Consider the following 113,247-nt stretch of genomic DNA (forward strand, 5'->3'; position numbering starts at 1 on the left):
ATCTTGACGAGCAGCGGGACCCGGCGGTCCGTGACCGTACGGTCGGCGGCCTCGCGCACCGCCGCGAGCAGTGGCCGGAGCGCCTCGGTGGCCTGGAGGTTGCGCAGGCCAGGGGTGTTGGGCGAGGAGACGTTGACGACGAGGTAGTCGGCGTGGGCGGCGAGCCGCTCGGTGGACTTGACGTAGTCCCCCACCGCCTCGGCCCCGGGGACGACCTTGGTCTTGCCGATGTTGACGCCGACCGTCGTGCGGAAGACGGGCCTGCGGGTGGCCAGACGTTCGGCGACGGCCGCGGAGCCCTCGTTGTTGAAGCCCATGCGGTTGATCAGCGCGCGGTCCGCGACGAGTCGGAAGAGGCGCTTCCTGGGGTTTCCGGGCTGCGGTTCGCCGGTGACCGTGCCGATCTCGATGTGGTCGAACCCGAGCATCGACATGCCGTCGATCGCGATCGCGTTCTTGTCGAAGCCGGCGGCGAGCCCGAACGGGCCGTGCATCCTCAGCCCGAGGGCCTCGGTGCGCAGTTCCTCGTAGCGGGGGGCGAGCGCGGCGGCGACGAAGGTCCGCAGGCCGGGGACGCGGGCCGCGAGGCGGATCCAGCGGAAGGCCAGGTAGTGGGCCTGCTCCGGGTCCATGCGCTTGAAGACCAGCTGGAAGAAGAGTTTGTACATCACACAGTCCTCATGAAGAGGGGGACACCGTTTCCGGTGTCCCCCTGCTGGCTGCTTCTAGTCGCGGGCCGCGGTCAGATGTTCCGCGTGTTCCTGGAGGGAACGTACGCCGACGTCGCCGTGGTTGAGCGCGTCGATGCCCTGGACGGCGGCGGCGAGCGCCTGGACCGTGGTGAGGCACGGCACCGACCGGGCGACGGCCGCCGTGCGGATCTCGTAGCCGTCGAGCCTGCCGCCCGTTCCGTACGGCGTGTTGACGATGAGGTCGACCTGGCCGTCGTGGATCAGCTGGACGATGGTCTTCTCACCGTTGGGGCCCTCGCCCTCGGACTGCTTGCGCACGATGGTGGCGTTGATGCCGTTGCGCTTGAGCACCTCGGCCGTCCCCGACGTGGCCATCAGCTCGAAGCCGTGGGCGACGAGTTCGCGGGCCGGGAAGATCATCGAGCGCTTGTCGCGGTTGGCGACGGAGATGAAGGCGCGGCCCTTGGTGGGCAGCGGGCCGTACGCACCGGCCTGCGACTTGGCGTACGCCGTGCCGAAGACCGAGTCGATGCCCATGACTTCACCGGTGGAGCGCATCTCCGGGCCGAGGACCGTGTCGACGCCGCGGCCGTGGATGTCGCGGAAGCGCGACCACGGCATGACGGCCTCCTTGACGGAGATCGGCGCGTCGAGCGGCAGGGTGCCGCCGTCGCCGTGCTTCGGCAGCAGGCCCTCCTCGCGCAGCTCGGCGACGGTCGCGCCCAGAGAGATGCGGGCGGCGGCCTTGGCGAGCGGGACCGCGGTGGCCTTCGAGGTGAAGGGGACGGTCCGCGAGGCGCGCGGGTTGGCTTCGAGGACGTAGAGGATGTCGCCCGAGAGCGCGAACTGGATGTTGATCAGGCCGCGTACGCCGACGCCCTTGGCGATGCCCTCGGTCGAGGCCCGCAGGCGCTTGATGTCGAAGCCGCCGAGCGTGATCGGGGGCAGTGCGCAGGCGGAGTCGCCGGAGTGGATGCCGGCCTCCTCGATGTGCTCCATGACGCCGCCGAGGTACAGCTCGGTGCCGTCGTAGAGCGCGTCTACGTCGATCTCGATCGCGTCGTCGAGGAAGCGGTCGACCAGGACCGGCCGGGTGGGGCTGATCTCGGTGGATTCGGCGATGTACGAGGAGAGGCGCGCCTCGTCGTACACGATCTCCATGCCGCGGCCGCCGAGCACGTACGACGGGCGTACGAGGACGGGGTAGCCGATCTCGTCGGCGATGGCCTTGGCCTCGGAGAAGGTGGTCGCCGTGCCGTGCTTCGGGGCGGGCAGACCGGCCTCGGCGAGGACCCGGCCGAAGGCCCCGCGGTCCTCGGCGGCGTGGATGGCCTCCGGGGAGGTGCCCACGACCGGCACGCCGTTGTCCTTGAGCGCCTGCGACAGACCGAGCGGGGTCTGGCCGCCGAGCTGGACGATGACACCGGCGATCGGGCCCGCGAGGGACTCGGCGTGCACGATCTCCAGGACGTCCTCGAGCGTGAGCGGCTCGAAGTACAGCCGGTCGGAGGTGTCGTAGTCCGTGGAGACGGTCTCCGGGTTGCAGTTGACCATCACGGTCTCGTAGCCCGCGTCGCTCAGTGCGAAGGAGGCGTGGACGCAGGAGTAGTCGAACTCGATGCCCTGGCCGATGCGGTTCGGACCGGAGCCGAGGATGATCACCGCGGGCTTGGTGCGGGACGCGACCTCGCTCTCCTCGTCGTAGGAGGAGTAGAAGTACGGCGTGTTCGCGGCGAACTCCGCGGCGCAGGTGTCGACCGTCTTGTAGACCGGGCGGATGCCGAGGGCGTGCCGTACCTCGCGCACGACGTCCTCGCGCAGACCGCGGATCTCACCGATCTGGGCGTCGGAGAAGCCGTGGCGCTTGGCCTCGGCGAGCAGCTCGGTGTCGAGGCGCTCGGCGGCGGCCAGCTCGTCGGCGATCTCCTTGATCAGGAAGAGCTGGTCGACGAACCAGGGGTCGATCTTCGTGGCGTCGAAGACCTCTTCCTGCGTGGCACCGGCGCGGATCGCCTGCATGACGGTGTTGATGCGGCCGTCCGTGGGGCGGACCGCTTCGGCGAGCAGCTCGGCCTTGTCGCCGGGCTCGCCGGTGAAGGCGAACTGCGAGCCCTTCTTCTCCAGGGAGCGCAGGGCCTTCTGCAGCGCCTCGGTGAAGTTGCGGCCGATCGCCATGGCCTCACCCACCGACTTCATGGTGGTGGTGAGGGTGGAGTCGGCGGAGGGGAACTTCTCGAAGGCGAAGCGCGGGGCCTTCACGACGACGTAGTCGAGGGTCGGCTCGAAGGAGGCCGGCGTCTTCTCGGTGATGTCGTTGGGGATCTCGTCGAGCGTGTAGCCGACGGCCAGCTTGGCGGCGATCTTGGCGATCGGGAAGCCGGTGGCCTTGGAGGCCAGCGCCGAGGAGCGGGAGACGCGGGGGTTCATCTCGATCACGATGACCCGGCCGTCGGTCGGGTCGATGGCGAACTGGATGTTGCAGCCGCCGGTGTCGACGCCGACCTCGCGGATGATCGCGATGCCGATGTCGCGCAGCCGCTGGTACTCGCGGTCGGTGAGGGTCATCGAGGGGGCGACGGTGATCGAGTCGCCGGTGTGGACGCCCATCGGGTCGAAGTTCTCGATGGAGCAGACGACCACGACGTTGTCGTTCTTGTCGCGCATCAGCTCCAGCTCGTACTCCTTCCAGCCCAGGATGGACTCTTCCAGGAGCACCTCGGTGGTCGGCGAGAGCGTGAGGCCCTGTCCGGCGATGCGGCGCAGCTCCTCCTCGTCGTGGGCGAAGCCCGAGCCGGCGCCGCCCATGGTGAAGGAGGGGCGGACGACGACGGGGTAGCCGCCGAGGGTCTCGACGCCCTCCATGATGTCGTCCATGGTGTGGCAGATGACGGAGCGGGCGGACTCGCCGTATCCGATCTTCGCCTTGACGGCTTCGACGACACCCTTGAAGAGGTCGCGGTCCTCGCCCTTGTTGATGGCCTCGACGTTGGCGCCGATGAGCTCGACGCCGTACTTCTCCAGGACACCGTTCTCGTGCATGGAGATCGCCGTGTTGAGCGCGGTCTGGCCGCCCAGTGTCGGGAGCAGCGCGTCGGGGCGCTCCTTGGCGATGATCTTCTCGACGAACTCGGGGGTGATCGGCTCGACGTACGTGGCGTCGGCGATCTCCGGGTCGGTCATGATCGTCGCCGGGTTGGAGTTGACCAGGATGACGCGCAGGCCCTCGGCCTTGAGGACGCGGCAGGCCTGGGTGCCGGAGTAGTCGAATTCGGCGGCCTGCCCGATGACGATCGGGCCGGAGCCGATGACCAGGACGGACTGGATATCGGAGCGCTTAGGCACGCTGGCCCTCCATCAGGGAAACGAAGCGGTCGAAGAGGTACGCGGCGTCGTGCGGGCCGGCGGCCGCTTCGGGGTGGTACTGGACGCTGAAGGCGGGCCGGTCCAGGAGCTGGAGGCCTTCGACGACCTGGTCGTTGAGGCAGACGTGGGAGACCTCGGCGCGGCCGAACTCCGTGTCGGAGACCTTGTCGAGAGGGGCGTCGACGGCGAAGCCGTGGTTGTGCGCGGTGACCTCGACCTTGCCGGTCGTGCGGTCCTGCACGGGCTGGTTGATGCCGCGGTGGCCGTACTTCAGCTTGTAGGTGCCGAAGCCGAGTGCGCGGCCCAGGATCTGGTTGCCGAAGCAGATACCGAAGAGCGGGGTCTTCCGCTCCAGGACGCCCCGCATGACGGAGACCGGGTGGTCGGCGGTGGACGGGTCGCCGGGGCCGTTGGAGAAGAAGACTCCGTCGGGCTTCACCGCGTACACCTCGTCGAGGGTGGCGGTGGCGGGCAGGACGTGCACCTCGATGCCGCGCTCGGCCATGCGGCGCGGGGTCATGCCCTTGATGCCGAGGTCGATCGCGGCGACCGTGAACTTCTTGGTGCCGATCGCGGGGACGACGTACGCCTCCTTGGTGGCGACCTCGGCGGCGAGGTCCGCGCCGCTCATCTCGGGCGCCTGGCGCACCTTGGCGAGCAGCATGCCCTCGTCCGCGAGGGCGTTGCCGGAGAAGATGCCGACGCGCATCGCGCCGCGCTCGCGGAGGTGGCGGGTCAGCGCACGGGTGTCGATGCCGCTGATGCCGACGATGCCCTGGCTGACGAGCTCCTCGTCCAGCGAGCGCCGGGAGCGCCAGTTGGAGGGCTTGCGGGCGGGGTCGCGCACGACGTAGCCGGCGACCCAGATCTGCTTCGACTCGGGGTCCTCGTCGTTCACGCCGGTGTTGCCGACGTGCGGGGAGGTCATCACGACGACCTGGCGGTGGTAGGAGGGATCGGTCAGCGTTTCCTGGTAACCGGACATGCCGGTGGAGAACACCGCCTCGCCGAAGGTCTCCCCCACGGCCCCGTAGGCGCGGCCGCGGAAGGAGCGGCCGTCCTCCAGGACGAGTACGGCGGGAGCTTTGTCGGCTCCCCGGGTGGAGATCGTCATCGTGCGGTGCCTTCCGTAGTGCTGGTGAGGTGGTTGACGGCGGCGACCCAGGCCGGGTGCTCGGCGGCGTGGTCGGAGCGGAATCCGGAGTCGATCAGCTTGTCGCCGTGTGCCCAGGTGATGACCAGGAGGCCGCCCTCGGGGAGGACCTTGCCGGCGAGGGCCTTGTCGAGGCGGGCTTCGCGCAGTGCGGCGGCGGGGACGAAGAAGTCGGCCGCGCCGGGGCGTACGACGTCCAGTCCCTGCTCCGTGAGGGTGAGCTCCACACGGCTGCGGGTGCCGAGGCCGTGGGCGACGATGCGGTCGAGCCACTGTCCCGCGGTGGTCGATCCGTGGTAGCGGCCGGTCAGCGTGAGCAGCTTCTCGCCGTCCGCGAATCCTTCGGGGGCCGTGGCGAGCTCGGGCAGATCGGACTGGAGGCGCCCGCGCCACTTCCACCCCTGGCGCATCAGCCAGTAGACGAAAGCGATGAAGACGACCAGTCCGAGGACCCAGCTGATGCGGGCGGACCAGTCGGTCACTTCCGCCGACTTCTGCTCGGCGGCCAGCTGGTAGAGGGGGTTCAGTGTTGTCACGCGAGCTTCCCGTCGACGACCGTGGCACGGCCCCGCAGGAAGGTGTGGGTCACTCGGCCCGGCAGCTCGCGACCCTCGTACGGAGTGTTGCGGCTGCGGGACGCGAAGCCCGCGGGGTCCACGGCTCCACGGTATGCCGGATCGACCAGGGTGAGGTTGGCGGGCTCACCCGCCGAGACGGGCCGGCCGTGTCCTTCGAGCCGGCCGATGGCCGCGGGACGGAACGACATGCGGTCGGCGACACCCGCCCAGTCGATAAGACCGGTGTCCACCATCGTCTGCTGGACCACGGACAGCGCGGTCTCCAGGCCCACCATGCCCATGGCGGCGGCGGCCCACTCGCAGTCCTTGTCCTCGTGCGGGTGCGGGGCGTGGTCGGTGGCGACGCAGTCGATCGTGCCGTCGGCGAGCGCCTCGCGCAGAGCCATCACGTCGGCCTCGGTGCGCAGCGGCGGGTTCACCTTGTAGACGGGGTCGTAGGTCCGTACGAGCTCGTCGGTGAGGAGCAGGTGGTGCGGGGTGACCTCGGCGGTGACGTTCCAGCCCTTGGACTTGGCCCAGCGGACGATCTCCACGGAGCCGGCGGTCGAGAGGTGGCAGATGTGCACCCGGGAGTCGACGTGGGCGGCGAGCAGCACGTCGCGGGCGATGATCGACTCCTCGGCGACGGCGGGCCAGCCGCCGAGACCGAGCTCGGCCGAGACGATGCCCTCGTTCATCTGGGCGCCCTCGGTGAGGCGGGGCTCCTGGGCGTGCTGGGCGACGACACCGTCGAACGCCTTCACGTACTCCAGGGCGCGTCGCATGATCACCGCGTCGTCGACGCACTTGCCGTCGTCCGAGAAGACCTTCACTCCGGCGGCGGAGTCGTGCATGGCTCCGAGCTCGGCGAGCTGCTTGCCCTCCAGGCCGACGGTGACGGCGCCGATGGGCTGCACGTCGCAGTAGCCGGACTCCTTGCCGAGCCGCCAGACCTGCTCGACGACACCCGCGGTGTCGGCGACCGGGAAGGTGTTGGCCATGGCGTGAACGGCGGTGAAGCCGCCGACGGCGGCGGCACGGGTGCCGGTGAGCACCGTCTCGGAGTCCTCGCGCCCGGGCTCGCGCAGGTGCGTGTGCAGGTCGACGAGGCCGGGCAGCAGGACCTGGCCCGCGGCCTCGATCACGGTGGCGTCGCCGGCGTCGAGCCCGGTGCCGACCGCCGCGATGGTCTCGCCGTCGATGAGGACGTCCTGGGGCTCGCCGCCGAGGACCTTCGCACCGCGGATAAGGATCTTGCTCATGGTTACTTGTTCTCCTCGGTACGGGTGTGAACGGCGGGGGCGGCGGGCTCGGAGCCGCCGAGCAGCAGGTAGAGCACGGCCATGCGGATCGACACACCGTTGGCGACCTGCTCGACGACCGTGCAGCGGTCGGAGTCGGCGACGTCGGCGGTGATCTCCATGCCGCGGACCATCGGGCCGGGGTGCATGACGATGGCGTGCTCGGGCATGCGCGCCATGCGCAGGCCGTCCAGGCCGTAGCGGCGCGAGTACTCGCGCTCGGTCGGGAAGTACGCGGCGTTCATCCGTTCGCGCTGCACACGGAGCATCATCACCGCGTCGGACTTCGGCAGCACCTCGTCGAGGCTGTAGCTGACGTCGCAGGGCCACTGCTCGACACCGACCGGCACCAGGGTGGGCGGAGCCACCAGGGTGACGTGCGCGCCGAGTGTGGTCAGCAGGTGGACGTTGGACCGGGCCACCCGGCTGTGCAGGATGTCGCCGACGATCGTGATCCGGCGGCCTTCGAGGTCCCGGCCGAGCCCGGCGTCGGCTCCGACCAGCCTGCGGCGCATCGTGAAGGCGTCCAGCAGTGCCTGGGTGGGGTGCTCGTGCGTGCCGTCACCCGCGTTGACGACTGCCCCGTCGATCCAGCCGGATGTCGCCAGGCGGTACGGAGCCCCCGAGGCGCCGTGCCGGATGACGACGGCGTCCGCGCCCATCGCCTCCAGGGTCAGGGCGGTGTCCTTGAGGGACTCGCCCTTGGAGACGGACGAGCCCTTCGCGGAAAAGTTGATGACGTCGGCGGACAGCCGCTTGGCGGCGGCCTCGAACGAGATGCGGGTGCGCGTCGAGTCCTCGAAGAAGAGGTTGACGACGGTACGGCCGCGCAGGGTGGGGAGCTTCTTGATCGGCCGGTCCGCGACCCGGGCCATTTCCTCGGCGGTGTCGAGGATCAGGACGGCGTCGTCGCGGGTGAGATCTGCGGCCGAGATGAGGTGACGCTTCATCTGGGGTTCTCCGTGGATGGTGGAGGGATCAGGCATGCGGGCGTGCGGAAGCCGCCGTACGGCCACTGGAGCGGCGTACGGGACGCGGAGCTACTGCTCGCCCGCCGGGACCGTCTGCTTGACGCCGAGCAGCACGGCGTCGCGGCCGTCCTCCTCGGCGAGCTGGACCTTGACCGTCTCCCGCAGCGACGTGGGGAGGTTCTTGCCGACGTAGTCGGCCCGGATCGGGAGTTCGCGGTGGCCGCGGTCGACGAGGACCGCGAGCTGCACGGCACGTGGGCGGCCGATGTCGCCGAGCGCGTCGAGTGCGGCGCGGATCGTGCGGCCGGAGAAGAGCACGTCGTCGACGAGGACGACCAGCCTGCCCTCGATGCCCTCACCGGGGATCTCCGTGCGGGCCAGGGCGCGCGCGGGGCGCATCCTCAGGTCGTCGCGGTACATCGTGATGTCGAGCGATCCGACCGGCGTCTTCCGGCCGGTGATCTCTTCGAGTTTCCCGGCGAGCCGGGAGGCGAGATAGACCCCCCGCGTAGGGATGCCGAGAAGCACCACGTCGTCGGCGCCCTTGGCGCGTTCGACGATCTCGTGGGCGATTCGGGTCAGTACCCGGGCGATGTCGGGAGCCTCGAGAACGGGGCGTGCCGCATTGCCATGGTCGTCATGCTGTGCGTCCATAAGAAACGGACCTCCTTCTCCGCCTCTCTGGACGGACGTTAAAGGACGTCGAAATTGCGTCATCCACGTTACCAGGGCTTGTGCGAGCCCTGACCGCGCCCCCGGGAGGTGGCAGTCCGGACCTTTCAGCTTGACGCATCCAAGTAACGCTGCGTAACCTCACAGTGAGTTACCAGCCACGCGGCGGAGCCGCAGAATGTTCCAGCGTCCGGGGAGCCTTATGTCCAGCGAATACGCAAAACAGCTCGGGGCCAAGCTCCGCGCCATCCGCACCCAGCAGGGCCTCTCCCTCCACGGCGTGGAGGAGAAGTCGCAGGGCCGCTGGAAGGCCGTTGTGGTCGGTTCGTACGAGCGCGGCGACCGCGCCGTGACCGTGCAGCGCCTTGCCGAGCTGGCGGATTTCTATGGCGTTCCGGTGCAGGAGCTCCTGCCCGGCACGACGCCCGGCGGGGCTGCTGAGCCGCCGCCGAAGCTCGTCCTCGACCTGGAGCGCCTCGCCCACGTCCCGCCGGAGAAGGCCGGTCCGCTGCAGCGTTACGCGGCGACGATCCAGAGCCAGCGCGGCGACTACAACGGCAAGGTGCTGTCGATCCGCCAGGACGACCTGCGCACCCTGGCCGTGATCTACGACCAGTCGCCGTCCGTACTCACGGAGCAGCTGATCAGCTGGGGCGTTCTGGACGCCGACGCGCGCCGCGCAGTGGCCCACGACGAGGGCTGACTGCCGCAGCAGAAACGTACCGCCGGGTAGGCGGGGGCCCTCGGGGCACCCTGCCGGCCCGGCGTTTCCGTTTCCCGGGACCGTTCGGTGTTCCGGGACCCTTCGGTTTCCCGGGACCTCTCCGTCCCCGGGACGGGCCCGCACCGCGGCCGGTGCAGGGCGGGCCTTGCCGGGCAGGGCGCCGGCGCCGCCGAGAGGTGCCGGGCACGCCGAAGGGCCCACAGCTCGCGCCATGGGCCCTTCGTTCGGCTGAACGCCGCCGGAAAGCTACTGCTCCCGGCGAAGGTTCGGCTTGAGGTCCTTGAAACGGGCCAGCAGGCCGTTCACGAAGGACGGGGAGTCGTCCGTGGAGAACTCCTTGGCGAGCTGGACCGCCTCATCGATCACCACGGCATCCGGGGTCGAGTCCATCCAGATCAGCTCGTACGCGCCGAGCCTGAGGATGCTCCGGTCGACGACCGGCATGCGGTCGATCTCCCAGTCCACGGCATAGGTGACGATGAGGTCGTCGATCCGGTCCGCGTACTGCGCGTACCCCTCGACGAGCTCCATGGTGAATTCGCCGACCGGCGGCTGACGGTCGTCGGTCCGCGAGAGCCGAACCCAGTCCGCGAGGACCGTCTGCACGGACTCACCGCGCTGGTCGGCCTCGAAGAGGATCTGGAAGGCGCGCTTGCGGGCCTTGTTCCGGGCAGCCACGGTTAGCTGTTCACCCGGCCGAGGTAGTCGCCCGTACGGGTGTCGACCTTGATCTTCTCGCCGGTGGTGATGAAGAGCGGGACGCCGATCTCGTAGCCCGTCTCCAGGGTGGCGGGCTTGCTGCCACCGGTGGAGCGGTCGCCCTGGACGCCCGGGTCGGTGTGCTGGATCGTCAGCTCGACCGCGGCCGGCAGCTCGACGTAGAGCACCTCGCCCTCGTGCTGCGCGACCGAGGCGGTGAAGCCCTCGATCAGGAAGTTGGCGGCGTTGCCGACAGCCTTGCGGTCGACCATCAGCTGGTCGTACGTGTTCATGTCCATGAAGACGAAGTACTCGCCGTCCATGTACGAGAACTGCATGTCTCGGCGGTCAATGGTGGCCGTTTCGACCTTCACGCCGGCGTTGAACGTCTTGTCGACGACCTTGCCGGAGAGCACGTTCTTGAGCTTGGTACGCACGAAAGCCGGGCCCTTGCCGGGCTTGACGTGCTGGAACTCGACGACGGACCAGAGCTGGCCTCCGTCGAGCTTGAGCACCAGGCCGTTCTTGAGGTCGTTCGTGGAAGCCACGGTTGCGGAATCTCCTGGACTGAAGCTGGTGGACGACAAAGGATGCGCGCTAGAGCGCGAGCAGCTCCTTGGTCGTAATGGTGAGTAGCTCGGGTCCGCCGTCCGCCTCGGGGCGCACGACGAGCGTGTCATCGATCCGGACACCGCCCCGGCCCGGGAGGTGGACCCCCGGTTCGACGGTGACCGGCACACAAGCGTCCAGTTTACCCATGGCTGTCGGTGCCAGCTGCGGGTCCTCGTCGATTTCGAGCCCGACCCCGTGCCCGGTCCAGGCCTGGAGGCCCTCCGTGTGACCCGCCGAGTCCAGCAGATGACGGGCCGCGTGGTCGACGTCACGGTAGGCCGCACCGGGCACGAGAGCCTCCCGCCCGGCCCGCTGAGCGGCGAAAACAAGGTCGTACAGCTCGATCTGCCAGGCGGCGGGAGCGGTCCCGATGACGAACGTCCGCCCGATCTCGCACCGGTAGCCGCGATAGTTCGCGCCCAGACAGACGGAGAGAAAATCGCCTTCCTCCACCCTCCGGTCCGAGGGCCTGTGACGCCCCTGGCCGGAATTGGGGCCGGTGCCGACGGACGTGGAGAAGGCGGGGCCGTCCGCGCCGTGGTCCACCAGGCGGCGCTCCAGCTCCAGGGCGAGGTGCCGCTCGGTCCGGCCCACCAGGATGGATTCGAGGAGCTCTCCGAGAGCCTGGTCGGTGATCTCGGCGGCGATCCGCAGACAGGCGATCTCCTCCTCGTCCTTGACGACCCGCAGTTGCTCCACGGTGAAGCCTAGGTCGGCCAGGCGCAGGCGGGGGGCCACGGAGCCCATGGCACGGTGCCGGGCGACGGTGAGGTCGTGCTCCTCCACGGCGAGGGAGTCCGCGTCGAGGGAGAGAGCCAGGTCCGCGGCCGCGACGACGGGGTCCCCGTCGGGCGCGGGCAGCACCGTCAGCCGCAGTTGTTCGTCGGGGTGCCCGTGGGCGGGATCGCCCGTCGGGGCGCGGGGGCAGAGCAGGACGTCCTGTCCGGGGCCGAGCAGCAGCACGGCGCCGGGCGGGGCCCCGCCCGCGAGATAGCGGACGTTGGCGGGGCGGGAGACCAGGGCCGCAGCGGATCCGGCGGCGGCGTACCGGTCGCGGAGCAGCCCGCGTCGGACGGCGTACACCTCTGACATGTTCCGAGCCTACGAGCGCGGGCGGCGGGCCGCCCGGTCAGCGCATCCGACCGGGGGCGCCACCCCCTGCGGCTACCAGGTCGGCGGGCTGGCGATGGAGCGGGCGAGCACGTCGTCCAGGACCCTGGCGGTGGTCTCGACGTCGTACGTGGAGTTGTCGATGATCGGCAGGCCGGAGCCGTACCAGCCGGCCATCCGGCCGTGGATCCGAGCGACTTCCTCGTCGGAGAGGCGCCGGTTGCCGCTGCGGGCCGCGTTGCGCTCCAGGACGATCTCCAGGCCGGGCAGGAGGACGACGGGCAGCAGGCCGGGGCCGACGTGGCGCTTCCAGCCCCCCAGGCCGACGACGGGCCGGTCGGGGAAGACCGCGTCGTCGAGGATGCACGAGATGCCGTTGGCCAGGAAGTTACGGGCGGCGAAGCCGCAGGTGCGGCGCGCCAGCCGGTACTGCGCCTCGGAGTGGTCGTTCCAGCCGGCCTGCGGGTCGGCGAAACCCGAGCAGACCCATTCGCGGACGTCGTCGAGGGAGACGTGCGCGGTGGGGACTCGGCGGCGGCCCGCCCAGAGCTTGGCGACCGTCGTCTTGCCGGCCCCTGCCGGGCCTATCAGCAGTACGGCCAGGGTCGCGGTGCCGGTGCCCGCCTCTGCGGGTGGCGCGGGCAGCGGAACGGGCCCGCCCGGTGGGAGCTGGATGTGCCCGGTGGTCTCCCGCGAGGGAGGGGAAGGGGCGTGCTGGGGTGCGGGGCCGGTCCAGCCCTGCCCCTGGGGGGCGGGAGGTATCGGCGGCGGCCCCGGCGGACCGGGGTGGCCGGGGTGCTGGGCCTCCTGCGTCCACGGCCCGTTTCCGGGACCGCGGGGCGGCGGCAGCGGGGCCCCCACTGCGTGCTGCATCCGGTGCCACTCCGTCTCGTGCAGGCAACTGGCGCTGGTCGACGGCAACCGTACCTTCCTGGGCCGCCACGCGGTGAACGGCCCAGGAAGGCACGAAGTGCCCGTTGACAGTCCGTCAGGCCGTCAGCTCGTCGGACAGGGCGCGCAGGGCGAGGCGGTAGGAGCCGATACCGAATCCGGCCACGGTGCCGGTGGCCACCGGGGCGACCACCGAGGTGTGGCGGAATTCCTCCCGTGCGTACGGATTCGAGATGTGCACCTCGATCAGCGGAGCGGTGCGCTGGGCGGCCGCGTCGCGCATGCCGTACGAGTAGTGGGTGAACGCACCCGGGTTGAGAACGACCGGAATCGATCCGTCGGCTGCCTCGTGGAGCCAGCGGATCAGCTCGCCCTCGTCGTTGGTCTCGCGGACGTCGACGTCGAAGCCGAGCTCCTTGCCGACGGTGCGGCACGTGTCGACGAGACCCGCGTACGACGTCGCCCCGTACACATCGGGCTCGCGGGAGCCGAGCCGTCCGAGATTCGGGCCGTTGAGCACGAGGACCCTGCGGGTGGTCATGCGGAGACCTCCCCGTAGGCGGCGAGGAGGACCGCCGGGTCGGGTCCCTCGAGCACGGTGGGCTTGCCGATGCCGTCCAGGACGATGAAGCGCAGCAGGTCGCCGCGCGACTTCTTGTCGACCTTCATGTTCTCCAGGAGCTTGGGCCACTGGTCGCCACGGTAGGTGAGCGGCAGCCCGACGGACTCCAGGACGGCACGGTGCCGGTCGGCGGTGGCGTCGTCGAGGCGTCCGGCGAGCCGGCCCAGTTCGGCGGCGAAGACCATGCCGATCGAGACGGCGGCGCCGTGGCGCCACTTGTAGCGCTCGTTCTTCTCGATGGCGTGGGCCAGGGTGTGCCCGTAGTTGAGGATCTCCCGGAGTCCGGACTCCTTGAGGTCGCTGGAGACGACCTCGGCCTTGACCCGGATGGATCGCTCGATCAGCTCGGCGGTGTGCGGTCCGGCGGGCGTACGGGCGCCCTGCGGGTCGGCCTCGACGAGGTCGAGGATGACCGGGTCGGCGATGAAGCCGGCCTTGATGATCTCGGCCATGCCGGAGACGTAGTCGTTGACCGGCAGCGAGTCGAGCGCGGCGAGGTCGCAGAGCACTCCGGCGGGCGGGTGGAAGGCGCCGACGAGGTTCTTGCCCTCGGCGGTGTTGATACCCGTCTTGCCGCCGACGGCCGCGTCGACCATGGCGAGCACCGTCGTCGGCACGGCGATCCAGCGGACCCCGCGCAGCCAGGTGGCGGCGACGAAACCCGCCACGTCGGTGGTGGCGCCGCCGCCGACTCCGACGATGACGTCGGTGCGGGTGAAGCCGGTCTGGCCGAGCGCCTTCCAGCAGTAGGCCGCGACCTCGACGGTCTTGGCCTCCTCGGCGTTCGGCAGCTGAATCGCAATGGCCTCGTAGCCCTGGTCGGCCAGGTCCTGGCGAACCGCCTCACCGGTCTCGGCGAGCGCTTCGGGGTGCAGGACGGCGACCCTCCTGGCGCGGTCACCGATGAGGTTCCCCAGCTCGCCGAGGAGCCGGCGGCCGACGAGCACCTCGTACGGGTCGGTGCCCGCCGTGCCGGCGATCTGGATGCGCGTGGTGCCCTGCTCGGTCATACGTGTGTTCTCCCGGCCGGACAGCGGGGACTCGCCCGTGCGCTCCGGCAGTTCCAGTGCGTCGAGGACCGCCTGGGCGACCTCTTCGGGGGTGCGTTCGTCGGTGGCGACGACGGAGCGGGCCACCTCTTCGTAGAGGTGGCGCCTGGCCTCCATCAGCTCGCGCCACTGGCGTCGCGGGTTGACGGCGAGCAGCGGCCGGGCGGTGTTCAGCCCGACCCGCTTGACGGCCTCGTCCACGTCCATCGACAGGTAGACGACGGGGTGGCCTGCGAGCAGCTCACGCGTCTTCTCGTCGAGCACCGTTCCGCCGCCGAGGGAGAGGACGCCCCGGTGCTGGACGATGGCGTCCCGCACCGCCTGCCGTTCCAGCGCCCGGAAGTGCTCCTCGCCCTCGTCGAAGAAGATCTCGGAGATCGCCTTGCCCGCCGTGGCCACGACATCCGCGTCGGTGTCCCGGTAGGTGGTGCCGAGGCGCTCGGCGAGCAGCTCGCCCACCGTGGACTTGCCGACCCCCATGGGGCCGACGAGGACGATCAGCGGGCCGCTCACCGGATCTGCAGGTGGGAGAGGTACGACTGCACGTTGCGGTGGGTCTCCGCGACGCTGTCGCCGCCGAACTTCTCCGCGACCGCGTCGGCCAGGACCAGCGCGACCATCGCCTCGGCGACGATCCCGGCGGCCGGGACGGCACAGACGTCGGAGCGCTGGTGGTGGGCCTTGGCCGCCTCACCGGTGACCACGTCGACGGTGGCGAGCGCGTGGGGCACGGTGGCGATCGGCTTCATCGCGGCCCGGACCCGCAGCAGCTCACCCGTGGTCAGGCCGCCTTCGGTGCCGCCGGAGCGGCCGGAGGTGCGCCTGATCCCGTCCGCGGTGGCCACGATCTCGTCGTGTGCCTTGGAGCCCGGCACCCGGGCCAGGTCGAAGCCGTCGCCGACCTCGACGCCCTTGATGGCCTGGATGCCCATCAGCGCCGCGGCGAGCCGGGCGTCGAGCCGGCGGTCCCAGTGCACGTGCGAACCGAGACCGACGGGCACGCCGTACGCGAGCACCTCGACGACTCCGCCGAGGGTGTCGCCGTCCTTGTGGGCCTGGTCGATCTCCGCGACCATCGCCTTCGACGCGTCGGCGTCCAGGCAGCGCACGGGGTCGGCGTCGAGCCGCTCGACGTCGGACGGCTTGGGGTAGACGCCGTAGGGCGCCTTGGCCGCGGCCAGCTCGACGACGTGGGAGACGATCTCGATGCCCGCGGTCTCCTTGAGGTAGGAGCGGGCGACGGCGCCGAGGGCGACGCGGGCCGCGGTCTCCCGGGCGCTTGCACGCTCCAGGACCGGCCGGGCCTCGTCGAAGCCGTACTTCTGCATCCCGGCGAGGTCGGCGTGACCGGGCCGGGGCCGGGTCAGCGGGGCGTTACGGGCCTGCGCGGCCAGTACGTCGGGGTCCACCGGGTCGGCCGACATGACCTGCTCCCACTTGGGCCACTCACTGTTGCCCACCATCACGGCGACGGGTGACCCCATGGTCAGGCCGTGCCGGACGCCGCCGAGGAAGGTGACCTCGTCCTTCTCGAACTTCATCCGAGCGCCGCGCCCGTAACCGAGCCGTCGCCGGGCGAGCGCGTCCGCCACCATCTCCGTGGTGACCGGGATGCCGGCGGGAAGACCCTCCAGCGTCGCCACCAGTGCGGGGCCGTGCGACTCTCCCGCGGTCAGCCAGCGCAACCTGCTCAACGGTGCTCCTCATGCTCGCGCCTGAAAACTGCAACGGCGCGACCGGGTGCGCGGCCCTGGCCCGCCACCCAGATCCTCCCACGCCCGGGGGCGCGAACCACCCGCCGGTCCAGCAGACGGACCGTTGGGGTGCTCGACACGGCCCTGTGCGCGGGACGAAGGGCCACCACGTGTACGTGGCGGACCGAGGTTCGCGCGGCGTCAGTGCTCGCGCGCCGCGAGGGCTTCCTCGCCCGCCGCCCGCATCGCGGCCAGCGGGCCGGGTCTCCGCCCGGTCATCTGCTCCACCTGGAGGACAGCCTGATGGACGAGAAGGTCGAGACCCGCGACCACGGTCCCTTCCGCTGCTGACCAGCGGGCGGCGAGCGCCGTCGGCCACGGCTCGTAGAGCACGTCGAACAGCGTTCCTGGGGCGTCCGGTACCGCACCGGCCAGAGCGTCCGTGGTGCCGGCGGGGGTGGTGGCGATCACCAGCGGGGCCCGCAGGGCCTGCTCCGCCGACGTCCAGTCGGCGACCCGGACATCGACGCCGAGGCGGTCCCCCCAGCCGCGCATCTCGTCACCGCGTTCCCTGCTGCGGACGTAGACGGTGACCGGTCCGGTACAGATCGCGGCGAGTGCGGCGACGGCCGAGGACGCGGTCGCTCCGGCGCCGAGGACGGCGGCGGACTCCACCTTCTCGACTCCGCGTTCGTGCAGAGCCGCGATCATTCCGGGGATGTCGGTGTTGTCGCCGGTCCGGCGGCCGTCCTCGGTGAACACGACGGTGTTGACCGCCTCGACCGAGGCCGCCGTTGCGCTGATCCCGTCGAGCAGCGGGATGATCGCCCGCTTGAGCGGCATGGTCAGGGAGAGTCCCGCCCAGGAGGCGTCCAGTTCTTCGACGAACCCGGGGAGTGCGGCCTCGTCCACGTCGAACCGGTCGTACGACCAGGTGTCGAGGCCGAGTTCCGCGTAGGCGGCCCTGTGCAGGGCCGGGGAGAGCGAGTGGGCGATCGGCGAGCCGAGGACGGCGGCGCGTCTGGGAGTGCTCACTCGCCGGCCTTCTGGTCCTCGTACTTCTGACGGTTCCGCTCGTGTTCCTCGTTCGTCACCGCGAACACCGTCTTGTCCTCGCTGATCGACACGAAGTAGTACCAAGGGCCGGGGGCAGGCTTGGCTGCCGAATTCAGTGCTTCGGCCCCGGGGTTGTTGATCGGCCCCGCCGGCAGTCCCTTGACGTGGTACGTGTTGTACGGGTCGTCGAGCTTGCGCAGATCGTCGACCGCACCGATGTCGAGCGTGCTCTCCTTCCTGACGTAATTGACCGTCGAGTCGAAGTCGAGCAGACCGTACGTCTCGGTGTTGTCGGGCTTGAGACGGTTGTAGACAACCCTCGATACCTTGTCGAAGTCTTCTTTGTGCTTTCCTTCGGCCTGGACGAGGCTCGCGACCGTGATCAGCTGCCAGGGACCTTCGAGGCCGAGTTTTTCCGATGTGGCCTCGAGGTCGACCTTCTTGTATTCCTTGTTCGCCCGCGCGACCATCTTCTTGAGGACGTCCTCGGGCTTCGCCCCCTTGCTGACGGGATAGGCGGCGGGGTAAAGGAAACCTTCCAGAGGATCCTTGATGTCCGGATCGTCCGGAGCCCACTCGGGCAGGTCGAAGCTTTCGCCCTTGGTCTCGGCGACCTTGGCGGTGGAACCTTCCTTCGCGCCGATCCGGGTGTCGATGAGAGCGTAGATCTCGCGACTGGTCCGACCCTCGGGAACGATGAAGGGATTCTGACTCTTCCGGTCGAGCATCAGGTCCACGGCACTGTCCGCAGACATCTCCGTCTTCAGGAGATAGACGCCGGCCTGGATGGATTTCCCCTTGGGATTCCCGTTCTGAGCAGAAATGAAGGCGTCGGCCGACTTCACGACGCCCGCCTTCTTCAGAATATTCGCGATCTCGGCCCCGAGAGCGCCTTCCGGGATCTCCACCTCGACCTCGCCCGAACCGCTGCCCGCGAAATCGGGCGCCTCGCCGAACTGGCTCTTGTAATAGGAGTAGCCGAAGTAGGTGGCGCCTCCGAGGCCGCCCACGAGGACCAGCGAGACGACCAGGCAGGCGCAGCCGTTGCGGCTCTTCTTCTTGCCCTTGCCCCGGCGGGGCTCGCGCGGGTCGTCGTCGTAGTCGTCACGGTCGCGGGCGTTCCGGGAGTCGCGGCCCTCGGCGGGCTCGTCCGCACCCGTGAAGAAAGGATGCGTCTCCTCCTGAGGCTCATCCGGATCCCAGTCCGGGTTCTGCCGCTGCGGCTGCTGAGGCTCCTGCTCGGACGCCTGCTCGCGGCGGCCCGGGGGCTGCGGCGGGGGGTAGGCCTCGGCCGTTCCGTAGTAGTCGGCCTGCTCGCCGTAGCCGCCCGGGGCGTTGCCGTACGGCGGCTGGGGCTGTGGCTCGTACGGCATCGCGGCCTGCTGGCCCGTGTCCCAGCCGCCGTTGTACTGGGGCTGCTGGGGCTGCTGGGGCTGCTGCTGGGCGTACGGGTCCTGCGGGTAGCCCTGCTGAGGCTGCTGTTGGGCATACGGGTCCTGCTCGGCATACGGGTCCTGCTGGTGCGCGTACGGCGCCTGCTGCTGGGTATACGGGTCCTGCGGGTAGCCCTGCTGAGGCTGCTGCTGGGCATACGGGTCCTGCGCGTAGGGCTGCTGCTGGCTGTCGTACTGGCCCTGGCCGTGGGCAGCCTGCCGACCGCCTTCCCACCCCTGGTCCCCGTACAAGGGGTCCTCGGGGTGCCACGGTTCGGAGCCGGGGCCCCGGCCATACTCAGTCATCGATCCCCTTGAGCCGCGAGACGACGTTCCGTCTCTTCGCTTCGCTGTGCGGTGTTTGTTCGAACACCGACGCATCGCGCGGAACGTTACCGTATCGCGATCAGACAACCACTTCGACGCCCTCGCCGGGAGCTTGCCCCGAGGCCCGCTCGGACTCCAGAGCGTTCTGAAGGATCACCACAGCGGCAGCCTGGTCGATGACAGACCGGCCCTTCTTGGACTTCACGCCCGAAGCGCGGAGCCCTTGAGTGGCCGTCACTGTGGTCATCCTCTCGTCCACCAATCGCACCGGAATGGGTGCGACCGAGCGGGCGAACACCTGGGCGAAGGCCCGGACCTTCGCCGCTGCGGGACCTTCGCCGCCCCCCAGTGAGCGGGGCAGACCGACGATGACCTCGATCGGCTCGTACTCCTCGACGATCTGGCCGAGCCGCCGGTGGGCGGCCGGGACGTCGCGTCCCGGCACGGTCTCCACCGGCGTGGCGAGGATCCCGTCGGGGTCGCACGAGGCGACCCCGATACGGGCGTCACCGACGTCGATGGCGAGTCGACGTCCACGGCGCATCTGCGTCATCTCCGATGTCACGCCGTCTCGGTGACGAGGCGTTCGACAGCGGCGACGGCGTCACCGATGGCGTCCGGATTCTGGCCGCCGCCCTGGGCGACGTCCGGCTTGCCGCCGCCACCGCCACCGAGGGTCTTGGCGGCGGTACGGACCAGGTCACCGGCCTTGAGCCCGCGCTCGCGTGCGGCCTCGTTGGTGGCGATGACGGTCAGCGGACGCCCGTTGGCCGTGGTGAACAGGGCCACGACGACCGGACGGCCGCCCTGGATGCGTCCACGCACGTCCAGGACGAGCTTGCGCAGGTCGTCGGCCGAGGTGCCGTCCGGCACCTGTCCGGTGACCAGGGCGACGCCCCGTACGTCCTTGGCCGAGTCGACCAGCCCTGCGGCGGCCTGGAGGACCTTCTCCGCGCGGAACTTCTCGATCTCCTTCTCGGCGTCCTTCAGCTTGCCGAGCATGCCGGCGATCTTCTCCGGGAGCTCCTCGGACCGGCCCTTGACCAGTTCCTGGAGCTGGGCGACGACCGTGTGCTCCTTGGCGAGGAAGTTGTACGCGTCCACGCCGACCAGGGCCTCGATACGGCGCACACCGGAACCGATCGACGACTCGCCGAGGAGCTTCACCAGGCCAAGCTGGGAGGTGTTGTGGACGTGCGTGCCGCCGCACAGCTCCTTGGAGAAGTCACCGATGGTGACGACCCGGACCCGCTCGCCGTACTTCTCGCCGAACTCGGCGATGGCGCCCTGCTTCTTGGCCTCGTCGATCGACATGACGTCGGCCTGGACGTCGAGCTCCCGTGAGAGGACCTCGTTGATCCTCTGCTCGACGTCGGTGAGGACCGTGCCGGGTACGGCGGCGGGCGAGCCGAAGTCGAAGCGGAAGCGACCGGGCGAGTTCTCCGAACCGGCCTGGGCGGCCGTCGGGCCGAGGGCGTCGCGCAGCGCCTGGTGCGTGAGGTGTGTGGCGCTGTGGGCGCGGGCGATGGCGCGGCGGCGCGTGTTGTCGATGGCGGCGTACACGGAGGCACCGACCGTCACCTCGCCGACCTGGACGACGCCCTTGTGCACGTGGACGCCCGGAACCGGCTTCTGTACGTCGCGGACCTCGATGACGGCGCCGGTGTCGAGCCGGATCCGCCCCTGGTCGGCGATCTGGCCGCCGCCCTCGGCGTAGAACGGGGTGCGGTCCAGGACGACCTCGACCTCGTCGCCCTCGGTGGCGGCCGGTGAGGGGACACCGTCGACGAGGAGGCCGACGATCGTCGACTCGCCCTCGACGGAGGTGTAGCCGGTGAACTCGGTGGCACCGGACCTGTCGGCGACCTCGCGGTAGGCGGACAGGTCGGCGTGACCGGTCTTCTTGGCGCGGGCGTCGGCCTTGGCCTTGTCCCGCTGCTCCTGCATCAGGCGGCGGAAGCCCTCCTCGTCGACGGAGAGGCCCTGCTCGGCGGCCATCTCCAGCGTGAGGTCGATCGGGAAGCCCCAGGTGTCGTGGAGCAGGAACGCCTTGTCGCCGGCGAGGACCTGGCCACCGGCGGCCTTGGTCTCGGTGACGGCGGTCTCCAGGATGTTCGTGCCGCCCTTGAGGGCCTTGAGGAAGGCGGCTTCCTCGGAGAGGGCGACGGTCTCGATGCGCTTGCGGTCGGTGATGAGCTCCGGGTACTGCTCGCCCATCGTGTCGATCACGACGTCGACCAGGTCGCGGGCGACCGGTCCCGTGGCGCCCATGAGCCGCATGTTGCGGATGGCGCGGCGCATGATGCGGCGCAGCACGTAGCCGCGGCCCTCGTTGCCGGGGGTGACGCCGTCGCCGATGAGCATCACCGACGTACGGATGTGGTCGGCGACGACGCGCAGGGAGACGTCCGAGCCCTGCTCGGCCCCGTAGCGCACGCCGGTGAGCTCGGTGGCCTTGTCCATGACGACGCGCAGGGTGTCGGTCTCGTACATGTTCTGTACGCCCTGCAGGATCATGGCGAGGCGCTCGAGGCCGAGACCGGTGTCGATGTTCTGCGACGGCAGGTCGCCGAGGATCGGGAAGTCCTCCTTGCCGTCGCCGGCGCCCCGCTCGTACTGCATGAAGACCAGGTTCCAGATCTCCACGTAACGCTCGTCGTTGACGGCGGGGCCGCCCTCTACGCCGAACTCCGGGCCGCGGTCGTAGTTGATCTCGGAACACGGGCCGCAGGGACCGGGGACGCCCATGGACCAGAAGTTGTCCTTCTTGCCCAGGCGCTGGATGCGCTCGGCCGGGACGCCGATCTTCTCGCGCCAGATCTGCTCGGCCTCGTCGTCGTCCAGGTAGACGGTGATCCACAGGCGCTCGGGGTCGAGGCCGAAGCCGCCGTCCTCGACGGAGTTGGTCAGGGCCTCCCAGGCGTACTGGATGGCCCCTTCCTTGAAGTAGTCCCCGAAGGAGAAGTTGCCGCACATCTGGAAGAACGTGCCGTGCCGGGTGGTCTTGCCGACCTCTTCGATGTCCGGCGTACGGACGCACTTCTGCACGCTGGTGACGCGCGGGGCGGGCGGCTTGACCTCGCCGAGGAAGTACGGCTTGAAGGGGACCATGCCCGCGGGGACCAGCAGCAGAGTCGGGTCGTCCGCGATGAGCGACGCCGAAGGCACGACGGTGTGACCGCGCTCCTCGAAGAAGCTCAGCCAGCGGCGGCGAATTTCAGCCGACTCCATTAGTGGTCCTCATTCCGGTTGTTCGAGTTGTAGGGAAGCTTGCGGTACGGGGCGGCGCGGCCCGGGTCGGCCTCTTCGACCGCGAAGTGGGCGCGTACCGGGAGTTCGGGGTCGACAGGTGCCTCGAGGCCCAGCGCCCCGCCCAGTTCGGCCTCGCGCCGGACCATGCCCTCGCGCACGTCGAGCGCGAAGTCCTTCAGCTTGTGACCCGCCTCGATCGCCTTGTCGGCGGCCTGCGCCGCGAGACTCTCGGGACTGAGCTGCTTGATCTTGCGGTTGACCTTGGTGGTGGCCCAGACGCCGGCGGCTGCGCCGGCGGTGAACCAGAACGTACGGCGGAACATCGCTGCGTCAGTCCTTCTGTCCACGGGAGCTTCGGCCGTTCCGCTTCTTGCTGCGGGCGGACGGCACGGTACGGCCGACAATCACGGTGCGGCGGGAGGTCCGGGGGGTCGGCTCCGGTTCCGGAGCGGTCCGGCGGCCGAGCGCCTGGCGTACCCCGTAGCCGAACGCGGCGACCTTCACGAGCGGCCCGCCGAACGTCGACGCGACGGTGGTGGAGAGCGCGGAGGCGTTGGAGGTGACCTCCTGCACGTCGCTCGCGATGGCGTCGACCTTGTCGAGCTGGGTCTGCGCGGAGCGCAGGGTCGCGGAGGCGTCGGCGAGCAGCGGTACCGCCTGCTCGGTCACGTCCGCCACCAGCTTGGTGGTCGCCCTGAGCGTCTGGGCCAGCCTCACCAGCACCACGGCGAGGAACGAGACCAGGATCGCCCAGAAGACGGCCACCAGGATCCCGGCCACCTCTCCACCGGACACAGTGCACCGCTCCCTGCTTGTCGCTTGCCCCGGCCGGGGCTTGTCTCTGCCTGTCCGGGGTCGGCCGGTGTGTGCTGCCACCACGGCCGATCCTCGTCCCTCGACCCTATCGCGCCGGGCGTCAGGCCCTGTACCGCATTACGGGCGGGCGGGGCGAGCGGGGAGGCGGGGAGATTGTACGGAGAGCTTACGTGCCAGTACTCTGCGTGTTTCATGCGACGCCCTCAGCGCCCCTCCCCCACGCCCGACGACGCCGAACCCTCGCCCGCCGCCGTGCAAGGAAACCTCCCCGCCGAACTGAACACATTCGTGGGACGCGAGGAGGAGCTGGCCCGGCTGGGGCTGCTGCTGGACGAGTCCAGACTGGTCACGGTCGCCGGGGTGGCCGGGGTCGGCAAGACCCGTTGCGCCGTCCGGATCGCGGCGCTCATGGAGAAACGGTACTGCGACGGGGTATGGATCGCCGAGCTGTCGGCCATCCACGATCCCGCCCTGCTCGAACACGCATTGGTCGATGCCCTGGGCCTCACCGATCACACCAAGAGGCCGCCACGCACCACGCTGGTGGAGCACTGTGCCGAACGTCAACTTCTGCTCCTGATCGACGGCTTCGAACATCTCATCGATTCATGCGCCGAGCTCGTGGGCGAACTGCTGCGCAGGGCACCCCGCCTGCAGATCCTCGCCTCCGGACGCCGCCCCCTGCGCGTGGACGGCGAGGCCACCTTCGCGCTGGCGCCGATGGCGGACGAGGACGCCATGGAGCTCTTCGCCCACCGGGCCCGGGCCGTACAGCCGGGGTTCCGGCTGACGGACGACAACCAGGAGTCCACGCGTGAGCTGTGCCGACGCCTCGACGGGATTCCGCTCGCCCTCGAGCTGGCTGCCGGGCGGCTGCGGGCCCTGTCGGTGGAGCAGGTGCTCCACCGGCTGGACGACCGCTTCCGGCTGCTGACCGGGGGCAGCCGCAGCGCGTTGCCCCGTCATCAGACCCTGCGTACGGCCATCGGCTGGAGCCACGAGCTGTGCGCCCCCGAACAGCGCCTGTTGTGGGCGCGGCTTTCGGTGTTCGCCGGGCAGTTCGACCTGGAGGCCGTCGAGTACATCTGCAGCGGTCCCGACCTGCCGGCCGACTCGGTGCTCGACGTTCTGGACGAGCTGCTCGCGCAGTCCGTCGTCCTGCGGGAGGACTCGCCGGTGGGCAGCCGGTACCGGCTGCTGGACACCGTGCGGGAGTACGGCGCCGAGTGGCTGGGCGCGACCGGTGACACCGAACGGCTGCGCCGCAGGCACCGGGACTGGTTCCTGGGGCTTGCCACCTGGTGCGAGCTCGACTGGTTCAGCCCCCGGCAGGCCGCGGCAGCCGCCCGCATCGACAGCGAGCTGCCCAATCTGCGCCGGGCGATGGAGTGCTCGATGGAGAGCCCCGACGAGGTCCACCTCGCCCAGTACCTGGCGGGCACCCTCTGGTTCTACTGGGCGGGCTGCGGCCGGCTCTCGGAGGGGCGCCACTGGCTGGACCACGTCCTGGAGGAGGAGTCGCCCTACGACCCGTCGCGGCTGAAGGCGCTGTGGGTGCTGGGTTATGTGGCTGTGCTGCAGGGCGACGCGATCGGCGCGGTCTCGGCCCTGCAGGAGTGCCGGGAGGAGGGCGAGCGCTCGGGGGACGCCTCCGCTGTGGCCTACGCGGTGCACCGCTCCGGCTGCCTGGCGATCGTCACGGACGATCTGGTCCGCGCCGAGGAGCTGCTGCGCGAGGCCCTGGCGCGCTACCGGGAGATCGGTGAGCTGAACAGCAATGTGCTGATGGCCCAGATCGAGCTGGCGATGGCCGTGGCCTTCGGCGGGGACCTGGACGGGGCGGCGGAGATCTGTGACGAGGTCCGCGAGATCTGCGAGGACCACGGGGAGCGCTGGGCCCTCGCCTACGCGCTGTACGTACTGGCCTATGCGGCTCTGCAGCGGGGGCGCACGACGCGGGCGCGGCAGATGCTCGGCGAGGCCCTGTCCATCGCGCACACGTTCCACGACCTGCTCGGCACGGTGCTCTCGTTGGAGCTGATGGCCCTGGTGACCGCCGTCGAGGGCGACGCCGCGGAGGCCGCCGTGCTGCAGGGCGCCGCGGACCGGGTCTGGCCGTCGGTGGGCCTGCCGCTGTTCGGCTCGGCGTACTACGGCAGGCCGCGCGCCGACTGCGAGGCACGGGCCCGGAACGTGCTCGGCGATGCGCGGTACGAGGCGGAGCGGCACTCCGGGAGCCGGCTGGACACCAGGGCCGCGGTGGCGAGGGCCCTCGGCGAGGAGGCCCACGTCCGTCCGGGCGGGGAGGGCACACGCGGTGCGGCGGCGCCCGGGGAAACGCGAAGGCCCGCCGCCTCCCGGACAACAGGGAGGGGCGGGCCCGAGCTCTGAGGTAGCTACGCCTGGATCAGCGGGCGTAGTACTCGACGACGAGCTGCTCGTCGCAGATGACCGGAATTTCCTTGCGGTTCGGGTCACGGTCCAGGCGGAAGGCCAGGGCCTTCAGGTTCACCTGGAGGTAGCGCGGGGTCTCACCGTCGGTGTCGTAGCCACCCTCGCGGGCCACCTGGAAGGGGACCTTGGTGCGGCTGCGCTCGCGGACCTGCACGACGTCGTCGGGGCGCACGCGGAAGGACGGCTTGTCGACCTTGCCACCGTTGACCTCGATGTGGCCGTGGACGACCATCTGGCGGGCCTGGTAGATGGTGCGGGCGATGCCCGAACGCAGGACCAGGGCGTCGAGACGGCGCTCGAGCTCGACGACCAGCGCCTCGCCCGTCTTGCCTTCGGCCTTCTTGGCGCGGTCGTAGGCACGCGCCATCTGGCGCTCGCTGATGTCGTACTGCGCGCGCAGACGCTGCTTCTCGAGCAGACGGACCTTGTAGTCCGAGTTCTGCTTGCGGCCACGGCCGTGCTCGCCCGGCGGGTAGGGGCGGGCTTCGAAGTACTTGACAGCCTTCGGCGTCAGAGCGATGCCGAGGGCACGCGACTTCTTGACCTTGGGACGCGACTGGTTAGGCACGTTCTCCAGACCTCCGTTGTAGGTTAAGTTAGGTAAGGCTTACCTTACTCAAGGAGATCGCATGTCTCGCCCTGGGAACACCACTCACGTCACGGACAGCACAGACAGCGGCAGCACACCAGAAGGTGCTGCTACGACGGAAGGCCGATCTGATCGTGGTCAGCCGCGTCCCAGCGGGCTTGAAAACACTCGGATGCCGTCAGCAGCCGAGCGCACACGAACTCTCGTACAGAGTACCTGCTCCGCGGCACTGCTCGTACCGGGGCTGGATGTGATCCCTCCCGACCTGCTGGTGCCGGACTCCAGGTCCATCGGCCCGGACGGGGATCTGTTCCTCCGGTTCCCCGCCGACTCACCGGTCGTGCGGGCCGCGACACACGCCCAGGGCGACGAGCTCACCGCCGTACTGGAGATCACCGATGTCGCACCCGTCTCCGTCCCGCACCGGATCCGCGGCCGTGCCCGGATCGCCGGCTGGCTGACCCGCGTACCTGGCCTGGCCGAGCCCGGCCGGATGATGCTCAGGCTGGAGGTCGGGGAGGCGGCCATCGACGACCTGTGGGGCGCGGAGGACATCGAGCCCGAGGCACTGCGCGACGCGGACGCCGATCCGCTCGTCAGCCACGAGGCCGAGTTGCTCCAGCATCTGCACGCGGCCCACAGCGAGCAGATGGAGACCTTGTCCACGCTGCTCGGCGAGCGGACCGCGGACACCCGCTCGGCTCGGCGGACCGCCGCCGTCCCGGTCGCGCTCGACCGCTTCGGTCTCCGGGTCCGGTTCGTCGAGGACGGCGGGGGCTGCTTCGACGCACGCTTCGAGTTCCCGGACCCCGTACGCGATGTCGGCGAGCTGCGCCGCGCCATGTACACGCTCTTCGAAGCGGCGTCCTGCTGAGCAGCCCTCGGAGCCACCGCGCCCGGCCGCTCCGGGGTCACGACGACGCGGTGCCGCCCGGTTCGCCGCGGCCGAGCCGCTCACGGACCCGGTCCGCCACGTCCGCGTACCGCGCCTCCGCGCCGTAGCGCGTGGGTTCGTAGTAGCGCTTGCCGCGGACTGCCTCCGGGGCGTACTCCTGTGCGGCGATCCCACCGGGCACATCGTGGGGGTAGACATAGCCCTGGGCGTGGCCCAGCTTGGCGGCACCCTTGTAGTGGCCGTCCCGCAGATGGGCGGGAACCGGGCCGGCGAGCCCCCTGCGCACATCCTCCTGCGCCGCGGAGATCGCCAGGGTGGCCGCGTTGGACTTGGGGGCGAGCGCCAGCGCGATCGTCGCGTGGCTGAGGGTGAGCGCCGCCTCCGGAAAGCCGATCATGGCTACCGCCTGGGCCGCTGCCACCGCGGTGGGCAGCGCTGTCGGATCGGCGAGCCCGATGTCCTCACTCGCGGAGATCATCAGGCGCCGGGCGATGAACCGGGGGTCCTCACCCGCCTCGATCATCCGGGCGAGGTAGTGCAGGGCGGCGTCCACGTCGGAGCCTCGGATGGACTTGATCAGGGCACTCGCCACGTCGTAGTGCTGGTCGCCGTCACGGTCGTACTTCACGGCCGCCCGGTCGACGGTCTCCTCGAGCGTCGTGAGCGTGATCTCCGGCTCGTGCTTGGCGAGGGCCGCTCCGGCCGCCGCCTCCAGCGCGGTCAGGGCGCGCCGGGCGTCCCCGCCCGCGATCCGCAGCAGATGCGCCTCCGCGTCGTCGGTCAGGGTGACGGCTCCGCCCAGCCCCCGCTTGTCGGACAGGGCCCGGCGCAGCAGGGCGCGCAGATCCTCGTCGGTGAGCGGCTCCAGGGTCAGCAGCAGGGAGCGCGACAGCAGCGGGGAGATGATCGAGAAGTACGGATTCTCGGTGGTGGCCGCGATCAGGGTCACCCAGCGGTTCTCCACGGCGGGGAGCAGGGAGTCCTGCTGTGCCTTGGAGAAGCGGTGGATCTCGTCGAGGAAGAGGACGGTCTCCTTGCCGAAGCCCCCGGTGGCGCGGCGCGCGCCCTCGATGACGGCCCGGACCTCCTTGACGCCCGCGGTGATCGCGGAGAGTTCGACGAAGCGCTTGTTGGTGGCCTTGCTGACCACGTACGCCAGGGTCGTCTTGCCGGTGCCCGGCGGCCCCCAGAGGATCACCGAGGAGGGACCTGCCGGTCCCCCGCTCCCTTCGCCGACGAGTCGGCGAAGGGGCGAGCCCTGCTTGAGCAGATGCTGCTGCCCCACGACCTCGTCGATCGTACGGGGACGCATCCGGACAGCGAGGGGGCTGCTGGACGGGTCCTTCTCCTGGCGGTCTTCGGCTGCTGCGGTAAAGAGGTCGGGCTCCACGCTCCGCAGCCTATGTCACCCCACTGACAGGACCGCCGGCTGCGTCAGCTGGTCCAGAAGTCCCACCAGCGGGTCAGGATCAGCATGCCGATGATCCCGATCCAGAGCACCGGCGGCACCCAGTGGAACTCGGTGAGGGTGTTCCGCAGCCAGGCGGGGGCGGGCAGGATGCCGTGCTTGATGTTGTGCGTGGTGACGTAGCAGAACATGAAGATCGTGGCGACCCAGGCCAGGCAGCACCACAGGCAGAGCGAGTTGATGTTGTAGAGCGACTGGTACTGGAGCCAGGTGCAGAATCCGACACCGAACAGCGTGCCCGCGTTCAGGCCGAGCCAGTACCAGCTGCGGAAGCGCGCGCCGGCCAGCAGCGCCATGCCGATGCCGATGACCACCGAGTAGGTGGCGATTCCGAGCATCGGGTTGGGGAAGCCGAACGCCGCCGCCTGCTCGCTCTTCATGATGTTGCCGCAGGCGACGACCGGGTTCAGGCTGCAGCCCGGGGTGAAACTGGGGTCCTCGAGCAGCTTGAACTTGTCGATCGTGATCACCCAGGCGGCGAGCAGCCCGGCCGCACCGGTGATCACCAGCAACAGTGCGAGCGCGCGACTGCCGCCGAAGGTCTTCGCGCCGTTGTCCTCGTCCTGCCGGGAGGAGGGGTGGTCTACCGCTGCCATCGTCATATCGCCGTTCCATCACTGAGTAGCCGGCCGGGCTTGGTCATTGTGCCGCACCGCCGGCACGGTCAACCGTTCGATGAACATAAAGATGTGCCCGGCCGGGGCCCGGAACGCGGGGCCGCGGGAGCACCTCCCGCGCATGACGGATCGACCGGTCGACGTGCGCGGACTGTGCAAGCGGTACGGGGTACCGACCGCCATGTACGTCCTCCACCTGCGGATCCGTCCCGGGGACGTGCGCGGGCTCACCGGCCCGCACGGTGCGGGGAGGAGCACCTTCGTCGAGATCCTGCGGGGGTCACCGCAGCCGCGACGGCGGAGCGGTCCGTGTGCCGGGGCCGATCCGGCCACCGCCGGCCGCTGGTGGCGCTCCCGGATCAGCATCGTCCGGCAGGATGAATCGGCTCCCGCCGAGTTGACGGTGCGGGAGGCAGCCGGCTTGCCCGGTGTCCGGGAGGACCGGCGTCGATGACCTTCCGGTGGCACGGCCGGCGCTGAACGCGCCTGTGCCCGCCCGGGCGGACCGGGCGGGCACAGGTGGACTCGGACGGACTCGGCCGATCAGGCCAGCCTGCCCTGCACCTCGGCCACGAGAGCGTCCAGCGCCACCGCCTGCTGCTCGCCCGACTCCATGTCCTTGAGCTGGACCGTGCCCTCGGCGAGATCGCGCTCACCCGCCACGATCGTGAAGCGGGCACCGGAGCGGTTCGCGCTCTTCATCGCACCCTTGAGGCCCCGGCCGCCGAACGCGAAGTCGGTGGCGACACCTGCCCGGCGCAACTCGGTGACCAGGCCGAAGAGCACGCGACGGGCCTCCTCGCCGAGCGGTACCGCGTACACGCTGGTGGTGGGGGGAACGGCGAGCTCGATGCCCTCCGCCTCCAGTGCGAGCACCGTACGGTCCACACCGAGCGCCCAGCCGACGGACGGCAGCGCGGGGCCGCCGATCATCTCGGACAGTCCGTCGTAGCGACCGCCGCCACCCACGGCGGACTGGGAACCCAGACCGTCGTGCACGAACTCGAAGGTCGTGCGCGTGTAGTAGTCGAGGCCCCGGACCAGCTTCTCGTCGTCCTCGTACACCACGCCGGCCGCCGTCAGCAGATCGCGGACCTCCTCGTGGTACGCCTTGCAGGCGTCGCACAGGTAGTCGCGCAGCTTGGGTGCGCCGGTCAGCTGCTTCCGGACGTCGGGCCGCTTGTCGTCGAGGACCCGCAGCGGGTTGATCTCGGCGCGCCGACGGGTGTCGTCGTCGAGGTCGAGGTCGCGCAGGAACGCCTGGAGCGCCTCCCGGTAGACGGGGCGGCACTCCTTGTCGCCCAGCGAGTTCAGCAGGATGCGGAACTGGCTGAGGCCGAGCGAGCGGTACGCCTGGTCGGCCAGGATGATCAGCTCGGCGTCCAGCGCCGGGTCCTCGGTGCCGATGGCCTCCGCGCCGACCTGCGAGAAGTGCCGGTAACGGCCCGCCTGCGGACGCTCGTAGCGGTAGTACGAGCCGGAGTACCAGAGCTTGACCGGGAGGTTTCCGGCCTTGTGCAGGTTGGCCTCGAGCGCCGCGCGCAGCACGGAGGCGGTGCCTTCGGGGCGCAGGGCGAGCTTGTCGCCGCCCTTGGTCTCGAAGGCGTACATCTCCTTGGACACGATGTCGGTGGACTCACCGACTCCGCGCGCGAACAGGGCGACGTCCTCGAAGCCGGGCGTCTCGATGTAGCCGTAGCCGGAGTTCTTCAGAGGGTCGGAGATCGCCGCGCGCACCGCGAGGAACTTCGCGGAGCGCGGCGGGGTCAGGTCGTACGTGCCCTTGGGGGCCTGGAAGGTACTCACAGGAGTTTCTCTCGTCACATTCCTCGGCGGGGCGCGTCCATGCCGTGCAGATACGGGTTGGAGGCGCGCTCGCGGCCGATGGTCGTCTGGGGGCCGTGGCCGGACAGCACCACGGTCGAGTCGTCGAGCGGCAGGCACACACGGGCCAGCGACGCGAGCAGCTCGGCGTGGTCGCCGCCGGGCAGGTCGGTGCGTCCGACGGAGCCGGCGAAGAGCAGGTCGCCCGAGAAGAGAACCTGCGGAACATCCGCGGCCTCGGGCATCCTGAACGTCACCGACCCCTTGGTATGGCCGGGTGCGTGGGCGACGCCGAACTCCAGGCCCGCCAGTTTCAGCAGGGCGCCGTCGGTCAGCTCCTTGACGTCGTCCGGTTCGCCAACCGTCAGCTCACCCATGAGCGGCATCCCGATGGAGCGGCCCAGCGCCTTCTCCGGATCGCTCATCATGTACCGGTCCTCGGGGTGGATCCAGGCGGGGACGCCATGGGCGCCGCACACGGGGACGACCGAGGCCACATGGTCGATGTGGCCGTGGGTGAGCACGACGGCGACGGGCTTGAGCCGATGCTTCTTGAGCGCTTCCTCGACGCCCTGGGCCGCTTGGTGGCCCGGGTCGATGATCACGCACTCCTCGCCTGCGGCGGGGGCGACCAGGTAGCAATTGGTCCCCCAGGCCCCGGCGGGGAACCCGGCAATGAGCACGATCGTCCTTAGTGTTCGTCCGACGGGAGAGGGCTGTGGAGACGGATGCGGCAGATCAGAGCCTACCGGCGCTCCTCATTCCACAGCTAACCCATATACGGTACGGGGCAACCCAGGCCCGATTACACGACGTACAAGGAGACCAACCGGTGGTCAGCAGCGATCAGCGGCGGCGGCAGCTCGCCCGGGAGAAGTTCGAGCGGCAGCAGCAGCGCCGGGAGGAAGGGCGCCGGAAGACCAGGCGCCTGGCCGTGATCATCGTGTCGGCCGTGGCCGTGGTGGCGGTCATCGGCGCGGGCGCGTACGTCTCCCGGGACGGCGACGACACGAAGGACTCCGCGGATGCGGCGGCGAGCGCGAGCCCGTCGGCCTCTCCCTCGGCGAGCGAGAGCAAGGCTCCCGAGCCCGCGATGAAGATCGACAAAAAAGCGAAGTACTCGATGTCGCTGAAGACGAGCCAGGGCGACATAGCGATCGCGATGGATGCGGCGAAGACCCCGCACACCACGAATTCGTTCAAGGCCCTCGCGGACAAGGGGTACTTCGACAACACGAAGTGCCACCGGCTGACCACGGAGGGCATTTTCGTCCTGCAGTGCGGTGACCCCAAGGGAGACGGAACGGGCGGTCCCGGCTACACGATCCCGGACGAGAACCTGACCGCGCTCGGCAAGGCGGGCGACGACGGTGCGGTGACGTATCCGGCGGGCACGGTCGCGATGGCGAACACCGGCCAGCCCGGCACCGGCGGCAGCCAGTTCTTCCTCGTCTACAAGGACACCAAACTGCCGCCCAGCTACACGCCGTTCGGCACCATGGACGATGCCGGCCTGAAGGCCGTCAAGAAGATCGCCGCGGCGGGCGTCACCGGTGGAGCGGCCGACGGCGCTCCGAAGAAGGCGGTCACGGTCGAGAAGGCGACGGTCGACAAGGCCTGACCGGCGGGGCGGCCGGCCGGCCCCGGTCACTCGGTGCGGGCGGAGAATTTCGGCCGTGCTGAGTGCGGACAGCCGGGTGGCCGGTCGCCTAGATTGGCGTTGTGCAGGGCGGGCGCTGCCCGCCCCAGGAAACTGTGGACGATGTCCGGGGGGCGAACCCCCTCGTAGGCATCAGGTGGAGGAGGCGCTGTGAGCAGCGACCCGTGGGGCCGTGTCGATGAGACGGGCACCGTGTACGTGCGTACGGCCGAGGGCGAGCAGGTCGTCGGATCGTGGCAGGCCGGTACCCCCGAGGAGGCACTGGCCTATTTCGAGCGCAAGTACGAGGGCCTGGTGGTCGAGATCGGCCTCCTCGAGCGGCGGGTGAAGACCACCGATCTCTCGGCGAAGGACGCGACGGCGGCGATCGAGCATCTGCGTCAGCAGGTCGACGAGCACCACGCCGTCGGCGACCTCGCCGCGCTAGGCAAGCGGCTGGACTCCCTCGTCGCGACCGTCGACTCGCGGCGGGAGGAGCGCAAGGTCCAGAAGGCGAAGCAGACCGACGAGGCGCGCCACGCCAAGGAGGCGCTCGTCGTCGAGGCCGAGGAGCTGGCGCAGAGCGAGCAGTGGCGGTCCGCGGGTGAGCGGCTTCGGGCGCTCGTCGACACGTGGAAGGGTCTGCCGCGACTCGACCGCAAGTCGGACGACGAGCTGTGGCACCGCTTCTCGCACGCCCGTTCGGCGTTCTCGAAGCGCCGCAAGGCGCACTTCGCCTCGCTGGACGCCCAGCGCGAGGAGGCCCGCAAGGTCAAGGAGAAGCTGGTCGCCGAGGCCGAGGCGCTCTCCGGTTCCACCGACTGGGGCACGACGGCCGCCCGTTACCGCGACCTGATGACCGAGTGGAAGGCCGCGGGCCGCGCCCAGCGCGAGTCCGAGGACGATCTGTGGAACCGATTCCGCGGCGCCCAGGACGTCTTCTTCGCGGCCCGCAGCGGGGTCTTCGCGGAGCGTGACGCGGAGCAGGGCGAGAACCTCAAGCTGAAGGAGCAACTCGCCGTCGAGGCCGAGAAGCTGGTGCCGGTGACGGATCTGAAGGCGGCCAGGGCCGCGTTCCGCTCCGTCAACGAGCGCTGGGAGGCCGTCGGCCACGTCCCGCGTGACGCCCGCCCGAAGGTCGAGGGCCGGATGCACGCGGTGGAGAAGGCGCTTCAGGAGGCCGAGGAGTCCGAGTGGCGCCGGACGAACCCGGAGGCGCGGGCCCGCGCCGAGGGTCTGACCGGTCAGCTCCAGGCTGCCGTCGACAAGCTGCGCACGCAGATCGACACGGCGCGTGCCTCGGGCAACAACGCGAGGGCGGACAAGCTGTCCCGCGAGCTCGAGGGCCGGCAGGCGCTGCTGGACCAGGCGCTGAAGGGCCTGGAGGAGTTCGGCGGCTGACAGCCTCCCGACCTGCCCGGAGGGGCTTCCCCGCATCTGTGCGGGGAAGCCCCTCTTGCATGCCCGCTGGTCAGGCGGGTGACACGCACACCGGTCTCGCCCGGCATGGCATCGTGCCGTCGTCGCTGGATGGCCGTTCAGAAGGGTGGCGGAGGCGAAGGGTGCCTGCGCCTCGGGCCGACGGCTGCCACGTCGGGTGTTTCTGCGGGAGGGCAGGTCACTCCTGGGTGAGCATGCCCGTGCGGAGCTGTTTCAGGATGCGCGTGAGGAGGCGTGAGACGTGCATCTGAGAAAGGCCGAGGCGTTCGCCGATCTGGGACTGGGTCATCTCCTGGCCGAATCGCATGCGAAGGATGGCGCGTTCACGTTCGTCCAGCGACTGCATCAGTGGGGCCAGTGCGTGGAGGTTCTCCACCAGCTCCATGTTGGGGTCCGGGCAGCCCGTGATCTCGGCGAACGTATGGCCGCCCTTCCGGGAGCTGTTCTCCTCGGCATGGCTCACGGGCAGGTCCAGGGAACCCGCGGTGTAGCCGTTGGCTGCGACGAGACCCTCGATGACGTCCTCCTCGCCGATGTTCAGGAAGGCGGCCATCTCGGCGACCGTGGGGTCCCGGTCCAGTCTGGTGGCCAGCTCTTCCTTGGCCTTGGCGAGGGTCACCCGCAGTTCCTGAAGACGGCGCGGGACGTGGACCGACCATGTGGTGTCCCGGAAGAAGCGTTTGATCTCGCCGACGATGTAAGGGATCGCGAAGGAGGTGAACTCGACCTCGCGGGAGAGCTCGAAGCGGTCGATCGCCTTGATCAGGCCGATGGTGCCGACCTGGATGATGTCCTCCATCTGCCCGTCACCGCGGTTGCGGTATCGCTTGGCAGCGAAGTGGACCAGCGACAGATTCATCTCGATCAAGGTGTTGCGGGCGTACTGGTATTCGGCCGTGCCCTCTTCCAGGACCTGGAGCCGGTCGAAGAAGATTTTGCCCATCGCCCGTGCGTCCTTCGGAGCGATCTTCTGAGGATCGTCGACCTGCGGGAGCCCTGCCCCAACCGCCGGGTCCACGACCGAGGCCTGCCTGGACGTCGATATCACGATCTTCCCCTCCGCTGTCATCTGCCCGTTGGACCCCCGTGAGCGAACCAGCGCGTACCCCCGCCGAATTGATACACACCCCCTCGGGAAAAATGGCGTGCTCGCGGGTGACTGCCTGGAACCTGAGCAGACCGATGCCGAGGGCGTGCTCGCCAGGCCGACCGGTCAGCCCTGGTGCGAAGGCAGCGCCGGCATGATGGGCATCTCATGGGGCGCCTTCGCAGCCCTCCGGGTGGCCCCCGGCTGCCACCGAGCCTGCGGACCTCGCCCTGTCCCTTTCACCGACGACCCCTACGCCGAAATGGCTTCGGGCGCCGCCTCTCGTCGGTGCTGTGCGAGGTCAGGCGCCGGTGGCCAGGCCGAGCGCCTGTCCGGCCTGGCGTCGACGGTGCTCGTGGGCCCAATCCAGGTCGGCGCGCAGCTGCTCGGCGACAGGGACCGGGGCGGGGACGGTCAGGACGGGGTGGCCGGCGTCGAGGATGCGCCGGTAGGTCCCGCGGTATGCGCCGTTCCTGGGCTGGGCGGCTCGTACACTGACGAAAATGGAGGACCACACGGCCGGCGGGATCGGTGCACGTCCGGCGCCCGTCTTGCGGGAGTACGTCGACTCGTATGTCGGCTTCGACCTCCGCGGGCTCCCGACGGGAGTGCACTGCGGCCCGCCGAGCCGCGCGCTCACTGCGGTGATCAGCCTGTCAGATCCTTTGGAGGTGGCGGCGGGCGTTGACGACGGGTCACCGGTCACCCGATTCGGCAGCGTGGCCGGCGGTCTGATGTGCCGGTCCGTCGCGATTCACCACGACGGACGCCAGCAAGGTGTTCAGGTATCGCTGACACCGTTCGGGGCCCGGGCCATCTACGGCATGCCCGCCGCCGAGCTCGCCCACCGACTGGTCCCACTCGACGAGCTTCTCGGAGCGCTTGCCGTCGAGCTGGTCGACCGGCTCCGATCGGCGACAACCTGGGCGGCGCGGTTCACCGCGCTGGACGAACTGCTCCTCCGAGCTGTCGGCCGTGGCGCCTGCGGCGACCACGCGCGCTGGGTGCGCCCCGAGGTAGCCGAGGCGTGGCGCCGCCTCGTCGCCGCGCGGGGTTGCGTCCAGGTCGGCACGGTCGCCGCGGAACTCGGCTGGAGCCGTCGGTACCTCGCCGAGCGGTTTCGCGGTGAGGTGGGCCTGTCGCCGAAGACCTTCGCCCGAGTCCTGCGCTTCGAGCACGCGCACGAACTGGCGGCGGCGCAGGACCCGCTCCCGTGGGGCGATGTGGCAACCGTCTCCGGCTACGCCGACCAGGCCCATCTCGTTCGGGACTGGCGCGAGTTCACGGGCCGATCGCCGACGGCCTGGCGTCGCAGCGAAGTCCTCCTCGGAGCCGGGTAGCCGCCAACCGTCTGCCCGTCGCGTCGACTTCTCTTCCCTTTTCTTCAAGACCGCCCGATCGCTGTCGTGGACGATCGTCGGCATGAGACTCGTCAACCACGAACGCAATGCCATGGACCTGCGGACCACCCCTGTGCACCTCGGACCGGGATCGAGAGCGAAACCCGTCGAGGGCTTCACCTGGGACCCGGAGGTGCTCCAGGCCTACAGCTCCGCGGTCGCTGCAGACGGCGCCGAGGGCCGGATAGTGATGATCTTCGACGGCGACGGGCTCGGCGACCATTGGGAGAGCCACCCTGCAGGCGACGAACTGGTCGTTTGCCTCAGCGGGTCCGTGACGGTCACCCGCGATGTGGACGGGGTGCCCGAACACGTTCAGCTCGGGCCGGGCCAGGCCACCATCAACCCGGCCGGGGTATGGCACGTGGTCGACATGGAGGGGCCGACGTCCATCCTGGCCATCACTGCGACCCTCGGCACCGACCACCGTCCTCGGACCGACACCCGCCCGACCGAACGCGTCGGCACGCCAGGCCCGGAGGGAGCGCCGTGACGACACGCATCGCGTGCCTCGGTGACAGCCTCACCCGCGCGCAGTTCAGCGTCGACTACCTGGATCTTCTCGGACGACGCCATCCTCCCGGTGACGTGCAGCTTGCCCGTTTCGGCGCCAACGGCGACTTCGCCTACAACCTCTTGCAGCGCCTCGATACCGTCGTCACGAACCCACCCGATGTGATCACCGTGTTGATCGGGACCAACGACGCCCGAGCAAGCCTTGCCGGCTACCCCGTCGAGCAGGCCATGAAGCGCAAACAGCTCCCCGATCGCCCGTCGGCCGGCTGGTTCCAACAGTGCCTGGGAGCCGTCGTCGCACGGCTGCGGGCGGAGACCGACGCGACGATCGGTCTGCCGTCGCTACCTGTACTCGGCCAACAACTCGACGGAGCAGCGGCAAAGGCATCGCAGGCGTACAGCCGGATGATCGCCGAGGTCGCCGCCACCAACGAGGTGGCCCACCTTCCGCTCCACGAACGCCAGATCGAGGAACTGCGCCGAGCGGACCCGCCGCCGATCTCATACCGGGAACTGACGCCCGCAGCGGGCGTCGGCGTCCTCGTCCAGCACGCAGTGCTGCGCCGCAGCCTCGACACGATCTCGCGGCGGCGAGGTCTCCTGCTCACGACCGACCACATCCACCAGAACAGCCGCGGCGCCACCCTTATAGCTGAGGTCATCGACGCCGGTCTGCTGACCCGGCGCGCGTAGCTGGTACCGGCGTCCGGCCGGTCGGATGCCATCTACCGCGCGGAGGTGGCATGGCTTCGGGCAGCGGCTCGGCGCCGGTCGGTAGGACGCCGTGTGCTGCTCGTCCGAGGCGCGGGACAGAAGCTCTGGCTACGGGCGCCGGTTGCGGCCCCGTCCCGCCGTTGCCGAGTACCGGCAAGCGCCTTCCGTTCCGGCCCTGTTCTCGCCGGGACGAGGTGTACGCATCTACGGCGGCAGTACCGGAAGGGGCGGGGCGGCATGACGATCGAGCGAGTGACCGGGCTCGGGAGCGGGGGCGCAATTCGGTTGCCGGGCGCTCGGGTCCTGCCTCTGTCCGCCCCGCTTCGCGTCGTACACCGCGGCGGTCGAGCGTCACCTCACCGGCGCGGGCATCGTGAAGTCCTCCGCGCGGATCTACCGGATCTCGCTGACGACGTGGGGATGGATGATCACCGGCGAACCCGCGCCGACCGGACCTGCCCGCCGAGGTGCGAAGCCGCCCGTCTTCCCCGTCGCCGCGATCGACGACCCGGCACTGCCGGAGGTCCTGGCCGAGCCGGCCGACCCGCGGGGGGGGGGACGAGATGGACGCTGACGCTGCACGCCGCCGCACGTAGATCCGAGCAGATCAGGGCTTCAAGATCATCCCGTTGCCCCTTTGGTGCGTGTCTCGGTCACACCCCACGTGGGCCTGCGCGCCTGCGAACGCTGCTGCGCGGCCTCGCCGATGGCCGGATGCCGGTCATCGGCGAGGCCGCCCGGGCCGTGCGCTTCCGGCGGAAGGACCGGGACCGCACCCTGGGGTTGTCGCACGAGCATCCGCCGTCCGTCGGCGACGTGGGCCGGACGCCACATCGCCGACGCCGGAGCGGACCGTCAACGGGACGGTCCCTACGGCCGACGGGCCGAGGTGACCCGGTAGACGTCGTACACGCCCTCGACGCCCCGTACGGCCTTCAGGACGTGGCCGAGGTGCTTGGGGTCGCCCATCTCGAAGGTGAAGCGCGAGGTGGCCACCCGGTCGCGGGACGTCTGCACAGCCGCCGACAGGATGTTGACGTGCTGGTCGGACAGGACCCGCGTGACGTCGGAGAGCAGCCTCGACCGGTCCAGTGCCTCGACCTGGATGGCGACGAGGAAGACCGACGACTGGGTGGGAGCCCACTCGACCTCGAGGATCCGCTCAGGCTGCTGCGAGAGCGAGTCGACGTTGACGCAGTCGGCACGGTGCACGGAGACACCGCTGCCACGGGTGACGAATCCGATGATCGGGTCACCGGGAACGGGCGTGCAGCAGCGGGCCAGTTTGACCCACACGTCCTCGACGCCCTTGACGACCACACCCGGATCCGCCTTGGCACGGCGCTTGTTGCGGCCGTGCGAGGGCGGCGAGCTCTCCGCGAGGTCCTCGTTGGCGGCGTCCTCGCCGCCGAGCGCCTGGACCAGCTTCTGGACGACGCCTGCCGCCGCGACGTGCCCCTCACCGATCGCCGCGTACAGCGACGAGATGTCGGGGTACCGCATCTCGTGGGCGAGGGTGACCAGGGAGTCGCCGGTGAGGATCCGCTGGATCGGCAGGTTCTGCTTGCGCATGGCCCGCGCGATGGAGTCCTTGCCCTGCTCGATCGCCTCGTCGCGGCGCTCCTTGGAGAACCAGGCACGGATCTTGTTGCGCGCCCGCGGCGACTTGACGAACCCGAGCCAGTCCCGGGAGGGTCCGGCGCCGGCCGCCTTGGAGGTGAAGACCTCCACCAGGTCACCGTTGTCGAGCGTCGACTCGAGCGGTACGAGCCGCCCGTTGACCCGTGCTCCTATGGTCCGGTGGCCGACCTCCGTGTGGACGGCGTACGCGAAGTCGACCGGAGTCGCACCCGCGGGCAGCGCTATGACATCGCCCTTGGGTGTGAAGACGAAGACCTCGTTGCGCGAGAGGTCGAAGCGCAGGGACTCCAGGAACTCGCTGGGGTCCTCGGTCTCCTTCTGCCAGTCCAGGAGCTGGCGCAGCCACGCCATGTCGTTGACGGTGTCCTGGCCGCGGCCGGTGCTCTTGGGTACGTCGGTACGCACCTTGGAGGCGCCGGCGGACGGGTCCTGCTTGTACTTCCAGTGCGCGGCGATGCCGTACTCGGCGCGGCGGTGCATGTCGAACGTACGGATCTGGAGCTCGACGGGCTTGCCGCTGGGGCCGATCACCGTGGTGTGCAGTGACTGGTACATGTTGAACTTCGGCATCGCGATGTAGTCCTTGAACCGGCCGGGTACCGGGTTCCATCGCGCGTGGACGGTGCCGAGCGCCGCGTAGCAGTCGCGGACCGTGTCGACGAGGACACGGATGCCCACCAGGTCGTAGATCTCGGCGAAGTCCCGGCCCCGCACGATCATCTTCTGGTAGACGCTGTAGTAGTGCTTCGGCCGTCCGGTGACGGTGGCCTTGATCCGGGCGGCGCGCAGGTCGGACTGGACCTCGTCGGTCACTATGGCGAGGTACTCGTCACGCTTGGGCGCGCGCTCGGCGACGAGGCGGACGATCTCGTCGTACATCTTCGGGTAGAGGATCGCGAAGGCGAGGTCCTCCAGCTCCCACTTGATCGTGTTCATGCCCAGGCGGTGAGCCAGGGGTGCGTAGATCTCGAGGGTCTCGCGGGCCTTCTTCTCCTGCTTCTCCCGCTTGAGGTACCGCATGGTGCGCATGTTGTGCAGGCGGTCGGCCAGCTTGATGACGAGGACCCTGGGGTCCTTGGCCATGGCGACGACCATCTTGCGCACGGTCTCGGCCTGCGCCGCCTCGCCGAACTTGACCTTGTCGAGCTTGGTGACGCCGTCCACGAGGAGCGCGACCTGGTCGCCGAAGTCCTTGCGCAGCGTGTCCAGGCCGTACTCGGTGTCCTCGACCGTGTCGTGCAGCAGTCCGGCCATCAGCGTCGCCGGGTCCATGCCGAGCTCGGCGAGGATCGTCGTGACGGCGAGCGGATGGGTGATGTACGGGTCGCCGCTCTTGCGCTTCTGCCCGCGGTGCCAGCGCTCGGCGACCTGGTAGGCCTTCTCGATCTGCCGCAGTGTGGCGGACTCGATCTTGGGGTCGTTGCTGCGGACCGTGCGCAGCAGCGGTTCGAGCACCGGGTTGTACGGGCTGGAGCGCTGCACGCCCAGCCGGGCGAGCCTGGCCCGGACGCGGTTGGAGGAACCACCGGAGCGGGTCGGCGGGGCCGGCGGGGTGGCGGCGGGCTTGGCCGGGGGCTTCGCGACGGGAGCGGGAGCCGTCGCTGCCGGGGGCTTCGCGGCCGGTACGGGTTCCGTAGGCGCCACGGGGGTCTTCGGGGCAGCCTGCGCGGGCCCGTCGGAGGACGCGGGCTCGGCGTCCGGCTTCGCCGGGGACGCCGCCTTCGTGCCGGGAGGAGGGCCCGGCTTCGCCGTCACAGGTGCGGCAGGTGCCTCGGAGGCCGTGCCCCGGTCCTGGCCCGAGCCGTCCGCGGGCTGCTGCTCCCCGGGCTCCGGCTCCTGCGCGCGCTGCGCCTCCTCGGGCGTGGCGGGGTCCGCAGCGGGCTCGTCGGGCTGCGGGGCGGCGACTGGCTGGGCCTCGTCTGGCAAGTGCGCTCCTCGTGCGGATCCGGGCTACCCGGAAAGCCCATGGTATCGATCCCCGGGCCGGTCCTCGCCCGGGGACCGTGGAACCTGTCACAACAGCAGGACGGGCACCCGGGTGTCCCGGGTGCCCGTCCTGTGTGACCGGCTGCTGCCACTACGGCTGGGCAGCGCGGCTCAGAGCGTGATCAGCGCTTCCAGCGGGGCGCCGCGCAGGGCCCCCTCGAGTCGTGCACGGCCGGCGAGGAAGCCGAGCTCCATGAGGACCGCCACACCCGCGACCTGGGCGCCGGCCCGCCGGATCAGCTCCAGCGAGGCCTCGGCGGTGCCTCCGGTGGCCAGGACGTCGTCGATGACCATGATCCGGTCGTCGGCCGACAGGTCCTCGGCGTGGATCTCGATCTCCGCCGTGCCGTACTCCAGCTCGTACGCCTGCCCGAGCGTGGCACCGGGCAGCTTCCCGGCCTTGCGGACGGGTACGAAGCCGAGCCCGGACTTGACCGCGACGGGCGCCGCCAGGATGAAACCGCGCGCCTCGAGGCCGACGACCTTGGTGGCCCCGTGCCGTACGCACATCTCCGCGAGGGAGTCGGTGAGCGCCGTGAAGGCGACCGGGTCCGCGAGCAGCGGCGTGATGTCCTTGAACACCACTCCGGGCTTCGGATAGTCCGGTACGTCGCGGATCCGGCTGAGCAGGAGCTCCCGGGTCGAGTCGGTGGTGCTGGTCATCGACGCTTCCCCGGAGTCCGCCCGTGGCCCCTGGGCTGCTGGCGCTGTCCGACGACGGAGCCGGCGGCTGCGGCGTCCTCGGGGAAGCCGTCATCCTCCTGCGCCCGGTCGTCCCGCTCGTCCTCGACGGACTCGCCCTTGGCGGCTGCGGCAGCCCGCCTGGCGAGGATCCGCTTCTTCAGCGCCTTCATCTGCGGTTCGCGTTCCTTGAGGTCGGCGACCAGCGGTGTGGCGATGAAGATCGAGGAGTACGCACCGGCCGCGAGGCCGACGAAGAGCGACAGCGAGATGTCGTTCAGCATGCCGGCGCCGAGGACACCGCCACCGATGAAGAGCAGCCCGGCGACGGGCAGCAGCGCGACGACGGTGGTGTTGATGGAGCGGACCAGCGTGCTGTTGATGGAGCGGTTGGCGACCTCGCTGTACGTCCAGCGGGTCTGCTTCGTGATCCCCTTCTGGCCCTCCTTGAGGCTGTCGAAGACGACGACGGTGTCGTAGAGGGAGTAACCGAGGATCGTCAGGAGACCGATCACGGTGCCCGGGGTGACCTCGAAGCCGACCAGGGCGTAGATACCGACTGTGATGGTGATGTCGTGGATCAGCGCGATGAGGGCCGCGACGGCCATGCGCCATTCGAAGGCGATGGCCAGGTAGATCACCACGAGGACCATGAAGATGCCGAGGCCGGTCCAGGCCTTGTTGGCGATCTGCTCACCCCAGCTGGGGCCGACCAGGTCCGCGTTGATCTTGGCCTCGGGAATGCCGAGGTCCTCGGACAGCTGCGTCTTGACCTCGTTGGCCTTGGCGGTGTCGACCTCGGTGATCTGGATGCGCATGTTGCCGTCGCCCAGTTCCTGGACGATCGCCTCGTGGCCGGAGGCCTCGACCGCGCTCTCGCGGGCCTGGGAGACCGAGACGTTGGGCTTCTCGTCGGTCGTGAAGACCGCGCCGCCCTTGAACTCGATGCCCATGTTCAGACCGCTGACCGCGAGGCCCAGGATGGCCGTGATCGTGATCAGGATCGAGACGCCGTACCAGATCTTGCGCTTGCCGATGAAGTCGTAACCGACCTCGCCACGGTAGAGCCGGGCGCCGAGATTGCCGAGTCGCGACATCTCACGCCTCCTTCGGGTGGTCGGTGGGGGCGTTGACACGGCGCGAGCGGCGCAGCGGCGGCTTGGCACCGAGCCGCTTCGGGTCCAGCCCGGACCACGGATGACCGCTGGCGAAGAACTTCGTACGGCCCATCAGCGTCATGAGGGGCTTGGTGAAGAGGAACACCACGACGACGTCGAGCAGCGTGGTCAGGCCGAGCGTGAACGCGAAGCCCTGGACCTTGCCGACGGTGACCAGGAAGAGCACCGCGGCGGCGAGGAACGACACGAAGTCGGAGACCAGGATCGTGCGCCGGGCACGGGGCCAGGCCCGCTCGATCGCCGGACGCAGGGTGCGGCCTTCACGGATCTCGTCACGGACGCGTTCGAAGTACACGATGAACGAGTCCGCGGTGATACCGATCGCCACGATCGCTCCACAGACCGCGGGCAGGTTCAGCGCGAAGCCGATGGCCGGGCCGAGCAGAGCCATGATCGTGTAGGTCAGGACACCGGACGCCGCGAGGCTGAGGAGCGCGATGAGCGCCAGACCGCGGTAGTAGGCCACCAGGTAGATGACGACCAGGGCCAGACCGATGGCACCGGCGATCAGACCGGCCTTCAGCTGCTCGCCACCGAGTGCGGCGGTGACGGTGGTGACGCTCTGCTCCTGGAAGGAGAGCGGGAGCGCACCGTAGGAGAGCACGTTGGCCAGGTCCTCGGCGGACTGCTGGGTGAAGCTGCCGGAGATCTCGGCGCTGCCGCTGAGGGTCTCGTTCACCTGCGGCGCGGAGACGACCTCGCCGTCGAGGGAGATCGCGAACTGGTTCATCGGGGACTGCTGGGTCGACAGCTTCTTCGTGATCGTCTGGAACTTCTTGGAGCCCTTGTCGGTGAACTCCATCGAGACGAGCCAGATGCCGCGCTGCTGGTCGAACTGGGCCTTGGCGTCGTCGACGTCCGTACCGGAGACCTCGGCCGGGCCGAGGAGGTACTTCGCGTCACCTTCGGAGCTGCACGCGACCGTGGGGTCCTCGGGCTTGACTCCGTCACCGGCCGTGGCACGGGCGGACTTGTCGGAGCAGTCCAGCTCGGTGAACTTCTTCTCCAGCGCGGCGGTCGCCGCGTCGGGAGTCGGCGTCGCGGCCGGGGTCCCGGACGTCTTCGCGCTGTCCGAGGCACCGGGGGTCGGCGTCGCGTCCTTCTTCAGGGCGCCGGTGACCGCACGTCCCTGGGTGGTGGCGCTCGCCGAGGGCGTGCTCTTCGGATCGGAGGCAGTGTCCGGGTCGCTCGCCTTCGCGCTGGGCGTGGCGCTCGCCTTGCCGGTACCGCTCGCGGAAGGGCTGGCGGACCCGGTGGGCGTCGGTTCGCCGCCGGTGACGGTGAGCACGGGCCGGAAGTAGAGCTGGGCAGTCGTACCGACCTGCTCCTGCGCCTGCTTCGAGTTCGTCCCCTTGGGGATGTTGACGATGATGTTGCGATCGCCCTGGGTCTGAACCTCGGCCTCGGAAACACCAAGACCATTGACGCGGCGTTCGATGATGCTGACCGCCGTGGCCATGTTGGTCTTGTTGATCGCGTTCGGCTTGCCGGGCTGGTTCTTGGCCTCGAGCGTGATCGACGTGCCACCCGCCAGGTCGATACCAAGCCTGGGCGTGGTGTGACCGGACAGGAACATCCCGCCGGTGAGCGCGACCATGGCGATCAGAATGAAAGCCAGGGCACGCCCCGGCCTGCTCTGACCGCCGGCCGGCCCTCGGCCCTTCTTCGGTGCTGCCACCTTCTCGTTTCTCCCTGTCCAACCGCCCCGCGCCGGGTACGCGCCCGAGCGGCCACGAAGTGTTGTGGGGACCCGCCCCCGCAGAAGACCGCACGGTCCGCGGGACGCCGGTCACCTGTAGGTGCCCGGCGTCCCTGGATCGTGGAACTACTTCGCGTCGCCCTCGCCGTCGGCCTTGGCGTCCTTGACCTCGGAGTCCTTGGACTCGGCGGTGCCGTCCTCGGCCTTCTTGCCCAGGTCGATCTTCGCGACGTCCGCGTCATCGGCCGCTTCCGTGTCCGCCTCGGCGGTCTCGGTGGCGGTCAGCGAGGAGGCGTCGTCGGGCACGACCGCGCCGTCGACCTTCAGGTCGTCGTCGTCACCGTGGACGATGCGGTTGTACTCCGCGTCGTCGAGGACGGCGCCGATCGAGTTCTTGGCGTAGATGGCGTGGACGCCGGGCGCGACCTCGAGGAGAACCGTGTCGTCCTGGATCTCCTTGACGGTGGCGTACATGCCCCCGATCGTCCGGACGCCCGTGCCGGGCTGCATGTCGTTGCGCATCTGCGCAGCCGCCTGCTGCTTCTTCTTGGCGGACCGGGTCATCAGGAACATGGCCCCGATGAGCACGATGAAGGGGAGGAGGGTCACGAGACTCACGGGACGGAACTTCCTTCGCACGACCGCGCTGAAATGCGGCCTGATCTACGGGGGTGGGTACACCGACCTGTACGGGCGGCATCGGCGGAGTCTAAGCGAGTCCGCATCATTGGAACAACGCCCAGCATGGCACCGTGGTTCCCCTGGTGGCCAACCTGTGACGCATCACGCCCCGAACAGGCCCTGTTGTCCCTTTACGCCTTGCTGCGGCGGTACGAGGCCGAGGTGGGCCCAGGCTGCGGGGGTGGCCACCCGGCCTCTGGGGGTCCTCGCGAGCAGTCCTTCCCGTACGAGGAAGGGCTCGGCGACCTCCTCGACCGTCTCACGCTCCTCCCCCACCGCCACGGCGAGTGTGGACAGGCCGACGGGGCCGCCGCCGAAGAGTTTCAGCAGGGCGCCGAGCACCGCGCGGTCCAGCCGGTCCAGGCCGCGGTCGTCGACCTCGTACACGCGCAGGGCCGCTGCGGCGATGTCCCGGTCGATCCGGCCTTCGGCCTTGACCTGCGCGTAGTCCCGGACGCGGCGCAGCAGCCGGTTGGCGATGCGGGGTGTGCCCCGGGAGCGTCCGGCGATCTCGGCCGCTCCTTCGGTGTCTATGGCCACATCGAGGAGGCCCGCGGAGCGGTGGATGACCCGTTCCAGCTCGGTGGGGGCGTAGAACTCCATGTGGCCGGTGAAGCCGAACCGGTCGCGCAGCGGGGGCGGCAGCAGTCCGGCCCTGGTGGTGGCCCCGACCAGGGTGAAGGGGGGCAGTTCCAGCGGGATGGCCGTGGCTCCGGGGCCCTTGCCGACGATGACGTCGACGCGGAAGTCCTCCATGGCCATGTAGAGCATTTCCTCGGCGGGCCGCGACATGCGGTGGATCTCGTCGAGGAAGAGGACCTCGCCCTCCTGGAGGGAGGAGAGGATCGCCGCGAGGTCGCCCGCGTGCTGGATGGCGGGGCCGGAGGTGATGCGGATCGGGGCGTTCATCTCGGCGGCGATGATCAGGGAGAGCGTGGTCTTGCCGAGGCCCGGGGCGCCGGAGAGCAGGACGTGATCGGCCGTGGCGCCGCGGGCGCGGGCGGCCTTGAGCACGAGGTCGAGCTGTTCTCGTACCTTCTCCTGGCCGACGAACTCGTCGAGGTCCTTCGGGCGCAGTGCGGCCTCGACCGCGGTGTCCTCCCCGTCCGCACCGGCGGCGACCAGCCGGTCGTCCAGCAGGTCGTCCGTCGCGCCGGTGTCGGCTCCGGTCTCGTCCCAGTTCATCTCGTCAGTCCCGCCTCGGGTGTTTCGGTGCCGGGCCGTGCGGTGCCCCGGCCGGCGTACGGGGCGTCGGCCCCCGGGGTCAGCGTGCGCGGTTGAGTGTCTGCAGGGCCGCGCGCAGCAGCTGCGGTACGGGCGGCTGTGCGCCGCCGGCGATCGCGGCCTCGGCCTGCGGGGCGACGGCGGTCACGGCCTCGTCGGCCTCGCGCGTCGCGTAGCCGAGGCCGATCAGGGCGGCCTGCAGCTGGTCGCGCCAGGAGGAGCTGACCGCGGTGCCGATGCCCTGCTGCCCGATGTGCGCCCCGACCGGCTCGCCGAGCCGGTCCTTGAGGTCGAGGAGGAGCTTCTGGGCGCCCTTCTTGCCGATTCCCGAAACGGCGGTGAGCGCCTTCTCGTCACCGGTGGCGACGGCGATGCGCAGGGCGTCCGGGCTGTGGGTGGCGAGCATCGCCTGGGCGAGGCGCGGGCCGACGCCGTTGGCGGTCTGGAGGAGCTCGAAGACCTGCCGCTCGTCGTCGTCGGCGAAGCCGTACAGCGTGAGCGAGTCCTCCCGCACGACGAGGGAGGTGGCGAGCCTCGCCTCCTGGCCGATCCGCAGGGCCGCGAGTGTGCCGGGGGCGCAGTGGACGGCCATGCCGATGCCGCCGACCTCGATCACGGCCGTGGTCGGGGCGAGGGCGGCCACCGGGCCGGAGACGAAGGCGATCATGCGGTACGGCCTTTCAGCGTGCGGTGGGCGGCGACGGCCTGCTGCAGTCGGTTCTGCGCGGGTGCGCGCCAGATGTGGCAGATGGCGAGGGCGAGTGCGTCGGCGGCGTCGGCGGGCTTGGGCGGTGCGTCGAGCCGCAGCAGCCGCGTCACCATCGCTCCGACCTGCGCCTTGTCGGCTCGGCCCGAGCCGGTGACGGCCGCCTTGACCTCGCTCGGGGTGTGCAGGGCGACCGGGATGCCCCGGCGGGAGGCGCAGAGCATGGCGACCGCGCTGGCCTGGGCGGTGCCCATCACCGTACGGACGTTGTGCTGGCTGAACACCCGCTCCACAGCGACGAATTCGGGACGGTGCTCGTCGAGCCACTGCTCGATGCCCTGCTCGATGGCGACCAGTCGGTGTCCGAGCTCGGCGTCGGCCGGGGTGCGTACGACGCCGACGCCGACCATCGTCAGCGGCCTGCCCGCCACCCCCTCGACGACTCCGACACCGCACCGGGTCAGCCCCGGGTCCACGCCCAGAACACGCATGGAGCGCCCCCTCCCCTCACCGATCGGTCAACTGTTCCCGCAGGCTATCGGCTCGCACCGACAATGCGACGGGCCGACGGGGTGTGTCCCCGTCGGCCCGTCGGCTCCGCTCGTGCGGAGGGTGCCCGGATGTCAGGCGTCGACCTTCTCCATGACCTCGTCGGAGACGTCGAAGTTGGCGAAGACGTTCTGCACGTCGTCGCTGTCCTCGAGCGCGTCGATGAGCTTGAAGATCTTGCGCGCGCCCTCTTCGTCGAGGTCGACCTGCATGGTGGGCAGGAAGTTGGCCTCGGCGGAGTCGTAGTCGATCCCGGCCTCCTGGAGCGCGGTGCGGACCGCGACCATGTCGGTGGCCTCGCTGACGACCTCGAAGGTCTCACCGAGGTCGTTGACCTCCTCGGCGCCCGCGTCGAGCACGGCCCCCAGGACGTCGTCCTCGGACAGCTCGCCCTTCGGGACGATGACGACGCCCTTGCGGTTGAACAGGTACGAGACGGAACCGGGGTCGGCCATCGAGCCGCCGTTGCGTGTCATCGCGACGCGTACGTCGGATGCGGCACGGTTGCGGTTGTCGGTGAGGCACTCGATGAGCACCGCGACACCGTTGGGGCCGTAGCCCTCGTACATGATCGTCTCGTAGTCGGCGCCGCCCGCTTCGAGACCGCCGCCGCGCTTGACCGCGGAGTCGATGTTCTTGTTCGGGACGGAGCTCTTCTTCGCCTTCTGGATGGCGTCGACGAGCGTCGGGTTGCCTTCGAGATCGACGCCGCCGGAACGCGCCGCAACCTCGATGTTCTTGATCAGCTTCGCGAAGAGCTTGCCGCGCTTGGCATCAATCACGGCCTTCTTGTGCTTCGTCGTAGCCCATTTAGAGTGGCCGGACATCTGCCTTCTCCTTCGCGTCACCAAAATCTGAACGAACCCGAGAGATCCTACCGGGATCGAGTCAGCACACTGCGCGCACCATGTCGACGAAGAGTGCGTGGACCCGGTGGTCCCCGGTCAGTTCGGGGTGGAATGACGTAGCCAGGGCGTTTCCCTGCCGTACGGCGACGATATGCCCGCCGTGTTCCGCGATGACCTCGGTCTCCGCGCCGACCGACTCGACCCAGGGTGCGCGGATGAACACGCCCTCGACCGGACCACCCGCGATCCCGTCCACCTCGACGGCGGCTTCGAACGACTCGTTCTGCCGCCCGAAAGCGTTACGGCGCACGATCATGTCGATGCCACCGACCGTCTCCTGGCCCGAGCGGGGGTCCAGGATCTTGTCGGCGAGAAGGATCATCCCGGCGCAGGTGCCGTAGACCGGCATACCGGCGGCGACCCGCTCGCGCAGCGGTTCCAGCATGCCGAACAGGACGGCGAGCTTGGACATCGTGGTGGACTCGCCACCGGGTATGACGAGCCCGTCGACCTCGGCGAGCTCCTCGGGACGCCGGACCGGCCTGGCCACGGCGTCCGCCGAGGCCAGGGCGATCAGATGTTCCCGTACGTCGCCCTGGAGAGCCAGGACTCCGATGACAGGGTTGTCGGTCATCAGTGGGTTACCAGCCGCGGTTGGCGTAGCGCTCGGCCTCGGGCAGCGTGTCGCAGTTGATGCCGACCATGGCCTCACCCAGGTTGCGGGAGGCGTCCGCGATGATCTTCGGGTCGTCGTAGAAGGTGGTGGCCTTCACGATGGCGGCGGCGCGCTTGGCGGGGTCGCCGGACTTGAAGATGCCGGAGCCGACGAAGACGCCCTCGGCACCGAGCTGACGCATCAGGGCCGCGTCCGCGGGGGTGGCGACACCACCGGCGGAGAACAGGACGACGGGCAGCTTGCCGAGCTCGGCGACCTCCTTGACCAGCTCGTACGGGGCACGGAGGTCCTTGGCGGCGGCGTACAGCTCGTTGTTGTCGAAGCCGCGCAGGCGGGCGATCTCGTTCTTGATCTGGCGCAGGTGCCGGACCGCCTCGACGACGTTGCCGGTGCCGGCCTCGCCCTTCGAGCGGATCATCGCGGCACCCTCGGCGATGCGGCGCAGGGCCTCACCCAGGTTGGTGGCACCGCAGACGAAGGGGGTGGTGAAGGCGAACTTGTCGCTGTGGTTGACCTCGTCGGCCGGGGTGAGGACCTCGGACTCGTCGATGTAGTCGACGCCGAGGGACTGCAGGACCTGGGCCTCGACGAAGTGGCCGATGCGGGACTTGGCCATGACGGGGATGGACACGGCCTCGATGATCTCTTCGATCATGTTGGGGTCGGACATCCGGGCCACGCCGCCGTCCTTGCGGATGTCGGCCGGAACCCGCTCCAGTGCCATGACGGCCACGGCGCCCGCGTCCTCGGCGATCTTCGCCTGCTCGGCGTCGACGACGTCCATGATCACGCCGCCCTTGAGCTGCTCGGCCATGCCGCGCTTGACTCGGGCGGTGCCGGTGGCCGGGTACTCGGTGGACTGCGGGGTGCTGGGAAGCGTGGACACGGATCGACCTCACTGGGGTGAAAAAGAGACGGGGGACTGCAGGCACGAGCAAACGCTCCGGGACCAGTCCACTGCAAGGGCCAATGGACACCCCGTGGATCGTTTTGCGCGTCGCCTCAGCTGCCGGGCCGGTCCGCCAGTGCGACCGGTGGCTCGTCGTCCATCTCGAACGCGAGCGGGAACGGGGCGTGTCCGGCAAGCCGGAACAGCCGTACGGTCCGGTGCCTGCGCAGCGCGCGGGCGGCGCGCACCGAGTCGTTGTGGAAGCGCCGGGCCATCGGGACCCTGCGCACGGCGGCGGCCAGTTCCTTCGCCGCGTCCTGTCCGCCGGGGAACTCCTTGAGGGCCTCGACCTGCGCCGCCTCACCGAACACGGCCCGCAGCGCGGTGCTCAGCTCGCTCTCGGAGACCTCGCGCTGCTCCTCCTCCGCCTGACGTGCGGCGTGCGCCGCCTCGTACAGCACGATCGACGCCGCGGGATCCAGCACCCCGGCCGTGGCCAGTTCCTGGGTGACCGAGGCGCGGCGCAGCAGCTGGGCGTCCAGGGCCGCCCGGGCAGCGTCGATACGGGCGTGGAGCCGGTCGAGCCGGCCGGCGGTCCAGCTGAGGTACAGGCCGATCGCGAGGAGCGCGACGGCAATCCAGATGAAGGTTTCGATCACGGGCGGCAAGGCTACCGTCGCCGGGTGCGCCCCCGGGCCGCCGGTGCGCCGTAACGGCCCGCGAGCCCAGGGGTCAGTCCCTGGCCAGCCCGAACCGTGCGCGCAGACCCGTGCGCTCGTCGGTGTCCACCGATGCGGCCCCGTCCGTGACCGTCTCGTACACCGCGAGGATGTCGGCGCCGACCGTCTCCCAGTCGAACCGGCGCACATGCGCGCTGCCCCGCTCCCGCAGACCGGCCCGTCGCTCCGGGTCGCCCAGCAGTCGGATCGCGGCCGCGGCGAGCGCGTCGGCGTCCTCGTTGGCGAAGAGGTCGCCCGCGGCGCCCTGGTCCAGCACCTGCGCGAACGCGTCGAGGTCGCTGGCGAGCACGGGCGCTCCCGCCGACAGGGCCTCGACCAGGATGATGCCGAAGCTCTCGCCGCCGGTGTTCGGCGCCACGTACACATCGACACTGCACAGCAGCCGCGCCTTGTCCTCGTCGCTCACCATGCCGAGGAACTCGACGCGCTCGCGCATCTCCTTCGGCAGTGAGGCGACCGCCTCCTCCTCGTCACCGCGGCCCGCGACCAGCAGCCTGGTCCCGGGGCGGGCGGCGAGGATCGCGGGGAGCGCCTTCATCAGGACGGGCAGGCCCTTGCGCGGTTCGTCGATGCGCCCTATGAAGCCGAGCGTGCCGCCCTGCCACTCGGCCTTGGGTTCGGCGTCGGCGAAGAAGCCGACGTCCACGCCGTTGGGGATGACCACCGCGTCCCCGCCGAGGTGCTCGACCAGGGTGCGCCGCGCGTACTCGCTCACCGCGATCCGCGCGCTGATCTTCTCCAGAGCCGGCTGGAGGATCGGGTACGCGGCGATCATGGCCCGGGAGCGGGGATTGGACGTGTGGAACGTGGCGACGATCGGCCCCTGTGCCGCCCAGCAGGTGAGCAGCCCGAGCGAGGGCGAGGTGGGCTCGTGGATGTGGATGACGTCGAAGGTGCCGTCGTGAAGCCAGCGGCGCACCCGCGCGGCGGAGAGGAACCCGAAGTTCAGCCGGGCCACCGAGCCGTTGTAGGGGACGGGTACGGCACGGCCCGCGGACACCACGTACGGCGGCAGCGGCGTCTCGTCGTCGGCGGGCGCCAGCACCGAGACGTGGTGGCCGAGGCGGATCAGGTGCTCGGCCAGGTCACGGATGTGGAACTGCACCCCGCCGGGGACGTCCCAGGAGTACGGGCAGACGATGCCGATCTTCACGGAGCTTCCCCCTGGGGGTCCAGATCGGAGATCCAGAGTCGCTGCAGCATGTGCCAGTCCTCCGGATGCTCGGCGATCCCGGTGGCGAAGGCATCGGCCAGCGCCTGTGTCATGGAGGACGTGTTCTCGGCGCGGGTACCTGTCGCCGGTGCGCCGACGGGCGGATGGATCTGCGCCTGCATGACGGACGTGCCGTCGTACCAGAGCGTGACGGGCAGCAGCAGCGCGCCGGTCTGCTGGGCCAGCAGCGCGGGTCCTGCGGGCATCCGCGCGGTGTCGCCGAAGAAGTTCACCTCGACGCCGGACGCCGACAGGTCGCGGTCGGCGACCAGGCAGATCAGACCGCCGGACCTCAGCCGCCTGGCCAGGGTCCCGAAGGCGGCGCCTCCGTTGTGCGGCAGGACCTCCATGCCCAGGCCCTGGCGGTAGGCCACGAACCGGTCGTACAGGGTTTCCGGCTTCAGCCGCTCGGCGACCGTCGTGAACGGCACCTTCAGGTCGGTGGTGACCCAGGCGCCCGCCAGGTCCCAGTTCCCCAGGTGCGGCAGGGCGAGGATGACCCCGTTCCCGGCGTCCATGCCTTCGGTGAGCCGGTGGGCGTCCCGGACGTTGATGCTGTTCCTGATCCGCTGCGCACTCCAGGTCGGCAGCCGGAAGGACTCCATCCAGTAGCGCATGTAGGAGCGCATGCCGGCCTTCGACAGCTCGGCGAGGCGAGCGGGGTCCGCGTCGGGCACCACCCTGGCCAGGTTCGACTCCAGCCGCAGCACCGACTTGCCCCGTCGCTTCCAGACCTGGTCGGCGATGCTGCGGAAGAGCGCACGGGCGGCCGGTTCGGGCAGCTTCTTGACCGCACCCCAGCCGAGCCCGTAGAGCCCGTCGGTGAGCCGCCCCTTGAGATCGGATCCGGTGCCGCTCACTGCGCGGCCTCGCTCCCCTGTTCCGCGGCGGCGGCCGCAGCGTCGGCCTCGGCCGACTCCCGGCGCACGGTCACCACTCGCTGGACCAGAGTCACCAGGCTTCCCACGGCGACGATCCACAACGCGATCGGCAGCAGGATCTGGATCCCGGGCACGCCGAACCCGTGCAGACCGGCCAGACCGGCGGCGACCAGCGAGATCACCAGCCGCTCGGCACGTTCCACCAGCCCGTTGACCGCGACCGGCAGGCCGATCGACTCACCGCGGGCCTTGGTGTACGAGACCACCTGGCCACTGGCCAGGCAGAAGATCGCGACCGCACACAGCACGTTGTCGTCGCCGCCCCCCGCGTACCAGAGGGCGAACCCGGCGAAGATCGCCCCGTCCGCGACCCGGTCGAGCGTCGAGTCCAGGAACGCGCCCCACCGGCTGGAGATCCCGGCCTGCCGCGCCATGTTGCCGTCGACGAGGTCCGAGAAGACGAAGACCGTGATCACGATCGTGCCCCAGAAGAACTCCCCCATCGGGAAGAAGACCAGCGCACCTGCCATCACTCCGGCCGTGCCGACGAGAGTGACCGCGTCGGGGCTGACCCCGAGGCGGAGCAGCAGAGCGGCGAACGGTGTGAGGACACGCGTAAAAAATGCACGCGCGTACTTGTTCAGCATGGCCTTCCCGAGGTTCGGTGGGCCGCGCGGCCACTTCGGCCACCGGCTGGCCCATCGTAGTCACGAGCCGTGCCGTCCCACGGCGGGGCACCCCGTCCCGGTGGGTCACCCGGAAGTCACCGGCGTCGAGGTGCGACATATGGACGCGGCCCGGCCCGAGTGGAAAGCTCGAATGACGCGGGCGCCGCCGGAGCCGCGTCGGCTCCTCCTGCCCGTGACCCCTGCTCCCCAGGGCCTTCACGGCCCCACCGATCGGGAGGAACGCATCATGGGCGACAGGACGCATTCACACACCGGGGCCGCCGGCAGAGCAGTGACGGCCGACCGGCCCGCTTCCGTACGGAACGTGGTACTGGTCGGCCACAGCGGCTCCGGCAAGACCACTCTGGTCGAGGCTCTCGCGCTCACGGCGGGCGCGGTCAACCGGGCCGGCCGGGTCGAGGACGGCGGCACCGTCTCCGACTACGACGAGATCGAGCAACGCCGACAACGTTCCGTACAGCTCTCGCTGGTCCCCGTCGAATGGGGCGGCTACAAGATCAATCTGCTGGACACGCCCGGCTACGCGGATTTCGTCGGGGAACTCAGGGCCGGTCTGCGCGCGGCGGACGCGGCCCTCTTCGTCGTCTCGGCGGCGCAGGAGGCCGACGCGGTCGCGGGCACCACCCGCGCGGTGTGGGAGGAGTGCGCCGCCGTCGGGATGCCGCGCGCGATCGTCGTCACGCACCTGGACACCGCCCGCACCTCCTTCGACGAGATGACCCGGGTCTGCGGCCGGCTCTTCGGCGGCGAGGACCCCGACGCCGTACTCCCCCTCTATCTGCCGGTGCAGGGCCCCGAAGCCCCGGACGGTCATGCGCCGCTGACAGGCCTCACCGGACTGCTCACGCAGCGGATCTTCGACTACTCCTCCGGGGAGCGGAAGGAGAACCCGCCCGCCGGCGACGAACGTGCGCCGCTCCTGGCGGCACGCAACCGGCTCATCGAAGGGATCATCGCCGAGAGCGAGGACGAGACCTTGATGGACCACTACCTCGGCGGTGGCGACATCGACACCGGGACACTCGTCGACGACCTGGAGCGCGCTGTCGCGCGCGGCGCCTTCCACCCCGTCCTCACCGCCGCCCCGGCCGTCGACGGCGCACGTCAGGGGATCGGCACGGTCGAGCTCCTGGACCTGATGACCGGCGGCTTCCCCTCCCCGCTCGAGCGGACCCTGCCCGCAGTCACCACCCCCGAGGGTGCCCCGCGCCCCGCGCCGGTCTGCGACCCGCAGGGGCCTCTGGTCGCCGAGGTGGTGAAGACGGCGTCCGACCCCTACGTCGGACGGGTCTCCCTCGTGCGCGTCTTCTCCGGCACCCTGCGCCCCGACGACACGGTGCACGTGTGCGGCCACGGCCTCACCGACCCGGGGCACGAACCGCGCCCCTGGCACGACGCGGACGTACGGGTCGGCGCGCTCTCCTCCCCCTTCGGCAAGCAGCAGCGCCCCCTGACCCACTGCATCGCCGGAGATCTCGCGTCGGTCTCCAAGCTGGGCGGTGCCGAGACGGGGGACACGCTCTCCGGCACCGGGGAGCCGCTGCTCATGGAGCCGTGGACCATGCCGGACCCGCTGCTGCCCCTTGCGGTGCGCGCGCACAGCAAGGCCGACGAGGACAAGCTCTCCCAGGGCCTGGCCCGGCTCGTCGCCGAGGATCCCACCCTGCGCCTGGAACAGAACAAGGACACCCATCAGGTCGTCCTGTGGTGCATGGGAGAGGCCCAGGCGGACGTCGCGCTGGAGCGGTTGCGCAGCAGGTACGGCGTTCAGGTCGACGCCGTCCCCCACCGGGTGCCCCTGCGGGAGACGTTCGCTTCGCGGACCGTCGGGCGGGGCCGTCACGTCAAGCAGTCGGGCGGCCACGGCCAGTACGCCATCTGTGAGATCGAGGTGGAGCCGCTGCCTCCCGGTACGGGCATCGAGTTCGTCGACAAGGTGGTGGGCGGCGCGGTGCCGCGCCAGTTCATCCCGTCCGTCGAGAAGGGCGTGCGCGCCCAGGCGGCCCGAGGCGTAGCGGCGGGGCACCCGCTCGTCGACGTCCGCATCACCCTGCTCGACGGAAAGTCACACTCGGTCGACTCGTCGGACGCCGCTTTCCAGACCGCCGGCGCCCTGGCACTGCGCGAGGCCGCCACCGACACCCGTATCCAGCTCCTCGAACCGGTCGCCGAGGTCCGGGTGCTGGTCCCCGACGACTACGTGGGAGCCGTGATGAGCGATCTCGCCGGCCGGCGGGGCAGGGTGGTCGGCACCGAGCAGGCGTCCGGGGAGCAGACGCTCGTACGCGCCGAGGTGCCCGAGATCGAGATCGGCAGGTACGCGGTCGATCTACGCTCCCTGTCGCACGGCACCGGACGATTCGACCGGGCGTACGCCCGGCACGAGGCCATGCCTCCCCAACTCGCCGACCGCATCCGCGAAGAGCAGGAAAACGGAACAAACGGAACGTAGCTGACCGGAATTGACACCTGCCACCCCGCTCCGGCCCCCACAGCCGGGCGGCGTCGCGATCCGGACGATACGCTGTGGTCCCAGCTCAGAAGGTGTGCGACGTACGGTAGTTGGGAACAGCCGCAGGAGCAGACCAGGCGTCAAGTGGGGGCGGCACAGTGGCCAACAACGGATTCGATTTCTCTCCCGGAGCGCAGATCCCTCTCCAGGGTTCGGCCGGACAGGCGGTGGCGACCAACGCCCTCGCCTCCGCCGCGTACCGCGACAGCGATGTGTCGGAGATCCTCAAGGCCAACAGCGAGTGGCACAAGTCCGAGGTGAAGCCGGGCGACTCCAAGCTCTTTAAGTCCGACTACTTCAAGCCGAATCTCGGTGAGGCGTTCTCCCGCGCCGTCCAGGAGCGCACGCTCGGGGGCGACCGCAAGGCACTCATCCAGTCCTTCGGCACCGACCCGCAGACCGTCGTCGAGCACTGCCTGTCCGCCACCCGGCTGCGCAAGGCGCGCGACACCCGGCTGACCCTGGTGACGGCTCTCTTCGGCTTCGCGTTCCTGCCCGGACTGGTCCTGTGGGTCCTGGCCTTCCGGCTTCGAGACTCCCTCAACAACTCCAAGGACAAGGTCTTCCAGTCCCTGGGGGGCGTCCTCCTCGCCGCCGTCGGTGTCGTCGCCGTCATCTTCCTGATCGCCATGCCGGTCACCGGGCTCCTGGCCCTCTATCTCCGGGCCATGGTCGTCGCCCCGGTCATCGGCTGGCTGCTCGCCAAACGGATCGCGGAGACGTCCGCCAAGGACATGCGCGACCGCTGGGAAGGGCTCCTCTCCGGCACCGGCGTCAGGGCCAAGATCCCCGAGGCCGTACCGAAGAACCCCAACGAGACCGCCCGCGAGGCCCTGCGCCAGGGCCTGGAGAAGCTCTCCGCCGAACAGCAGTCGAACGCGGTCTTCTACGCCGGCCCCAAGGGCATCCTCGGCATGGGCACCCGCTGGGGCAGCTGGCAGCTCGCGGAGGAGCTCGTACCCAAGGACCCCACCAAGGAGATCCACCAGTTCCGCAGCTGGGACCTGATACGGGTCATCCACGACCAGCTCAAGATGCTGGAGCGCGGCCCGCTGAACACCGGAGGCTTCCCCACCCCCTCCGTCAAGCACTGGATCGTGTCGCCCGTCGGTGAGAACGCCGACTCCGTCTCGCGCCCCGAGGGCGAGGACGTCGCCACCTTCCAGGTCAAGCCCCACGAGATACAGCGGATCTGCAACCACCAGCAGTTCGGCAGCGGGAACCGGCACTACCTGGGCGTCCAGTTCACCCTCTGGGACGGCCAGCTGGTGATCACCATGCTGATCACCGTCACCGTGCTCCACGAGACCCTGCGGATCGAGGTCACCGGACACGCGCTGGGTCCGGTCCACTCACTCTTCCTCTCCAAGCCGGAAGCCGAGACGAAGACGGTGAACAAGGCCGTCAAGTTCTGGGAGACCCGCAAGATCACGCTCCCCCTCGTCAAGGCGAAGGAGGTCGTCAGGCTCGCGCTGCGTGCCCCGTTCACCTGGCACCCGCCGCTGCTCGACTACCTCGGCGGCAAGATCGTCCTCCCCGAGCCCTTCGGCCTGCGCCACGCCTGGGCCGCCAAGCCGTGGGGCCACCGCTTCATGGCCGACGACGCCATGCGGGCAGCCACCCCCGTCCTGCGATCCGTGCACTCCGCCGCCATGCGGGTCCTGCAGGAGAACGGCGTCGACACCGAACGCTTCGACAACCGCTCCATGATCCTCAGCGGTCTCGTCCAGGACCCGGCACCGCGGAAGGCCGACGTCTACGACGCGTGACAAGCGACTGTGGGCGCCCCCGGCCACCTGGCCGCGGGCCCCCACACGTGCGATGCGGAAGGTCTCAGCCCGAGGGCTGCTCGGACGGCCACACACCGGCCAGCATCGCCCGGGTGTCCCCGAGCAGCTGAGGCAGCACCTTCGTGTGGGCGACGACCGGCATGAAGTTGGTGTCCCCGCCCCAGCGCGGCACCACGTGCTGATGCAGGTGCGCGGCGATTCCCGCCCCGGCCTCCGCACCCTGGTTCATCCCGATGTTGAAACCGTGGGCACCGGATGCCGCCCGCAGCGCGACCATCGCCCGCTTGGTGAAATCGGCGAGTTCGGCCGTCTCCGGACCGTCCAGCTCCGTGTAGTCCGCGACGTGCCGGTACGGCACGACCATCAGGTGGCCGCCGTTGTACGGGTACAGATTGAGCACGGCGTAGACCTTCTCGCCGCGCGCGACGACGAGCCCGTCCTCGTCCGACTTGGAGGGAATCACGCAGAACGGACAGCCGTCCTCGGCCCCCGGACCGTTCGGCTTGTTCTCACCCTGGATGTAGGCCATCCGGTGGGGCGTCCACAGGCGCTGGAACGCGTCGGGCGTCCCCACTCCGATCTGCTGCTCCGGCTCACTCGTCATGCCGGTCAGCATATTGCTTCACCCCCGCGGAGCGTGTCGCCGGGGCCCGGCCGGGCAGCGCACCGCAATGCTGAGGCCATGAGCGACCGCCGCGACCCTCCCGCCCCCTACCGGCTCAAGGAATGGGAGCAGCGCACGGAGGGCCCGCTCTTCGTCGCGGCGCTGGTCTTCCTCGCCGGTTACGCGGTCCGCGTCCTGGCCCCCCACGACAGCGAACCCTGGCGCGACATCGCCCTCGCCCTGGTCGCCGCCACCTGGCTGCTCTTCGCGGTGGACTACGGCGTACGGCTGCACCTGAGCGGCCTCGGCCGGCACTTCGTCCGCACCCACTGGCTGGACACCGTGGTGCTCGCACTGCCCCTGCTGCGCCCCCTGCGTGTGGTCCAGATCTACACGGCGGTCCAGAAGCGCCGGGACGAGCCACGGCTGAGCCTGTACGCCCGCGTGATCGCCTACGCGGGGCTCACGACCGTACTGCTCGGCTTCTCGGCGTCGCTCGCCGTGTACCACCTGGAGCACACGGTCCCGGACGCCAGCATCCGCACGTTCGGCGACGCGGTGTGGTGGGCGGGCGCGACCCTCACGACGGTGGGGTACGGGGACGCCGTGCCGGTCACGTTCGCCGGCCGGGTCATCGCGACGGGCCTGATGGCCTGCGGGCTGGCCCTGCTGGGGGCGGTGACGGGATCGTTCTCGTCGTGGCTGCTGCAGGTGTTCGCCCGTGAGGACGAGAAGAGGCCCCCGGGGAGCGTGTAGCTCCCCGGGGGCCTCTGCGAACAGGGATCACACCTGGACGCGGCGCTCCACCACGTCGGCGAGCTTGGCGATCGCTTCGTCGCGGGCGATGCCGTTCTCCTGCGAACCGTCGCGGTAGCGGAAGGACACCGTGCCCGCGTTCATGTCCTCGTCACCGACGATGATCATGAACGGCACCTTGGCGCGCTGGTGGTTGCGGATCTTCTTCTGCATCCGGTCCGAAGAGGCGTCGACCTCCACCCGCAGGCCCTTCTTCCGCGCCTCGGCGGCGAACTCCTGGAGGTAGGGGATGTGGGTGTCACCGATCGGGATGCCGACCGCCTGGACCGGGGCCAGCCACACCGGGAACGCACCCGCGTAGTGCTCGAGCAGCACCGCGAAGAAGCGCTCGATGGAGCCGAACAGTGCGCGGTGGATCATGACCGGGCGCTGCTTGGTGCCGTCCGGGCCGGTGTACTCCAGGTCGAAGCGCTCCGGCAGGTTGAAGTCGAGCTGCACGGTCGACATCTGCCAGGTACGGCCGATGGCGTCCTTGCACTGCACGGAGATCTTCGGGCCGTAGAACGCGGCGCCGCCCGGGTCGGGGACCAGGGGGAGCCCCTGCTTCTCGGCGACCTGGCGCAGCGTCTCGGTGGCCTCTTCCCAGATCTCGTCGGAGCCGACGAACTTCTCCGGGTCCTTGGTGGAGAGCTCCAGGTAGAAGTCGGTCAGACCGTAGTCGCGCAGGAGGTTCAGGACGAAGGTGAGCGTCCGGTCGAGCTCCTCCGCCATCTGCTCCTTGGTGCAGTAGATGTGCGCGTCGTCCTGGGTGAAGCCGCGCGAGCGGGTCAGGCCGTGGACGACACCCGACTTCTCGTACCGGTACACCGTGCCGAACTCGAAGAGGCGCAGCGGAAGTTCGCGGTACGAACGGCCTCGCGCGTCGAAGATCAGGTTGTGCATCGGGCAGTTCATCGGCTTGAGGTAGTAGTCCACCCCGTCGTCGAGCTGCATGGGCGGGTACATGCCGTCGGCGTACCAGTCCAGGTGACCGGACTTCTCGAAGAGCTTGCCCTTGGTCGCGTGGGGGCTGTAGACGAACTCGTAGCCCTCCTCCTCGTGGCGGCGCCGCGAGTAGTCCTCCATGGCCCGGCGGATGACGCCGCCCTTGGGGTGGAAGACGGCGAGGCCGGGGCCGATCTCGTCGGGGAAGGAGAAGAGGTCCAGCTCGTTGCCGAGCTTGCGGTGGTCGCGCTTGGCGGCCTCCTCCAGGAACTCCAGGTGCGCCTTGAGCTCGTCCTTGGTGGGCCACGCGGTGCCGTAGATGCGCTGCAGCATGGGGTTCTTCTCGCTGCCCCGCCAGTACGCCGCGGCGTTCCGCATCAGCTTGAACGCCGGGATGAACCGGGTGGTGGGCAGGTGAGGACCGCGGCAGAGGTCCTTCCAGCACAGCTCGCCGGTCTTGGCGTCGAAGTTGTCGTAGATGGTCAGCTCGCCGCCGCCCACCTCGACGTCCGCGCCGTCGTCCGAGGAGGCCGAGCCCTTGATGCCGATGAGCTCCAGCTTGTACGGCTCGTCGGCGAGCTCCTCACGGGCGGCCTCGTCGGTGACCACCCGGCGGGAGAACCTCTGCCCCCGCTTCTGGATCTCCTGCATCTTCTTCTCGATGGCCTTGAGGTCCTCGGGCGTGAACGGCTTCTCGACGTCGAAGTCGTAGTAGAAGCCGTCCTTGACCGGCGGGCCGATGCCCAGCTTGGCGTCGGGGTGCAGTTCCTGCACGGCCTGGGCCATCACGTGCGCGGTGGAGTGCCGCAGGATGTTGAGGCCGTCCTCGGAGGAGATCTCGACGGGCTCGACGACTTCGCCGTCCTTGAGCTCGTACGCGAGGTCCCGCAGCTCCCCCTCGACCCGTGCGGCGACGACGGTGCGCTGTCCGGGGAAGAGCTCGCCGGCCGTCGTTCCCGTCGTCACCACGTGCTCTTCCCGCTCGGAATCGCGTTGGATGATCACACGGACGTCTGACACCGGTCTCTCCTGACTGAGGGGGTGCGTCGCATTCCTCTGCGCGCAAGAGGAATCGTACCGAGCCGGAGGCCCCGGACGCGAAAGGGATACCGCGGGGGTACCCCGGGGGCTATCCCTCGTCCCCGGTGCACGCCTCCTCGAAGAAGTCGACGTTCTCCTGGAGCGACTTCATCAGCCGGTCCCGCTCCGCCTCGTCCACCTGGACGGGCGCGACCTGCGAGGCTCCGGTGAGCCGCCGGAAGCCGCCACGGTTCTCCAGCCGGCCCTCCACCCGCAGCGGCAGGCCGACGAGGTGGGCGTGCCCCGCGATCCGGTACGCCTCCTCGTCGAGTTCGATCCGGACGTGCGCGACCTCGGCACCGGCCAGCACGCGCAGCCGCACGATGCCCGGGCCGCGGGGCCCGGAGCGGCGCAGCCGCACGACGGCCCCGGTGACCCGTACCGGGACGGCGGGCTCGTCCTGGAGGTAGCGCACCCCTGCCAGGCGCAGGGCGGGCAGGTCGCCCGGGGAGAATTCGACGGGCTCGGGCCGCGCGGGGCAGCCGTCGGGCGTACCGGCGGCGGGCGCCCAGTCCAGGGTGATCCTGGTTCCTTCGGATCCCCGGACCAGAGCGACGACCGCCTCGGTCAGCTCCCTGCTGACGCCCGCGGCGACGGCACTGTCGAAGGCTTCCATGCCTCCGGTGGCGCGCTGGTAGTCGACGGCCTCCCGGGTGGCGTGCAGCGCCTGGTAGAGCTGTACGGCGACGGCCCGCCCGGACGCGACGGGGACGAAGACGGTGAGCCGGCGACCGCCCGGCGCGGGTCCGACGAGGGTGCCGTCCAGGGCCGCGCGCGCCTTCCCGCGGTGGCGTGCGCCGTGGTAGCCGGCGAGTCCGCGTACGGCGAGTGCTCCGGCGAGCAGGATCTGCCGGGCGGCCGTGCGCAGTTGTTCGGCCTCCGTCCAGCCCGCGGCCCCGGCGGCCTCCTCGGGAACGTCGCGCCACCAGCGGATCTCGTCGCTGGGCACGGCGAGGGAGACCAGGACGTCACGTGCCGACGGCGCGGCGCTGCGGGCGAGCGCGGTGAGGGCTTCGGCGAGCAGGTCCTCGCTGTCGGGGAAGGCGGCGGTGTCGGGCACGAGCAGGCTGGTGCCCGCGGCGGCGGCACCGGGAGGGGTCCACCGGCTGTAGCGCCCGGCGGCACCCCCGCGACGGCGCCAGCCGTGCCGGCGCAGGAGCGTGCCGAGTACGGCCGGGTCGACGAGGGCGGGGTCGGGCCCCTGGTCCACGTCCTCGGCGTACGGGTGCGCGCGTGTGCCCGCCGGGGTCATCCCGCCGGCGGGCTCGTCCATCGACCGGTGCATCAGGGTCTCCCTCCCGCCCCGACCCGGGCCATGATCTCGCAGAGTGCTCGGTCGTCGAAGATCCGCGAGGTCGGGATCCGCACAGTGGTCCTGTGCCGGCCCGTCACCGCGTGGCCGGCCAGGTTGGTCCAGTAGCAGCAGTGCCGCAGGTCGAGACGGTCGTGTCCGGCCCGCAGCCAGTCGTCCTGGCTGCGGGGCGCGATCATCACGACGAGGATCTTGTGCACCGACACGGGTGTCCGTGCGAGCTTCACGAGGTGGGCGTTGTCGAGCGTGAAGGAGAACGCCGCGCCAGGTGGGTGCGGGGGAATCTGGTAGGTGCACTTGAGCTGCACCTTGATGGTCACTTCGTCGTCGACGGTGTGGTCGGGGGCGCCGTGGCTGACGTGCCAGTCGATGCCGTTGTCGGGAAAGGGCTGCGACAGGGAACACCCCGCCGCGGCCGCTACCGCGTGCAAGTAGCCCACCTGGAGGGTCTCCATGCAGGCGGTGGTGGCGAGTGTGCCGCGCAGTGGTGGTGCGATCCGCTGCGGCGGCGGTCCTCCCCCGTAGTCCTCGGCGCGGGCGGGACCCCCTGGGTTCGGCTGCGCGAGCGCCATGGCTCCGTGTGCCTTCCGGGCTGTGCCGACCGGTTGCCCGGTCTCCGCTGACGGGACGGCCAACTTCATTTCCCGTCTCCTGTGTTGTCACCGCAGGAGACGGTCCGCAAACGGCGTATCAGGCAAAGGGCCCGGGTATCACCGAATCGGGCAGAGGAATCCCGTCATCTGCCGCGCAGGGGCGAGGAGTTCGGGGATGATGCACTGGTTCGAAGGGCCGTTGGCCGCTTTTGACACGGAGACGACAGGCGTGGACGTCGAGGAGGACCGGATCGTTTCGGCCGCTCTCGTCGTCCAGGACACCGCGGGCGGACGCCTTCGCGTCACCCGCTGGCTGGTCAATCCCGGGATACCGGTACCCGTCGGGGCCACCGAGATCCACGGTCTGACCGACGATCACCTGCAGCGCAACGGCCGGTGGCCCGCGCCGGTCGTCGAGGAGATAGCACGGGCGCTCGCCGAGCAGTGCGCGACGGGCCGGCCGCTCGTCGTGATGAACGCGCCGTTCGATCTGACGCTGCTGGACCGGGAGCTGAAACGGCACCGGGCGTCGTCGCTGGGGACGTATCTGCAGAACACGCCCCTGTGCGTGCTGGACCCGCGCGTCCTGGACAAGCATCTGGACCGCTATCGCAAGGGCCGGCGCACGCTGACGGATCTCTGCGAGCTGTACGGGGTGGTGTTGGACGGGGCGCATGACGCGGCGGCCGACGCGGCGGCGTCGCTGGAGCTGGTGCGTGCGGTGGGGCGGAGGTTCTCCGCCCGCCTGGAGCGGCTGTCGCCGGCGGAGCTGCACTCGTTGCAGGCGGTGTGGCACGCGGCGCAGGCGCGCGGTCTGCAGGCGTGGTTCGAGAAGAACGGCGAGGCGGAGGCGGTGGATCCGGCGTGGCCGCTGCGTCCGGAGCTGCCGGCGGCGGCCTGATCCGGGCCGGGTACGCGAAAGCCGGTCCGTCGGTGGTGCTGACGGACCGGCTCTTCCCGGGTGGGCGATACTGGTTTCGAACCAGTGACCTCTTCGGTGTGAACGAAGCGCTCTCCCACTGAGCTAATCGCCCGGGAACGGGTTGAACCATACAGGGCCCGGCGGTCTCCGTTCAAACTCCTTGCAGCCATGCCGCCAGCCCGCGGCGTCCGGCGCGCATCATCAGCGTGTGGTTGGCGCGGAAGACCAGGCGTCCGGGTACGGCGAGGCGGCGCAGCAGCCTCTTGCGGACGACGGCCTCCTGCTCGTAGAGCACGCGGCTGCCGCCGTCGTGCGCGGTGACGGTCCAGCGGACCCAGCCTTCGAGATCGCCGGTCATGGAGGCCTGGAGGATCCGGGACGCGGGCTCACGACGGTTCTGTACGACGGTCACGACCAGGTCGTACGGGAGGAAGGAGCGGAAGCGCGTCGTGGCGGAGGTGTCGTCGACAGGAGTGACCTCGCGGACCTGCGGCCACCACCGGGGGTAGTCCTCGGCGTCTTCCAGGGCCGCGTACACGGTGTCGGGAGCGGCGGGCAGGTCCCAGACGCTGGTGAAGCGGTAGTGGTTCCAGTCCATGGGTCCAGTCTGCGCGTGGCGGACCTACTCATGGGCGGAACTGAGTATCCGAGCGCATGTACGAGCGTGTGGTCGGCGCCACACTCCCAACATGGAACATGTGCCGCCACCCGCCGAGGAATTGGCGCTCCTCGACCAAGAACTTGTCCGGCTCGACGCCCGTCGGCTCCAGCTGCTGAACCGCCGCGCCTGGCTGATGAGCGTGCTGCGCGCGCCGGTGGCGCCGCCCCCGTTCGCGGCACCTCCCGCACGGCTTCCTGCCACACCGTTCGGCTGGGGGCCGCCGGTGGGGGCCGCCCCCGCTGCCCCGGTGTCCGGTGCGTCCGGTGTGCAGAACGTGCTGTTGGTCCTCGGTGGTCTGCTGCTGACGATCGCGGCGATCGCGTTCACCCTGTTCAGCTGGGGCGAGATGGGTATCGCCGGCCGTTCGGCGGTCCTGGCGACGGTGACGGTGGCCGCGCTCGCGGCTCCCGCGCTGCTGCTGAGGCGCAAACTGTCAGCGACGGCTGAGGCGCTGGCGGCGTTGGCGCTGGTGCTGACGGTGCTGGACGCGTACGCGCTGCACGCGGTGGCCTTGCCGGACACGGACGGGCTCGGTTTCGCGGCGGTCTCGTCCGCGGTGCTGACGGCGTCGTGGGCGGCGTACGGGCTGGCGCTCGGGCGGCTGCGGCTGCCGCTGCCCGCCGCCGTGGTGGCGGGGCAGCTGCCGCTGGTGCTGGCAGCGTGGGCCGCCGGGGCGCAGGCCGTGGTCTTCGGATGGGCGCTGCTGGTGACCGCGGCCGCGGATGCCGCGGTGGCGCTGTGGGGCCGGGGGCTCGCGGTGCGGATCACAGCGGGTATCGGGGCGGCGTCGGCCGGGCTGATCGCGATGCTGATCGGCCTGAGCCGGTCGGTGTCGGCCGATGGACCGCTCGCGGCCGCGAGCCCGGGTGCGCTGTTGCTGGCCGGTGCGGTGGTGGCGCTGTTCGGGGCATGGCGCGCGCCGAAGGATTGGGCCGCTGCCGCGGGTGCGGTGGCGGGTCTCGCCACGGTGGCCGCGGTGGGCGGTGTACTGCGTACGGGTCTGCCGTGGAACTGGTCCGTGGTGGTGTACCTGCTGTGCGGTGCGGCGCTGACGGCGGTGGTACGGGTCCGGGTTCCGCAGCCGGTGGGCCGGGGTGTGCTGGCGGCGTCCGCGGCGGTGACGGCGGGTGCGGTGCTGTGGGCGTCGCCCGCGGTGGCGGCTGTGCTGCTGGGGCCGGTGTCCTTGCTGACCGATGTGTGGGCCGGGGCGCCGGGGAGCGTCCGGGGCGCGCTGGGACCGTCGATGCCGTGGCCTGATTCGGCTGCCTCGCCGGTGGTTCTGGTGCTGGTGGCGGGCCCGTTGGCTGCTCTGTACGCCGGCTGGGACCGGGTGCGCGGCACGCTGCTGTCGCCCCGGCCGGGGTGGCGTGTCGCTGCGGCGGCCGGCGCGATGGTCCTGGGCTGGGGTGCGGCGCTGACGCTTCCGGCTGTGATGGACGTGCCGTACGCGGTGGCGGTGGGCGTGGAACTGCTGCTGGTGGCGGGGCTGCTGGCGGTCGCCGTGCGGCAGGCGGCCGGAGCGCTCTCGCTCACCGCCCTGGTGTGCGCGCTCGTGGGCGCGGTGAGTGCGGGCCTGCTCGCGCTGGCCGCCGAACCGGCCACGTACGCGGTGTTCGTGGGCCTGTCGGTGCTGTTCGCGGGTGCGGCGGCCCGGTCGAGGGCGGCTGCGGTGCAGTCGGTTCTCGCCGGTGCTTCCGTCCTGTGCGCGATCGTGCCCGTGTCGGCGGCGGGGGCTTCGCTGGGGTGGAGCGCGCCGCACACGGCCCCTCTGGTCCTGGTCGTTCCCGCGGTGACGGTGCTGCTCGGGGCCCGCCTGCGGGTGGCCGCGGTGGCGTTGACGCTGGAGCTCACCGGGGCCTTCGGAGCGGTGGTGGCCGTGGCGCTCGCGGTGACGGACGCGCCCTTCCTGGCCCTGGTGCTGGCGCTGTGCGGGGTGCTGGCCGCGGGTACCGCGGTGCGGCCGGACCGCCGGCCGGTGGCGGGGTACGTGGCGGCGGTGCTGTTCGTGATGGCGGCGTGGGTGCGGCTGGCGGCTTCGCAGGTGTCGGACCCGGAGGCGTACACCCTGCCGGTGTCGGTGATCGCGTTCGCGGTCGGGTACCTGCGCCGTCGCACGGATCCGGCCGCGTCCTCCTGGGTGGCGTACGGCCCCGCGCTCTCGATGACGATGGTGCCGAGCCTCGTGGTGGCGTGGGTCGATCCGCACTGGCTGCGGCCCCTGCTTCTGGGCGTGGCGGCGCTGGTGGTCACGCTGGTGGGCGCACGTTTCCGGCTTCAGGCGCCCCTGGTGCTGGGCGGTTCGGTCCTGGCGCTGGTCGGGCTCCACGAGCTGGCCCCGCATGTCGTCCAGGTCTTCGACGCACTCCCCCGCTGGGCGCCCCCGGCGCTCGCCGGGCTGCTGCTGCTCGCCCTCGGGGCGACGTACGAGCAGCGGCTGCGCGACGCGCGCCGGGTGCGGGAGAGCCTCGGCCGGATGCGTTAGGGCATCTTGTCGCCGACGAGTGCGAGGTTCTGGATCGCCGCGAGTCCGTACAGGGCGGTGGAGTTGGTGCTGACCCAGGCCGCTTCACTGCCCGGTACGGGTCCGGTCGGTCCCTCGACCTCGTGGGTGCTCCAGTCGGTGGTCTCCTTGTAGTCCCAGGTGTCGGCGCTGCTGTAGAACTGCTTCCACGCCCGGGTGGCCAGGGTGACGTCGCCGGTCCGTACGGCGGCGTAGGCGTCCTGGCGGGAGTGGCCCTGGAACAGCAGCAGGGTGCCGAAGTTGCTGCCGTAGCGGGCGGTCTGTTCCGCCTTGGTGGCGTTGAAGTAGCGGCAGTAGTCGATCCAGGCAGCCTCGAACTCCGGCATGTCGATCATGTCGATGAGTTCGGCGTTGAGCTCGACCAGGCCGAACATGGCCGAGAGATGCGAGACACCGACCTCGGGCTTCTCGGCTATCGCGAACTTGCCCGTGTCGAGGTCGTACAGACCGACGCCCTGGACGAAGCCGTTGGGCTGGGCGGCGATGGTCTCCATGGTGGACAGCACCCGGTCCCTGGCCTTCTCCCACTTGGGGCCGCGGCGCTCCCACTCGGTGAGCCAGGCGGAGACGAGGCCGCTCCAGTCGGTGCCGAAGCCGATGGACAAGGCGTGCCGGTCCGGGGTGTAGGGCTCGGTGCGGATCTTGCGGATGGGGTCGAGGGCGAGGAAGGTCTCGTCGGAGTCGACGTTGGCGTGCATGAGGTCGCCGACGCGCTCGTCCGCGGTGAGGAAGTAGAACATCCGGCGGTAGGTGGTGTTGGCGATGCGCTGCTGCTTGGCGCTGTCGGCGTAGTGCTGGACGCCGTGGCGCGTGCCGAGTCCCGCCCACTTGCCGAGGTGGTACACGTCGACTTCGCCGGTGTGCCGGGTCATGGCTTCGGCGAAGCGGTAGATGTCGGCGCGGCCCGAGCGCATGTACGCGTACCAGAGCCACAGGTCGGGCGAGAGCTCGGAGTTGTCCCAGGCGTAGCCGCCGACGTCGTAGCACCACTGATGACGGGTGGGGTCGTAGGTGTGCATGATGTCGCCGTAGTCCCAGAAGCCGTACCAACGGCGCATCTCCACCTGGTCCTTGTAGTACGTGAAGAGGAAGTCCAGGTGGTCCTCGATCTTCGACGTGGCGGCGGTGGACCGGTCGGGTTCGGCGAAGAGCCCGCCGAAGACCTTGGCCTCGATGAGCTGCTTGGGCGGCGCGGCGAGCTGCGGCGGGGTGCGTACGGCGTCGACCTGTCGGGCGAGGGTCTCGGCGGCGGGGGTGGACTCGTTGGCCCAGAAGAGGAGTTCGCTCGTCCGCGCGATGCCGTACGGGGTGCCGAAGCCGGGTTCGTAGTCCTCGTAGGTGATGTTGAGGCCTTCGAGCTGTTCGGCGTAGGTGTCCTGCTCCATGCCGTCGTGGTAGAAGCGCAGGTCCATGGGCTGGGCTTCGGGTGACCAGAGCCAGAGGGTGACCTCGGCCTCGTCGGTCCGGGCGTCGCGGATGTCCAGCTGGGCGGGGTGCTTCTCCCAGAAGTCGCGCAGTCCGAAGGAGAATCCGCCGCTCGGTCCGCCGACGTATCCGAAGCCGGAGGCCCGTGTGCCGCCTCCGGCGGGGATCCAGCCGTGGCCCTTCTTCGTGCGCTTGCGCAGCCCGAAGCCGTCGGCGGAGAGCTGGGAGAGGGTGTAGTCGCCCCATTCGGGGATGTACTGGAGTCGGGTGGTGACCCGTTGGTCCCAGGTGGCGGGGTCGGGGAGCTTGTGGCCGGCGAACTGTGCCTCGCGTATGGCGACGCCGGGGTCCCGGCGCAGTCCGGTGATGCCCTTCACGGCCTCGCGCAGGAGGCCGGTGCCGTCGCCGCCGATACGGATGTGGCGGTCGTGGGCGGCGTCGCGCATCGGGACGCCGAAGCGGACACCGAGGCCGCGGATGAAGTCGCCGCTCGCCTTTCCGGGTTCCTGGGTGCCGTCGTAGGTGATGGTGTGCATCATCCGGAAGGAGTCGGCGCCCGCGTAGAAGTAGAAGCGCACGGAGAACGGCATCCAGGAGCGGGAGCCCTTGCGGTGCTTGCCGTCGATGCGGACGACGGCACGGACGGGGCCGTCCTGCTCCGTCTCGGCCGCGTCGATGACGCTCTCGAAGCGCTCGTACTTCTCGTTGCCCTGGTCGCCGTCCTCGATCTCGTTCTGGCGCAGCAGGACGAGCCGGCCGTTGCGGGCGATCTCGGTGGAGCCGCGGGTGACGGTCTTGACCAGGGCGGAACCGTTGGTGCCGAGCTCGGCGGTGATCACCCCGGTGGAGACGGTGATGGTGCCGCCCGTGCGGATGACGGTGACCCTCTTCTCCGGGGCGGCGGGGGCCCCGGTGGTGAGCGCGAACTTCTTCGCGGTGACCTCGGGGCCGACCGCGTGCGCGGTCCATTTGAGCGAGCCGTCGGGCCAGTAGCCGATGGGCCAGGTCTGTACGGGGACGTCCTTGCCGTCCTCGGTGGCCAGAGCGAACGTCTGGTCCTTCGCGTACTGCCCCTTGGGCCAGGGCACACCGAGCGTGGACCCGGGGGCGGCGCCGAGGCCGCCGGGCTCGAGCCAGGTGAGGGGGACGGGCTCGGTGGTGCGCTCAGCGGTCGGGGCGGCGGTTGCGGTGGTGGCACCGAGGGACCAGCTGAACTGGGCGGCGGCGCCGACCGCCGCCGCTGCCTTCAGGAGTGTTCTGCGGGGCATCCTGGACATGGTTGTGCCTCTCTCCGTGCGGATCGGGGACATCGAAAGGACGGTGCGGGGTCTCAGCGGGCGAGTCGGCGGGCCTCTACGGCAGTGGCCGCGGCGGCGACGGCCCCGACGACGGGGACGGCCAGCGGCAGTACGAGTGCGCCTGAGAGAACGACGACGGCCATCCCGCAGACGAGCAGGAGGGAGCCGGCCGGGTCGCGGACCGTGCGGCGGCCCGCGGCGGCGAGGAGGGTCCGCCAGCTGCCGCCGGGCTCCCACGACGCGGCGGCGCGTAGGACCGCGACCAGGTAGCCGATCAGGGCGAGGATGCCGACGGCGCCCACGAAGGGGCCGCCGGGCAGCCCGGCCCGTACGGCCGACAGATCCAGCCACAGCAGGGCTCCGGCGGCCCACACGGATACGCCGACGAGCCATCCGCGGCGGGCGGCGGCGCGTGCGTCGGTGACGAATTCCCCGAGGCCGCCCTGCTCGCCCGCCAGATGGCGGCGCAGGTGCCGGGTCCCCGCGGCGAAGGCCGCGGGGAACGTGAGGAGCGGCAGGGCGGCGACGGCGATCCATACGCCGGTGAGCAGGCATTCGGAGAACAGGCCGAAGCGGTCCATGAATCGCGACCGGCGTTCCGCGGTGCGGGTCTTCGTCGTCACGGCTGCCTCAGCCCTTCAGGCCGGAGGTGGCCATGCCGTCGATCAGATAGCGCTGGAAGGCGAGGAAGAAGGCCAGTACGGGCAGCAGGGCAACCAGTGACATGGCGATCATGCCGCCGTAGTCGGCCACGGCGTCCTGGTCGATGAACATCTTCAGCCCCATGGAGACGGTGTACTTGTCCGGCTCGTTGAGATAGAGCAGGGGCCCCATGAAGTCGTTCCAGGCGTTGATGAAGGTGAAGATGGCGCTGGTGATGAGCGCGGGACGGCAGAGCGGCATGACGATGGACCAGTAGATCCTCAGGTGCCCGCAGCCGTCGAGCCGCGCCGCCTCGTCGAGCTCCTTGGGCAGGCCACGCATGAACTGCACCATCAGGAAGACGAAGAAGGCGTCGGTGGCGAGGTACTTGCCGATGAGCAGCGGCGTGAAGGTGTTGATCAGTTCCAGCTTCTGGAACAGCACGTACTGCGGAATGATCAGCACGTGGTACGGCAGGAGCAGGGTGCCGATCATGATGGTGAACATGACGTTGCGGCCGGCGAAGCGGACCTTCGCGAAGGCGTAGGCCGTCAGCGAACAGGACAGCACGACACCGATGACCGAACCGACCGCGATGTAGGCGGAGTTCAGGAAGAACGTCGAGATGGGGATGTCGGCGATGCCCTCGGTGAGCCGGGTGTAGTTGTCCGTGATGGGATCGGTCGGGAACAGGTCGAGGGCGCCGATGATGTCCGCGCTGGGCTTGAACGAGGCGCCGATCGTCCACACCACCGGGTAGAGGACCACGGCGAGGATGACCAGTGCACCGAGGTGCCAGGCGAATGCGCCGGGTCCCCGGCGCCGTACGGCTGCGTATCGGAGACTCATCGGCCGCCCTCCTCGTAGTGCACCCAGCGCTTCTGGGACCAGAACAGCACGGCGGTGACGAGGCCGACCGCGACGAGCAGCAGCCACCCCATGGCGGAGGCGAACCCCATCCGGCTGTTCACGAAGCCCTGTTCGTACAGGTAGCAGGTGTAGACGAGCGTCGCGTCGGCCGGTCCGCAGCTGCCGTTGCTGACGATGTAGGCGGAGCCGAAGATCTGGAAGGAGTGGATGGTCTCCAGCAGGACGTTGAAGAACAGCACCGGCGAGATCATCGGCAGGGTGATGTGGAAGAACCTGCGCCAGGGGCCGGCCCCGTCCACCTCCGCCGCCTCGTACAGTTCGCGCGGGACCTGCTTGAGACCGGCCAGGAAGATGACCATCGGGGCGCCGAACTGCCAGACGGTGAGGGCGATCAGCGCGTAGATGATCATCCCGGGGTCGCCGATCCAGCCGCCAGCCTCGACGCCGAACACCTTCTGCGTACGGTCGACGAGGGCGTCGTCCGAGAACAGCGCGCGCCAGACGATGGCCGCCGACACGCTCGCGCCGATCAGGGACGGGGCGTAGAAGGCCGCCCGGTAGAAGGACTGGCCCCACCGCTTCTGCGCGAGCAGCATCGCGACGGCGAGTGCGGCGGCCAGTTTGACCGGGGTGCCGATCAGTACGTACCAGGAGGTGACCTTGACCGACTGGCGCCAGCGGGGGTCGGCGAACATGTCGGTGAAGTTCTGCAGGCCGATCCAGCGCGGGGCTTCGAACAGGTTGTACTCGGTGAACGAGAGGTACAGCGAGAACACCATGGGCCCGGCGATCAGGAACAGGAAGCCCGCGATCCAGGGCGACATGAACAGGTAGCCGGCCAGGTTCTCGCGGCTGCCGGCCCGCCCGGGGCCGTCAGGCGGCACGTCTCCCACGGGACCGGTCCGCTTCTCCGCGGACCGGTCGTCCCCGGGCGCGAGTGCGCCCGAGGAGGTCTGGATGTGAGTCACCGCGGTCCCTCTCAGTTCGAGGCGAGGGCGGTCTTGGCCTCGGAGAAGAACTGCTTCACGGAGTCCTTCGGTGAGGCCTTGCCCAGCGAGAGGTCGGCGGAGATGCGCAGGAAGGCCGCCTCGATCACGTCGGCGCCCGCCGGGTGCGGTGTGATGGGCTCCAGGATGCCCGCGCCGGCGATCGCGGACTCGTACGCGGCAATCGCCTTGCTGGGGGCGTCGGCGGGCTGGTAGGCCTCGAACTGGGCGGTGGTGGCGGGCACGCCGCGGTCGTACCCCATGATCCTGGCGACCGCGGGCTCGTGGGTCATGAAGCCGATGAAGGTGGCCACCTCGGCCGGGTGCTTGGTGCGCGCCGTGCCGCTGAGCATCAGCGAACCCAGGTACTGGCCGGTCTTCTTGCCGTCGGTGCTGGGGATGGGCGCGAGGCCGTAGCTGCTCTTACCCTCGGCGCTGTAGCGGACGGAGAAGTTGTCCCAGGTGAACTCACCGCCGGAGAGTCCCTTGGCGGTCGCGGAGGCCGGCTTGACCTGTTCTACCTTCTTGGGGTCGGCGTAGACGCCGGACTTGACCCGCGCCAGGGCCTCGGTCCAGTACGGCAGCAGCTCGGTCTCGCCGAAGCCCATGCCGTCCTCGGTGAAGAAGGCCTTGCCGTTCTGGCGGAGTATCAGGTCGTACAGGTACATCACGCCGTGCGGTCCGGCGTCACCGGCGAGATTCTGGCCGTTCTTGATCTTCTGCAGGCCCGCGTACCAGTCGTCCCAGGTCCAGCCGATCTCGGGAGCGATGCCGGCCTTCTCGTAGACCCTCTCGTCGATGACGAGGGCCATCGAGTTGCTGCCGACCGGCACGCCGAGGAGCTTGCCGTCGACCTCGGCGAACTTCTCCAACCCGGAACGGAAGCCGTCGAGGCTGAGGTTGCCCTTCTCCACCTGGGGGTGGAGGTCGAGGAGGACGTTCTTCGCCTCGTACTTGCGCAGGAATGTCACGGCGTTCTGGATGACGTCCGGGGGGTTGCCGCCGGCCGCCTGCGTGTTGAACTTCTTCCAGAAGTCCGGGTACTGCTGGAAGTCCGTCTTCACCTTGATCTTCGGGTGCTTCTTCTCGAAGAGTGCGACGCACTGCTGGACCTTCTTCGCCCGGTCGTCGGCGCCCCACCAGGAGTGCCGGATGGTGACCGTGCCCCCGGAACTGCCGCTTCCGCCCGAACCGCAACCGGCTGCGGTCAGTCCGAGACCGGCCGCCGAGAGGCCGGCCAGCTTCAGCATCTGCCGCCGGTCCATGCCGTTGTTCCGAGACATCTCTCGCCCCCACCATCGCATTGAATCGTTTTAGAAAGCGCTTGCTGGGTCAAGGTAGGGAGCGGCACCCGGCTCGTCAACGGTTCGGGCGAAAATCGGCGGAACGCCCGGCCCGCCGAACAACTGCGGCGGAACGCCCGGCCCGCCGAACACCTGCACGCAAAAACGCCGATGGCCCGGAAGCTTCGAGTGAAGCTTCCGGGCCATCGGTACGGGGTGGGCGATACTGGGTTCGAACCAGTGACCTCTTCGGTGTGAACGAAGCGCTCTCCCACTGAGCTAATCGCCCCGGCGCACCGCAAACATTACCCCATGTCAGCAGTGCCTCCGGACCATCAACGGGTCACTGCTCGATCTTCCACGGCATGGTGATCCCGAACTTCCAGACGTAGATCCCGACCAGTACGGCGATGATCACGAGCCCCACCGCGGTGAGGATGATGTTGCGCCGCCGCACCTTGGGATCGAGGGCGCGCTGGGCGGCCTCGGTGACCTTGCGCCGGGTCCAGCGCAGGACGAGCTGCGCCCACACGAACTCGGTCGCCCAGATCGCCATGCCCCCGAAGATGACCAGCCACCCGGGGCCGGGCAGCGGCAGCATCACGATGCCGGCTCCGACCACCGCGAGACCGACGACGAAAATGCCGACCTGCCAGCTCACATGCAACAGCCGCGAGGCCTTGATGAACCCGGGCGCCCGCGAGCCCAGCTCCCTCTCGGCCTTCGCCGCATCCCCCGTCGCGGACTCCGCGGCCGGCCGTGAGGCGACCTCGCTCCGCTCGTCACTCTCCGCATTCATGAGCCCCAACCTACCCGAACGGTGTCGGTCACTGGAATGGACGCATCACCCAAAGTTACACACCGCCCCACAACACGCCCGAAGCATCACAAATAGGTCAGAGGGGTTTACAACACCACCGTAGGTGGCATGTCGATTTCGCCGACGTGCGAATCCCCGAGCGCACACTGAGCGAAAGGCCCTGGCGCTTATGAACACCACGGTCAGCTGCGAGCTGCACCTGCGCCTCGTTGTGTCGAGCGAGTCCTCACTGCCTGTACCCGCGGGCCTGCGGTATGACACGGCCGATCCCTATGCCGTGCACGCCACCTTCCACACCGGAGCGGAGGAGACGGTCGAGTGGGTTTTCGCCCGTGACCTCCTTGCCGAAGGGCTGCACCGGCCCACCGGCACCGGAGACGTCCGTGTCTGGCCATCTCGTAGTCACGGCCAGGGCGTCGTCTGCATCGCACTGAGTTCCCCGGAGGGAGAAGCCCTGCTAGAGGCTCCTGCGAGGGCCCTGGAGTCGTTCCTGAAGAGGACCGACGCCGCGGTTCCGCCGGGCACCGAGCATCGTCACTTCGATCTCGATACGGAGCTCTCACACATCCTGGCCGAGAGCTGAACCAGGCCGAGAGCTGCGGGACGCCGTCCGACTCGGGGAGACGGCGTCGCGCGGACAACCTCATACGGCAGACACCGGCGCCGTCGCCGCGGAACCCACCGCGGCGACGGCGTCGGCGCGCGCCGGGGGCGCGGGCCCTTCCCACCGCCGGCCCCGGGACCGACAGTCACGGTCCCGCCCCCTGTGACCCCACGTGCCCCACCCACCCCACAAGTACCCAAGCGACTCACGAGTGACCGTCGAGTGACCACCAGAGCCGCCAGGCGGCCGTCACGCGCTCCAGCGGCACGCCCGACCGGCAAAGGCCCTCCCGCTCGCCCGTAAGCCCCTACCGGGCCCGTGGCGCCTTCGCCGAGCCAGTAGAGTCACCCGGCATCGGCGGGCACCCGCCCGCCGGAGGCCAGGGAGCGAAGCGTGCTGATCCCACACGACACCCGGATCGCCCTCGACACGGTGGTCGATCTGGTGAACACCGCGCCGGAGAGCGAGCCGGCCGACGGACTCCCCGACGTCGATGCGCTCTACGACTTCGCGGAACGCCATCTCATCAGCGGCGTGGGCGAGCTTGGCGAGAAGGACCTGCGCGCCGTACGGGACGTGCGGAGCTCATTCGCGCAGGTGTTCGCGGCGCCCGACGCCCGCACGGCCGCCGATCTCGTCAACCGGCTGGTGGCCGCCGCGGGCACCACCCCACAGCTCACGAACCACGACGGCTACGACTGGCATGTCCACTACTTCGCGCCGGACGCCTCCGTCTCGGACCATCTCGCGGCCGACTGCGGAATGGCCCTGGCCTTCATCGTCGTGGCGGGCGAACAGGAGCGGCTGCGCCGCTGCGAGGCGCCGGACTGCCGGCGCGCGTTCGTCGATCTGTCCCGCAACCGCTCGCGTCGCTACTGCTCCAGCCGCACCTGCGGTAATCGGCTCCATGTCGCCGCGTACCGGGCACGCCGCAGGGAAGCGGCGCGCTGACGGTCGCCGCACGCGCCCGACGGACCCCTGCAGGGTGGCGGGCGATGCGGCGGTCCCGGAGGCCGGTGCCCGCTCACAGCAGAAAAAGATCATGCAGCGCGGCCATCAGCAGGAGACCGCCGATCACCGTAAGGAAGATCATCAGGGGTGGCTGGGACAGCGCGAAGAGGCAGCCACGGGGCTCTTCGGCGGGGGGTGCGGGGGCCTCGCCCCGGTATGTGTCCACCATCTCGAGGCGATCATGACGCAGAGACACCCCCGTTGGCGATCAACACGCCTTTTCGCACGGGGAGTTCACCCTCCGTGGACGTCGCGGATTCGCTCCGGCGTCCGATCCTCCGTCACACATTCGCACCCACCGCCCACGACCCGTGGATCCCGCTCCGGGCACGGTCCGCGGGTCAGCGGGGAGCGGCGCTGGAGGCGCGTACGACGAGCTCCGGCTGGAGCACCACACTGCGGTGCCGGTGGCTGCCGTCCCCGTCGTCCGCCTCCTCGAGAAGGAGCTCCGCCGCCATCCTGCCCATGAGCACGGCGGGCTGCCTGACCGAGGTCAGCGGCACGGCGGCCGCCGCGGCGAACTCGATGTCGTCGTAACCGACGATGGCGACGTCCTGCGGCACCCGGACGCCCGCCGCGTAGAGCGACTGAAGGACACCGAGGGCAAGCAGGTCGTTGGCGCAGAAGACGGCGGTCGGGCGCGGTACGAGACCGAGCAGCCGTGCCCCGGCGTCCCGGCCAGCCGCCACGTCCAGGCGGTCGGACGGGATCTCGATGAGGGCTTCGGGGCCGAATCCGGCCTCGGCGAGGGCGGAGAGGGCACCCTCTCGGCGGTCCCTGATCTGGTGCAGGTCGCCGGGACCGCTGACGTAGGCGACGGAGCGGTGCCCCGCCGAGACGAGGTGCCCGACGGCAAGCCTGCCGCCGCGTACGTCGTCGACGGAGACGGCGCAGGTCTCGGCACCCGGGGCGACCCGGTCCACGAGCACGTACGGAATCCGGTGGCGGCCGAACGCCTCGAGGTTGCCGCCGGTGGCGTCGGCCGGGGTGACGAGCACCCCGCAGACGCGCTGTTCGGCGAAGAGCCCGAGGTATTCGGCCTCCTCCTCGGGGCTCTGGCCGCTGTTGCACACCATCACGCCGAGGCCGGCGGCCCGGGCCGCGCGTTCCGCGCCGCGGGCGATGTCGACGAAGAAGGGGTTGCCCATGTCGAGGACGAGCAGGGCCATGATCCGGCTGCGGCCTGCCCTGAGCTGCCTGGCCGACTCACTGCGTACGTAACCGAGCTCCTCGATCGCCGCCAGCACCCGGGCCCGGGTGTCCGGAAGCACCGCCTCGGGGCGGTTGATCACGTTGGAGACGGTGCCCACCGAGACTCCGGCCTGCCGGGCCACATCCTTGATCCCTGCCACACGCCCCACTTGCCCTGCCCCACTGATGCGTCCGGCCGCCGCGCACCGGCGCAGCGTATCCCTGTCCCGCCGACGACATCCGGCATGATCCGCCGGCCCGTCGCGCCTGCCTTGCGGCCCAGGAATGAATTGTTTCAATCCGTTCGGGACGCTAGCTCCATCCCCGGGTACCGTCAAGATCGGATCGAAGCAACCCCGAATATACCGATGCGTGAAGCGGAGGCGAGCGGCTCGCGCACGAGTCAGCGCATGAATCGATTCATATGACAGCCATTCTCACAGCGCCCCGCAGCGCCCGCCGGCCTCGTCAGATGCCGTGCTTCTTCAGGATCGCCTCGATGTCGCTGAAGTCCTCACCGGGCGCGGCGGCCTGCTGCGGCTTCTTCTTCGGCTGCGGACCGGCCGTCGTGTTCGCGGACGTCAGTGAGGGGGTCGAAGCTGCCGGGGAGACGGCGCCACCCTGCGACGCTGCCCGCGCGGCCTTGCGTTCCTTGCGGGTGGAGCCACCACGGCGCTCCACGGCCCGTGTGGTCATGAAGAGGAGCCACGCCAGCGCGAGCAGCCCGAAGCCGAGCCAGACACTGGGCTTGAACACGATGTCGGACAACCACTCCACGACACCGGTCATCACGAGGCCGACAGGCACCAGCGAGTAGGCGGCGATCCGGGTCGCCGCGAGGAATCGCTTGCGGTACGCGGTGAGCGCGGCGATGCCCAGGCCCGCCGCCGACACCGCGGAACAGATGGTCTCGGCAAGCATCGGTGCCTCCAGCACATCGGGAAACGTCCCTTCCATCCTGCACCGGTCACGGCTCCGGGGCCACGGTCCCCGGCCACATCAGGGACATTTCAGGGCTGCCGTCCTCCCCAGGTCCCGATTGGGAAGCGCGGGTCCGGCCTGAAAGACTGATCCCATGAGCGATTCCACCCCCGCAGCCCCGGTCGTCCTGGACATCTGGTGCGATCTCGAGTGCCCCGACTGCCATCAGGCCCTCTCCGACGTCCGAGCCCTACGCGCCCGCTACGGCGACCGGCTGGAGATCCGGCTGCGCCACTTCCCGCTGGAGAAGCACACGTACGCGTACGCCGCGGCGCAGGCGGCCGAGGAGGCCGTCGAACAGGGCAAGGGATGGCCGTACATCGAGGCCGTACTGGCCCGCACCGCCGACCTCGCCCGTACAGGTGAGCCCGTGCTGCTCGATGTGGCACGCGAACTGGGGCTGGACGCGGAGGAGTTCGACACCGCGCTGATCGACGGCCGGCACATGCTGATCGCCGACGCGGACCAGGCCGAGGGCAAGGCCATCGGAGTCACCGGAACCCCGACGTACGTGATCGGTGACGAACGGCTGGACGGCGGCAAGAGCCAGGAGGGGCTGCGCGAGCGGATCGAGGAGATCGCCGACCGTCTGCTGGCCGACCGCGGCTGACCTCGGGTCCGCCGGGGGCGACGGGCCGCGAGGCCCGCCTACAGCGTCTTGGCCAGGTTGTACTGGGTCGGCTGGTAACCGAGCGACTCGTACAGCCGCAGCGCGGGGGTGTTGGACGCGAAGACGTGCAGGCCGAGCCTGCCGAGCCCCGAGTCGAGCGTGATGTCCTCGGCACGGTGCATCAGCGCACGGCCGTATCCGTGTCCGCGGTGCTCTCCCCGGACCTCGACATCGAAGACGTATCCGATCGCCTCGCCCTGCGGCGTCTCGTGCCGCGCCACCCACACATGGCCGATGACGTCGCCACCGTGGACGAGGACGTGGAAGTGCATGCCTTCGGTGGCCAGACCGTCCGGCAGGTTGGTGGCGTGGTCGGTCTCGGACTTCCGCCGGGCCTGCTCCTCCGGGACGCCGCGCTCGATCCAGTTCTGCGCGTACGCCTCCACGCTGGTGCTCGCCCAGTCGGCGAACTCCTGGCCGCTCATGGGACGCCCGGTGACCCCGTCCGGGAGTGCGGGTGCGGTCCGGCGGAGCTCCTTGACCATGTTCCGGCTGCGTTCGGTGTAGCCGAGCACGGCCCCGAGCCCCCGGGCGGCCCCGTTGTCCGCGGGAGCCACCAGCCGGACCTGGGTGCAGCCCCAACTGCGCAGCACCTCTTCCGCGGCGAGGGCGGCGATGGTGCCCCGGCCCCGCCTGCGGTGCGGTTCCTCGATGCGCAGGGACCGGATTATTCCGGCCGACGCGCCGAACACCGGATCGGTGGAGACGGCGACGGCACCGACGGGACGCCCGTTGTCGCACACGTCGTACGTGCGTTCCTGTGCGCCGTCGGCGCCTTGCTGGATCGGCCCGGTCGGCCGGAGGGTCGTGGTCATCAGGGGTGTTCTATCCGCTCGGTCTCGGTCCGTCACCTGTTTTTGCCGGACGGCTCAGGGATCGAGGTCGTCGCCCGCGCGCTCGTCGAAGATCCGCATCGCCTTCGCGGTCACCGGCCCCGGCGCGCCCGGCAGCCCCCGTCCGTCCACCCGGTGGACGGCCTGGATGTCCCGGAGCGTGGAGGTCAGGAAGATCTCCTCGGCCCTTTCGAGGATGTCCAGCGGCAGCTCCGTCTCCTGCGCCCCTGTCCACTCCACGGCCAGTGCGCGGGTGATCCCGGCGAGGCATCCGGAGGTGAGGGGAGGGGTGTGGATCCGGCCGTCGAGCACGACGAAGACATTGGATCCGGTGCCCTCGCAGAGCTGCCCGACCGTGTTGGGGAAGAGCGCCTCGGAGGCGCCCTGCTCGTGGGCGCGTGCGAGGGCGACGACGTTCTCGGCGTACGAGGTGGTCTTGAGCCCCGCCACCGCGCTGCGTTCGTTGCGCGTCCAGGGAACGGTGATCACGGCTGTGCTGTCGGGACGGCGGGACGTCTCGCCGAGCGCGACGACGAGGCTGGGACCCGCGTCGCCGCGGTCGGAACCGAGGGGCGAGAGGCCGCCGGTGTACGTGATCCGCAGCCGGCCGAGCGCCATGGGATTGGCCGCGATGACGGCCTCCGCGGCGCGGCGGACCTCGTCCGGGTCAGGGTCGGACAGTCCGAGGCCCCTGGCCGAGCGGGTCAGCCGGTCGAGATGCCGGGTGAGGGCGAAGGGGCGGCCCCGGTCGACCCTGACCGTCTCGAAGATGCCGTCCCCCACGGTCAGTCCGTGATCGAGCACGGACACCCGTGCGTCATCGGCGTCCCGGAGTTCACCGTTGACCCAAATCCTCATGACGCGGTCCTTCCTGTCTCCTCGTAGGCGCCCGACGCTACAACGAGCAGCCGGGACGCCTTCAGCTCGGTCTCCGCCCATTCGCGCTGGGGGTCGGATCCCCAGGTGATGCCGGCTCCGGTACCGAAGCGCAGCTCGGGTGCCGTGCCCGTGCGGTCGATCCAGAAGGTCCTTATGCCGACGGCCAGTTCCGCGGTGTCCCTGTCCGCGTCCACCCAGCCGATTCCTCCGCAGTACGGACCGCGCGGCGATGTCTCGAGGGCGTCGATGATCCGCAGCGCACTGGACTTGGGGGCACCGGTGACGGATCCGGGCGGGAACGCGGCGGTGAGCAGCTCCGGCCAGCCTGCACCGTCGGCCAGCCGGCCGCGCACGGTGGAGACGAGGTGGACGAGTCCGGGGTGCTTCTCCACCACACAAAGGTCGGGGACGCTCACGCTGCCGGTCGCGCAGACCCGGCCCAGGTCGTTGCGGACCAGGTCGACGATCATCACGTTCTCGGCGTGGTCCTTCTCCAGCAGATCGTCCTCGGTCCGCCCGGTTCCCTTGATCGGCCCGGACTCGACGGTCCGGCCCTCGCGCCTGAGGAAGAGCTCGGGGGATGCGGTGGCTATCTCGACGCCCTGGGCCGGCAGCCGGATCGTCCCCGCGTAAGGAGCGGGGTTGCCGCGGGCCAGCAGGGCGGTGAGGGCGTCCACGTCGGCGGCGGGGCCGGGCAGCGGGGCGGACAGGACCCGGCAGAGGTTGGCCTGGTAGACCTCGCCCGCCGCGATGTGTTCACGGATCCGCCGTACGCCGGCCTTGTAGGCGTCCTCGTCGAGCGACGAGGTCCAGTCCTGCGGCGCCGGTCCCCGCCAGGCCCCGGGTACGGGGAGGGGCACCTGCTCGGTCCGTACGGTGGAGAAGCGGGCGCAGACGAGACGGCCCTCGAAATCAGCTGATACGGCCCAGAAACCGGATGATTCGAGTGCCGCAGGATCGCTGGTCACATCCTGCAGGCCTGAGGCGATGAGGCCGCCGAAGCGGGCCATGGGGGCAAGGTCGTGCACTCTGGTGAGTCTAGAACGGTGCACGGTGACCTGCGGCGGGGCAGAGGCAGCGCAGCACGCTGCGCAAACGCGTTTTTGTGCTGGCCCGGGAATCCGCTAGAGTTCAACACGTCACCGGGACGCGCAAGCCGACCGGGAATGACAAGCGGACGTAGCTCAGTTGGTAGAGCGCAACCTTGCCAAGGTTGAGGTCGCCAGTTCGAACCTGGTCGTCCGCTCGCAGAAGGTGGGGGATCCTTCCCGAACCCCCGCCCCTGGTGGAGTGGCCGAGAGGCGAGGCAACGGCCTGCAAAGCCGTCTACACGGGTTCAAATCCCGTCTCCACCTCCAAGGACGATTAGCTCAGCGGGAGAGCACTTCCCTGACACGGAAGGGGTCACTGGTTCAATCCCAGTATCGTCCACCGGTCCGCAAGGACCCCCGCGCGATTAGCTCAGCGGGAGAGCGCTTCCCTGACACGGAAGAGGTCACTGGTTCAATCCCAGTATCGCGCACGCAGTACACGCAGGGTCACCCTGCGCGATTAGCTCAGCGGGAGAGCGCTTCCCTGACACGGAAGAGGTCACTGGTTCAATCCCAGTATCGCGCACCGTTCGAAGCCCCCGGTCGTCTCGACGACCGGGGGCTTCGTCGTTGTCCCGTGGGGTCAGCCGGTGAACAGCTGGGTGGCCTTGCGGGCCAGTTCGTACAGCCCGTAGCCGAACGGCACGGCGACCCAGAGCCAGACGAGGACCATGAGCGGCTTACGACTCCTGGTGGACACGGGGGCTGCTCCCTTCCGGTGTCTCGTGGAAGCGGGGATGGACGGGGCGTATGCACTCGTTGGCGACGAAACCGACGATCAGCAGCCCGATCATGATGGTCAGGGAGGTCGTGTAGAGGCTGGGGCCGCTGTGGCCGGCGCGCTCCCCCGCGTCGGCGACCCTGTTGACGATCAGCGGACCGAGTACGCCCGCCGTGGACCATGCGGTCAGCAGTCGGCCGTGAATGGCTCCGACCTGGTACGTGCCGAAGAGGTCCCTCAGGTAGGCGGGAGCGGTCGCGAACCCTCCTCCGTAGAAGGAGAGGATCACCAGTGCGCAGCAGATGAAGAGCGGCTTGGAGCCGTTGCCGAGCTGGGCGATCATCACGTACATCAGCGCGCCGACACCGAGGTAGACGCGGTACATGTTCTTGCGGCCGATCAGGTCCGAGGTGGAGGACCACAGAAGGCGGCCGCCCATGTTGGCCAGCGAGAGCAGGGCGACGAAGCCCGCCGCCGCGGAGACCGACACCGGGGTGGAGGTGTCCGCGAAGAAGTCCTGGATCATGGGCACGGCCTTCTCGAGGATGCCGATGCCCGCGGTGACGTTCATGCACAGGACCACCCACAGGCACCAGAACTGCGGTGTGCGCAGGGCGTTGCGGGCCGAGACCTGGGCGTTGGTGACGAGCCTGCGGGTCTCCTGCTTCGGCTCCCAGCCGTCGGGGAGCCAGCCGTCCGGCGGTACCCGCACCAGGAGGACGCCGAGCGCCATGAACGCCGCGTAGACGACGCCGTGGACGAGGAAGGCGCTCGCGATGCCGGAGCGGTCCGTACCGAAGCTCTCGAGCATGCCCGTGGACCAGGGCGAGGCGATGAGGGCGCCGCCGCCGAAGCCCATGATGGCGATGCCGGTGGCCATGCCCGGGCGGTCGGGGAACCACTTGATGAGGGTGGAGACCGGGGAGATGTATCCGATGCCGAGCCCGATCCCGCCGATGAAGCCGTAGCCGAGGACGACGAGCCAGTACTGGCCGGTGGCCGCACCGAGGGCGGCGACGAGGAAGCCGGAGGAGAAGCAGACGAGGGAGACGGCCATCGCCCAGCGCGGACCGTTGCGTTCGACGAGCGTGCCGCCGAAGGCCGCGGAGAGGCCCAGCATCACGATGCCGAGCTGGAACGGGAGGGCGCTCACGGTGCCCGACAGCCCGAGGGCTGATTCGAGTGGGGGCTTGAACACGCTCCAGGCGTAGGCCTGTCCGATGGAGAGGTGCACGGCGAGCGCGGCAGGTGGCACGAGCCAGCGGCTCCAGCCCGGGGGTGCGACAGTTCGGGACCTGTCGAGGAAGTTCATGGCCCCGCACTCTAGGCAGCGATCATGCTCATGACTAGATCGTGAACCGAACTTCGTCGACGGTATGCAATGCGGGCGCGACGGGCCCGGACGCAACGCGTCCGGGCCCCGCAGGGGTTCAGGAGGAGAAGAGCATCCTGCCGAAGCTCTTCTGGCGGTGGTGTCCGTGGTGACCCTGGTGCGGCGCACCCCACGCGGGAGCCGGGGCCGCGGGGTAGGCCTGTGGGGCGGCGGGGTACGCCTGGGGGGCGGGCGGGGCCTGCTGCGACCACTGCGACTCGAGGCGGGTCAGCGACTCCAGCTCGCCGTAGTCGAGGAATATGCCGCGGCAGCCGGTGCACTGCTCGATCTGGACACCGTTGCGGTTGTACGTGTTCATCTGTGCATGGCACTTGGGACACTGGATCATCGGGCCGGCTCCTCACCGTCGTTTCGATGTCGCCGGAATGCATGCCCGGCGACAGTCGGTTCACCCTACGACGAGAGCTCGGGTGTCAACTCGGGCGGGAGGGACGCAATTCGGACACACGCGTCGATCATCATCTGTTCCACCTCATCCGGACTTCGGCCCTCCGCCGCGGACTTGGCGAAGGCGAGCGCCGCCGTCTGCACCGTGAGCGCCCGCGCGGCCACGTCCAGGTCTGGCCACGGGTCCCCCTCGGCGCGTACGGCTGGACCGCCCGCGGCCCGGTAGGCGTCCAGGAAACGCAGCCAGACCTCGGGAGCCAGCAGCCCCGCCGCGTACCAGGCGGCGGGACGTGCCAGGTCCCAGGCGGGGTCGCCGAGGCCCGCGTCGTCGACGTCGATCAGCAACCAGGGCCCGTGCGGGGCCGGGTGGCGGACGAGCTGGCCGAGGTGCAGATCTCCGTGGCAGACGAAGCCGGCCCGGGGTCCGGTGGCCGGCGCCTCGTCACGGGCCCAGGCGGGCAGGCCGCGCCAGGCCGCGAGGACGGGAGCGGTGTCCGGGGCGCCGGGCAGGGCCGCACGCATCCGCGCGACGGCCCGGGCGGCCTTTGCGGGCCCGCGCATGGGCGGCAGCCGATGGGGCGACGAGGTGCGGTGCAGCCGGGCCAGGAGGGTGCCCGCCTCCGCCCAGGGAGCTGCCTCGGGGTCCGAGGGGTCGACGGGTTCACCGTGCGGCCAGAGGCTGACGGGGCGGCCGTCGGGCGTCACCCCGAGGTGGACGGTCGGGGGCACGCCCGGCGCGGGGTGCGCAGCGGTCTGCGGATCCTGCCGGGGTGCGGGGACCGGCAGGGGCGGGAGCAGGATGCCCGCGAGGAGCGGTGCCGCGGCCAGGGCGAGGCGGTCCGCCAGGTCCGGCCGGTCGGTGTCCGGGGCGTGCGCCTTGGCCACCACCGACCCCCTGCGGACCACGGTTCCGTCGGGCCGGTCCGCGAGCACCCGGGGCGGGGGGCAGTCGCACGCGACGGCAGAGACATGACTGCCGGCATGGGCGAGGTCGCCCAGCACGCGTACGACAGGGGTGGTGGTCATCGGTTCGGCTCCCCCGGCGGTGGTCGGCCGGCCCTGCGGCCGGTCCCGCCGACGAGCGTACGGGGCGTGGCCGCCCGGCAGCCCTGAAGGGGCCCGGACAGCGCGATGTCCGGCCAGCTCCCCAGCTGGCCGGACAAACGCTGCCGTCCGCCGCACCCCCGTCCCCACGGGGTTGTTGGCCGGATGTCCTGGTCCGGACCGCTCTTCCGGACCACGGGGCGCCGCTCAGCGCCCCAGCATCACGCCCACGGACGACGCTTGTGTGACCACTGCGTCCCAGCCGCCGAAGACGACTACGAGCAGGGCCGCCAGGGGAAGGACCATGGCTGTCGCCACCAGGGGGTGGCGCGTACCGGACGGGCGTGCACCGAACGAGGCGTAGGCCCTGCGTCCCTGTGCGCGGATCATGGTCCGCGTTGCCGTGTCCGCCATGGTTCCTCTCCTGACCTGTTTCGGAGCGGCGGGCGTTCGACCTCGGGGGACGAGTTCTGCGCCCGCCGCTTGACTTCAACATTAGGGAGGCGAACACCCTCGGGCGTCATGCCCGCGTACCGATTACCGGGCCTCCCGGAGGATGAGCCGTCGGCATTCGGTGTACTCCCCTGGGTGGAGATGCGGCGCTACGCCTTGGGGTCTTCCCGGAGGGGACGCTCGGAGTCGTCCTCCCTGGGGACCGGTTGCTCGACCAGGGCGAGCACCCTGGTCGCCATGAAGCGGGCGGTTCGGACAACTGATCCACTTCGGGTGACTTCGCTCACTTCGACCACCCCGCGACGGACTGCTGTCTCCACCCGGCGGCCTGCCCTGGAGGCCACCACCTCGTACGTACGCGTCGTGTCTCCCGCGTCCACGACTATCTCCACGCGATCGCCCTTCATTGATCCAATCCCCCTTCTGCGACGGTCCTTTGAGATCTCGCACGGGTCACAGGGCCTGGATCTCCGGCTCCCTGACCACTCCTCAATTCTCCCACCGGGCACTGACAATCGATGGGCCGGCGAGGGCGCGGCCTCTGAGCGCGCCGCGCCGCGGGTACGTAAGCTGTGCCTCGTCAGGCGGACCGGCAGCGGGGATGGGCAGACGATGGCGATGATGCGGCTCCGGCGCGAGGACCCGCGTGTCGTCGGCTCGTTCAGGCTGCACCGGCGGCTCGGTGCGGGCGGCATGGGTGTGGTCTATCTGGGTTCCGACCGCAGGGGCCAGCGGGTGGCGCTCAAGGTGATCCGGCCGGATCTGGCGGAGGACCAGGAGTTCCGCTCACGCTTCGCGCGCGAGGTGTCCGCCGCCCGCCGGATCCGCGGCGGCTGTACGGCGCGCCTGGTGGCCGCCGATCTGGAGGCGGACCGCCCGTGGTTCGCGACGCAGTACGTACCGGGGCCTTCGCTGCACGACAAGGTCGTCGAGGAGGGTCCGCTGTCGGCGGCCGAGGTGGCCTCGATCGGTGCGGCCCTGTCCGAAGGACTGGTGGCGGTGCACGAGGCCGGGGTCGTTCACCGTGATCTGAAGCCGTCGAACATCCTCCTCTCCCCCAAGGGCCCCCGGATCATCGACTTCGGTATCGCCTGGGCGACCGGGGCGAGCACGCTCACCCACGTCGGGACGGCTGTCGGTTCGCCGGGCTTCCTGGCGCCCGAGCAGGTGCGGGGCGCGGCGGTGACGCCCGCCACGGACGTGTTCTCGCTGGGCGCCACCCTGGCGTACGCGGCGATGGCCGACTCGCCCTTCGGGCACGGCAGTTCCGAGGTGATGCTCTACCGCGTGGTGCACGAGGAGCCGCATCTGTTCGAAGTGCACGATGCGCTCGCCCCGCTGGTGCGCGCCTGTCTGGCCAAGGACCCGGAGGAGCGGCCGAGCACGCTGCAGCTCTCGATGCGCCTCAAGGAGATCGCCGCGCGCGAGGCGCAGGGACTGCAAGAGCGCAGGCCGCCCGCCCAGCGGGCCGAGCAGGAGCTGGACCGGCCGACCGGTCTCCTCGACGGCCCGTACACCGAGCAGCACACCCGGCGCGCGGCGGCCGGCCCCACTCCGGCGCCCCGTCCCGCGGCCGGGCGCCCCTCGTCGTCGCGCTCCGCGCCGCCACGTACCGGTGGCTCACGCCCCCAGGCGGCGCGGGGCACCGGGCCTTCCGGGAAGCGTCCGCAGGGCACCAACGGGACGGCCGGCCGGCCGGGCACCCGCCCCGGGGTCCGTACGACCTCCACCGGGAAGGGCGGCAAGCGGCGGCCCGCCAATCCGCGGCTGCTGCGCCAGCGGCTCGTCGTGTTCGTCGTCGTGACCCTGCTCGTGGCGCTGGGGATCGCGGCCGCGCAGGGCTGTCAGGGCCCCTCGCAGGGGCTGGGCAGCACGCCGTCCCGGACCCACGACGCGTACGGGGCCGTGGATCAGCAGGTGGCGCGGCCCGGTCAGGCGGAAACGGCCCGCGTCGCGTAGAAGGCGACGGCCGAGGCCGCCGCGACGTTGAGTGAGTCGACTCCGGCGTCCATGGGGATGCGGACGTGTTCGTCCGCGGCGGCGAGCGCCTCGGGGGTGAGCCCGTCCCCCTCGGTACCGAAGACGAGCGCGAGCCTCTCGTGCTGACGTGCGGCCAGGGCGTCCAGGGTGATCGACTGCTCGCTGAGGCAGAGCGCGGCGGTGGTGAAGCCGGCCGAGCGGAACAGCTCGACGTCATCGGGCCATGAACCGAGCCTGGTCCACGGGACCAGGAAGACGGACCCCATCGACACCTTCACCGCCCGCCGGTACAGGGGGTCGGCGCAGCGCGGGGTGAGGAGGACGGCGTCGACGCCGAGCGCTGCCGCGTTGCGGAAGGCCGCTCCGAGATTGGCGTGGTCGACGATGTCCTCGAAGACGGCCACCCGGCGGACGTTCCCGGACTCCGGGGCCAGGAGGGAGCCGACGTCGGGCAGCGGCTTGCGCTGCATGGAGGCGAGGGCTCCGCGGTGCACGTGGTAGCCGGTGACGCGTTCGGCGAGCTCCGGTGTGACCACGTACACGGGTTCGCGGGCCTCGTCGATGACGTCGCGCATCACGTCGACCCACTTGGCGGACAGCAGCATGGACCGCATCTCGTAGCCGGCGTCCCTGGCCCGTCTGATGACCTTCTCGCCCTCGGCGATGAAGAGGCCTTCGGCGGGCTCCCGGCGGCGCCGGAGTTCGACGTCCGTGAGACCTGTGTAGTCACTCAGACGGGGGTCGTCGGGGTCCTCGACGGTGATGAGTTCAGCCACGGGACGATGCTTCCTCACCGGTGACCGGGCCGGTGCCGACGCCGACGACGGCGCCGATGACGATCACGGCAGGCGGACGCACGTCCTCCGCGACCACGCGTTCCCCGACGTCTCCGAGGGTCGCGTCGACCCTCCGCTGAGCGGCCGTGGTGCCCTCCTGGACCAGGGCGACCGGCGTATCGGGGGACTTGCCGTGGGAGATGAGCGCGCGGGCGATGGCGCCGATCTTGTCGACGGCCATCAGGAGGACGAGGGTGCCGCGCAGCTGTGCGAGGGCCTCCCAGTCGACCAGCGAGCGCGGGTCCTCGGGGGCCACGTGCCCGCTGACCACGGTGAACTCATGGGCGACTCCGCGGTGGGTGACCGGGATACCGGCCGCCCCAGGTACGGAGATCGAACTGGAGATGCCGGGGACGACCGTGCAGGCGATGCCTTCGGCGGCCAGCGCCTGGGCCTCCTCCATTCCGCGGCCGAACACGAAGGGGTCGCCGCCCTTGAGCCGGACGACGGCCTTGCCCGCCTTGGCGTGGTCGATCAGCGCCTGGTTGATCGCCTCCTGCGCCATGTAGCGGCCGTACGGGATCTTCGCCGCGTCGATCACCTCGACGTGCGGCGGGAGTTCGTCGAGCAGGTCGCGGGGACCGAGCCGGTCGGCGATGACCACATCGGCCTCGGCCAGGAGACGCCGGCCCCGGACCGTGATCAGGTCGGGGTCGCCCGGACCGCCTCCGACCAGCGCGACGCCGGGGGCACGGGTGCGGTGATGCGGGGCGGCGAGGGTACCGTCGCGCAGGCCCTCGACGATCGCGTCGCGGACCGCGGCGGAGTGGCGGGGGTCCCGGCCCTGCGAGGTGGTGGTGAGGACGGCGACCGTGATGCCCTCGCTGCGGCCGGTGGCCGGCGTCCAGGCGGTCGCCGCCTCCGCGTCGTCACTGCGGACGCACCAGGTGCGGGTGCGCTCCGCCTCGACGGACGCGGCGTCGTTGGCTGCGGCGTCGCTGGACGCGACGAGGGCGTACCAGGTGTCGGCGAGGTCACCGTCCTCGTACCGGCGGCGCTCCCAGCGGATCTCACCGGCGTCCGCCATCGCCTCGACGGACGGGGTGGTGGACGGCGAGATCAGGGTGATGTCGGCGCCGGCCGCGATGAGGGCGGGCAGCCGGCGCTGCGCGACCTGGCCGCCGCCGACCACGACGACGCGGCGCCCGGTCAGGCGCAGTCCGACGGGGTAGGCAGGGTGATCGTCGTACTCGGCCATGGCGGTACGGGCTCCTCGTGCAGGGTGCGGTGTGCTGCGGGCCGCTGCGGCGGTGGAGCGGCTGTGACGTGAGGCTGTGGCGTGTGGGGGGCTGTGGCGTGTGGCGTGTGGAACCACGATACGGGGTGGTGGGGGCGAGGGTCGGTGTGCGGTGCGGCGGTCCGGTGGGCGCCCGCGGTGGGCCTGGTCCCCTGCCCGCCCTGCCCGTGACCGGGGCTGCGCCCGTCCCCGGTCCTCGGTCGTGCTCGCACACGCGGCCCCGGTCCCACACGGGTGGGACCGGTGCTCCGGCGGTGCGGTGCCCGCTACTTCTCCGTGACTCCTGCTGAGTCGAAGGTCGCCACGTCGTGCATCGCGCGCGCCGCGCTCTGCACGATCGGCAGGGCGAGCAGGGCGCCCGTCCCCTCGCCGAGCCTGAGGTCCAGGTCGACCAGCGGGCGCAGGCCCAGCTTGTTGAGGGCGGCGACGTGGCCGGGTTCCGCGCTGCGGTGTCCGGCGATGCAGGCGGCGAGCGCCTCGGGGGCGATCGCACGGGCGACCAGGGCAGCCGCGCCCGCGCTCACACCGTCGAGGATGACGGGTGTGCGGAGCGACGCACCCCCCAGCAGGAAGCCCGCCATCGCGGCGTGCTCGAGACCGCCGACGGCTGCCAGCACGCCGATCGGATCGGCCGGGTCGGGCTGGTGCAGCTCCAGGCCGCGCCGGACCACGTCGACCTTGCGGGCGTGCATCTCGTCGTTGATCCCGGTGCCTCGCCCGGTCACCTCGGCCGGGTCCATGCCCGTGTACACGCAGATCAGAGCCGCCGACGCGGTGGTGTTGGCGATGCCCATCTCACCTGTGAGCAGGCCCTTGTTGCCTGCCGCCACCAGGTCCCGCGCGGTCTCGATGCCGACCTCGATCGCCGCGAGGACCTCGTCGCGGGTGAGCGCGGGGCCCGTCGTGAAGTCGGCCGTCCCCGGGCGTACCTTCCGGGGAAGGAGGCCGGGGGTCGAGGGCAGGTCGGAGGCGACTCCGACATCGACCACGCAGACCTCGGCGCCCACCTGGGCCGCGAACGCGTTGCACACGGCTCCGCCGCCGAGGAAGTTGGCGACCATCTGGCCCGTGACCTCCTGCGGCCACGCCGTGACGCCCTGGGCGTGCACCCCGTGGTCACCGGCGAAGATCGCGACGGCGGCGGGCTCCGGGACCGGCGGCGGGCAGACCCGCGAGAGTCCGGACAGCTGGGCGGAGATGATCTCCAGCATGCCGAGCGCGCCTGCGGGCTTAGTCATCCGCTTCTGGCGTTCCCAGGCCTCGCCGAGCGCCTTCGCGTCCAGCGGGCGGATGCTCGCGATGGTGTCCTGCAGCAGGTCGTGCGGCTCCTCGCCGGGCAGGGCACGACGGCCGTACGTCTCCTCGTGGACGACCCAGGACAGCGGGCGGCGCTTGGACCAGCCCGCCTGCATCAGCTCGGGCTCCTCGGGGAACTCGTCGACGTAACCGACGCAGAGGTACGCGACGACTTCGAGGTGATCGGGCAGGCCCAGGGCACGGACCATCTCACGCTCGTCGAAGAAGCTGACCCAGCCGACTCCGAGGCCCTCGGCGCGGGCGGCGAGCCACAGGTTCTCGACGGCGAGCGCCGAGGAGTACGGGGCCATCTGCGGCTGGGTGTGCCGGCCGAGCGTGTGGCGGCCGCCGCGGGTCGGATCCGCGGTGACGACGATGTTCACCGGAGTGTCGAGGATGGCCTCGATCTTCAGTTCCTTGAACTGCTTGGCCCGGGCCTTGGGGAGCGACTTGGCGTACGCCTCCCGTTGGCGCTGAGCCAGTTCGTGCATCGAACGGCGGGTCTCCGCGGAACGGATGACGACGAAGTCCCACGGCTGGGAGTGACCGACACTCGGTGCGGTGTGCGCGGCTTCGAGCACACGGAGCAGGACCTCGTGCGGGATGGGGTCGCTGCGGAATCCGTTGCGGATGTCGCGGCGCTCGCGCATGACCTTGAGGACGGCTTCGCGCTCGGCGTCGTCGTAGCCGGGGGCGGGCGGGGTCGCGGGCGACGGTTCGGCGGGCTCGGGGGCCGCGGCAGGAGCGGCCTCGGCGACGACGGCGACGTCGGGAGCCGCTTCGACGAACACGGCCCCGGCGGGAGCCGCTTGCGCGGGCACCGCCTCGGCCGAGCGGGGCTCGGCCTCCGTCGTCACGGCTTCGGCCGCCGCGCTGTCCGGGAGCTCGGTGGCCGGAGCAGGGATCTCCAGGGCCGGAGTCTCGATGATCTCCGGTCCGGTGCCCGGTTCGGCCTCGGCCTCCACGGGGATTTCGGCCGGCGGTACGGAGACGGGCTCCGCGGCGGGCTCGGGCTCCGCGACGGGTGCCGACGTCACGAGCGCGACCGGCTCGGGGTCCGGCACGGCAACCGGCTCGGGCTCGGGCACGGCAACCGGCTCGGGCACGGCAACCGGCTCGGGCTCGGGCACGGCAACCGGCTCGGGCACGGCAACCGGCTCGGCAATCGCGACGGGTTCCGCCACGGGGGTCGGTTCGGCAAAGGTGACCGGCTCGACCGGGGCGAAGACGTCCGGCGCCTCGACCGTCTGCTCGGGCTCCGGGGCCTCCACCGGCACCGGGGCGGCGTCCACCACAGGAGTGGTGGGCTCCGGCGCGGTCGGGGCCCCCGCTTCCGGGGCGGCTTCGGGCACGAACGCGACAGGAGCGGCCGGGGCGACGGCGAAGGGCTCCTGGTCGACAACCGCGTCGGTCCGCGCCTCCTCAGCCGTCACGGCCCCGGCTTCCGGCTGTCCGGGTCCGGCTGCCGGGGCAGCGGGCGTCGGGGCGAGGTGCGGAGTCGTCGGTACCGAGCCCTCCACGGGCACGAACTGCCCCATGGGCCCGGCAGCGGCAGTTTCGAACGACGCGTCGAGGGGCGTCGTGAGGGGAGTTCCCTCGGGAACACCCTCAGGAAGCCCGTCGAGAATTTCGGTCTGCGCCTCCGCCGGCACCTCCGGTGCCGCCTCGGCCACCGGCTCCGGGGCCACGTGTTCCGGTGCGACCGGTTCCGGAGCGACCGGTTCTGGAGCGACCGGTTCTGCGGGGGCGACCGTTTCTGCGGGGACGGCCGGAACGGGTTCGGGCCGGAGAGCCTGCTCGGGCGCCTGCGCGCCCCACGGGTCGGCGAGCTGGGGCGGGATCTCGCCCAGCTGCGGGCCCGGAAGCCGGGACTGGTCGTCCGCCGGGATGTCGAAGTACTCGGGACCCGTCGTGGGCGACCCGGCGTGCCGTGCGGGCATCGAGCTCTGCGGGGCGCCGGCCGGGCCGCGGTCGGCGAGTGAGCGCACGACACCGCCGCTCGGCGCACCGCCGTAGGAGGGGGCGTCGCCCGGGGCGGGGCCTCGGCGCAGCGGCCGCCTCGCCGGGGCGGCGGTCTGGGCGGCGACGGGGACCTGGGCGGGAGTCTGCACCGGGGCGGGGGCCGGGATCCGTACCCCGTTGAGGTCGACGGAGCCGGAGTCACGGCCTCCGGACTCATGGGTGCCGGTCGAGGACGTCTGCGCCTCGGCGACGTACAGGGGCTGGCCCTGTGCCGGAACATGCGCGTAGTGCTGCGGCTGGAAGGCGGACTGCTGTCCTGCCGACTGCTCGGGCAGACCCGGCGGCGCGGGCGCCGGTGCCGGGGCGGCGGGTGCGTCGCTCCACGCGCCCTGGGGCGCGGGCATCAGCAGAAGGTCTTCGTCCTCGGGTGCGTGCTCGGAGGGGTCGAGGTAGGTGTACGCGTCCGGGGCGGGGATGCCCGGCTGCTCCACCATGCCTGCGTTCTCCGGCAGTCCCTCGCCCGGGATCTGGCCGGTGTCAGTCATGCGTACCCCTCGCCCATCGTCAGTGCTCCTTCGGCCCTTCGCCCGGGATGCCCGAACCACGGCACGCCGGTGCTCGTCAACAAGAACGAGCGGGCTCGCCGCGCGGCACGAAACGCGCGCGGAGCTATACATTCTCGCGGTCGTTCGCCGCCGCGACAGGCAGATCTGCCACGGCTTGCTGTGGACTGCGCCACGTTGCGCGTCCCCCGGTTTCGCCGTACCACATCGCGGACCAAAACGGGCCACTTTTCCGGACATTGACGAACGAAGCGACGAACGGCCGGGCGCGGTACAACAATCGGTCAGCCTACCTCGCGCTCCGTGGCGAGCACCTCAGGGGGCGAGGTCGGAACGAAGCGCGGAGAGCAGGAACACGACGGACCGTTCGCGCTCGACCCAGGCAGAGGTGTCGAGTTCGACGGACTGGAGCAGTGCGCACTCGACGGTGTAGCCGTTCTCCGTGAGTGCCGCCCCGAGGGCTTCGGCCTCGTCCCGGGTGGAGGCATGGGTGACGATGCGCTCCGGGCGCCGGGCGGCGACGGCGGTGACCACGGGAACGCCGCCGCCGCCTATCCGTACGACATCGGGCTCGGGCAGGCGTTCGAGGACGTGCGGGGCCCGGCCGTGGACGACCTGGACCGGGACCTGGAAGGTCCGGGCCGCTGCCGTCGTACGGGTACAGGCGTCCGGGTCACTGTCCACGGCCAGGACCGCCGCGCCGAAGCGGGCGGCCTCCACCGCGAGGGCGCCGCTGCCGCTGCCGATGTCCCAGACCAGGTCGCCGGTGCGCGGGCCGAGGCGGGCCAGCTGGGCGGCCCGCAGGCCGGGCGACTCGCCTTCGCCGGGCTCCGCCCCGACAGGGCCGTAGGTGCCGGCCGGCAGGGCCCAGCCGCGGGCTCCCCGGGGGTGGACCGGCTCACGGCCGGCGATCCAGGCGCCGGTGGCGGGACTCTCGGGCCCGCCGCCGATGACGATGACGACGTTCGGGTCGCGCCAGGTGTGGTCGGCGGTCTTGTCGGAGGTGAGGACGGTGACCCGTTCGCGTTCTGTGCCGAGCTCCTCGCAGATCACGAAGGTGCGGTGGACGCCTTCCATGAGCAGGGCGAGCTCGGCGGGTCCCGCGCCCGGGGAGGTGAGGACCGCGACCTTGTGGTGGGCGCGGCAGACGTTGACCGCGCGGCGCAGGGTGCGCGGGTGGGCCACGACGACCTGGGCGTCGTCCCAGGGCATTCCCGCGCGGGCGAAGGCGGCGGCGACCGAGGAGACCGCGGGGACGACTTCGACCTCGAGGCCGTGTTCGGGTGCGTGCAGGGTGCGTACGACCCCGAAGAAGCCGGGATCGCCGTCGGCGAGGACCACGGCGCTGCCGCGGTGGCCGGCGATCCTGCGGGCGGCCAGGTCGATGCTGCCGAGGCGGATCCGTTCGGCGCTTCCGGGGACTTCGGGGAGCGCCAGGTGGTGGGCGGCTCCGGCGACGAGCGTGGCGGCCGAGAGCGCGGCCGTGGCAGCTCTGGTCAGTGGCGAGCCGTCCCAGCCGATCACCGTGACCCGGTCGGCCATCGTCGTCAGTCTCCTGGTGTGTCGCAGGCGTGGGCTCTGCGCGGGAGTGGCGGAGCAAGGGTGAGCGTATCCGGTCCGTACCAAGGGCCGGCCAGCGGCTTCCTGGAGTTCGGAGGAGGCCGTCAGTTCCAGTCGTTGTAGGTGCCGTAACCGCCCGCGTCGGCCAGCTGCTCGGCGACGCCTTCGAGGTCCTCCGGGAGGAGCCCCCAGACGATCAGGTCGGTCCTGATGTCCGTCCAGCCGCCGTCCGTGCCGTTCTCGGTCCGGGTGCGCGCTATCCGTGCGTTGCGCAGCACTCCCTCGCTGATGCAGCCCAGCTTCTGGGCGACCTGCTGGGAGGCGGTGTTGTCGGCGGGCGTGCGCAGCTCGATGCGCTCGAAGCCCTGGTCGCGGAAGAGCCACTCGGCGAGGGCCAGGACGGATTCGGTGGCGTATCCCTCGCCCCGCGCCCAGGGGGCGGTGATGTAGCCGACTTCGGACGCCAGGGTGCGCCAGTCGGTGTTGAGGAGCCGGACGGAGCCGACGAGGCGCTGGGTGAGGAATTCGGTGACGGCGAAGACGATGCCGTTGCCCTGGGTGCGCTCGGCGGGAGCGATCCTGCGGACCCACCGTTCCGCGTCGACCTGGGTGTAGGGGTGTGGCGCATCGGTCCAGGCGGTGACCAGCTCGTCGTTCATCATTTCGATGTACGCGGGGATGTCCGCCATGTCGAAGGGGCGCAGCACCAACCTGTCCGTGCTGATGGAGATGGACGGGAAGGTGGTATTCATGCGCAGCTCCATGCCGAAGACCGTGTAAAGGCACAGCATGCAGCATCGGGCCGTTGATGTGCATGGCCGGGTCCGCACGGCGGAGCCCCGCACCCCCCGGTCGGGGTGTGCGGGGCTCGTGACGCAAGTGACCCCGGGAGGTCAGGACTTGGCGGGCACTCCGAAGGCGGGAACGATCGAGCCCTGGTAGGTGTCCTCGATGAACTTCTTGACCTCGTCGGAGTTGAGGAGCTTCACGAGCTTCTGGACGCGGGCGTCCTTCTCGTTTCCTTCCTTGACGGCGAGGAAGTTGGCGTACGGGTTGCCGTCGGCGCTCTCCAGCACCAGCGAGTCCTTGCCCGGCTTCAGGTCGGCCTCGATGGCGTAGTTGCCGTTGATGACGGCGGCGTCGACGTCGTTCAGGGCGCGGGGCACGGTTGCGGCCTCCAGCTCCTTGAACTCCAGCCCCTTCCTGTCCGTGATGTCGCTGAGCTTGGCGCTGGTGCCGACGCCGTCCTTGAGGGTGATCAGCCCGTTCTCGGCGAGCAGCTGGAGCGCGCGGCCCTCGTTGGTGGTGTCGTTGGGCACGGCGACCGTCTGGCCGGCCTTGATGTCCTTGACGTCCTTGACCTTGTCGGAGTACAGGCCGAGGGGCTCCAGGTGCACGTTGACGACCGGGACGATGTGCGTCTTCTGCTTCTTGTTGAAGTCGTCCAGGTACGGCTTGTGCTGGAAGAAGTTGGCGTCGACCTGGCCGTTCTCCGTGGCGGTGTTCGGCAGGACGTAGTCCGTGAATTCCTTGACCTCGAGCTTGAGGCCCGCCTTGTCCGCCAGGTTCTCCTTGACGAAGTTCAGGATGTCGGCGTGCGGCGTCGGGGACGCGGCGACGACGAGGGCCTTGGAGGTGTCGGCGTTGGCGCCGGTCTCGCCCTTGGCGGCCGGGTCGGAGTCCGTACCGCAGGCGCTGAGGCCGAAGGCGAGGGCGGCGGTGGCGGCGGCTGCAGCGGTGATCTTGATGTTCCTACGCACGAAGAGTGCCTCTTTCCGGTGGTGATGGTGGTGCGCCCGGACAAGGAGTTCGGGCTTCTTGGGGAGGAGAAGTCAGGAGGTGCGGCCCCGGCGGGCCAGCAGGCGTACGGCTCCGTCGCCGATCAGCTGGATCAGGGTCACGATGACGATCAGCAGCACGACGGTGATGAGCATGAACTGGTTGTCGAAGCGCTGGAATCCGTAGGTGACGGCCTTGGAGCCGAGCCCTTCGCCGCCGACCGCGCCGGCCATCGCGGAGTAGCCGATGAGCACGATGACGGTGGTGGTCACACCGGAGACGATGGAGGGCAGCGCCTGCGGGAGCAGTACCTTGCGGACGATCGTGGGGATGGATCCCCCCATCGACTGGACGGCTTCGACGAGCCCGTGGTCGACCTCGCGGATCGCCGTCTCGACGAGGCGCGCGAAGAACGGGATGGCGCCGACAGCGAGCGGCACGATCATCGCCGACGGGCCGATGAAGGTGCCGACGACCCAGGTGGTGAAGGGGATCAGGGCGATCAGCAGGATGATGAAGGGCAGCGAGCGGCCGATGTTCACGATCACGCCGATGACCTTGTTGACCACGGTGTTCTGGAGCAGCCCGCCCTTGTCGGTGAGGACCAGCAGAACGCCGAGCGGCAGTCCGCCGAGGACCGTGACGACCGCGGACCACAGCACCATGTAGAGCGTGTCGATGGTTCCCTGGGTGAGCAGTGGCTGCATTTCGGACCAGGTCACTTCGCCACCTCCTTGGTGAGCGGGGCGGGGGTCTGTGCGAGGACGGTGGTGGTGCCGACGGGGCCGCCGTCCACGATCTCGGCCTGGAGGCCCTGCTCGCGCAGGAAGCCGATCGGGACGACGTTCTCCTCGAACCGGCCGGGCAGTTCGATGCGCATCCGGCCGATCTGCCTGCCGCCGACGGTGTCCATCGCGGCGCCCAGGATCGAGATGTCGACGTTGTACGTCCGGGAGAGCTGCGAGATCAGGGGCCGGGCAGCCGCCTCGCCGTGGAAGGTGACGTCGACGACCGTGCAGTCGGGGCCGGAGGCCGTGCCCCCTACGGGGAAGAGCTCGTGGGCCAGCTCCGAGCCGGGCGTGGCCAGCAGTGTGCCGACGGTGCCCGACTCGACGATGCGGCCCTTCCTCATCAGCGCGGCCGAGTCGCAGATCGTCTTGACGACGTCCATCTCGTGCGTGATGAGCAGGACGGTGAGGCCGAGCTCCTGGTTGAGGTCGCGCAGCAGCTGCAGGATGGAGCGGGTGGTCTCGGGGTCGAGGGCGGAGGTCGCCTCGTCGGAGAGCAGCACCTTCGGGTCGCCGGCCAGGGCGCGGGCGATGCCGACACGCTGCTTCTGACCGCCGGAGAGCTGGCCCGGGTAGGCCTTCGCCTTGTCGGCGAGTCCGACGAGGTCGAGGAGCTCGCGTGCCTTGCGGGTGCGGGCCTGGCCGGAGACGCCGAGGATCTCCAGGGGCAGCTCGACGTTGCCGAGGACGGTGCGTGAGGCCAACAGGTTGAAGTGCTGGAAGACCATGCCGATACGGCTGCGTGCCTCGCGCAGTTCCTTGCCGGCCCGCTTGCCGCGGCCCGCGAGGGCGGTGAGGTCCTGGCCGGCGACGGTCACGGTGCCGGCGGTGGGGCGTTCCAGCAGGTTGACGCAGCGGATGAGGGAGGACTTTCCGGCGCCGCTCTGTCCGATGACGCCGTAGACCTCGCCTTCGCGGACATGGAGGTCCACGCCGTCCAGGGCCGTGACCTCACGGCCGCGTGACTGGTAGACCTTCGTGAGGCCCGAAGTGGTGATCACAGGGGGGTTCCGTCACTGTCGAGTGCACGGCGCGGTGTCCGCCGGGCACGGGGCATTCATCTGAAGAGACTGTTCTCGGTGGTCTCGTGGTCGACCGGTGGGAGTCTCGGCACGGCCAGGGCCCGTCGGTGGACGGGGCGCGGCATGCCCGGGCGTGCTCAATCCGTTGGCTACGGACGGCGCGGGCTCGGTCTCGCTTCGGGGCGCGAGACTCAGGCGGGGGCCCTCAGAAGGCGCGCATTCGACACATACAACGAGCACCGGGCGTGGTGATCGCCTCGGTCGCAGGGATGCGGTTGCTCGTCGTGGTCATGGGCCCCAGTAAAACAGACGTGACGTTCCGGAAGATCCAGCTGTCCGGATAGCGGACAGCCGTGGATGGTCGGTCCGCGCCACTCGGCCTCCGGCCCTGTCTCTCAGGAGCACCGCCCTGACCTGCAGCGATACGGGGTACGCATACCGCCTCCGCCGCACCCGGCAGGTACTCGGCACGCCCTTGCCGGGCGCGTGCTGTGGTCAAGGCCACGAAGTGCGGACGCCGGGCCGGTCCGGACTCCGGTGCCCGTCCGGGGGGCCGGGCCCGCACGCAGCGGGTCCTGGAGTCCGTAATACCCTCACTGCATGCTTGACGCCCTGACGGTCGCGGTCGCCGTGACCGCGCTCGCCCTCGCCGCCTGGTGCGGTTACGCCGCCTACCGGGACCAGCCCACGAAGGACTGGCACTTCATCGGGATGGCCGTCGTCTCCGTGCTGGCGCTGGCCCAGCTGCTGGTGGGGATCGTGCAGATGGCCCGGGGCGAGCGGCCCGACCAGGGCATGACGATCTTCATCGCCTATCTGATCGGCGCCTTCGCGGCCGTGCCTGCGGCGGGCTTCCTGTCGCTGAGCGAGCGGACCCGCTGGGGTTCGGTGACGGTTGCGGCGGGCGCGGTCGTGCTGGCCGTGCTCGAAGTACGGCTCTACGACATCTGGGGAAACTGACCGTGACCGACACCGACCGCACCGGCGAATCCGGCGTTCCCTCCGCACCCGCGGGCCCGAAGCCGCAGTTCGAGCTCGGCACCGGACCCGGGCGCGTACTGGTCTGGTTCTACGGGGTGTTCACCGTGGCCGCCGCGTCCCGCTCGATCGTCCAGATGATCCTGGACTTCGACAGGGCGCCGCTGGCCTACGTACTGTCCGCCGTCGCCGCCCTCGTATACGGCTTCATCACGTACTCGCTGGTGCGGGGCGGAGAAAAGGCGCGCAGGGCGGCGCTGGTGTGCTGCGCCGCCGAACTCGCGGGGGTGCTGGTCATCGGCACCTGGACCCTGGTGGAGCCGTCCGCGTTCCCCGATGCCACGGTGTGGTCGGACTTCGGCATGGGATACCTGTTCATCCCGGTGATCCTGCCGGTCACCGGGATGATCTGGCTGCGCCGCGCACGGAACGCATGACTGTCAGGCCTGCTGCGGTCCTTCAGGCACTGGCCGCGTAGGCCGGTGCGGAAGCGTCCTTCTCCAGCAGGATCAGACGGACGCCGTCCTCGCCGGTGGCGTTGCCCACCCTGGAGTAGCCGGCCTTGCTGTAGAGCCGCAGGTTCGCCTCGCTGCGCTCTCCGGTGTGCAGCCGGAAGCGCCTGGCCGAACGCGCGTCGGCCAGGCCCGATTCCGCGGCGCGCAGCAGGCGTGCGCCGAGGCCGTGCCCCTGGAGCCGGGGGTGGACGCAGAGTTTGCCGATGAGGCCGGTGCTGTCCCCGTCGGTGAAGCCGCGTACCGAACCGACGACTTCCTCACCGAGCCGGGCCACGAACACCAGGTCAGTGGCGACTTCGCCGCGTACCGATTCGAGGGTCTGGATGAGTGGGTCGATCCGGTAGTTGCCGTAGAGCTCCGCCTCCCTCTGGAAACAGAGGTACTGAAGCTTGAAGATCTGCTCGACGTCCTGTGCTGTCGCCGCCGAGATGGTCACGCTCGTGCCCATGTGTGCATGCCTCCCGCTCACCTGGTCCGCCGGTTGTCTACCGCTCCTATCCCCGCACTTCAGGAGCTACAACCTCCGCCGCGAGCATTCTGCGCAGACATCCAAGGCATCGGGAACGGATCGGGCCCAAGCTTCCCTGTGACATACCCAACTCCCCTGCGATTTCCCGGTAGGTCGGATCGTGGGGAGCGAGCATCGCGGCCAGCAGACGGGGGCACCGCCCGGGCAGCCGGTCCACTGCCGCACGCAGCAACCGGCGTTCGTCCGCCCCCAGGGCGAGGCGCTCCGGGCAGCCGCTCCAGTCTCCCGGGGGTTCGCCCGCGGTGTACGCACGCTCCCGCCGGGCTCTGCGGCGGGCCCGGCGCACCTCCGCCCGCACGGCGGCGCGGACCCAGCGGGCGGGATCCGCGGGTGCCCCCTGCCCTGCCGGCCGCTCCAGCAGCCGCAGCCACACGGCCTGTTCCAGGTCCGCCGGATCGACCTGGGCGGCCGGGGCCTCGGCCGTCGCCTCCGCGCGCACCAGCGGGAGCAGGGCCCGGACGACAGCGGCCGGTGCGAGCGGGCCCCGGCCCGCGGGAGCTTGGTCGAGAAGTGTCATGCCCCGTCAACGCTCCCCGTCCACAGCCGGTTGCCGTGCACGGGGAGCTCCACCCGACCGGGGCATCCCGGCCGGGCCGCTGACGGTGGTGGCTCAGTGGCCGGCGGCGTCCCCGGCGAAGTCGGCCGCCGCGAGCAGCGCGGTGTCCGGGTTGTCCGAGAAGACCCCGTCGATGCCGGCCGCGAAGTACGTGCGGAAGGCGCCGAAGGCGTCGCCGTACGCGTTGGGGTCCGTGCCGCGCCGGAAGTCCGCCGGCAGGAAGGAGTTCTCGTTGCGCATCGTGTACGGGTGCAGGATCAGGCCGCGCGCGTGCGCGTCCCGGACCAGGGTGGTCGGTGTGGTGAGCCGGCCCGCCGGGTCCTTGGGGATGACCAGGTCCAGCGTCGGGCCTATGCCCTGTGCGAAGGACGCGATCCACGTCAGCCCGGCGGGCTTCACGAGGTCGGCGACGGTGCGCGGGTCGCCCGCCTCGACGAGGTCCCAGGGCCGCTCCTTGGGTCCGGACAGCAGGACGACGCGCGGCGTGGCGACGAGCTTCGACAGCCGCTGCACGGAGGTCGGTTCGAAGGACTGCAGGATCAGCGGGGAGTGCGCGCGGTGCCGGTTGTGGCGGCGCAGCAGTCGGGCCAGCGGCTCCTCCAGGCCGAGCCCGAGGCTGCGGAAGTACGTGGGGTGCTTGGTCTCGACGTACAGCCAGACGGGCTTGTTGCGCCTGCGCCCTTCCTGGTCGGCCCAGCGCAGGACCTCCTCGAAGGTGGGGATCTCCCAGCGGCCGTCGTAGAGGGTGTTCTCCTGGCGGGTGCCGGGGATCCGCTCCTTGGCGCGCAGCGTCTTCAGCTCGGCGAGGGTGAAGTCTTCGGTGAACCAGCCGGTGAGGGAGACTCCGTCGACCGTCTTGGTGGTCCTGCGGCCCGCGAACCCGGGGTGGTCCGCGACGTCCGTCGTGCCGGTGATGTCGTTCTCGTGGCGGCAGACGAGTTGACCGTCCTTGGTCGGCACCAGGTCCTGCTCGACGATGTGCGCGCCCATGTCCAGGGCCAGCTGGTAGGAGCCGAGGGTGTGCTCGGGCCGGTAGCCGCTGGCGCCGCGGTGGCCGATGACGGTCGGCACGGGCAGGTCCCGGTACGAGCCGTGGCCGCCGCGCTGTGCGGCCCGGCCGTGCTCCGCCGCGTTCGCCGCACCGATCGGTCCGAGGGCGGCCGTACCGAGGACGGCCGCTCCCAGCAGTGTCCGCCGGCCGGGACCCTGCGCACGCTCTGTCATGAGTACTCCTCGCATGTGATGTCCGGCACCTGTCGAGCCGGGGTCTTCCGTGTGGATCAGGCCGGATCGGGCCGGGGTCCGGTGCCGTGGAACGCGGGGCGGAGGAGCTGCCCGAGGACGAGGAGGCGAGGTGAAAGGGCACGCGAGCCCGGCCCCATCCGTACGAGAGGCTCGAGTGGCTTGATCGTAGGCAGCTACGCCATCCGTGGGGCGGCACGTGGACGAACATGGCGGAAACACACGTCAACACTGCGTATCCACTCGGTGAACCCGATGTGCGATTCGGGGGTACCCGCGAGTATCGTCCTCACCTGCACAGACCCTCTTAATTTCCGACCCGGCCGGCCCGGCCACAACACCGGAGGATGCGTTGTCCCGACTCACGGTCATCAAGGCAGTGCTCGGACCGATCCTGCGCCTGATGTTCCGCCCCCAGGTGGAAGGCGCCACGAACATTCCGGGGACCGGGCCGGTGATTCTCGCGGGCAACCATCTGACGTTCATCGACTCGATGATCATGCCGATCTGCTGCGACCGGCCGGTGTTCTACATCGGCAAGGACGAGTACGTCACCGGCAAGGGCCTCAAGGGCCGTCTGATGGCCTGGTTCTTCACGGGCTGCGGAATGATCCCGGTCGACCGCGACGGGGGCCGTGGAGGCGTCGCCGCCCTCATGACGGGCCGCAGGGTGCTGGACGGGGGCAACGCCTTCGCCATCTACCCCGAGGGCACTCGCTCCCCCGACGGCCGGCTCTACCGCGGCCGTACGGGCATCGCGAGGCTGACGCTGATGACGGGTGCGCCGGTGGTGCCGTTCGCGATGATCGGCACGGACAAGCTGCAGCCGGGCGGCGCCGGGCTGCCCCGGCCGGGCAAGGTGACGGTCCGCTTCGGTGAGCCGATGGAGTTCTCGCGCTACGAGGGCATGGACCGCGACCGCTATGTGCTGCGGGCGGTGACGGACTCGGTGATGGCCGAGGTGATGCGGCTGTCCGGCCAGGAGTACGTCGACATGTACGCAACGAAGGCCAAGGCAGCCTGACGGCCAAGGCCGAGGCAGCCGGATCTGGCCGCGCCCGGCCTGAAAGGGCCCGTACCCCGGATGGCGGGGTACGGGCCCTTTCGTGTGTCCGCCGCTCGGGTGGACCCTGCGTCCGCCGCGAGGGACGTCAGTCCTCCACGATGCCTTCCTCCAGTTTCTGGCCGCGCAGCAGGTACCACGCGGCGACGGCGGTCGCCAGCAGCACCACGGCGCCGACGGCGGCGGCGACCCTCAGCCCGTTGACGAACGCCTCCTGCGCGGCCCAGACCAGCGCGTCCGCCTGCTGGGCCGGCAGGGTCTCCGCCGATTCCACGGCACCGCCGAGAGATTCGTGGGCCGCCTCCGAGGTGGCCGCCGGGACTCCCTCCGGGGTGCCGAAGCCCTGGTAGACGCTGGTGACGATGGAGCCGAGCAGCGCGATGCCGAGGGCCGCGCCGAGCTCGTACGCCGTCTCGGAGACGGCGGACGCCGAGCCGGCGTGCTCCTTGGGGACGCTGCCGAGGATCACGTCGGCGGTGACGGTGAACGAGAATCCGGCGCCGACGCCCACCACCAGGAGCACGGCTCCGAGCAGCGGGTACGCGGTCTCCTTGTGGATGAGGGTGACCACCGCGAGCGCCAGCCCGATCGCTCCCAGCCCGCCCGTGACAACGGAACGCACCGAGAAACGTCTGGCCGCCCTGCCCGCGAGCAGCCCCGCGGTCACCGCGCCGATCGCCGCGGGCAGTTCGGCGAGGCCGGCCTCCAGTGGGCTGCGCCCCTGGACCAGCTGCAGGAACTGCGAGAGGAAGAAGACCAGGCCGGACAGGCCGAGGATGGTCAGCAGGTCGGCGAGGACCGCGCCCGAGAAGCCCCGGTGGTGGAAGAGCCGCATGTCCAGCAGGGGTGACGGGAGCCGGAACTGCCGTCGTACGAACCAGAGGAGCGCGAGCCCGCCGCCGACGGCCGAGAGGACGACGGCCCAGCTGATCCCGTGCGCCGCCAGTTCCTTGACGGCGTACACGACGCCGACCATGCCGACGAGGGAGAGCCCCACGCTGGGCAGGTCCCAGGGTCCCGGCTCGGGGTTCTTCGACTCCGGGATCATCTTGATGCCCACGGCCACGAGGACCGCCATGACCGGCAGGTTGATCAGGAAGACCGAGCCCCACCAGAAGTGTTCGAGCAGCACACCACCGATGACCGGGCCGACCGCCGCGCCCGCGGACGCCATGGCACCCCAGATGCCGATGGCGAAGCTTCGCTCGCGCGGGTCGTGGAAGAGGTTCCGGATCAGGGCGAGCGTGGACGGCATCAGGGTGGCGCCGGCGACACCCAGGAGCGCGCGGGCCAGGATCATCATCTCGGGACTGTTCGCATAGGCGTTGAGCACGGAGACCGCACCGAACGCCGTGGCCCCGGTCAGCAGGAGCTTCTTGCGGCCGATGCGGTCACCGAGGCTGCCCATGGAGACGAGAAGGCCGGCGATGACGAAGGAGTAGATGTCACCGATCCAGAGCAGCTGCGTCCCGGTCGGTTCGAGGTCCTCGGTGAGGAACGGGGTGGCGAGGCCGAGGACGGTGGCGTCGACGGCCACCAGCAGGACGGCCAGGACGAGGACCGACAGGGCGATCCACCGCCCCGGGTGGTACCGGTCGTCCGAGGTGCCGGGGCGGTACGGGGTGCTACTCATTTCTCCACGCTCCGGCGTGCTCCGCCGAGCAGCAACTCGACGATCATGTACTGGAAGTCCTGTCCGGCGACCCGCCCGGCCTGTACGGCCCATGCGCCGGTACCGATGAGCCCGTACAGGGCCTCGGTCAGCCAGGCCGGTGTGAGGTCGATCCGGAATTCGCCGCGCTCCTGGCCGCGCCGGAAGAAGGCGGAGACCCGTGCGTCGAGCCGGTTCCAGCCCTCGTTCACCTGATCGCCTTCGAAGAGCTGGTTCTCGTGGACGAGGAAGGACAGCAGCCCGGCAGCGGGCTCGACGGCGGCGACGAGGCGCCGCAGGCCTTCCTCGGCGGTACCCTCGTCGAGCTCCGCGGCGTCCAGTGCGGCCTCGAATTCCTGGATACCGAGGTTCTCCAACGCCCTGACCAGCGCGTCCCGACCGGCGAAGTGGCGGTGCAGGGTGGCGCGGCCGATGCCCGCGGCCTTGGCGACCTCGTCCATGGTGGCAGTTGATCTACGGGTCAGCAGTGCGGCGGCGCTGCGCAGCACCTGCTCACGGTCGAGAGTCATGAGACGACACTAACCCGTATGAGACATGAATGTCTCACAGCAAGGTCGAGCCGTGTCGCAGCCCCGCATCGTTGCGGGCATCATGAAGAACTTCTCGATCCGCGGCCGCATCCGCAGGCCGACGGGAGATCCCCTGGGCCGAGGCACCGTCGTACCCTGTACACCGCGGATTCGCGAAGAGGTCGTCGGTCCGGAGCGGACGGACGGGGGGAAAGAGGAGTACCCACTCCTTTCCACTCTCAACATATAGCGCACAGGGGGCCTTGCGGCAAGGCCCCCGTCATGCCGCAGAATCATCCGCCGAAGCCAGTACCTGCGGAAATGGGGGAGCCACGACGTGCGCGTGCTGTCGTCGGCGGACGGATCGGGCGGGGATGCCGAACCGCTGATGGGACTCGCGGTGACGGCCACTCGCTCCGGTGCTCCTCCGGCGGTGGTACCCCGTCCGTACTGGGCCGGACGGGTGGCCGACGAAGGGCACTCGATGTGCGCGTAGGCCGCGCGGGAACGGCGGCCCAGAACCCAGGAAGCCAAGAAGCCAAGAAGTCCAGAAGCCTGGAAGCCCGGAGCGCCAGACCTCGACACCCCGGTGGCCGTTGCCCGCCACGGCCACCAGATTCTTCACGCCGGTCCAGGCACCTTGCTGCGCGCAATGGTTGCAAGCGACCTCAGATCGGAGCCAAACGCCGTGAACCCGCTGACCACCAGCGCATTCGACCTTCCCGACCGCCTCTCCCCCAAGGCCGACCCGGCACTGATCGGCGGCGACGAGCAGCACTTCGCCGCCATCGCGGAGTGCCTCGAGCAGTCGATCGCGGAACTGTCCGACCGTCTCGCCGCCGAACGAAGGACTCCCGGCGGCCTCGGCCGGCAGGCCATGGACCGGGACAGCGAGATCCACCGGCTGACCGCCCGTCTGCGCACACTGCGTCGCTTCGGCAGGGACCTGTGCCTCGGGCACATCGTCGGTGCGGACGCCTCCGAGCCGGTGTACATCGGCCGCCTCGGCCTGACGGACAGCTCGGGTCGCCGACTGCTGCTCGACTGGCGCTCCCCCGCGGCCGAACCGTTCTTCGGGGCCACCCACGGCAACCCGATGGGTCTGGCGAGCCGCCGCAGGTACCGCTGGACGAGCGGCCGCATCAGCGACTACTGGGACGAGGTGTTCACCCCGGACGGCTTCGCCGGGCACGCCGCGCTCGACGACCAGTCCGCGTTCATCGCGGGCCTCGGCAGCAACCGGTCGCCGCGGATGCGGGATGTGCTCGGCACCATCCAGGCCGACCAGGACGCCATCATCCGCGCGGGATCGCGTGGCGCCCTCGTCGTCGACGGAGGTCCGGGTACGGGGAAGACCGTCGTCGCCCTTCACCGGTCCGCCTACCTCCTCTACTCCGACCCCCGCCTCGGTCACCGCCGGGGCGGCGTCCTGTTCGTCGGTCCGCACCAGCCCTACCTCGGCTACGTCGCCGACGTCCTGCCCAGCCTCGGGGAGGAGGGCGTGCAGACCTGCACCCTGCGGGATCTGGTCACCGAAGGAGCAGCGGCGGCCGTGGAGACCGACCCGGACGTGGCCCGCCTGAAGTCGTCAGCGAGCCTCGTGAAGGCGGTGGAGACGGCCGTCAGCTTCTACGAGGAGCCGCCGGCCGAGGGGATGACGGTCACGACCCAGTGGTCCGACATCCGGCTGACCGCCGCCGACTGGGCCGTGGCGTTCGAAGCGGCAGGACCCGGTGCCCCGCACAACGAGGCGCGCGACCAGGTCTGGGAGGAACTGCTCACGATCCTGGTGGACAAGTACGACGGCGACGGCTCGGAGTACCTGCTGCGCAGGTCGCTGCTGCGGAACAGGGAACTGCTCACGGCCTTCGACCGGGCGTGGCCGCTGCTCGAAGCGGCCGACCTCGTCGGAGACCTGTGGTCCGTACCCGCCTACTTGCGCAAGTGCGCTCCCTGGCTCGGCCCCGATGACGTGAAGCAGTTGCAGCGCAGGGACGCCCAGGCCTGGACCGTGTCCGACCTGCCGATCCTGGACGCGGCCCGGCAGCGGGTCGGCGACCCCGAGGCGGCGCGGCGCAGGCGGCGGAACGAGGCCGCTGTCGCCGACGAACGCGAGCGCAGGGCCGAGTCCATCACCAGCCTGCTGCAGAACATGGTGATCGACGAGAGCGAGGGCGCGCTGGGGATGCTGCAAGGCCGGGACCTGCAGGACTCACTGATCGACGCGAGCGCGCTGCCGGGCACCGAACCGGACCTGCTCGCCGGCCCGTTCGCCCACGTCGTCGTGGACGAGGCTCAGGAACTGACCGACGCGGAGTGGCAGATGCTGCTGCTCCGGTGCCCGTCCCGCAGTTTCACCATCGTCGGGGACCGCGCCCAGGCCAGGCACGGGTTCACGGAGTCGTGGCAGGAACGGCTCGAGCGGGTCGGGCTCGACCGGATCAACCTGGCGTCCCTGAGCATCAACTACCGGACGCCGGAGCAGATCATGGCAGAGGCCGAGCCCGTCATCCGGGCCGTGCTCCCGGACGCCAACGTTCCGGTCTCCATCCGGAGCAGCGACGTCCCCGTCGTCCACGGATCCGCTTCGGAGCTGAGGCCGGTCCTCGACACCTGGCTCGCCGAGCACGCCGAAGGGATCGCCTGCGTCATCGGCGATCCGGCATTCCGCTCGACGTCCCGGGTCCGGTCGTTGACCCCGGAGCTGTCGAAGGGGCTCGAGTTCGACCTGGTCGTCCTCGTCGACCCGGAGGAGTTCGGCAAGGGCGTCGAAGGAGCGGTCGACCGCTATGTCGCCATGACCCGGGCGACCCAGCAGCTCGTCATCCTCACGAGCTCCTGACGCCGCCCCGCCTGACGGACGGTGGGCAGCGGGCAGACGTGCGCTCCACCCGTACTGCCGGCGGTTCCCGCCGCCGGCGGTGCGGGCCCGTGCGACCGGGCGGACGGTCCCCGAACGGATTGTCACTGGGTACACCTAGAGTCTCTCCCACTCGTCACGGTGCGTTGCCGTCGACGGGTCTCATCAGTGTGCCGCCAGGGCGGCGGCGTCCGGAACGACGGGGAGAACAGCGCATGGGGTGGGTACCGGCAGGCGACTACGAAGTCGCCCTGGAGGCAGGCAAGGTGGTCTGCCGCAACGGAAAGGGCCGACCGCTGAAGTCCGTCCCGGCCAAACTGAAGGACGACCCCGCGGTCGTGGGACTCCGGCAGTTGACCGAGTGGCTGGAGCGGCACGAGCGCAGGTGCCTGACCGACGTCGAGCAGTGGATGGTGCGTTCGCTACCCGTCCCCACGGCCGTCCTCGCACAGGTCTGGCCCGACCCGGCGTGGCAGGCGGCCCTGCGGGACGTGGTGGTGACCGGCGCGGACGGCGGGGTCGCCGGTTTCCTGCGCGATGTCGACCCCGCGCGCGGTCTGGGCCTCGTCGACCTGGACGGCGACACGGTCCGCATCACCCCGGACGTCGTCAGAGTGCCTCACCCCGTCCTGCTCGACGACCTCGACGAGCTGCGGGAGTTCGCGGTCGAGCTGGGGGTGCGGCAGAACGTGGAGCAGTTGTTCCGCGAGGTGTGGCGCCGCCCGCCGGACCTCGCCCCGGACACGGCCTCCGTCGACACCTACGCCGGCGGCGTGTTCAAGGAACTGCGGTTCCTGCACGGCCGCGTCACCCAGCTCGGGTACCGGTCGCGCGGTGGGTACGCGGTCTGCCCGGTCGTCGAGGACGGCGTCACCGCCGAGGCCCGCATCTGGATCGGCGAGCACGACGGATACGACGAGTACGGCACCGAGACGGGCTCCCTGGGCTGGACCGACCCCGCGGGGCGGGCCTTGACGGCCGCCGAGGTCGGACCTGTCACGTGGTCCGAGGGCATGCGCATGGCGGCGGCGCTCTACGCCGGTCGCGACGTGGAGAACGAGGAGCGGGCGGCATGAGCACCACCACGACGGACACCGACGTGAACACGACGGCAGCGGACACGGCAGCACCGGGCGCGGCGTCCCTCCCCGCCCAGGCGCGGGGCAAAAGCGCCTCCACCCCCGCCGCCGAGGCCCGCGCGGCGGCCCTGCTGGACGCGGGCGCGGTCCTCCCCGCCGGTACCACCGACCGGGACGACGCCGACACGCTGACCGCCCGCACCTACACGCACACCGCCCTCGGCGACCGCACCGTGGTCCGGCTCGTGCCCGGCACGCTCGGCGAAGCCGAGGACCTGGCCCTGGAGTTCCTCGGACTCGCACGGACCGCCGAGGCCCCCGTCGTGGGCCAGGTGCGCCGCGAGACGCTGGGCTTCCCGGCCTGGGCCCTGGTCAACGACCCGGCCAACGGGCACCACGCTCTGGCCCTGGTCAAGGACATCGAGCGGCTGGGCCGGCAGGCCAAGTCCCGCGCCGGAGCGGCCAAGGAGGGCTTCGACGAGCTCGGCACCCGGCTCGGCCGGGCCGTGCCCCACTTCCTCCCCACCTATTACGAGCAGGTGGCGCGCCTGTTCCTCGATGCGGAGAACACCGGCTACGCCGCCTCCTTCTTCGGCAAGGCCCGCGAGGCCGAGCGGGTGCACGGACTGGTCGTGGACGAGGACCGGCAGCGGGCCGTCTTCCTGGAGTTCGCCTTCGCCGGCGCCCTGACCGTCAAGGCGCTGCGGCAGTACGTGCGGGACCTGGTGGCCCGGCTCGCACCGCTGGACGCCTGGGCACAGTTCCGTCGTCTGCTGGTCGAGCGCTGTGCCGCCGGCATGCCCCCGTATGCGGCGCTGCCGCAGGACGTGCGCGCGTTGGTCAAGGCCACCGGGCTGGACCGCGAGGCCGCCGAACGCGACCTTGTGGCCGATCTGCTCGAATCCCCGGGAGTCGTCCGCGCCCCCGCCTCGTTCTGGGCGGCCTACCGCTCCGCGCTCGTCACTCTCGCCCGACAGGATTCGGCCGTGCGCGTCCGGCTCCTCGGCTTCTTCCCGGAGACCTTCGGCGAGAGCGGCCGGGGGACGGACGGCGAACGCGACTGGCTCGCACTGCTGGCCGAATCCGGTGCCGAGGACCTGCTGACCGCTTTCCCGGACACCTCCGGCTCCGCCGCTCCCGGTGACCCGTCCGTCTCCCCCGCGGACTGGCTCGCCCGCTGGGAGGCGCACCGCCGGCGTAACCAGGCCTCCCCGGGCCGCAGCCCGCAGACCCTCGACCTGGCCGCGCGGATGGCGGACCGGCTGCGCGCCGACGGGCGCCCCGTCGAGGTGTTCCAGGGCCGCTGGGTGCGCACCGCCGACCTGGACCTCCTCGACCTCCTGCTGTCCTCCGGCGTTCCCGTCGCCGAACCGGACGACCAGGACACGAGCAGCGCGAAGCGCCCTGGCGTCGCGCTCGGCCAGTGGCTCACCGACACCGCGCCCGGAGCGCGGGATCTCACCGCCATCGGCGGACGGCCGGTCTTCCGCGCCCTGCTGAGCCGGACCGTCAGCAAGCTCGGCGGCGGACGCGGCCAGCAGCTGAGCGATACCGGCATGGCGAAGATGGCAGCGCATCCGGTGCTCTCCGGGGTCCTGCGGGAATGGCTGACCGCCTGTGCCGAGGAGTACACGGCCGCACAAGGGCTCCCGGGGCTGAACGCCGCCTACAACAAGCTGTCGGCGTACCGCGCCGTGGTCACCGAGGTCGCCCCGGAAGCGGTGCGGCTCCTCGAGGGCCACGATGTGGTCCCCCTGCTCGCCTCGACCCTGCGCACCGGCATCCTCGACGAACTTGGCTGGACCGCACTGGACGAGACGTACGCCGAACTGGCCGCGGAGGCCGCCGACTCGCGTCAGCGGCGCAACCGGTCGGAGGGTGTCGGCGTCACCGGCGCCTGGCCCGCGCTGATCCTGAACACCTTCGAACGGGCCGTCGTCGTCGGCCCGGAAGGCATCCTCCTGCGGCACACCCTGCGGCTGCCCGCCAGCGTCGACCAGTGGCGGACGCCTGCCTTCCGTTACGTCGACGGCGAATTGCTGGTCACCTGGTGGGAGGACGGCAAGCAGCGCGGCTACTGGTCGCACCGCCCCGCCGAGGTTTTCTCCGTCGGCGGCGAGCAGGTCCCCCGCTGGGGCAGCTCCGGCCCTTCGGACGAGGTCTGCCTGCCGCTGCCCGGCGGCGGCCGCGCCACCGGCGGCAAGGCCCTGCACGCCGGCGACACCTCCCTCCCGCCGCAGCGCGCCGTACTCTCCGACGGGACGGGTCACTGGCGCGAAGGCCACCAGGGCACGCAGCGGGTGTGGCTGGAGTACGACCCGGTCAGTGGCACGCACGGCCGCGCCTCCCTGCCCGCCTTCCTCCGTTCCGGGGTGCGGGACGGCACCCGGCTGCTCACCGAGCACTGCCAGGTGCTGCCTCTCCAGCCCGGCCTGGAGACCACCCCGTTCGGCACGGACGGCACGGTCCTCGGCCGCTGGGTCCGCCGCACGGTCGCCGAACCCGGCACGCCTGCCCCCGCGGACGGGCACCATGTCGTCGCGGGCACCCCCGACGGCCACACGGTGACCCTGCCGCACCCGCTGTCCGACGGCCGGTCCCCGGTACCGCTCGGTGCTCTCACCCTCCCCGGCGGATCACGCCCCGTCATGGCCCTCGCCGACCGGCGCGTCCAGGCCCACCCGGCGGACACGGACGGCACCGGCGGAAGGCTGTGGTCCGTCGCCCCCGGCTCCTCCGGCGGAAACGACGCCGCGGGCACCCCCTACGTCCCTCCCGTCACCTACTGGCACGCCCTGCGACCGAGGGACGAGCAGGGCTCCACCACGCTGCGGAACCTGACGGACTCCCGGGCGGAGGAGCTCTTCGCGGAGGTCGCCACCGCGGTCGCCCAGCACCTGGAGGCGTTCCGGGCCGCCGAGGAGTACACCGGGCCCTCCTCGCGCGAGCTGAGCCAGGAAGCCGTCGCCAAGGTGCTGCCCGAGGT

103 protein-coding genes, 7 tRNA genes and 1 pseudogene (2 of these 111 only partly in view) are annotated in these 113,247 nt (G+C 70.4%); 32 read left to right on the forward strand and 79 right to left on the reverse strand.

Features of this window, described 5'->3' with window-relative positions; genetic code table 11:
- The 7 genes from ABZS61_RS03360 to pyrR form a co-directional block, all read right to left on the reverse strand.
- Positions 1–668, reverse strand: partial view of a quinone-dependent dihydroorotate dehydrogenase gene (locus tag ABZS61_RS03360; RefSeq protein WP_356415402.1) — the 5' portion only. It extends 442 nt beyond the left edge of the window; 668 of the gene's 1,110 nt are visible here — the first part of the coding sequence; it begins with the start codon at positions 666–668; its stop codon lies off the left edge, out of view.
- A gap of 57 nt (positions 669–725) precedes the next feature.
- Positions 726–4,034: a carbamoyl-phosphate synthase large subunit gene (gene carB / locus ABZS61_RS03365; RefSeq protein WP_356415405.1), complete on the reverse strand. Its 3,309-nt coding sequence runs from the start codon at positions 4,032–4,034 to the stop codon at positions 726–728.
- Positions 4,027–5,169 carry a glutamine-hydrolyzing carbamoyl-phosphate synthase small subunit gene (gene carA / locus ABZS61_RS03370; protein ID WP_356415408.1) on the reverse strand — a complete coding sequence of 381 codons (1,143 nt, stop codon included), beginning with the start codon at positions 5,167–5,169 and terminating at the stop codon, positions 4,027–4,029. The genes carB and carA overlap by 8 nt, the downstream gene beginning before the upstream one ends.
- On the reverse strand, positions 5,166–5,744 hold the full coding sequence (locus ABZS61_RS03375) for a hypothetical protein (RefSeq protein ID WP_356415410.1): 579 nt from the start codon (positions 5,742–5,744) through the stop codon (positions 5,166–5,168). The genes carA and ABZS61_RS03375 overlap by 4 nt, the downstream gene beginning before the upstream one ends.
- Positions 5,741–7,027: a dihydroorotase gene (locus tag ABZS61_RS03380; RefSeq protein ID WP_356415413.1), complete on the reverse strand. Its 1,287-nt coding sequence runs from the start codon at positions 7,025–7,027 to the stop codon at positions 5,741–5,743. The genes ABZS61_RS03375 and ABZS61_RS03380 overlap by 4 nt, the downstream gene beginning before the upstream one ends.
- A gap of 2 nt (positions 7,028–7,029) precedes the next feature.
- Positions 7,030–8,016, reverse strand: coding sequence for an aspartate carbamoyltransferase catalytic subunit (locus ABZS61_RS03385; protein ID WP_329212940.1), 987 nt, complete (start codon positions 8,014–8,016; stop codon positions 7,030–7,032).
- A 90-nt stretch (positions 8,017–8,106) separates the two neighbouring features.
- Positions 8,107–8,691 (reverse strand): bifunctional pyr operon transcriptional regulator/uracil phosphoribosyltransferase PyrR, encoded by a 585-nt coding sequence (gene pyrR, locus ABZS61_RS03390; protein ID WP_329212938.1) that lies wholly within the window; start codon positions 8,689–8,691, stop codon positions 8,107–8,109.
- Positions 8,692–8,911: 220 nt separating this feature from the next.
- Here pyrR and bldD point away from each other — a divergent pair, with 220 nt between their 5' ends.
- The gene (gene bldD, locus ABZS61_RS03395; RefSeq protein WP_014157378.1) at positions 8,912–9,412 is read left to right on the forward strand and encodes a transcriptional regulator BldD; all 501 of its coding nucleotides are present in this window, start codon (positions 8,912–8,914) and stop codon (positions 9,410–9,412) included.
- Between the two features lie 267 nt (positions 9,413–9,679).
- Here the strand turns inward: bldD and nusB are convergent, their stop codons facing one another.
- The 13 genes from nusB to ABZS61_RS03460 form a co-directional block, all read right to left on the reverse strand.
- Positions 9,680–10,111, reverse strand: coding sequence for a transcription antitermination factor NusB (nusB, locus tag ABZS61_RS03400; protein ID WP_056787023.1), 432 nt, complete (start codon positions 10,109–10,111; stop codon positions 9,680–9,682).
- 2 nt (positions 10,112–10,113) lie between these two features.
- Positions 10,114–10,680: an elongation factor P gene (efp, locus tag ABZS61_RS03405; protein WP_205021949.1), complete on the reverse strand. Its 567-nt coding sequence runs from the start codon at positions 10,678–10,680 to the stop codon at positions 10,114–10,116.
- Between the two features lie 49 nt (positions 10,681–10,729).
- Positions 10,730–11,836: a M24 family metallopeptidase gene (locus ABZS61_RS03410; RefSeq protein ID WP_356415419.1), complete on the reverse strand. Its 1,107-nt coding sequence runs from the start codon at positions 11,834–11,836 to the stop codon at positions 10,730–10,732.
- A gap of 72 nt (positions 11,837–11,908) precedes the next feature.
- Positions 11,909–12,727, reverse strand: coding sequence for a Pro-rich N-terminal domain-containing protein (locus ABZS61_RS03415; RefSeq protein WP_356415422.1), 819 nt, complete (start codon positions 12,725–12,727; stop codon positions 11,909–11,911).
- Between the two features lie 115 nt (positions 12,728–12,842).
- Complete coding sequence (aroQ, locus tag ABZS61_RS03420) at positions 12,843–13,286, reverse strand: type II 3-dehydroquinate dehydratase (protein ID WP_351172557.1); 444 nt, start codon at positions 13,284–13,286, stop codon at positions 12,843–12,845.
- Positions 13,283–14,929 (reverse strand): 3-dehydroquinate synthase, encoded by a 1,647-nt coding sequence (aroB, locus tag ABZS61_RS03425; RefSeq protein WP_356415425.1) that lies wholly within the window; start codon positions 14,927–14,929, stop codon positions 13,283–13,285. Before aroB ends, aroQ begins: the two co-directional genes overlap by 4 nt.
- Positions 14,926–16,110: a chorismate synthase gene (gene aroC, locus ABZS61_RS03430; RefSeq protein ID WP_356415428.1), complete on the reverse strand. Its 1,185-nt coding sequence runs from the start codon at positions 16,108–16,110 to the stop codon at positions 14,926–14,928. Before aroC ends, aroB begins: the two co-directional genes overlap by 4 nt.
- Positions 16,111–16,311: 201 nt before the next feature.
- Positions 16,312–17,145: a shikimate dehydrogenase gene (locus tag ABZS61_RS03435; protein ID WP_356415431.1), complete on the reverse strand. Its 834-nt coding sequence runs from the start codon at positions 17,143–17,145 to the stop codon at positions 16,312–16,314.
- The gene (gene mltG / locus ABZS61_RS03440; RefSeq protein ID WP_356415434.1) at positions 17,142–18,905 is read right to left on the reverse strand and encodes an endolytic transglycosylase MltG; all 1,764 of its coding nucleotides are present in this window, start codon (positions 18,903–18,905) and stop codon (positions 17,142–17,144) included. The genes ABZS61_RS03435 and mltG overlap by 4 nt, the downstream gene beginning before the upstream one ends.
- Before the next feature lie 100 nt (positions 18,906–19,005).
- Complete coding sequence (gene ruvX, locus ABZS61_RS03445) at positions 19,006–19,479, reverse strand: Holliday junction resolvase RuvX (RefSeq protein ID WP_356416382.1); 474 nt, start codon at positions 19,477–19,479, stop codon at positions 19,006–19,008.
- Between the two features lie 8 nt (positions 19,480–19,487).
- The gene (gene alaS, locus ABZS61_RS03450; RefSeq protein WP_356415437.1) at positions 19,488–22,157 is read right to left on the reverse strand and encodes an alanine--tRNA ligase; all 2,670 of its coding nucleotides are present in this window, start codon (positions 22,155–22,157) and stop codon (positions 19,488–19,490) included.
- Positions 22,157–22,501, reverse strand: coding sequence for a DUF6167 family protein (locus ABZS61_RS03455; RefSeq protein WP_356415440.1), 345 nt, complete (start codon positions 22,499–22,501; stop codon positions 22,157–22,159). The genes alaS and ABZS61_RS03455 overlap by 1 nt, the downstream gene beginning before the upstream one ends.
- Before the next feature lie 7 nt (positions 22,502–22,508).
- Entirely contained in the window at positions 22,509–22,958 is a 450-nt protein-coding gene (locus ABZS61_RS03460; RefSeq protein WP_356416385.1) for a DUF948 domain-containing protein, read from the reverse strand.
- A 228-nt stretch (positions 22,959–23,186) separates the two neighbouring features.
- Between ABZS61_RS03460 and ABZS61_RS03465 the strand changes: the two genes are divergently transcribed.
- Positions 23,187–25,385 (forward strand): AAA family ATPase, encoded by a 2,199-nt coding sequence (locus ABZS61_RS03465; protein ID WP_356415443.1) that lies wholly within the window; start codon positions 23,187–23,189, stop codon positions 25,383–25,385.
- Between the two features lie 16 nt (positions 25,386–25,401).
- Here ABZS61_RS03465 and rpsD read toward each other — a convergent pair whose 3' ends face one another.
- Positions 25,402–26,016, reverse strand: coding sequence for a 30S ribosomal protein S4 (gene rpsD / locus ABZS61_RS03470; RefSeq protein ID WP_015607373.1), 615 nt, complete (start codon positions 26,014–26,016; stop codon positions 25,402–25,404).
- Positions 26,017–26,209: 193 nt separating this feature from the next.
- On the opposite strand from rpsD, the gene ABZS61_RS03475 reads away from it, so the two are divergent.
- Positions 26,210–26,911, forward strand: a complete 702-nt coding sequence (locus ABZS61_RS03475) for a DUF2470 domain-containing protein (RefSeq protein ID WP_356415447.1) — start codon at positions 26,210–26,212, stop codon at positions 26,909–26,911.
- 37 nt (positions 26,912–26,948) lie between these two features.
- On the opposite strand, the gene ABZS61_RS03480 is transcribed toward ABZS61_RS03475, so the two are convergent.
- Complete coding sequence (locus ABZS61_RS03480; RefSeq protein ID WP_356415450.1) at positions 26,949–28,322, reverse strand: replication-associated recombination protein A; 1,374 nt, start codon at positions 28,320–28,322, stop codon at positions 26,949–26,951.
- Positions 28,323–28,366: 44 nt separating this feature from the next.
- Positions 28,367–29,002 carry a vitamin K epoxide reductase family protein gene (locus ABZS61_RS03485; protein ID WP_329212921.1) on the reverse strand — a complete coding sequence of 212 codons (636 nt, stop codon included), beginning with the start codon at positions 29,000–29,002 and terminating at the stop codon, positions 28,367–28,369.
- Positions 29,003–29,138: 136 nt separating this feature from the next.
- On the opposite strand from ABZS61_RS03485, the gene ABZS61_RS03490 reads away from it, so the two are divergent.
- Positions 29,139–29,471, forward strand: a complete 333-nt coding sequence (locus ABZS61_RS03490) for an ATP-binding cassette domain-containing protein (protein ID WP_356415453.1) — start codon at positions 29,139–29,141, stop codon at positions 29,469–29,471.
- 89 nt (positions 29,472–29,560) lie between these two features.
- Here the strand turns inward: ABZS61_RS03490 and hisS are convergent, their stop codons facing one another.
- Both hisS and ABZS61_RS03500 read right to left on the reverse strand, forming a co-directional pair.
- Positions 29,561–30,823 (reverse strand): histidine--tRNA ligase, encoded by a 1,263-nt coding sequence (gene hisS, locus ABZS61_RS03495; protein ID WP_356415456.1) that lies wholly within the window; start codon positions 30,821–30,823, stop codon positions 29,561–29,563.
- Positions 30,824–30,837: 14 nt separating this feature from the next.
- Positions 30,838–31,524 carry an MBL fold metallo-hydrolase gene (locus ABZS61_RS03500; RefSeq protein ID WP_356415459.1) on the reverse strand — a complete coding sequence of 229 codons (687 nt, stop codon included), beginning with the start codon at positions 31,522–31,524 and terminating at the stop codon, positions 30,838–30,840.
- 149 nt (positions 31,525–31,673) lie between these two features.
- Here ABZS61_RS03500 and ABZS61_RS03505 point away from each other — a divergent pair, with 149 nt between their 5' ends.
- On the forward strand, positions 31,674–32,462 hold the full coding sequence (locus ABZS61_RS03505) for a peptidylprolyl isomerase (protein ID WP_356415462.1): 789 nt from the start codon (positions 31,674–31,676) through the stop codon (positions 32,460–32,462).
- Positions 32,463–32,651: 189 nt separating this feature from the next.
- Positions 32,652–33,881 carry a DUF349 domain-containing protein gene (locus tag ABZS61_RS03510; protein ID WP_356415465.1) on the forward strand — a complete coding sequence of 410 codons (1,230 nt, stop codon included), beginning with the start codon at positions 32,652–32,654 and terminating at the stop codon, positions 33,879–33,881.
- 217 nt (positions 33,882–34,098) lie between these two features.
- On the opposite strand, the gene ABZS61_RS03515 is transcribed toward ABZS61_RS03510, so the two are convergent.
- Positions 34,099–34,989 carry an RNA polymerase sigma factor SigF gene (locus ABZS61_RS03515; protein WP_356415468.1) on the reverse strand — a complete coding sequence of 297 codons (891 nt, stop codon included), beginning with the start codon at positions 34,987–34,989 and terminating at the stop codon, positions 34,099–34,101.
- Between the two features lie 64 nt (positions 34,990–35,053).
- Between ABZS61_RS03515 and ABZS61_RS03520 the strand changes: the two are divergent.
- Positions 35,054–35,206 (forward strand): annotated as a pseudogene (locus tag ABZS61_RS03520) (CocE/NonD family hydrolase); the annotation flags it as partial.
- Positions 35,207–35,308: 102 nt separating this feature from the next.
- Here the strand turns inward: ABZS61_RS03520 and ABZS61_RS03525 are convergent.
- Positions 35,309–35,524, reverse strand: coding sequence for a hypothetical protein (locus ABZS61_RS03525; protein WP_356416439.1), 216 nt, complete (start codon positions 35,522–35,524; stop codon positions 35,309–35,311).
- Between ABZS61_RS03525 and ABZS61_RS03530 the strand changes: the two genes are divergently transcribed.
- From ABZS61_RS03530 to ABZS61_RS03545, 4 genes are all read left to right on the forward strand, one after another.
- Positions 35,511–36,347 (forward strand): helix-turn-helix domain-containing protein, encoded by an 837-nt coding sequence (locus tag ABZS61_RS03530; RefSeq protein WP_356415471.1) that lies wholly within the window; start codon positions 35,511–35,513, stop codon positions 36,345–36,347. The genes ABZS61_RS03525 and ABZS61_RS03530 overlap by 14 nt on opposite strands.
- Positions 36,348–36,429: 82 nt before the next feature.
- On the forward strand, positions 36,430–36,900 hold the full coding sequence (locus tag ABZS61_RS03535) for a cupin domain-containing protein (RefSeq protein WP_356415474.1): 471 nt from the start codon (positions 36,430–36,432) through the stop codon (positions 36,898–36,900).
- On the forward strand, positions 36,897–37,616 hold the full coding sequence (locus ABZS61_RS03540; protein WP_356415477.1) for a GDSL-type esterase/lipase family protein: 720 nt from the start codon (positions 36,897–36,899) through the stop codon (positions 37,614–37,616). The genes ABZS61_RS03535 and ABZS61_RS03540 overlap by 4 nt, the downstream gene beginning before the upstream one ends.
- Positions 37,617–38,010: 394 nt before the next feature.
- On the forward strand, positions 38,011–38,211 hold the full coding sequence (locus tag ABZS61_RS03545; RefSeq protein WP_356415480.1) for a hypothetical protein: 201 nt from the start codon (positions 38,011–38,013) through the stop codon (positions 38,209–38,211).
- A 296-nt stretch (positions 38,212–38,507) separates the two neighbouring features.
- Here the strand turns inward: ABZS61_RS03545 and ABZS61_RS03550 are convergent, their stop codons facing one another.
- The 15 genes from ABZS61_RS03550 to pgsA all read right to left on the reverse strand — a co-directional run bounded on the left by ABZS61_RS03550 (position 38,508) and on the right by pgsA (position 53,876).
- Entirely contained in the window at positions 38,508–41,033 is a 2,526-nt protein-coding gene (locus tag ABZS61_RS03550; protein WP_356416388.1) for a bifunctional (p)ppGpp synthetase/guanosine-3',5'-bis(diphosphate) 3'-pyrophosphohydrolase, read from the reverse strand.
- Positions 41,034–41,375: 342 nt separating this feature from the next.
- The gene (locus tag ABZS61_RS03555; RefSeq protein ID WP_356415483.1) at positions 41,376–41,927 is read right to left on the reverse strand and encodes an adenine phosphoribosyltransferase; all 552 of its coding nucleotides are present in this window, start codon (positions 41,925–41,927) and stop codon (positions 41,376–41,378) included.
- Entirely contained in the window at positions 41,924–43,042 is a 1,119-nt protein-coding gene (gene secF / locus ABZS61_RS03560) for a protein translocase subunit SecF (RefSeq protein ID WP_356415486.1), read from the reverse strand. Before secF ends, ABZS61_RS03555 begins: the two co-directional genes overlap by 4 nt.
- A gap of 1 nt (position 43,043) precedes the next feature.
- The gene (secD, locus tag ABZS61_RS03565) at positions 43,044–44,801 is read right to left on the reverse strand and encodes a protein translocase subunit SecD (RefSeq protein ID WP_356415489.1); all 1,758 of its coding nucleotides are present in this window, start codon (positions 44,799–44,801) and stop codon (positions 43,044–43,046) included.
- A 147-nt stretch (positions 44,802–44,948) separates the two neighbouring features.
- Complete coding sequence (gene yajC / locus ABZS61_RS03570) at positions 44,949–45,440, reverse strand: preprotein translocase subunit YajC (RefSeq protein ID WP_356415492.1); 492 nt, start codon at positions 45,438–45,440, stop codon at positions 44,949–44,951.
- 165 nt (positions 45,441–45,605) lie between these two features.
- Positions 45,606–46,688 (reverse strand): Holliday junction branch migration DNA helicase RuvB, encoded by a 1,083-nt coding sequence (gene ruvB / locus ABZS61_RS03575; RefSeq protein WP_329212911.1) that lies wholly within the window; start codon positions 46,686–46,688, stop codon positions 45,606–45,608.
- Between the two features lie 79 nt (positions 46,689–46,767).
- A complete protein-coding gene (gene ruvA / locus ABZS61_RS03580) occupies positions 46,768–47,394 on the reverse strand; it encodes a Holliday junction branch migration protein RuvA (RefSeq protein WP_356415496.1) in 627 nt (208 codons plus the stop codon).
- Positions 47,391–47,924: a crossover junction endodeoxyribonuclease RuvC gene (gene ruvC / locus ABZS61_RS03585; protein ID WP_329212909.1), complete on the reverse strand. Its 534-nt coding sequence runs from the start codon at positions 47,922–47,924 to the stop codon at positions 47,391–47,393. Before ruvC ends, ruvA begins: the two co-directional genes overlap by 4 nt.
- A gap of 132 nt (positions 47,925–48,056) precedes the next feature.
- Positions 48,057–48,809: a YebC/PmpR family DNA-binding transcriptional regulator gene (locus tag ABZS61_RS03590; RefSeq protein ID WP_356415500.1), complete on the reverse strand. Its 753-nt coding sequence runs from the start codon at positions 48,807–48,809 to the stop codon at positions 48,057–48,059.
- Between the two features lie 61 nt (positions 48,810–48,870).
- Complete coding sequence (pdxT, locus tag ABZS61_RS03595; RefSeq protein ID WP_329212907.1) at positions 48,871–49,464, reverse strand: pyridoxal 5'-phosphate synthase glutaminase subunit PdxT; 594 nt, start codon at positions 49,462–49,464, stop codon at positions 48,871–48,873.
- A 7-nt stretch (positions 49,465–49,471) separates the two neighbouring features.
- On the reverse strand, positions 49,472–50,392 hold the full coding sequence (gene pdxS / locus ABZS61_RS03600) for a pyridoxal 5'-phosphate synthase lyase subunit PdxS (RefSeq protein ID WP_356415504.1): 921 nt from the start codon (positions 50,390–50,392) through the stop codon (positions 49,472–49,474).
- Positions 50,393–50,508: 116 nt separating this feature from the next.
- Complete coding sequence (locus tag ABZS61_RS03605) at positions 50,509–51,054, reverse strand: hypothetical protein (RefSeq protein ID WP_356415507.1); 546 nt, start codon at positions 51,052–51,054, stop codon at positions 50,509–50,511.
- Between the two features lie 73 nt (positions 51,055–51,127).
- A complete protein-coding gene (locus ABZS61_RS03610) occupies positions 51,128–52,288 on the reverse strand; it encodes a glycosyltransferase family 4 protein (RefSeq protein ID WP_356415510.1) in 1,161 nt (386 codons plus the stop codon).
- On the reverse strand, positions 52,285–53,208 hold the full coding sequence (locus ABZS61_RS03615; protein ID WP_356415513.1) for a phosphatidylinositol mannoside acyltransferase: 924 nt from the start codon (positions 53,206–53,208) through the stop codon (positions 52,285–52,287). The genes ABZS61_RS03610 and ABZS61_RS03615 overlap by 4 nt, the downstream gene beginning before the upstream one ends.
- Complete coding sequence (gene pgsA / locus ABZS61_RS03620; RefSeq protein ID WP_356415517.1) at positions 53,205–53,876, reverse strand: phosphatidylinositol phosphate synthase; 672 nt, start codon at positions 53,874–53,876, stop codon at positions 53,205–53,207. The genes ABZS61_RS03615 and pgsA overlap by 4 nt, the downstream gene beginning before the upstream one ends.
- 268 nt (positions 53,877–54,144) lie before the next feature.
- On the opposite strand from pgsA, the gene ABZS61_RS03625 reads away from it, so the two are divergent.
- Both ABZS61_RS03625 and ABZS61_RS03630 read left to right on the forward strand, forming a co-directional pair.
- Positions 54,145–56,370 carry an elongation factor G-like protein EF-G2 gene (locus ABZS61_RS03625; protein ID WP_356415519.1) on the forward strand — a complete coding sequence of 742 codons (2,226 nt, stop codon included), beginning with the start codon at positions 54,145–54,147 and terminating at the stop codon, positions 56,368–56,370.
- A gap of 158 nt (positions 56,371–56,528) precedes the next feature.
- On the forward strand, positions 56,529–58,199 hold the full coding sequence (locus tag ABZS61_RS03630) for a hypothetical protein (protein WP_356415522.1): 1,671 nt from the start codon (positions 56,529–56,531) through the stop codon (positions 58,197–58,199).
- A gap of 64 nt (positions 58,200–58,263) precedes the next feature.
- On the opposite strand, the gene ABZS61_RS03635 is transcribed toward ABZS61_RS03630, so the two are convergent.
- Positions 58,264–58,836, reverse strand: a complete 573-nt coding sequence (locus ABZS61_RS03635) for an HIT domain-containing protein (protein ID WP_356415525.1) — start codon at positions 58,834–58,836, stop codon at positions 58,264–58,266.
- A gap of 66 nt (positions 58,837–58,902) precedes the next feature.
- Here ABZS61_RS03635 and ABZS61_RS03640 point away from each other — a divergent pair, with 66 nt between their 5' ends.
- A complete protein-coding gene (locus ABZS61_RS03640; protein WP_356415528.1) occupies positions 58,903–59,580 on the forward strand; it encodes an ion channel in 678 nt (225 codons plus the stop codon).
- Between the two features lie 27 nt (positions 59,581–59,607).
- On the opposite strand, the gene thrS is transcribed toward ABZS61_RS03640, so the two are convergent.
- From thrS to ABZS61_RS03655, 3 genes are all read right to left on the reverse strand, one after another.
- Positions 59,608–61,584 (reverse strand): threonine--tRNA ligase, encoded by a 1,977-nt coding sequence (thrS, locus tag ABZS61_RS03645; protein ID WP_356415531.1) that lies wholly within the window; start codon positions 61,582–61,584, stop codon positions 59,608–59,610.
- Positions 61,585–61,693: 109 nt separating this feature from the next.
- The gene (locus ABZS61_RS03650; RefSeq protein WP_356415534.1) at positions 61,694–62,929 is read right to left on the reverse strand and encodes a hypothetical protein; all 1,236 of its coding nucleotides are present in this window, start codon (positions 62,927–62,929) and stop codon (positions 61,694–61,696) included.
- Complete coding sequence (locus tag ABZS61_RS03655; RefSeq protein WP_356416391.1) at positions 62,929–63,528, reverse strand: DUF4365 domain-containing protein; 600 nt, start codon at positions 63,526–63,528, stop codon at positions 62,929–62,931. The genes ABZS61_RS03650 and ABZS61_RS03655 overlap by 1 nt, the downstream gene beginning before the upstream one ends.
- A 196-nt stretch (positions 63,529–63,724) precedes the next feature.
- Here ABZS61_RS03655 and ABZS61_RS03660 point away from each other — a divergent pair, with 196 nt between their 5' ends.
- Positions 63,725–64,450: a 3'-5' exonuclease gene (locus ABZS61_RS03660; protein WP_356415537.1), complete on the forward strand. Its 726-nt coding sequence runs from the start codon at positions 63,725–63,727 to the stop codon at positions 64,448–64,450.
- Between the two features lie 61 nt (positions 64,451–64,511).
- Here the strand turns inward: ABZS61_RS03660 and ABZS61_RS03665 are convergent.
- Positions 64,512–64,583, reverse strand: a tRNA-Val gene (locus ABZS61_RS03665).
- A gap of 39 nt (positions 64,584–64,622) precedes the next feature.
- On the reverse strand, positions 64,623–65,069 hold the full coding sequence (locus tag ABZS61_RS03670; protein ID WP_356415540.1) for an SRPBCC family protein: 447 nt from the start codon (positions 65,067–65,069) through the stop codon (positions 64,623–64,625).
- Between the two features lie 91 nt (positions 65,070–65,160).
- Here ABZS61_RS03670 and ABZS61_RS03675 point away from each other — a divergent pair, with 91 nt between their 5' ends.
- Entirely contained in the window at positions 65,161–67,614 is a 2,454-nt protein-coding gene (locus ABZS61_RS03675) for a hypothetical protein (protein ID WP_356415543.1), read from the forward strand.
- On the opposite strand, the gene ABZS61_RS03680 is transcribed toward ABZS61_RS03675, so the two are convergent.
- The 7 genes from ABZS61_RS03680 to ABZS61_RS03710 form a co-directional block, all read right to left on the reverse strand.
- Complete coding sequence (locus ABZS61_RS03680; protein ID WP_356415545.1) at positions 67,611–70,355, reverse strand: Tat pathway signal sequence domain protein; 2,745 nt, start codon at positions 70,353–70,355, stop codon at positions 67,611–67,613. The genes ABZS61_RS03675 and ABZS61_RS03680 overlap by 4 nt on opposite strands.
- 53 nt (positions 70,356–70,408) lie before the next feature.
- A complete protein-coding gene (locus tag ABZS61_RS03685) occupies positions 70,409–70,957 on the reverse strand; it encodes a hypothetical protein (RefSeq protein WP_356416394.1) in 549 nt (182 codons plus the stop codon).
- Positions 70,958–71,006: 49 nt separating this feature from the next.
- Positions 71,007–71,867 carry a carbohydrate ABC transporter permease gene (locus ABZS61_RS03690; RefSeq protein ID WP_356415548.1) on the reverse strand — a complete coding sequence of 287 codons (861 nt, stop codon included), beginning with the start codon at positions 71,865–71,867 and terminating at the stop codon, positions 71,007–71,009.
- Positions 71,864–72,856 (reverse strand): sugar ABC transporter permease, encoded by a 993-nt coding sequence (locus ABZS61_RS03695; protein WP_356415551.1) that lies wholly within the window; start codon positions 72,854–72,856, stop codon positions 71,864–71,866. The genes ABZS61_RS03690 and ABZS61_RS03695 overlap by 4 nt, the downstream gene beginning before the upstream one ends.
- Positions 72,857–72,867: 11 nt before the next feature.
- Positions 72,868–74,157 (reverse strand): extracellular solute-binding protein, encoded by a 1,290-nt coding sequence (locus ABZS61_RS03700; RefSeq protein WP_356415554.1) that lies wholly within the window; start codon positions 74,155–74,157, stop codon positions 72,868–72,870.
- A 217-nt stretch (positions 74,158–74,374) separates the two neighbouring features.
- Positions 74,375–74,446: transfer RNA gene (locus ABZS61_RS03705), tRNA-Val, on the reverse strand.
- A gap of 54 nt (positions 74,447–74,500) precedes the next feature.
- A complete protein-coding gene (locus ABZS61_RS03710; RefSeq protein ID WP_356415556.1) occupies positions 74,501–74,956 on the reverse strand; it encodes a TIGR02611 family protein in 456 nt (151 codons plus the stop codon).
- 190 nt (positions 74,957–75,146) lie between these two features.
- Between ABZS61_RS03710 and ABZS61_RS03715 the strand changes: the two genes are divergently transcribed.
- Both ABZS61_RS03715 and ABZS61_RS03720 read left to right on the forward strand, forming a co-directional pair.
- Complete coding sequence (locus tag ABZS61_RS03715; RefSeq protein ID WP_003959770.1) at positions 75,147–75,560, forward strand: SsgA family sporulation/cell division regulator; 414 nt, start codon at positions 75,147–75,149, stop codon at positions 75,558–75,560.
- 414 nt (positions 75,561–75,974) lie between these two features.
- Complete coding sequence (locus ABZS61_RS03720; protein ID WP_356415559.1) at positions 75,975–76,532, forward strand: CGNR zinc finger domain-containing protein; 558 nt, start codon at positions 75,975–75,977, stop codon at positions 76,530–76,532.
- A gap of 73 nt (positions 76,533–76,605) precedes the next feature.
- Here the strand turns inward: ABZS61_RS03720 and ABZS61_RS03725 are convergent, their stop codons facing one another.
- The 3 genes from ABZS61_RS03725 to ABZS61_RS03735 all read right to left on the reverse strand — a co-directional run bounded on the left by ABZS61_RS03725 (position 76,606) and on the right by ABZS61_RS03735 (position 78,704).
- On the reverse strand, positions 76,606–76,761 hold the full coding sequence (locus tag ABZS61_RS03725) for a hypothetical protein (RefSeq protein WP_356415561.1): 156 nt from the start codon (positions 76,759–76,761) through the stop codon (positions 76,606–76,608).
- Between the two features lie 172 nt (positions 76,762–76,933).
- Entirely contained in the window at positions 76,934–77,953 is a 1,020-nt protein-coding gene (locus ABZS61_RS03730; protein WP_356415564.1) for a LacI family DNA-binding transcriptional regulator, read from the reverse strand.
- Between the two features lie 298 nt (positions 77,954–78,251).
- Complete coding sequence (locus ABZS61_RS03735) at positions 78,252–78,704, reverse strand: hypothetical protein (RefSeq protein WP_356415567.1); 453 nt, start codon at positions 78,702–78,704, stop codon at positions 78,252–78,254.
- A gap of 154 nt (positions 78,705–78,858) precedes the next feature.
- On the opposite strand from ABZS61_RS03735, the gene ABZS61_RS03740 reads away from it, so the two are divergent.
- Positions 78,859–79,374: a DsbA family protein gene (locus ABZS61_RS03740; RefSeq protein WP_356415570.1), complete on the forward strand. Its 516-nt coding sequence runs from the start codon at positions 78,859–78,861 to the stop codon at positions 79,372–79,374.
- Positions 79,375–79,412: 38 nt separating this feature from the next.
- On the opposite strand, the gene ABZS61_RS03745 is transcribed toward ABZS61_RS03740, so the two are convergent.
- The 3 genes from ABZS61_RS03745 to ABZS61_RS03755 are packed head-to-tail and all read right to left on the reverse strand — an operon-like array spanning position 79,413 to position 82,156.
- A complete protein-coding gene (locus tag ABZS61_RS03745) occupies positions 79,413–80,249 on the reverse strand; it encodes a GNAT family N-acetyltransferase (protein ID WP_356415573.1) in 837 nt (278 codons plus the stop codon).
- A 54-nt stretch (positions 80,250–80,303) separates the two neighbouring features.
- Complete coding sequence (locus tag ABZS61_RS03750; protein ID WP_356415576.1) at positions 80,304–81,125, reverse strand: aminodeoxychorismate lyase; 822 nt, start codon at positions 81,123–81,125, stop codon at positions 80,304–80,306.
- Positions 81,122–82,156 (reverse strand): chorismate-binding protein, encoded by a 1,035-nt coding sequence (locus ABZS61_RS03755; protein ID WP_356416397.1) that lies wholly within the window; start codon positions 82,154–82,156, stop codon positions 81,122–81,124. The genes ABZS61_RS03750 and ABZS61_RS03755 overlap by 4 nt, the downstream gene beginning before the upstream one ends.
- Before the next feature lie 163 nt (positions 82,157–82,319).
- Here ABZS61_RS03755 and ABZS61_RS03760 point away from each other — a divergent pair.
- The 5 genes from ABZS61_RS03760 to ABZS61_RS03780 all read left to right on the forward strand — a co-directional run bounded on the left by ABZS61_RS03760 (position 82,320) and on the right by ABZS61_RS03780 (position 82,763).
- Positions 82,320–82,392: transfer RNA gene (locus ABZS61_RS03760), tRNA-Gly, on the forward strand.
- Between the two features lie 38 nt (positions 82,393–82,430).
- Positions 82,431–82,504: transfer RNA gene (locus ABZS61_RS03765), tRNA-Cys, on the forward strand.
- Position 82,505: 1 nt separating this feature from the next.
- Positions 82,506–82,577 (forward strand) — tRNA-Val (locus ABZS61_RS03770).
- A 19-nt stretch (positions 82,578–82,596) separates the two neighbouring features.
- Positions 82,597–82,668, forward strand: a tRNA-Val gene (locus ABZS61_RS03775).
- Positions 82,669–82,691: 23 nt separating this feature from the next.
- Positions 82,692–82,763: transfer RNA gene (locus ABZS61_RS03780), tRNA-Val, on the forward strand.
- Positions 82,764–82,917: 154 nt separating this feature from the next.
- On the opposite strand, the gene ABZS61_RS03785 is transcribed toward ABZS61_RS03780, so the two are convergent.
- The 5 genes from ABZS61_RS03785 to ABZS61_RS03805 all read right to left on the reverse strand — a co-directional run bounded on the left by ABZS61_RS03785 (position 82,918) and on the right by ABZS61_RS03805 (position 86,642).
- On the reverse strand, positions 82,918–84,270 hold the full coding sequence (locus tag ABZS61_RS03785; protein ID WP_356415579.1) for an OFA family MFS transporter: 1,353 nt from the start codon (positions 84,268–84,270) through the stop codon (positions 82,918–82,920).
- 118 nt (positions 84,271–84,388) lie between these two features.
- Positions 84,389–84,679 (reverse strand): zf-TFIIB domain-containing protein, encoded by a 291-nt coding sequence (locus tag ABZS61_RS03790; protein ID WP_356415582.1) that lies wholly within the window; start codon positions 84,677–84,679, stop codon positions 84,389–84,391.
- Positions 84,680–84,744: 65 nt separating this feature from the next.
- Positions 84,745–85,764, reverse strand: a complete 1,020-nt coding sequence (locus ABZS61_RS03795) for an aminoglycoside phosphotransferase family protein (RefSeq protein WP_356415585.1) — start codon at positions 85,762–85,764, stop codon at positions 84,745–84,747.
- A gap of 225 nt (positions 85,765–85,989) precedes the next feature.
- On the reverse strand, positions 85,990–86,196 hold the full coding sequence (locus ABZS61_RS03800; RefSeq protein WP_329212877.1) for a hypothetical protein: 207 nt from the start codon (positions 86,194–86,196) through the stop codon (positions 85,990–85,992).
- A 188-nt stretch (positions 86,197–86,384) separates the two neighbouring features.
- Positions 86,385–86,642, reverse strand: a complete 258-nt coding sequence (locus tag ABZS61_RS03805) for a hypothetical protein (RefSeq protein WP_329212876.1) — start codon at positions 86,640–86,642, stop codon at positions 86,385–86,387.
- Positions 86,643–86,847: 205 nt separating this feature from the next.
- Here ABZS61_RS03805 and ABZS61_RS03810 point away from each other — a divergent pair, with 205 nt between their 5' ends.
- A complete protein-coding gene (locus ABZS61_RS03810) occupies positions 86,848–88,194 on the forward strand; it encodes a serine/threonine-protein kinase (RefSeq protein WP_356415590.1) in 1,347 nt (448 codons plus the stop codon).
- Here ABZS61_RS03810 and ABZS61_RS03815 read toward each other — a convergent pair.
- The 8 genes from ABZS61_RS03815 to ABZS61_RS03850 form a co-directional block, all read right to left on the reverse strand.
- Complete coding sequence (locus ABZS61_RS03815) at positions 88,167–88,991, reverse strand: RNA methyltransferase (RefSeq protein WP_356415593.1); 825 nt, start codon at positions 88,989–88,991, stop codon at positions 88,167–88,169. The genes ABZS61_RS03810 and ABZS61_RS03815 overlap by 28 nt on opposite strands.
- Complete coding sequence (gene cobA, locus ABZS61_RS03820) at positions 88,984–90,249, reverse strand: uroporphyrinogen-III C-methyltransferase (RefSeq protein ID WP_356415596.1); 1,266 nt, start codon at positions 90,247–90,249, stop codon at positions 88,984–88,986. The genes ABZS61_RS03815 and cobA overlap by 8 nt, the downstream gene beginning before the upstream one ends.
- A 305-nt stretch (positions 90,250–90,554) precedes the next feature.
- On the reverse strand, positions 90,555–94,091 hold the full coding sequence (gene cobT, locus ABZS61_RS03825) for a nicotinate-nucleotide--dimethylbenzimidazole phosphoribosyltransferase (RefSeq protein WP_356415599.1): 3,537 nt from the start codon (positions 94,089–94,091) through the stop codon (positions 90,555–90,557).
- Positions 94,092–94,424: 333 nt separating this feature from the next.
- A complete protein-coding gene (gene cbiE, locus ABZS61_RS03830; RefSeq protein ID WP_356415601.1) occupies positions 94,425–95,651 on the reverse strand; it encodes a precorrin-6y C5,15-methyltransferase (decarboxylating) subunit CbiE in 1,227 nt (408 codons plus the stop codon).
- A 122-nt stretch (positions 95,652–95,773) separates the two neighbouring features.
- Entirely contained in the window at positions 95,774–96,460 is a 687-nt protein-coding gene (locus tag ABZS61_RS03835) for a GNAT family N-acetyltransferase (RefSeq protein ID WP_356415604.1), read from the reverse strand.
- Positions 96,461–96,562: 102 nt separating this feature from the next.
- Positions 96,563–97,429 carry a MetQ/NlpA family ABC transporter substrate-binding protein gene (locus tag ABZS61_RS03840; RefSeq protein ID WP_356415607.1) on the reverse strand — a complete coding sequence of 289 codons (867 nt, stop codon included), beginning with the start codon at positions 97,427–97,429 and terminating at the stop codon, positions 96,563–96,565.
- Between the two features lie 72 nt (positions 97,430–97,501).
- Positions 97,502–98,170, reverse strand: coding sequence for a methionine ABC transporter permease (locus tag ABZS61_RS03845; RefSeq protein WP_356415610.1), 669 nt, complete (start codon positions 98,168–98,170; stop codon positions 97,502–97,504).
- Positions 98,167–99,237, reverse strand: coding sequence for an ATP-binding cassette domain-containing protein (locus tag ABZS61_RS03850; RefSeq protein WP_356415614.1), 1,071 nt, complete (start codon positions 99,235–99,237; stop codon positions 98,167–98,169). The genes ABZS61_RS03845 and ABZS61_RS03850 overlap by 4 nt, the downstream gene beginning before the upstream one ends.
- 621 nt (positions 99,238–99,858) lie before the next feature.
- Here ABZS61_RS03850 and ABZS61_RS03855 point away from each other — a divergent pair.
- Positions 99,859–100,218, forward strand: coding sequence for a hypothetical protein (locus ABZS61_RS03855; RefSeq protein ID WP_356415617.1), 360 nt, complete (start codon positions 99,859–99,861; stop codon positions 100,216–100,218).
- 2 nt (positions 100,219–100,220) lie between these two features.
- Entirely contained in the window at positions 100,221–100,673 is a 453-nt protein-coding gene (locus ABZS61_RS03860; protein ID WP_356415620.1) for a hypothetical protein, read from the forward strand.
- A gap of 22 nt (positions 100,674–100,695) precedes the next feature.
- Here the strand turns inward: ABZS61_RS03860 and ABZS61_RS03865 are convergent, their stop codons facing one another.
- The 3 genes from ABZS61_RS03865 to ABZS61_RS03875 form a co-directional block, all read right to left on the reverse strand.
- Positions 100,696–101,199, reverse strand: a complete 504-nt coding sequence (locus tag ABZS61_RS03865) for a GNAT family N-acetyltransferase (RefSeq protein WP_356415623.1) — start codon at positions 101,197–101,199, stop codon at positions 100,696–100,698.
- Between the two features lie 46 nt (positions 101,200–101,245).
- The gene (locus ABZS61_RS03870; RefSeq protein ID WP_356415625.1) at positions 101,246–101,797 is read right to left on the reverse strand and encodes a sigma-70 family RNA polymerase sigma factor; all 552 of its coding nucleotides are present in this window, start codon (positions 101,795–101,797) and stop codon (positions 101,246–101,248) included.
- Positions 101,798–101,890: 93 nt separating this feature from the next.
- Positions 101,891–103,060, reverse strand: coding sequence for a glycerophosphodiester phosphodiesterase (locus ABZS61_RS03875; RefSeq protein WP_356415628.1), 1,170 nt, complete (start codon positions 103,058–103,060; stop codon positions 101,891–101,893).
- Positions 103,061–103,430: 370 nt separating this feature from the next.
- Between ABZS61_RS03875 and ABZS61_RS03880 the strand changes: the two genes are divergently transcribed.
- The gene (locus ABZS61_RS03880; RefSeq protein ID WP_356415631.1) at positions 103,431–104,102 is read left to right on the forward strand and encodes a lysophospholipid acyltransferase family protein; all 672 of its coding nucleotides are present in this window, start codon (positions 103,431–103,433) and stop codon (positions 104,100–104,102) included.
- Between the two features lie 127 nt (positions 104,103–104,229).
- On the opposite strand, the gene ABZS61_RS03885 is transcribed toward ABZS61_RS03880, so the two are convergent.
- Complete coding sequence (locus tag ABZS61_RS03885; protein ID WP_356415634.1) at positions 104,230–105,774, reverse strand: MFS transporter; 1,545 nt, start codon at positions 105,772–105,774, stop codon at positions 104,230–104,232.
- On the reverse strand, positions 105,771–106,322 hold the full coding sequence (locus tag ABZS61_RS03890) for a helix-turn-helix domain-containing protein (protein ID WP_356415637.1): 552 nt from the start codon (positions 106,320–106,322) through the stop codon (positions 105,771–105,773). The genes ABZS61_RS03885 and ABZS61_RS03890 overlap by 4 nt, the downstream gene beginning before the upstream one ends.
- Before the next feature lie 337 nt (positions 106,323–106,659).
- On the opposite strand from ABZS61_RS03890, the gene ABZS61_RS03895 reads away from it, so the two are divergent.
- From ABZS61_RS03895 to ABZS61_RS03910, 4 genes are all read left to right on the forward strand, one after another.
- A complete protein-coding gene (locus ABZS61_RS03895) occupies positions 106,660–106,818 on the forward strand; it encodes a hypothetical protein (protein ID WP_356415641.1) in 159 nt (52 codons plus the stop codon).
- 192 nt (positions 106,819–107,010) lie between these two features.
- On the forward strand, positions 107,011–109,164 hold the full coding sequence (gene helR / locus ABZS61_RS03900) for an RNA polymerase recycling motor ATPase HelR (protein WP_356415643.1): 2,154 nt from the start codon (positions 107,011–107,013) through the stop codon (positions 109,162–109,164).
- Positions 109,165–109,397: 233 nt separating this feature from the next.
- Positions 109,398–110,258, forward strand: coding sequence for a DUF4132 domain-containing protein (locus tag ABZS61_RS03905; protein WP_356415646.1), 861 nt, complete (start codon positions 109,398–109,400; stop codon positions 110,256–110,258).
- Positions 110,255–113,247 carry the 5' portion of a hypothetical protein gene (locus tag ABZS61_RS03910; RefSeq protein WP_356415649.1) on the forward strand. It continues 2,206 nt past the right edge of the window, so only the first 2,993 of its 5,199 coding nucleotides appear in the window; the start codon lies at positions 110,255–110,257; the stop codon falls past the right edge of the window. The genes ABZS61_RS03905 and ABZS61_RS03910 overlap by 4 nt, the downstream gene beginning before the upstream one ends.

Origin of the sequence: Streptomyces sp. NPDC005566 (genome assembly GCF_040605575.1) — a bacterium.
GTDB lineage: Bacteria > Actinomycetota > Actinomycetes > Streptomycetales > Streptomycetaceae > Streptomyces.

Excerpts from the sequence above, each read along its gene's own strand:
- ABZS61_RS03875 (WP_356415628.1), bottom strand. The coding sequence starts at position 103,060 with ATGACAGAGCGTGCGCAGGGTCCCGGCCGGCGGACACTGCTGGGAGCG.
- ABZS61_RS03715 (WP_003959770.1), top strand. The coding sequence starts at position 75,147 with ATGAACACCACGGTCAGCTGCGAGCTGCACCTGCGCCTCGTTGTGTCG.
- bldD (WP_014157378.1), top strand. The coding sequence starts at position 8,912 with ATGTCCAGCGAATACGCAAAACAGCTCGGGGCCAAGCTCCGCGCCATC.
- pdxT (WP_329212907.1), bottom strand. The coding sequence starts at position 49,464 with ATGACCGACAACCCTGTCATCGGAGTCCTGGCTCTCCAGGGCGACGTA.
- ABZS61_RS03465 (WP_356415443.1), top strand. The coding sequence starts at position 23,187 with ATGCGACGCCCTCAGCGCCCCTCCCCCACGCCCGACGACGCCGAACCC.
- ABZS61_RS03870 (WP_356415625.1), bottom strand. The coding sequence starts at position 101,797 with ATGACACTTCTCGACCAAGCTCCCGCGGGCCGGGGCCCGCTCGCACCG.
- ruvB (WP_329212911.1), bottom strand. The coding sequence starts at position 46,688 with ATGAACTGGGACGAGACCGGAGCCGACACCGGCGCGACGGACGACCTG.
- ABZS61_RS03490 (WP_356415453.1), top strand. The coding sequence starts at position 29,139 with ATGACGGATCGACCGGTCGACGTGCGCGGACTGTGCAAGCGGTACGGG.
- ABZS61_RS03745 (WP_356415573.1), bottom strand. The coding sequence starts at position 80,249 with ATGACCACGACCCTCCGGCCGACCGGGCCGATCCAGCAAGGCGCCGAC.
- ABZS61_RS03710 (WP_356415556.1), bottom strand. The coding sequence starts at position 74,956 with ATGAATGCGGAGAGTGACGAGCGGAGCGAGGTCGCCTCACGGCCGGCC.
- ABZS61_RS03675 (WP_356415543.1), top strand. The coding sequence starts at position 65,161 with ATGGAACATGTGCCGCCACCCGCCGAGGAATTGGCGCTCCTCGACCAA.
- ABZS61_RS03805 (WP_329212876.1), bottom strand. The coding sequence starts at position 86,642 with ATGAAGGGCGATCGCGTGGAGATAGTCGTGGACGCGGGAGACACGACG.
- mltG (WP_356415434.1), bottom strand. The coding sequence starts at position 18,905 with ATGACTGAGTATGGCCGGGGCCCCGGCTCCGAACCGTGGCACCCCGAG.
- ABZS61_RS03685 (WP_356416394.1), bottom strand. The coding sequence starts at position 70,957 with ATGGACCGCTTCGGCCTGTTCTCCGAATGCCTGCTCACCGGCGTATGG.
- ABZS61_RS03625 (WP_356415519.1), top strand. The coding sequence starts at position 54,145 with ATGGGCGACAGGACGCATTCACACACCGGGGCCGCCGGCAGAGCAGTG.
- ABZS61_RS03835 (WP_356415604.1), bottom strand. The coding sequence starts at position 96,460 with ATGCTGTGCCTTTACACGGTCTTCGGCATGGAGCTGCGCATGAATACC.
- ABZS61_RS03810 (WP_356415590.1), top strand. The coding sequence starts at position 86,848 with ATGGCGATGATGCGGCTCCGGCGCGAGGACCCGCGTGTCGTCGGCTCG.
- ABZS61_RS03785 (WP_356415579.1), bottom strand. The coding sequence starts at position 84,270 with ATGAACTTCCTCGACAGGTCCCGAACTGTCGCACCCCCGGGCTGGAGC.
- ABZS61_RS03655 (WP_356416391.1), bottom strand. The coding sequence starts at position 63,528 with ATGGCGCTCGCGCAGCCGAACCCAGGGGGTCCCGCCCGCGCCGAGGAC.
- ABZS61_RS03415 (WP_356415422.1), bottom strand. The coding sequence starts at position 12,727 with ATGCAGCACGCAGTGGGGGCCCCGCTGCCGCCGCCCCGCGGTCCCGGA.
- ABZS61_RS03735 (WP_356415567.1), bottom strand. The coding sequence starts at position 78,704 with ATGCTTGCCGAGACCATCTGTTCCGCGGTGTCGGCGGCGGGCCTGGGC.
- ABZS61_RS03795 (WP_356415585.1), bottom strand. The coding sequence starts at position 85,764 with ATGACCACCACCCCTGTCGTACGCGTGCTGGGCGACCTCGCCCATGCC.
- aroQ (WP_351172557.1), bottom strand. The coding sequence starts at position 13,286 with ATGACCACCCGCAGGGTCCTCGTGCTCAACGGCCCGAATCTCGGACGG.
- ABZS61_RS03670 (WP_356415540.1), bottom strand. The coding sequence starts at position 65,069 with ATGGACTGGAACCACTACCGCTTCACCAGCGTCTGGGACCTGCCCGCC.
- ABZS61_RS03800 (WP_329212877.1), bottom strand. The coding sequence starts at position 86,196 with ATGGCGGACACGGCAACGCGGACCATGATCCGCGCACAGGGACGCAGG.
- cbiE (WP_356415601.1), bottom strand. The coding sequence starts at position 95,651 with ATGGCCGACCGGGTCACGGTGATCGGCTGGGACGGCTCGCCACTGACC.
- ruvC (WP_329212909.1), bottom strand. The coding sequence starts at position 47,924 with ATGCGTGTTCTGGGCGTGGACCCGGGGCTGACCCGGTGCGGTGTCGGA.
- ABZS61_RS03680 (WP_356415545.1), bottom strand. The coding sequence starts at position 70,355 with ATGTCCAGGATGCCCCGCAGAACACTCCTGAAGGCAGCGGCGGCGGTC.
- ABZS61_RS03635 (WP_356415525.1), bottom strand. The coding sequence starts at position 58,836 with ATGCTGACCGGCATGACGAGTGAGCCGGAGCAGCAGATCGGAGTGGGG.
- ABZS61_RS03690 (WP_356415548.1), bottom strand. The coding sequence starts at position 71,867 with ATGAGTCTCCGATACGCAGCCGTACGGCGCCGGGGACCCGGCGCATTC.
- ABZS61_RS03410 (WP_356415419.1), bottom strand. The coding sequence starts at position 11,836 with ATGTCAGAGGTGTACGCCGTCCGACGCGGGCTGCTCCGCGACCGGTAC.
- ABZS61_RS03515 (WP_356415468.1), bottom strand. The coding sequence starts at position 34,989 with ATGACAGCGGAGGGGAAGATCGTGATATCGACGTCCAGGCAGGCCTCG.
- cobT (WP_356415599.1), bottom strand. The coding sequence starts at position 94,091 with ATGACTGACACCGGCCAGATCCCGGGCGAGGGACTGCCGGAGAACGCA.
- pyrR (WP_329212938.1), bottom strand. The coding sequence starts at position 8,691 with ATGGACGCACAGCATGACGACCATGGCAATGCGGCACGCCCCGTTCTC.
- ABZS61_RS03700 (WP_356415554.1), bottom strand. The coding sequence starts at position 74,157 with ATGTCTCGGAACAACGGCATGGACCGGCGGCAGATGCTGAAGCTGGCC.
- carA (WP_356415408.1), bottom strand. The coding sequence starts at position 5,169 with ATGACGATCTCCACCCGGGGAGCCGACAAAGCTCCCGCCGTACTCGTC.
- ABZS61_RS03885 (WP_356415634.1), bottom strand. The coding sequence starts at position 105,774 with ATGAGTAGCACCCCGTACCGCCCCGGCACCTCGGACGACCGGTACCAC.
- ABZS61_RS03385 (WP_329212940.1), bottom strand. The coding sequence starts at position 8,016 with ATGAAGCGTCACCTCATCTCGGCCGCAGATCTCACCCGCGACGACGCC.
- ABZS61_RS03455 (WP_356415440.1), bottom strand. The coding sequence starts at position 22,501 with ATGTTCCGCCGTACGTTCTGGTTCACCGCCGGCGCAGCCGCCGGCGTC.
- ABZS61_RS03555 (WP_356415483.1), bottom strand. The coding sequence starts at position 41,927 with ATGACCAGCACCACCGACTCGACCCGGGAGCTCCTGCTCAGCCGGATC.
- ruvX (WP_356416382.1), bottom strand. The coding sequence starts at position 19,479 with ATGACGCAGATGCGCCGTGGACGTCGACTCGCCATCGACGTCGGTGAC.
- ruvA (WP_356415496.1), bottom strand. The coding sequence starts at position 47,394 with ATGATCGCCTTCGTCTCCGGCCCGGTGGCCGCCCTCGCCCCGACCACG.
- ABZS61_RS03740 (WP_356415570.1), top strand. The coding sequence starts at position 78,859 with ATGAGCGATTCCACCCCCGCAGCCCCGGTCGTCCTGGACATCTGGTGC.
- ABZS61_RS03750 (WP_356415576.1), bottom strand. The coding sequence starts at position 81,125 with ATGAGGATTTGGGTCAACGGTGAACTCCGGGACGCCGATGACGCACGG.
- ABZS61_RS03855 (WP_356415617.1), top strand. The coding sequence starts at position 99,859 with ATGCTTGACGCCCTGACGGTCGCGGTCGCCGTGACCGCGCTCGCCCTC.
- ABZS61_RS03650 (WP_356415534.1), bottom strand. The coding sequence starts at position 62,929 with ATGCACCGGTCGATGGACGAGCCCGCCGGCGGGATGACCCCGGCGGGC.
- alaS (WP_356415437.1), bottom strand. The coding sequence starts at position 22,157 with ATGGAGTCGGCTGAAATTCGCCGCCGCTGGCTGAGCTTCTTCGAGGAG.
- secF (WP_356415486.1), bottom strand. The coding sequence starts at position 43,042 with ATGTCGCGACTCGGCAATCTCGGCGCCCGGCTCTACCGTGGCGAGGTC.
- ABZS61_RS03865 (WP_356415623.1), bottom strand. The coding sequence starts at position 101,199 with ATGGGCACGAGCGTGACCATCTCGGCGGCGACAGCACAGGACGTCGAG.
- cobA (WP_356415596.1), bottom strand. The coding sequence starts at position 90,249 with ATGGCCGAGTACGACGATCACCCTGCCTACCCCGTCGGACTGCGCCTG.
- ABZS61_RS03380 (WP_356415413.1), bottom strand. The coding sequence starts at position 7,027 with ATGAGCAAGATCCTTATCCGCGGTGCGAAGGTCCTCGGCGGCGAGCCC.
- ABZS61_RS03905 (WP_356415646.1), top strand. The coding sequence starts at position 109,398 with ATGGGGTGGGTACCGGCAGGCGACTACGAAGTCGCCCTGGAGGCAGGC.
- ABZS61_RS03755 (WP_356416397.1), bottom strand. The coding sequence starts at position 82,156 with ATGGCCCGCTTCGGCGGCCTCATCGCCTCAGGCCTGCAGGATGTGACC.
- ABZS61_RS03640 (WP_356415528.1), top strand. The coding sequence starts at position 58,903 with ATGAGCGACCGCCGCGACCCTCCCGCCCCCTACCGGCTCAAGGAATGG.
- ABZS61_RS03485 (WP_329212921.1), bottom strand. The coding sequence starts at position 29,002 with ATGACGATGGCAGCGGTAGACCACCCCTCCTCCCGGCAGGACGAGGAC.
- ABZS61_RS03590 (WP_356415500.1), bottom strand. The coding sequence starts at position 48,809 with ATGTCCGGCCACTCTAAATGGGCTACGACGAAGCACAAGAAGGCCGTG.
- ABZS61_RS03530 (WP_356415471.1), top strand. The coding sequence starts at position 35,511 with ATGGAGGACCACACGGCCGGCGGGATCGGTGCACGTCCGGCGCCCGTC.
- ABZS61_RS03890 (WP_356415637.1), bottom strand. The coding sequence starts at position 106,322 with ATGACTCTCGACCGTGAGCAGGTGCTGCGCAGCGCCGCCGCACTGCTG.
- ABZS61_RS03790 (WP_356415582.1), bottom strand. The coding sequence starts at position 84,679 with ATGATCCAGTGTCCCAAGTGCCATGCACAGATGAACACGTACAACCGC.
- ABZS61_RS03475 (WP_356415447.1), top strand. The coding sequence starts at position 26,210 with ATGCCGTCAGCAGCCGAGCGCACACGAACTCTCGTACAGAGTACCTGC.
- ABZS61_RS03725 (WP_356415561.1), bottom strand. The coding sequence starts at position 76,761 with ATGGTGGACACATACCGGGGCGAGGCCCCCGCACCCCCCGCCGAAGAG.
- ABZS61_RS03535 (WP_356415474.1), top strand. The coding sequence starts at position 36,430 with ATGAGACTCGTCAACCACGAACGCAATGCCATGGACCTGCGGACCACC.
- pgsA (WP_356415517.1), bottom strand. The coding sequence starts at position 53,876 with ATGCTGAACAAGTACGCGCGTGCATTTTTTACGCGTGTCCTCACACCG.
- ABZS61_RS03660 (WP_356415537.1), top strand. The coding sequence starts at position 63,725 with ATGATGCACTGGTTCGAAGGGCCGTTGGCCGCTTTTGACACGGAGACG.